82 protein-coding genes, 2 pseudogenes and 1 riboswitch are annotated in these 84369 nt (G+C 68.4%); of the genes and pseudogenes, 52 read left to right on the top strand and 32 right to left on the bottom strand.

From position 1 onward, the window contains the following. Positions 1 to 176: 176 nt before the first annotated feature. Both JWP60_RS21385 and JWP60_RS21380 read right to left on the bottom strand, forming a co-directional pair. On the bottom strand, positions 177 to 1268 hold the full coding sequence (locus tag JWP60_RS21385; RefSeq protein WP_299795762.1) for an ATP-dependent DNA ligase: 1092 nt from the start codon (positions 1266 to 1268) through the stop codon (positions 177 to 179). Beyond that, positions 1265 to 1819: a hypothetical protein gene (locus JWP60_RS21380; protein ID WP_299795760.1), complete on the bottom strand. Its 555-nt coding sequence runs from the start codon at positions 1817 to 1819 to the stop codon at positions 1265 to 1267. The genes JWP60_RS21385 and JWP60_RS21380 overlap by 4 nt, the downstream gene beginning before the upstream one ends. Positions 1820 to 1862: 43 nt before the next feature. After that, positions 1863 to 1944, top strand: a riboswitch (S-adenosyl-L-homocysteine riboswitch). Between the two features lie 71 nt (positions 1945 to 2015). Here JWP60_RS21380 and ahcY point away from each other — a divergent pair. From ahcY to JWP60_RS21355, 5 genes are all read left to right on the top strand, one after another. Then, positions 2016 to 3449 carry an adenosylhomocysteinase gene (gene ahcY, locus JWP60_RS21375; protein WP_299795758.1) on the top strand — a complete coding sequence of 478 codons (1434 nt, stop codon included), beginning with the start codon at positions 2016 to 2018 and terminating at the stop codon, positions 3447 to 3449. 173 nt (positions 3450 to 3622) lie between these two features. Beyond that, positions 3623 to 4363, top strand: coding sequence for a TlyA family RNA methyltransferase (locus tag JWP60_RS21370; protein ID WP_299795756.1), 741 nt, complete (start codon positions 3623 to 3625; stop codon positions 4361 to 4363). Next, positions 4360 to 5184: a methylenetetrahydrofolate reductase [NAD(P)H] gene (gene metF / locus JWP60_RS21365; RefSeq protein ID WP_299795768.1), complete on the top strand. Its 825-nt coding sequence runs from the start codon at positions 4360 to 4362 to the stop codon at positions 5182 to 5184. Before JWP60_RS21370 ends, metF begins: the two co-directional genes overlap by 4 nt. Before the next feature lie 90 nt (positions 5185 to 5274). Further along, entirely contained in the window at positions 5275 to 6306 is a 1032-nt protein-coding gene (locus tag JWP60_RS21360; RefSeq protein WP_299795754.1) for a porin, read from the top strand. Between the two features lie 75 nt (positions 6307 to 6381). Further along, a complete protein-coding gene (locus JWP60_RS21355) occupies positions 6382 to 6897 on the top strand; it encodes a CAP domain-containing protein (protein ID WP_299795752.1) in 516 nt (171 codons plus the stop codon). A gap of 34 nt (positions 6898 to 6931) precedes the next feature. Here the strand turns inward: JWP60_RS21355 and rlmJ are convergent, their stop codons facing one another. Beyond that, positions 6932 to 7834: a 23S rRNA (adenine(2030)-N(6))-methyltransferase RlmJ gene (gene rlmJ, locus JWP60_RS21350; RefSeq protein ID WP_299795750.1), complete on the bottom strand. Its 903-nt coding sequence runs from the start codon at positions 7832 to 7834 to the stop codon at positions 6932 to 6934. Between the two features lie 242 nt (positions 7835 to 8076). Here rlmJ and JWP60_RS21345 point away from each other — a divergent pair. From JWP60_RS21345 to erpA, 6 genes and pseudogenes are all read left to right on the top strand, one after another. Then, a pseudogene (locus JWP60_RS21345) lies at positions 8077 to 8346 on the top strand (septal ring lytic transglycosylase RlpA family protein); the annotation flags it as partial. A 193-nt stretch (positions 8347 to 8539) separates the two neighbouring features. After that, complete coding sequence (rplM, locus tag JWP60_RS21340) at positions 8540 to 8971, top strand: 50S ribosomal protein L13 (RefSeq protein ID WP_299795748.1); 432 nt, start codon at positions 8540 to 8542, stop codon at positions 8969 to 8971. A gap of 2 nt (positions 8972 to 8973) precedes the next feature. Continuing rightward, the gene (gene rpsI, locus JWP60_RS21335; RefSeq protein ID WP_299795746.1) at positions 8974 to 9366 is read left to right on the top strand and encodes a 30S ribosomal protein S9; all 393 of its coding nucleotides are present in this window, start codon (positions 8974 to 8976) and stop codon (positions 9364 to 9366) included. Between the two features lie 255 nt (positions 9367 to 9621). Next, a complete protein-coding gene (locus tag JWP60_RS21330) occupies positions 9622 to 10329 on the top strand; it encodes a DUF6776 family protein (RefSeq protein ID WP_299795744.1) in 708 nt (235 codons plus the stop codon). A gap of 25 nt (positions 10330 to 10354) precedes the next feature. Further along, positions 10355 to 10771: a polymer-forming cytoskeletal protein gene (locus tag JWP60_RS21325; RefSeq protein ID WP_299795742.1), complete on the top strand. Its 417-nt coding sequence runs from the start codon at positions 10355 to 10357 to the stop codon at positions 10769 to 10771. Between the two features lie 58 nt (positions 10772 to 10829). Continuing rightward, complete coding sequence (gene erpA, locus JWP60_RS21320) at positions 10830 to 11195, top strand: iron-sulfur cluster insertion protein ErpA (protein ID WP_299795740.1); 366 nt, start codon at positions 10830 to 10832, stop codon at positions 11193 to 11195. 1 nt (position 11196) lies between these two features. On the opposite strand, the gene JWP60_RS21315 is transcribed toward erpA, so the two are convergent. Next, on the bottom strand, positions 11197 to 12306 hold the full coding sequence (locus tag JWP60_RS21315) for an anhydro-N-acetylmuramic acid kinase (protein WP_299795738.1): 1110 nt from the start codon (positions 12304 to 12306) through the stop codon (positions 11197 to 11199). 27 nt (positions 12307 to 12333) lie between these two features. Next, the gene (locus JWP60_RS21310) at positions 12334 to 13689 is read right to left on the bottom strand and encodes a M23 family metallopeptidase (protein ID WP_299795736.1); all 1356 of its coding nucleotides are present in this window, start codon (positions 13687 to 13689) and stop codon (positions 12334 to 12336) included. 185 nt (positions 13690 to 13874) lie between these two features. Between JWP60_RS21310 and tyrS the strand changes: the two genes are divergently transcribed. The 3 genes from tyrS to JWP60_RS21295 are packed head-to-tail and all read left to right on the top strand — an operon-like array spanning position 13875 to position 15851. Further along, on the top strand, positions 13875 to 15110 hold the full coding sequence (gene tyrS / locus JWP60_RS21305) for a tyrosine--tRNA ligase (RefSeq protein WP_299795734.1): 1236 nt from the start codon (positions 13875 to 13877) through the stop codon (positions 15108 to 15110). Positions 15111 to 15153: 43 nt separating this feature from the next. Beyond that, positions 15154 to 15444, top strand: a complete 291-nt coding sequence (locus tag JWP60_RS21300; RefSeq protein ID WP_299795732.1) for a type II toxin-antitoxin system VapB family antitoxin — start codon at positions 15154 to 15156, stop codon at positions 15442 to 15444. Further along, positions 15444 to 15851 carry a PIN domain nuclease gene (locus JWP60_RS21295; protein WP_299795730.1) on the top strand — a complete coding sequence of 136 codons (408 nt, stop codon included), beginning with the start codon at positions 15444 to 15446 and terminating at the stop codon, positions 15849 to 15851. The genes JWP60_RS21300 and JWP60_RS21295 overlap by 1 nt, the downstream gene beginning before the upstream one ends. 4 nt (positions 15852 to 15855) lie before the next feature. On the opposite strand, the gene JWP60_RS21290 is transcribed toward JWP60_RS21295, so the two are convergent. Continuing rightward, positions 15856 to 16332 (bottom strand): hypothetical protein, encoded by a 477-nt coding sequence (locus JWP60_RS21290; RefSeq protein WP_299795728.1) that lies wholly within the window; start codon positions 16330 to 16332, stop codon positions 15856 to 15858. A 41-nt stretch (positions 16333 to 16373) separates the two neighbouring features. Here JWP60_RS21290 and JWP60_RS21285 point away from each other — a divergent pair, with 41 nt between their 5' ends. Next, a complete protein-coding gene (locus JWP60_RS21285) occupies positions 16374 to 17291 on the top strand; it encodes a cation diffusion facilitator family transporter (protein WP_299795726.1) in 918 nt (305 codons plus the stop codon). Continuing rightward, positions 17291 to 17740, top strand: a complete 450-nt coding sequence (dtd, locus tag JWP60_RS21280) for a D-aminoacyl-tRNA deacylase (protein WP_299795724.1) — start codon at positions 17291 to 17293, stop codon at positions 17738 to 17740. The genes JWP60_RS21285 and dtd overlap by 1 nt, the downstream gene beginning before the upstream one ends. Positions 17741 to 17747: 7 nt before the next feature. Here the strand turns inward: dtd and ybeY are convergent, their stop codons facing one another. Further along, positions 17748 to 18197 (bottom strand): rRNA maturation RNase YbeY, encoded by a 450-nt coding sequence (gene ybeY, locus JWP60_RS21275; protein WP_299795721.1) that lies wholly within the window; start codon positions 18195 to 18197, stop codon positions 17748 to 17750. After that, a complete protein-coding gene (locus JWP60_RS21270; protein WP_299795719.1) occupies positions 18194 to 19135 on the bottom strand; it encodes a PhoH family protein in 942 nt (313 codons plus the stop codon). The genes ybeY and JWP60_RS21270 overlap by 4 nt, the downstream gene beginning before the upstream one ends. A 27-nt stretch (positions 19136 to 19162) precedes the next feature. Here JWP60_RS21270 and ruvA point away from each other — a divergent pair, with 27 nt between their 5' ends. Next, on the top strand, positions 19163 to 19735 hold the full coding sequence (gene ruvA, locus JWP60_RS21265; protein ID WP_299795717.1) for a Holliday junction branch migration protein RuvA: 573 nt from the start codon (positions 19163 to 19165) through the stop codon (positions 19733 to 19735). 94 nt (positions 19736 to 19829) lie between these two features. Further along, a complete protein-coding gene (ruvB, locus tag JWP60_RS21260) occupies positions 19830 to 20885 on the top strand; it encodes a Holliday junction branch migration DNA helicase RuvB (RefSeq protein WP_299795715.1) in 1056 nt (351 codons plus the stop codon). Positions 20886 to 21058: 173 nt separating this feature from the next. Here ruvB and JWP60_RS21255 read toward each other — a convergent pair. From JWP60_RS21255 to ttcA, 5 genes and pseudogenes are all read right to left on the bottom strand, one after another. After that, positions 21059 to 22192 (bottom strand): annotated as a pseudogene (locus JWP60_RS21255) (sterol desaturase family protein); the annotation flags it as partial. Positions 22193 to 22211: 19 nt separating this feature from the next. Next, positions 22212 to 23405, bottom strand: a complete 1194-nt coding sequence (locus tag JWP60_RS21250) for a DSD1 family PLP-dependent enzyme (protein ID WP_299795713.1) — start codon at positions 23403 to 23405, stop codon at positions 22212 to 22214. Beyond that, positions 23374 to 24018, bottom strand: a complete 645-nt coding sequence (locus tag JWP60_RS21245; RefSeq protein WP_299795711.1) for a histidine phosphatase family protein — start codon at positions 24016 to 24018, stop codon at positions 23374 to 23376. The genes JWP60_RS21250 and JWP60_RS21245 overlap by 32 nt, the downstream gene beginning before the upstream one ends. Before the next feature lie 57 nt (positions 24019 to 24075). Then, entirely contained in the window at positions 24076 to 24684 is a 609-nt protein-coding gene (locus tag JWP60_RS21240; protein ID WP_299795709.1) for a DUF4136 domain-containing protein, read from the bottom strand. Positions 24685 to 24711: 27 nt separating this feature from the next. After that, positions 24712 to 25632 carry a tRNA 2-thiocytidine(32) synthetase TtcA gene (gene ttcA / locus JWP60_RS21235; RefSeq protein WP_299795707.1) on the bottom strand — a complete coding sequence of 307 codons (921 nt, stop codon included), beginning with the start codon at positions 25630 to 25632 and terminating at the stop codon, positions 24712 to 24714. 186 nt (positions 25633 to 25818) lie between these two features. Between ttcA and JWP60_RS21230 the strand changes: the two genes are divergently transcribed. After that, positions 25819 to 26676 carry a L,D-transpeptidase family protein gene (locus JWP60_RS21230; protein ID WP_299795705.1) on the top strand — a complete coding sequence of 286 codons (858 nt, stop codon included), beginning with the start codon at positions 25819 to 25821 and terminating at the stop codon, positions 26674 to 26676. Positions 26677 to 26690: 14 nt separating this feature from the next. Here the strand turns inward: JWP60_RS21230 and JWP60_RS21225 are convergent, their stop codons facing one another. Genes JWP60_RS21225 through JWP60_RS21215 form a run of 3 tightly spaced genes read right to left on the bottom strand, consistent with a single transcriptional unit; the run spans position 26691 to position 28360 of the window. Further along, positions 26691 to 27197 (bottom strand): hypothetical protein, encoded by a 507-nt coding sequence (locus tag JWP60_RS21225; protein WP_299795703.1) that lies wholly within the window; start codon positions 27195 to 27197, stop codon positions 26691 to 26693. Positions 27198 to 27222: 25 nt separating this feature from the next. Next, on the bottom strand, positions 27223 to 27591 hold the full coding sequence (locus JWP60_RS21220) for a dihydroneopterin aldolase (RefSeq protein ID WP_299795701.1): 369 nt from the start codon (positions 27589 to 27591) through the stop codon (positions 27223 to 27225). Between the two features lie 13 nt (positions 27592 to 27604). After that, entirely contained in the window at positions 27605 to 28360 is a 756-nt protein-coding gene (locus tag JWP60_RS21215) for an SDR family oxidoreductase (RefSeq protein WP_299795699.1), read from the bottom strand. A 17-nt stretch (positions 28361 to 28377) separates the two neighbouring features. On the opposite strand from JWP60_RS21215, the gene JWP60_RS21210 reads away from it, so the two are divergent. The 3 genes from JWP60_RS21210 to JWP60_RS21200 are packed head-to-tail and all read left to right on the top strand — an operon-like array spanning position 28378 to position 30632. Further along, entirely contained in the window at positions 28378 to 29472 is a 1095-nt protein-coding gene (locus tag JWP60_RS21210) for an SAM-dependent methyltransferase (protein ID WP_299795697.1), read from the top strand. 34 nt (positions 29473 to 29506) lie between these two features. Then, positions 29507 to 29701, top strand: a complete 195-nt coding sequence (locus tag JWP60_RS21205) for a DUF2905 domain-containing protein (RefSeq protein WP_299795695.1) — start codon at positions 29507 to 29509, stop codon at positions 29699 to 29701. 4 nt (positions 29702 to 29705) lie between these two features. After that, entirely contained in the window at positions 29706 to 30632 is a 927-nt protein-coding gene (locus JWP60_RS21200) for an ROK family protein (protein WP_299795693.1), read from the top strand. On the opposite strand, the gene JWP60_RS21195 is transcribed toward JWP60_RS21200, so the two are convergent. The 3 genes from JWP60_RS21195 to JWP60_RS21185 form a co-directional block, all read right to left on the bottom strand. Next, positions 30605 to 31849 carry a multifunctional CCA addition/repair protein gene (locus JWP60_RS21195; protein ID WP_299795691.1) on the bottom strand — a complete coding sequence of 415 codons (1245 nt, stop codon included), beginning with the start codon at positions 31847 to 31849 and terminating at the stop codon, positions 30605 to 30607. The two genes, JWP60_RS21200 and JWP60_RS21195, sit on opposite strands and share 28 nt — an antisense overlap. A 117-nt stretch (positions 31850 to 31966) precedes the next feature. Next, positions 31967 to 32650, bottom strand: a complete 684-nt coding sequence (locus JWP60_RS21190; RefSeq protein ID WP_299795689.1) for a glutathione S-transferase family protein — start codon at positions 32648 to 32650, stop codon at positions 31967 to 31969. Positions 32651 to 32897: 247 nt separating this feature from the next. Then, the gene (locus JWP60_RS21185) at positions 32898 to 34802 is read right to left on the bottom strand and encodes a lytic transglycosylase domain-containing protein (protein WP_299795687.1); all 1905 of its coding nucleotides are present in this window, start codon (positions 34800 to 34802) and stop codon (positions 32898 to 32900) included. Positions 34803 to 34910: 108 nt separating this feature from the next. Between JWP60_RS21185 and JWP60_RS21180 the strand changes: the two genes are divergently transcribed. After that, positions 34911 to 35507: a 5-formyltetrahydrofolate cyclo-ligase gene (locus JWP60_RS21180; protein ID WP_299795766.1), complete on the top strand. Its 597-nt coding sequence runs from the start codon at positions 34911 to 34913 to the stop codon at positions 35505 to 35507. Between the two features lie 149 nt (positions 35508 to 35656). Here JWP60_RS21180 and JWP60_RS21175 read toward each other — a convergent pair whose 3' ends face one another. After that, on the bottom strand, positions 35657 to 36640 hold the full coding sequence (locus JWP60_RS21175) for a LysR substrate-binding domain-containing protein (RefSeq protein ID WP_299795685.1): 984 nt from the start codon (positions 36638 to 36640) through the stop codon (positions 35657 to 35659). A gap of 115 nt (positions 36641 to 36755) precedes the next feature. Here JWP60_RS21175 and JWP60_RS21170 point away from each other — a divergent pair, with 115 nt between their 5' ends. Together JWP60_RS21170 and JWP60_RS21165 are read left to right on the top strand one after the other, a co-directional pair. Further along, positions 36756 to 37256, top strand: coding sequence for a DUF2917 domain-containing protein (locus JWP60_RS21170; RefSeq protein WP_299795683.1), 501 nt, complete (start codon positions 36756 to 36758; stop codon positions 37254 to 37256). A gap of 281 nt (positions 37257 to 37537) precedes the next feature. Further along, positions 37538 to 37831, top strand: coding sequence for a hypothetical protein (locus tag JWP60_RS21165; protein ID WP_299795681.1), 294 nt, complete (start codon positions 37538 to 37540; stop codon positions 37829 to 37831). Here JWP60_RS21165 and JWP60_RS21160 read toward each other — a convergent pair whose 3' ends face one another. Both JWP60_RS21160 and JWP60_RS21155 read right to left on the bottom strand, forming a co-directional pair. Beyond that, positions 37832 to 38974, bottom strand: coding sequence for an MFS transporter (locus JWP60_RS21160; RefSeq protein WP_299795679.1), 1143 nt, complete (start codon positions 38972 to 38974; stop codon positions 37832 to 37834). It lies immediately after the preceding gene. Then, on the bottom strand, positions 38971 to 39852 hold the full coding sequence (locus JWP60_RS21155) for a DUF6279 family lipoprotein (protein ID WP_299795677.1): 882 nt from the start codon (positions 39850 to 39852) through the stop codon (positions 38971 to 38973). Before JWP60_RS21155 ends, JWP60_RS21160 begins: the two co-directional genes overlap by 4 nt. A gap of 18 nt (positions 39853 to 39870) precedes the next feature. Here JWP60_RS21155 and glmU point away from each other — a divergent pair, with 18 nt between their 5' ends. After that, a complete protein-coding gene (gene glmU / locus JWP60_RS21150) occupies positions 39871 to 41274 on the top strand; it encodes a bifunctional UDP-N-acetylglucosamine diphosphorylase/glucosamine-1-phosphate N-acetyltransferase GlmU (protein WP_299795675.1) in 1404 nt (467 codons plus the stop codon). Positions 41275 to 41413: 139 nt separating this feature from the next. Here glmU and JWP60_RS21145 read toward each other — a convergent pair whose 3' ends face one another. Then, entirely contained in the window at positions 41414 to 41926 is a 513-nt protein-coding gene (locus JWP60_RS21145) for an Lrp/AsnC family transcriptional regulator (RefSeq protein ID WP_299795673.1), read from the bottom strand. A gap of 123 nt (positions 41927 to 42049) precedes the next feature. Between JWP60_RS21145 and glmS the strand changes: the two genes are divergently transcribed. Continuing rightward, on the top strand, positions 42050 to 43894 hold the full coding sequence (glmS, locus tag JWP60_RS21140; protein WP_299795671.1) for a glutamine--fructose-6-phosphate transaminase (isomerizing): 1845 nt from the start codon (positions 42050 to 42052) through the stop codon (positions 43892 to 43894). 19 nt (positions 43895 to 43913) lie between these two features. Here glmS and JWP60_RS21135 read toward each other — a convergent pair whose 3' ends face one another. Further along, positions 43914 to 44999: a Gfo/Idh/MocA family oxidoreductase gene (locus tag JWP60_RS21135; protein ID WP_299795669.1), complete on the bottom strand. Its 1086-nt coding sequence runs from the start codon at positions 44997 to 44999 to the stop codon at positions 43914 to 43916. 166 nt (positions 45000 to 45165) lie between these two features. On the opposite strand from JWP60_RS21135, the gene JWP60_RS21130 reads away from it, so the two are divergent. The 8 genes from JWP60_RS21130 (at position 45166) to JWP60_RS21095 (ending at position 52297) form a co-directional block, all read left to right on the top strand. Beyond that, on the top strand, positions 45166 to 45969 hold the full coding sequence (locus JWP60_RS21130; protein ID WP_299795667.1) for a GntR family transcriptional regulator: 804 nt from the start codon (positions 45166 to 45168) through the stop codon (positions 45967 to 45969). A 119-nt stretch (positions 45970 to 46088) separates the two neighbouring features. Then, positions 46089 to 46625: a carboxymuconolactone decarboxylase family protein gene (locus JWP60_RS21125; protein ID WP_299795666.1), complete on the top strand. Its 537-nt coding sequence runs from the start codon at positions 46089 to 46091 to the stop codon at positions 46623 to 46625. 21 nt (positions 46626 to 46646) lie between these two features. Next, positions 46647 to 47546, top strand: a complete 900-nt coding sequence (locus tag JWP60_RS21120) for an SMP-30/gluconolactonase/LRE family protein (RefSeq protein WP_299795664.1) — start codon at positions 46647 to 46649, stop codon at positions 47544 to 47546. Positions 47547 to 47560: 14 nt separating this feature from the next. After that, positions 47561 to 48481 (top strand): SMP-30/gluconolactonase/LRE family protein, encoded by a 921-nt coding sequence (locus JWP60_RS21115; RefSeq protein ID WP_299795662.1) that lies wholly within the window; start codon positions 47561 to 47563, stop codon positions 48479 to 48481. Positions 48482 to 48546: 65 nt separating this feature from the next. Continuing rightward, a complete protein-coding gene (locus tag JWP60_RS21110) occupies positions 48547 to 49536 on the top strand; it encodes a tripartite tricarboxylate transporter substrate binding protein (RefSeq protein WP_299795660.1) in 990 nt (329 codons plus the stop codon). A gap of 40 nt (positions 49537 to 49576) precedes the next feature. Next, positions 49577 to 50557, top strand: a complete 981-nt coding sequence (locus tag JWP60_RS21105; protein ID WP_299795658.1) for a tripartite tricarboxylate transporter substrate binding protein — start codon at positions 49577 to 49579, stop codon at positions 50555 to 50557. Positions 50558 to 50573: 16 nt separating this feature from the next. Further along, positions 50574 to 51719, top strand: coding sequence for a hypothetical protein (locus JWP60_RS21100; RefSeq protein WP_299795656.1), 1146 nt, complete (start codon positions 50574 to 50576; stop codon positions 51717 to 51719). Positions 51720 to 51724: 5 nt separating this feature from the next. After that, a complete protein-coding gene (locus tag JWP60_RS21095; protein WP_299795654.1) occupies positions 51725 to 52297 on the top strand; it encodes a carboxymuconolactone decarboxylase family protein in 573 nt (190 codons plus the stop codon). Here JWP60_RS21095 and JWP60_RS26800 read toward each other — a convergent pair. Then, on the bottom strand, positions 52258 to 52539 hold the full coding sequence (locus tag JWP60_RS26800) for a hypothetical protein (RefSeq protein ID WP_363320937.1): 282 nt from the start codon (positions 52537 to 52539) through the stop codon (positions 52258 to 52260). The two genes, JWP60_RS21095 and JWP60_RS26800, sit on opposite strands and share 40 nt — an antisense overlap. Then, on the bottom strand, positions 52536 to 53453 hold the full coding sequence (locus tag JWP60_RS21085) for an alpha/beta hydrolase (protein WP_299795651.1): 918 nt from the start codon (positions 53451 to 53453) through the stop codon (positions 52536 to 52538). Before JWP60_RS21085 ends, JWP60_RS26800 begins: the two co-directional genes overlap by 4 nt. A 103-nt stretch (positions 53454 to 53556) precedes the next feature. Between JWP60_RS21085 and JWP60_RS21080 the strand changes: the two genes are divergently transcribed. The 6 genes from JWP60_RS21080 (at position 53557) to JWP60_RS21055 (ending at position 62631) form a co-directional block, all read left to right on the top strand. After that, the gene (locus JWP60_RS21080) at positions 53557 to 54480 is read left to right on the top strand and encodes a LysR family transcriptional regulator (protein WP_299795649.1); all 924 of its coding nucleotides are present in this window, start codon (positions 53557 to 53559) and stop codon (positions 54478 to 54480) included. A gap of 49 nt (positions 54481 to 54529) precedes the next feature. Continuing rightward, positions 54530 to 54934 (top strand): hypothetical protein, encoded by a 405-nt coding sequence (locus JWP60_RS21075; RefSeq protein WP_299795647.1) that lies wholly within the window; start codon positions 54530 to 54532, stop codon positions 54932 to 54934. 75 nt (positions 54935 to 55009) lie between these two features. Further along, a complete protein-coding gene (locus JWP60_RS21070; protein WP_299795645.1) occupies positions 55010 to 56242 on the top strand; it encodes a TolC family protein in 1233 nt (410 codons plus the stop codon). After that, the gene (locus tag JWP60_RS21065) at positions 56239 to 57756 is read left to right on the top strand and encodes an efflux RND transporter periplasmic adaptor subunit (RefSeq protein WP_299795643.1); all 1518 of its coding nucleotides are present in this window, start codon (positions 56239 to 56241) and stop codon (positions 57754 to 57756) included. Before JWP60_RS21070 ends, JWP60_RS21065 begins: the two co-directional genes overlap by 4 nt. Then, complete coding sequence (locus tag JWP60_RS21060) at positions 57753 to 60890, top strand: efflux RND transporter permease subunit (RefSeq protein WP_299795641.1); 3138 nt, start codon at positions 57753 to 57755, stop codon at positions 60888 to 60890. Before JWP60_RS21065 ends, JWP60_RS21060 begins: the two co-directional genes overlap by 4 nt. A gap of 196 nt (positions 60891 to 61086) precedes the next feature. Next, positions 61087 to 62631, top strand: a complete 1545-nt coding sequence (locus tag JWP60_RS21055; RefSeq protein WP_299795639.1) for an MFS transporter — start codon at positions 61087 to 61089, stop codon at positions 62629 to 62631. 69 nt (positions 62632 to 62700) lie between these two features. Here the strand turns inward: JWP60_RS21055 and JWP60_RS21050 are convergent, their stop codons facing one another. The 3 genes from JWP60_RS21050 to JWP60_RS21040 all read right to left on the bottom strand — a co-directional run bounded on the left by JWP60_RS21050 (position 62701) and on the right by JWP60_RS21040 (position 65142). Then, positions 62701 to 63582: a tripartite tricarboxylate transporter substrate binding protein gene (locus JWP60_RS21050; RefSeq protein WP_299795764.1), complete on the bottom strand. Its 882-nt coding sequence runs from the start codon at positions 63580 to 63582 to the stop codon at positions 62701 to 62703. A 116-nt stretch (positions 63583 to 63698) separates the two neighbouring features. Then, entirely contained in the window at positions 63699 to 63992 is a 294-nt protein-coding gene (locus tag JWP60_RS21045) for a DUF1330 domain-containing protein (protein WP_299795637.1), read from the bottom strand. Between the two features lie 166 nt (positions 63993 to 64158). Next, positions 64159 to 65142: a tripartite tricarboxylate transporter substrate binding protein gene (locus JWP60_RS21040; protein ID WP_299795635.1), complete on the bottom strand. Its 984-nt coding sequence runs from the start codon at positions 65140 to 65142 to the stop codon at positions 64159 to 64161. A gap of 216 nt (positions 65143 to 65358) precedes the next feature. On the opposite strand from JWP60_RS21040, the gene JWP60_RS21035 reads away from it, so the two are divergent. Next, positions 65359 to 67968: an aconitate hydratase AcnA gene (locus tag JWP60_RS21035; RefSeq protein WP_299795633.1), complete on the top strand. Its 2610-nt coding sequence runs from the start codon at positions 65359 to 65361 to the stop codon at positions 67966 to 67968. A 12-nt stretch (positions 67969 to 67980) separates the two neighbouring features. Here the strand turns inward: JWP60_RS21035 and JWP60_RS21030 are convergent, their stop codons facing one another. Both JWP60_RS21030 and JWP60_RS21025 read right to left on the bottom strand, forming a co-directional pair. Continuing rightward, on the bottom strand, positions 67981 to 68877 hold the full coding sequence (locus JWP60_RS21030; protein WP_299795631.1) for a GntR family transcriptional regulator: 897 nt from the start codon (positions 68875 to 68877) through the stop codon (positions 67981 to 67983). A 76-nt stretch (positions 68878 to 68953) separates the two neighbouring features. Next, positions 68954 to 70027, bottom strand: a complete 1074-nt coding sequence (locus JWP60_RS21025) for an isocitrate/isopropylmalate dehydrogenase family protein (protein WP_299795629.1) — start codon at positions 70025 to 70027, stop codon at positions 68954 to 68956. Positions 70028 to 70189: 162 nt separating this feature from the next. Between JWP60_RS21025 and JWP60_RS21020 the strand changes: the two genes are divergently transcribed. From JWP60_RS21020 to gsiD, 10 genes are all read left to right on the top strand, one after another. Then, complete coding sequence (locus JWP60_RS21020) at positions 70190 to 71446, top strand: arsenic transporter (protein WP_299795627.1); 1257 nt, start codon at positions 70190 to 70192, stop codon at positions 71444 to 71446. Between the two features lie 196 nt (positions 71447 to 71642). Continuing rightward, positions 71643 to 72884, top strand: a complete 1242-nt coding sequence (locus tag JWP60_RS21015; RefSeq protein WP_299795625.1) for an ABC transporter substrate-binding protein — start codon at positions 71643 to 71645, stop codon at positions 72882 to 72884. 88 nt (positions 72885 to 72972) lie between these two features. After that, positions 72973 to 73848: a branched-chain amino acid ABC transporter permease gene (locus JWP60_RS21010; RefSeq protein WP_299795623.1), complete on the top strand. Its 876-nt coding sequence runs from the start codon at positions 72973 to 72975 to the stop codon at positions 73846 to 73848. 1 nt (position 73849) lies between these two features. After that, complete coding sequence (locus tag JWP60_RS21005; RefSeq protein ID WP_299795621.1) at positions 73850 to 75799, top strand: ATP-binding cassette domain-containing protein; 1950 nt, start codon at positions 73850 to 73852, stop codon at positions 75797 to 75799. Between the two features lie 10 nt (positions 75800 to 75809). Next, the gene (locus tag JWP60_RS21000) at positions 75810 to 76532 is read left to right on the top strand and encodes an ABC transporter ATP-binding protein (protein WP_299795618.1); all 723 of its coding nucleotides are present in this window, start codon (positions 75810 to 75812) and stop codon (positions 76530 to 76532) included. Positions 76533 to 76639: 107 nt separating this feature from the next. Further along, complete coding sequence (locus tag JWP60_RS20995; RefSeq protein WP_299795616.1) at positions 76640 to 77617, top strand: isoaspartyl peptidase/L-asparaginase; 978 nt, start codon at positions 76640 to 76642, stop codon at positions 77615 to 77617. 10 nt (positions 77618 to 77627) lie between these two features. After that, positions 77628 to 79502, top strand: coding sequence for a dipeptide ABC transporter ATP-binding protein (locus tag JWP60_RS20990; protein ID WP_299795614.1), 1875 nt, complete (start codon positions 77628 to 77630; stop codon positions 79500 to 79502). A gap of 19 nt (positions 79503 to 79521) precedes the next feature. After that, complete coding sequence (gene gsiB / locus JWP60_RS20985) at positions 79522 to 81063, top strand: glutathione ABC transporter substrate-binding protein GsiB (RefSeq protein ID WP_299795612.1); 1542 nt, start codon at positions 79522 to 79524, stop codon at positions 81061 to 81063. Between the two features lie 16 nt (positions 81064 to 81079). Continuing rightward, entirely contained in the window at positions 81080 to 82000 is a 921-nt protein-coding gene (gene gsiC, locus JWP60_RS20980) for a glutathione ABC transporter permease GsiC (protein WP_299795610.1), read from the top strand. After that, positions 81997 to 82917 (top strand): glutathione ABC transporter permease GsiD, encoded by a 921-nt coding sequence (gsiD, locus tag JWP60_RS20975; RefSeq protein WP_299795608.1) that lies wholly within the window; start codon positions 81997 to 81999, stop codon positions 82915 to 82917. Before gsiC ends, gsiD begins: the two co-directional genes overlap by 4 nt. A 185-nt stretch (positions 82918 to 83102) precedes the next feature. Here the strand turns inward: gsiD and JWP60_RS20970 are convergent. After that, a partial coding sequence (locus tag JWP60_RS20970) for a multicopper oxidase domain-containing protein (protein WP_299795606.1) occupies positions 83103 to 84369 on the bottom strand: 1267 nt, incomplete at its 5' end.

The raw sequence follows: 84369 nt of genomic DNA, 5'->3' as shown, positions 1-84369 counted from the left end.
GCAGCCTGCCCAGCCCCGGCTTTGCAGCGACACGGTGACGCGCTACCGGTGACGCGCTACCGCCTGCCGCGACGCGAGGTCGCCGCCTGTCGCGGCGCGAGGTCTTTGCGTGGCCGAGCGACGACATGTGCGAGGGGCCCCCACCCCTGCCCTCCCCCGGATGGGGCGGGAGATGGTCAACGAGGCTTGCTCTTGCCAGCACCCGCCCCGAACACCTTCTCCAGCTCGAACGCCGTCGCCACTTCCAGCTGGTCGTAGCGGCAATCTTCGGGTGGCTTGTCGGGGCGCCAGCGCAGGAACACCGCGGCGTGGCGGAAGCGGTCGCCTTGCATGTGGTCGTACTTGACTTCGCACACGCGCTCGGGCCGCAGGGGCTCCCACGACAAATCCTTGCCGGCGCTCCAGCGGCTCTGCGCGCCGGGCATGCGATTGGCCTCCGCGTCCGCGGCGTTCGCCCAATCACGCCAGGGGTGATTCTCGATCGCCTTCTCGCGCAGGGGCTCCAATTCGACCGCGAGCTCGTGCCGCATCGCCATCGTGAACGACGAAGTCACGCCCGCGTGTTGCAGAACGCCGGCCTCGTTGTACAGCCCCAGCAACAGCGAGCCAACCGCATCTTTCGTGTCGCGGTACCAGCGGAATCCCGCGACCACGCAGTCGGCCGTGCGTGCGTGCTTGATCTTCAGCATCGCCCGCTTGCCCGGTTGATAAGGCGCCGCCTCGGGTTTCGCGACCACGCCATCCAGGCCCGCGCCCTCGAAGCGCTTGAGCCAATCTTCGGCGACGGCGCGATCGCGGGTCATCGGCGTCAGATGCACCGGCCGCGGCACCTGGCCCAGCAATCGTTCGAGGCGCACGCGCCGTTCGGACTGCGGCAAGGCCATCGTGGACTTGCCGCCGGCGGCAAGCAGGTCGAACGCGACGAAGGCGGCCGGCGTTTCCTTCGCGAGCCTGGCGACGCGCGAGGCGGCGGGATGCAGCCGCTGCTGCAAGGCATCGAAGTCGAGCCCGTTCGCGCCGACCACGACGATCTCGCCGTCGATCACGCAGCCCTTGGGCAGCGACTGGGCCAGTGCGCGCTCGAGCTCTGGAAAATAGCGGTTCAGCGGGCGCAGGTCGCGGCTCTGGATATACGCCTCGTCGCCCTGGCGGAAGACGATCGCGCGAAAGCCGTCCCACTTGGGTTCGTACTGATACGCGCCTTCGGCGGGGAGCTCTTCTGCGATCTTGGCGAGCATCGGCTCGATGGGCGTGGGGGGCGCGGTCATTTCATGCAGATGTTTCCGGCCAAGCGGCCTTTTTCGACCATCGAGTAGCAGCCCTCTATCTGGCTGGTGGGACGGCACTGGCCTTTAACGCCGGCGCCCGTCGGCTTCGGCGGCCCTTGATAGACGCAGCCGTACATGCAGTCGTTCTGGCTCTCGCAAACCTTGTTCGCATCCGACGCGGCCCTGACCGGCGCCCGCGCGGTGCCCGGCTGGCAAAACGGCATCGACGATCCTGGCGGCCCCCAGGTGCCGTTCGAGGTCGTGCACTGACGGGCCGTGGCTGGCAGCGACACCTGGGCCATGCAGATCCCGCCTCCCGGGGCCGCGCGCATGGGCGTCCAAGCGCCGCCCAGTTGCAGGCACTCGGTGCGCGCCCATGGCACCTGGCATGCGGCCTGCCACGTGCCGCGGTTGCCCAGCCACGCGCCGCCCACGGCCCGGCACTCATCGGCCGAATCGACGAATGCCGGCGTCTCGGCCCGTGCCTGCGCCCAAGCCGCGGCGGCAGCGAGCAGCCCGATGAGCAAAAGGAAAACGCGGCAAGCCTTCATGCCCGCAGTCTAGCGCCGCGACGCTCGCTTGAGTACAATCGGGCATCCGAGGAGCGTTGCAGCGCCCCCATCTTCAAGATGCACGGCGCGAGGCTCGGAAATCATCGCAACGACGCTCACCCACTGGTCCGTGAGGTGAGCCCTTCCGCAAGGCATTCCCGGCACAGTGGTCCTTCGAAACTGTTTTGGAGCCACCATGAACGCCGTTCTCAAGCCTGTCACCACCCAGGACTGCGCCATTGCCGACCTGTCGCTCGCCGACTGGGGCAAGAAAGAAATCCGCATCGCGGAAACCGAAATGCCCGGCCTGATGGCCATCCGCGAAGAGTTCGCCAAGGCGCAGCCGCTCAAGGGCGCGCGCATCACGGGCTCGCTGCACATGACCATCCAGACGGCCGTGCTGATCGAGACGCTGCAGGCGCTCGGCGCCAAGGTGCGCTGGGCCTCCTGCAATATCTTCTCGACGCAAGACCACGCGGCTGCCGCGATTGCCGCCGCCGGCACGCCGGTGTTCGCCATCAAGGGCGAGTCGCTGGAAGACTACTGGGACTACACCCATCGCATCTTTGAGTTCGGCGCGCAGGGCTCGGAGGGCGAAGGCCCCAACATGATCCTGGACGACGGCGGCGACGCGACGCTGCTGATGCACCTGGGCAAGCGTTGCGAGCAGGACCTGTCGCTGATCGACACGCATTCCAGCGAGGAAGAGCGCGTGCTGTATGCGGCCATCCGCAAGAAGCTCGCGCAAGACCCGACCTGGTACAGCCGCAAGGGCGCACAGATCATCGGCGTGACCGAAGAGACCACCACCGGCGTGCATCGGCTGAACGACATGTCCGCCAAGGGCACGCTGCTGTTCCGCGCGATTAACGTCAACGATTCCGTCACCAAGAGCAAGTTCGACAATCTCTACGGCTGCCGCGAGTCGCTGGTGGACGGCATCAAGCGCGCCACCGACGTGATGATCGCGGGCAAGGTCGCCCTGGTCGCGGGCTACGGCGACGTGGGCAAGGGTTCGGCGCAGGCGCTGCGCGCGCTGTCGGCACAGGTGTGGGTGACCGAGATCGATCCGATCAACGCGCTGCAGGCGGCGATGGAAGGCTACCGCGTGGTGACGATGGAGTACGCCGCCGACAAGGCCGACATCTTCGTCACGACCACGGGCAACCGCGACGTGATCCGCCACGAGCACATGGTGAAGATGAAGGACCAGGCGATCGTCTGCAACATCGGCCACTTCGACAACGAGATCGACGTCGCGTCGCTCGAGCAGTACGAGTGGGACGAGATCAAGCCGCAGGTCGACCACATCATCTTCCCGGACGGCAAGCGCATCATCCTGCTGGCCAAGGGCCGGCTGGTGAACCTGGGCTGCGGAACGGGCCATCCGAGCTACGTGATGTCGTCCTCCTTCGCCAACCTGACGCTGGCGCAGATCGAGCTGTTCACCAAGCCGGACGAGTACGAGACCGGCAAGGTGTACGTGCTGCCCAAGCTGCTGGACGAAAAGGTCGCGCGGCTGCAGCTGAGCAAGCTGGGCGCGCAGCTCACCGAGCTGTCCGATTCGCAGGCGGCGTACATCGGCGTGACCAAGACGGGCCCGTACAAGGCGGATACGTATCGGTATTGAGCGGGATCCGACGCAGGATTCAAGGGATGTCATCCCGGGCTTGATGTCATCCCGGGCTTGACCCGGGATCCACGCGGCGCTGGATCAGGCGCAGTGTGGATTGCGGGTCAAGCCCGCAATGACATGCATCCATCCACCCATCCATGCATCCGTCCACCTTCCCAGCAAGCCCCATGCGTGCCGACCAACTCCTCGTCGATCGTGGCCTGGCGGCTTCGCGCTCGCAGGCGCAGCGGCTCATTGCCGCTGGCGTGCAGTGGTTCGATGGCGCGGCCTGGCGCCGGGTGCGCAAGAACGGCGACGAAGTGCCCCAGGCCGCAGCGGTCGAACTGCTGGACACGGCCGAATCGCGCTACGTCTCGCGCGGCGGCCTCAAGCTGGAAGGCGCCTTGCGCGCCGCGGGCCTGGCCGTCGCCGGCTGGACCTGCCTCGATGTCGGCCAGTCCACCGGCGGCTTCACGGATTGCCTGCTGCAGCAGGGCGCGGCGCACGTCACCGGCGTGGACGTCGGCCATGGGCAACTGCACGGGAAGCTGCGGCGCGACCCGCGGGTGCGCGCCATCGAGAAGCTCAATGCCCGCGATCTTTCCGTGGAGCAGGTCGGCGCGAACTTCGACCTGGTCACCGGCGACCTGTCTTTCATCTCGCTGACGCTGGTGCTGCCCGCGCTCGCGCCGCTGCTCAAGCCCGAGGGTCACCTGTTGATGCTGGCCAAGCCGCAGTTCGAGCTGCAGCCGGGGCAGATCGGCAAGGGCGGCGTGGTGCGCGATCCCGCGCTCTATCCACTCGTGGAGCAGCGCCTGCGCCAATGCTGCGCCTCGCTGGGGCTGGCGGTCGTCGGCTGGTACGACAGCCCCATCGCCGGCGGCGACGGCAACCGCGAATTCTTTGTCCATGCAACGAGGAGCACCTGATGCTTCCCCTGAGTCTTGAATTCTTCCCGCCCAAGACGGCCGAAGGCAGCGACAAGCTGCGTGCTGCCCGGGCCCAGCTCTATGCCTTGAAGCCGGAGTTCTGCTCGGTCACCTATGGCGCCGGCGGCTCCACCCATGCGGGCACCTTTACCGCGGTCGGCGAGATCCTGGCGGAAGGCGTGATGGCCGCCAGCCACTTCTCGTGCATAGGCGCCACCCGTGCGCGTGTGCGCGAGCAACTGGCGCAGCTCAAGGCCATGGGCGTGCAGCGCCTGGTGGCCCTGCGTGGCGACCTGCCCAGTGGCTACGGCATGGGCGGCGAGTTCCAGTATGCAAGCGACCTGGTGGAGTTCATCCGCGCCGAAACGGGCAGCGCCTTCCGCATCGAGGTGGCGTGCTATCCGGAGGTGCATCCGCAGGCGAAGTCGCCGCAGTCCGACCTGCAGGCCTTCGCCGCCAAGGTGCACGCAGGCGCCGACGGTGCGATCACGCAGTACTTTTACAACGCCGATTCCTATTTCCGCTTCGTCGACGAGGCGCGCAAGCTGGGGCTGGACGTGCCGGTGGTGCCGGGGATCATGCCCATCACCAATTCGAGCCAGCTGCTGCGATTTTCCGACAGCTGCGGTGCCGAGATCCCGCGCTGGGTACGGCTGCGGCTGCAAAGCTTCGGCGACGACAGCAAGGCGATCCGCGCCTTCGGCCAGGACGTGGTGGGCGAGCTGTGCCAGCGACTGGTGCGCGGGGGGGCACCGGCCCTGCACTTCTACACGATGAACCAGGCGGGGCCGACGCTCGCGATCGCCCAGGCGTTGGCGTAGGCATTCATCTTGCTCAGCGGTTCCGGCGCCGGGAACTTTCAGGCGTCGAGTGCGGCCCGTCCGCGTTTTTTGAAGTCCAAGAGGTAAAAAATGAAGAAACGGAGTGCTGCGGCCCTTGCCGCAGTCATGGCCCTGCTCGCTTCCGGTGCGCAGGCGCAAAGTTCGGTGCAGTTCATGGGAACGGTCGATGCCTTCGCGGGCAGCCTGCGGTTCGCCGGCGACCCCGGCCACCGCAGCGTGGTGGACAGCGGTGGCATGACCACCTCCTGGTACGGGTTCAAGGGCAGCGAAGACCTGGGTGGCGGCCTGAAGGCCAGCTTCGCGCTCACGTCCTTCTTCCAGGCGGACACCGGGGTGCAGGGGCGCTTCGTCAACGACCCGAGCAACTCGCGCGATGCCAACGTCTCGCTGTCCAAGGAGTCGCTGGGTACCGTGACGCTGGGCCGCGGCCTCGCACCCAACTTCCTGCCCACCATCCTGTTCAACCCCTTCGGCGATTCCTTTGTGTTCTCGCCGCTGGTGCTGCACAACAACGTGCCTCTGTTCAACGGCACCGGCTGGAATTCCTCGACGCCTTCGGACACCGGCTGGTCCAACGAGGTGATCTACTCGTCGCCCAGCTTCGGCGGCCTGACCACCAACATCCACTACCAGTTCGGCGAGCAGGCGAACAATTCCGGCACGCGTAACCTGGGCGTGAACGTGCTGTACTTCCACGGCCCGTTCGCTGCCACGGCGTTCTACGAGCACGACCAGCTGAGCAACCCGGTGCCAGCGGTGTTCACTGCCGGCGACACCAAGAAGGACTGGATGCTCGGCGCGTCCTACGACTTCCAGGCGGTGAAGCTGTACACCACTTTCGGCCACGCGACGTCGGAGCTGGCGCCCGATCGCGACAAGACCTGGTCGCTCGGCGCCTCGGCGCCTGTCGGTGCGGGCAAGGTGCTGGCCGCCATCGCCCACTCGGAGACGAACACCGGCGCGACCCGCCGCACCGGCACGGTGGGCTACGACTACTTCCTGTCCAAGACCACCGACGTGTACGCGATGGTGATGCACGACAGCATCACGGGCTTCAACAGCGGCACCAGCTTGGGCGCCGGCATCCGCAAGAATTTTTGACGCAGACGTCGCGCGGATAGCACAGCGTTGCGATCGGAAACAGGGAGGTCAGCTCGGCCGTGGCAAGCTGACCTGATGAGCCGTCCTTCCTGTTTCCTTTCCCTGGCCGCTGCCGGCCTGCTGGCGCTGGCCGCTGCCTCCACCGCCCAGGCGGCCTTCGTCACGCGCTGCGACGTGCAGGCGCAGGAGGCGCTGCATCGCATCAACGCCGCCCGGGCGAGCGGCCAGCGCTGTGGCTGGCACAGCATGGCGCCGGCACCGGCCCTGCGCTGGGATCCGACGCTGCAGGACGTGGCGTCCAGGCATTCGCGCGACATGGCGCGGCGCAACTACTTCGACCATCGCAGCCCCGAAGGCCGCACTGTCGCCGAGCGGGTGTCGGCTTCCCACTACAAGTTCCGGGTTGTGGGCGAGAACCTCGCGGGCGGCGACGCCAGCGTCGCGAGCGCGGTGCAGGGCTGGATCGAGAGCCCGGATCACTGCGAGAACCTGATGGACCCGCGCTTCGCCGATGTGGCGGTGGCCTGCGTGGCCGACCCGCACAGCCAGTGGGGTACCTATTGGACGATGGTCCTCGGGCGCCGCCAGTAGGGCGGGCTCGCCGCAGGCGATCCCGCCATCGCTGTCAGGAAGCCTCGACCGCCTGCGCCTGTCCCCGTCCACGCCCCAGCACTTCCAGCACCTTGGGCAGCGCCTCCTGCAGCGCGGGCTTGAGCGTGTGCGGCGGATTGACCAGGAACACGCCGCTGGCCGTCAGGCCCTGGCGCGGCGGCGTCTCGCCGGGCGTGTGCGTGTCGGCGCGTTCGGGCGACTGGCCGATGTTGAGCGTGACATGCAGCCAGGGCTTGCCGGCCTGATTGGCCAGCGTCTTCAGGCGCCGCGGCAGTTCGTGTGCTTCGGGCCGCGGGATCACCGGGTACCAGACCATGTAGGTGCCGGTGGCGAACTTCTTCAGGCTCTCCTGGATGCAGGCGCCCACCCGCCCGTAATCGCTCTTGATCTCGTAGCTCGGGTCGATCAGCACCAGGGCACGACGCGAGGGGGGCGGCAGCAGGGCGCGCAGACCCTCGAAGCCGTCCTCGCGCTTGATCGCGACCTGGCGCCCGGCCTCCAGTTGCTCGACGTGCGCAGCCAGCGCCTTGCTGTCGGTCGGATGCAGTTCGAACAGCCGCAGCTTGTCCCTGGCCTCCTGCCGCAGCAGCGCCTGCGTCACGAACGGCGAGCCGGGATAGATCTTCATGCGACCCGAGGGGTTGAAGCGGGCGACCAGCTCCAGGTAATCGCTCACCAGGGCTGGCGCTTGCGCCGCGAGCGGACTGGCCGCGAGCTTGAGGATGCCGTCCTGCGCCTCGCCGGACGTGTCCGCGAACTCGCTGTCCAGGCGATAGAGGCCGGCGCCTGCGTGCGTGTCGATGACCGTGAGTGCGGCCGGTTTGGCCGTGAGGTGCTTGACGACCGCGATCAGCACCATGTGCTTGAGAACGTCGGCGTGGTTGCCGGCATGGAAGCCGTGGCGGTAGCTGAACATCCGTCCAATGCTACCCGCACCGGGACCCTGACTGGCCTGCGGCACAATGCGCGATGGTGGCGCCATCGGCAGAGCCTGGCGCCATGGATGGCTTTTGAAGCGGAGGAAACCGGATGACATTGGCCCGCAGACAGATCGTGTTCGCCGCGCCCGCCCTGGCCGGATGGGTCCAGGCGGTGCGCGCGGAAGAAGCCCAGGCAGACTCGCCGCCGGCGACACTGCTGCAGCGGATCGTCGCGCTTGGCCAGGCATCCTTCTATGGGCGCGGCCTGCAGGGGCGCCGCACCGCGAGCGGCGAACGCTTCGACCGCAAGGCGCTGACTGCCGCCCACCCGACGCTGCCCTTCGGCACGCTGGTACAGGTGGAGAACCTTGTCACCGGCCGCTCGGTCGTCGTGCGCATCAACGATCGCGGCCCGTACTCCCACGGGCGGATCATCGACCTGAGCGAGGCGGCGGGCGGCGCCATCGGGCTGCGCGGCGTTGCGCCGGTGCGCATCACGCTGCAGTAAGCGCTTCGGAGACTTCCGGGTTAGAATGTCGGGTTCCGCAGCGATCCAGTGGCCCCGCGACGGAAATGATCGGAAAGCACCTCCGGTGCTTGAATGCGCCAGAGGCGCACCGGACAGCAACCACCTAAGAGATCCCCGCCAGAGGGAAACCGACCGTGGAAAAGGGCCCGCCAAACCGTACTCGAGAGTCTTTATGACCACCACTGTCAGCGCCAAGCCCGCTGACGTGAAGCACGAGTGGTTTGTGATTGACGCCACCGACAAGGTGCTCGGACGGGTAGCCAGCGAAGCTGCCCTCCGACTGCGCGGCAAGCACAAGGCCATCTACACGCCTCACGTCGATACCGGCGACTTCATTGTCGTCATCAACGCAGCCCGCCTGCGCGTCACCGGCGCCAAGGAGACCGACAAGGTCTACTACCGCCACACCGGCTACCCCGGCGGCATCCGCCAGCAGACCTTCAAGGAAATGCAGGCCAAGCACCCCGGCCGCGCGCTCGAGAAGGCCGTCAAGGGCATGCTGCCCAAGGGCCCGCTGGGTTACGCCATGATCAAGAAGCTGAAGGTCTATGGCGGTGCCGAGCATCCGCATACCGCACAGCAACCCAAGCCCCTGGAGATCTGAACATGATCGGTGAATGGAACAACGGCACCGGCCGGCGCAAGAGCAGCGTCGCGCGCGTGTTCATGAAAAAGGGCTCCGGCAAGATCACGGTCAACGGCAAGGACATCCAGGAGTACTTCGGCCGCGAAACCTCGATCATGATCGTCAAGCAGCCGCTGGTGCTGACCAGCAACGTGGAAGCGTTCGACATCAAGTGCAACGTGCACGGCGGCGGCGAGTCCGGCCAGGCCGGCGCGGTGCGCCACGGCATCACTCGTGCGCTGATGGACTACGACGCGACCCTCAAGCCCCAGCTGTCCGCAGCCGGCTTCGTCACGCGCGACGCCCGCGAAGTGGAACGCAAGAAGGTCGGCCTGCACTCCGCACGCCGCCGCAAGCAGTTCTCCAAGCGCTGATCGCGCTTGCACAGCAGAAAAAAGCCCGGCTCGCCGGGCTTTTTTGTGTGCGGGCGGCGTGTCCCGTAGGCTGGGCTGCCGCAGGCACCCCAGCGATCCGGCGCCTGCGCTGGGGTGCCTGTCGGCAGCCCAGCCTACCCCGTCATCGCAGCAGCGCGTGGTCGCGGTACGTGTGCCACGGGCGTTCGTCCGACACAAACCTGCACAAGATAGGACTTGCTGCGGCCTGGGCCTTTGGGCAGCATCCTCATCCATATGCGTTTCAAGCTGCTCCGTCGAAGGCTCACCATCAGCGCCCCCCGGATGAAAGTACGCAGCGCCATGCCTTGGCCGCTGCGCTGGGCCGCTGCGGCCCTGGTCCTTGGATTCTGTGGCGCCATCAGCCTGTGGGCCTTCGAGCGTGGCAAGGAGATCGCCGGCGTCGATGGCGGCAGCCGCCAAGAGCTGCAGCAATTGCGCTCCGAATTCACGCGCATGCGCACGGACCGGGAACGCCTGCAGTCCCTGATCAACACCTCCGGCAGCGCGATGACGGTCGAGCACGCGACCCAGGAACAGCTCGCCGTGCAGGTCCGCATGCTGCAGGCGGAGAACCGGACGTTGCGTGAAGACCTCGGTTTCTTCCAGAAGCTGACGGCAGGCAATGGCTCCGAGGGCATCGCGATCCGCAGCCTGCAGGCCGAAGTGCTGGCCGGCACGCAGCTCAAATGGCAGGTGCTCGTCATCCAGCCCGTGAAGAACGCGCCCGAATTCCACGGCCGCCTGGAAGTGAGCCTCTCCGGCAGCCAGGACGGCAAGCCCTGGCGCATGCCCTTGCCCGAGGGCTCGCAGCCGCTGCAGTTCCGCCAGTACCGCCGGGTCGAAGGCATGGTCGACCTGCCGGCCAATGCCGTCGTGAAGAACGTTTCCGCCCGGGTGGTCGAGGGCTCCGTGAGCCGCGCCGTCCAGAATGTTTCCTTGTAATCCCTTTCGTCGAGGAGAGCGTCCCATGTTTGGCAAGAAAGCCCAGCCGCCCATCAAGAGCCTCATTGCGCAAGGTACGCGCATCGAGGGCAACATGAAGTTCACCGAAGGCCTGCGGGTGGATGGCGAAGTCTTCGGTGACATCCAGGCCACGCCGGAAGACAACGGCAGCCTGCTGGTGATCTCGGAAGCCGCGATCGTGCAGGGCGCCGTCCAGGCCGATCACGTGATCATCAACGGCACGGTGCGCGGCCCGGTCCACGCCCGCGAACTGCTGGAGCTGCAGCCCAAGGCAAGAATCGAGGGCGATATCTCGTACATCGCGCTTGAGATGCACCAGGGCGCCACCATCTCCGGTCAACTGCGGCCGTTGATGGCCAATGGCGCCGGCGGCTCCGAGGAAGAAAAGCCCTTACTGAAGCTGGCGGCAAAGAGCGCATGAGGCAGGCGGCCGTCCCCGGCCGCGTTACCATTGCGCCAGCACTGACGAAAGATCACCCATGAGCGCTGTTGCCACCGAAGTTTCCACCGAGATGCCCGCGCCGCTGCTGTTCACCGACAGCGCCGCCGCCAAGGTCGCCGACCTCATCGCGGAAGAAGGCAATCCCGACTTGAAGCTGCGCGTCTTCGTGCAGGGGGGCGGCTGCTCGGGTTTCCAGTACGGCTTCACGTTCGACGAGGTCGCCAACGACGACGACACCGTGATGACCAAGAACGGCGTGTCCCTGTTGATCGATGCCATGAGCTACCAGTACCTGGTCGGCGCAGAGATCGACTACAAGGAAGACCTGCAGGGCGCGCAGTTCGTGATCAAGAATCCGAACGCCACCACCACCTGCGGCTGCGGCTCGAGCTTCTCGGCCTGAGTTACGCGGGGTAGATCCCACCCAGCACACGGGCGCCTCGGGCGCCCGTTGTGTTTTGCAGGTCCAGCTTTTCACCGCGCAGCGCTTGCATGGCCAGCCAGGCGAAAGCCGCCGCCTCTACCTGCAGCGGGGGCAGCCCGGCCTGGGCGCTGGAGATCACCTGCGCCTGCGGCAACAGGGCTGCGATACGCGCCATGAGGTGGCCGTTGAAGGCGCCGCCACCACACACGATCAGGCGCTTGAGGCCAGTCGCCGCGCGCTCGGCGTCCTGCGCGCAGGCGCGGGCCGTCAATTCGGTAAGCGTGGCCTGCACGTCGGCCGGTGCCGCGGCCGCATGGTTCTTCAGGTGAGCGGCCAGCCAGGGGCGATTGAACAGGTCGCGGCCCGTGCTCTTGGGGGCGGGCTGCGCGAAGAAGGGCTCGGCCAGCAGCGACGCCAGCAGGTCCGGCAGCACGCGCCCGCTCGCCGCCCAGCGGCCGTTGTCGTCGAAAGGCTGGCCCGTGTGCTGCGCGCACCAGGCGTCCATGAGCGCGTTGCCCGGCCCGCAGTCGAAGCCTTCGGTGCGGCCGTCCGGCCGCAGCAGCGTGAGATTGGAAATGCCACCGATATTGAGGACGCCCACCGTCTCGCCGGCCTGCGCAAACACGGCGCGATGGAAGGCCGGCGCAAGTGGCGCGCCTTGCCCGCCGGCGGCGACGTCGCGACTGCGGAAGTCGGCCACCACCGTGATGCCGGTCAGCTCCGCCAGCAGGGCAGGTTGGGCCAGCTGGATCGTGTAGCCGGTGCCGTCGAACAGCCCGGGCCGATGGCGCACGGTCTGGCCGTGGGCGCCGATGGCCGCGACGGCGGAGGGCTGCAGGCCGGACGCCGCCAGCAGTTGCTGCACCACCTGTGCGTACCCGCGCATCAACGCATTGCCCGCCAGCCAGGCGCGATGGAGTTCGTCCGGCCCCGAGGCATTGAGCGCCATCAGCTCGGAACGCAAGGCGTCGGGGAAGGGGTCGCTGGCGTGGTGCAGGACGCGCACGCCACCCGATGAGAAGTCCGCCAGCACGCCGTCGACCCCGTCCATCGAGGTACCCGACATGAGGCCGATGAAAAGATCCGGCATGGCGCGCATCCTAGCGCCCCGCCTGCCTCAGCGGGAAGACGCGACCAGGTTGGTCGATGCCGCCTGCGCGAGCTGATTGCGCATCGTCTGCGCCAGCCGGTCGAAGTCGGCCCGCGCCTGCGGCGCGAGTTCGGCGCCCTTGCTCTCCTGCGCCATCTGCACCGGATCGCGCTGCTGACCGTTCTCGCGGAATTCGAAATGCAGGTGCGGCCCCGTGGCCCAGCCGGTCATGCCGACGTTGCCGATCAGCTGTCCGCGCTGCACGGCATCGTTCGCGCGCACGTCGATGTGGCTCAGGTGGGCGTAGACGGTGCTGTCGCCGTTGCCGTGGTCGATGTGGATCACGTTGCCGTAGCCGTTCTGCCAGCCGGCAAACTCGACCCGGCCGAGGCCGACACTGCGCACCGGCGTACCCATGGGGGCGGCGAAATCCGTGCCCTCATGCCGGATCCAGCGGTGCAGCAGCGGATGAAAGCGCATCGCGAAGTTGCTGCTGATGCGCGTGAAGGCAACCGGCCAGGCCAGGAACTGGTGCTCGAGGCTGCGGCCCTGGAAATCGAAGTAGCTGCCAGGCTGGCCCGGCTGCTGGAACCACAGGGCTTCCAGGGTGCGACCCGCATTGACGAACTGCGCCGACACCACGCGGCCAGTGCGCATCGGTTCGCCATCCGCTTCCAGCGTCTCGTACACGACCGAGAAGCGATCGCCCGCGCGCAAGGCGCGGCGGAAATCGATTTCGCCTGAGTAGATGTCCACGAGCTGGGTGGTCACCGCTTCCGGGATGCCGGCTTCGTCGACCGCCTGCACCAGCGTGTTGCGGACGGTGCCGCTGCCGATGCGCAGGGAAGCCACCAGGGGCAGCGTCTGCAGGCGCGAGACGATCTCGCCGGACGGCTGGCGTTCGATCACCAGGCGCTGGAACTTCTTGTCGTCGACCGCCCAGCGCACCGACAGGCGCAGCAGGTTGTGGCCATCGGTCGCTTCGGCATTGACAGTGCGGCCGGGCGCGCCCAGCACTTGCGCGCGGGCCAGCGCATCCTCGCGCAGAAAAGCGGCAGCCGCGGGGTCGTTGATCCCGAGCCGCGCAAGCAGGGCTTCCGCGCTGTCCGTGGGCCGCACGTCTTCGGCCGAGAACAGGCTGAAGCGATGGGCGTCCAGGGCCTCGGCCTGTTCGGCCAGGCGCAGCGGCTGCACGTTCTCCAGGATCTCGCGAACCGGGAGGGCGGAGGGGTCCGGGCCGAGGGAGGCTACGGCAAAGGCGCCGCCGCCGCCGGTCAGCAGCAGGGCTGCGACCAAGGCCGTGACCTGGCGGGGGTGGTGTTCGAGCGCATGGGCTGCGCGCGACACGAGTTGTTCCCCGAGGGTCAACCAAGTTTGCTTCACTATCGTCCTCTTGTCGCCTGAGGGTAGGACCTTGTCCTACACGCGGATCAGGTGGATCCCTGCACGATGCTGCGGTGAGCACCGATGGCGGGAAGGAAGAAAAAACTGCCGCAACTAGAATCGGCAGCGACAAAACGAGCCGAAGTATAGCCAGCTGAGCGGCCCGCCTCCAGCGAAATCTCCTTATGAATCAAGACGTTGTTACAAAAAAATTCCCGGTTTCCGAGCGTGTCCGGGAGGCGATGGCGGTCACGCTGCGGGGCGCGGAGGAGCTGATTCCCCGCGAAGACTGGGAGCAGAAGCTGGCTCGCTCGGAGGCGACGGGCGTGCCTTTGCGCATCAAGCTGGGGCTGGATCCGACGGCGCCCGACATCCACATCGGCCACACCGTGGTCTTGAACAAGATGCGCCAGCTGCAGGATCTCGGGCACCAGGTGATCTTCCTGATCGGCGACTTCACCTCGATGATCGGCGACCCTTCGGGGCGCAACACGACCCGGCCGCCGCTGACCGCGGAGCAGATCAAGACCAACGCCGAAACCTATCGCGCGCAGGCCGACAAGATCCTGGATCCCGAGAAGACCGAGCTTCGCTACAACAGCGAATGGAGCGATCCGCTCGGGGCGCGCGGGATGATCCAGCTCGCGGCCAAGTACACGGTGGCGCGGATGATGGAGCGCAACGACTTCCACGAGCGCTTCAAGAACGGCACCTCGATCAGCATCCACGAGTTCCTCTACCCGTTGATGCAGGGCTACGACTCGGTGGCCCTCAAGAGCGACCTCGAGCTGGGCGGTACCGACCAGAAATTCAACCTGCTGATGGGGCGGCACCTGCAGCAGGAATACGGGCAGGAGCCGCAGTGCATCCTGACCATGCCCTTGCTCGAAGGCCTGGACGGCGTCGACAAGATGTCCAAGAGCAAGAACAACTACATCGGAGTGACCGAGCCTGGCAACTCCATGTTCGCCAAGGTGATGTCAATTTCCGACACACTGATGTGGCGCTGGTTCACCTTGTTGTCCTTCCGCCACGCGGATGAGATCGTCAAACTGCAGCAGGAGGTGGCCGGCGGCCGCAATCCGCGCGACGCCAAGGTGATGCTGGCCAAGGAAATCACGGCGCGCTTCCACAGCGCGGCGATTGCCGACGCGGCGGAGCAGGACTTCATCCATCGCAGCAAGGGCGGCGTGCCCGACGAGATTCCGGAGGTGACGCTGTCCGGCGCGCCGCTGGGCATTGCGCAAGTCCTGAAGCAGGCGGGCCTCGCGCCCTCGGCCAGCGAAGCCAACCGCCTGATCGAAGGCGGCGGCGTGCGGGTGGACTCCGCCACCGTCAGCGACAAGGGCCTGAAGCTGGAGGCCGGCCAGTACGTCGTGCAGGTCGGCAAACGCAAGTTCGCGCGGGTGACATTGGGTTGAGCGGGGGTGGCGAATCTGTACACGCCATGTACAATCTACCGCCATGATCACCAACATCGACATCGATGAAGACCTCGTGGCGGAAGCCATGAAGGTCTCTGGTGCGCGCACCAAGCGCGAGGTGGTCGATCGCGCCCTGCGCGACATGGTGGCCCGCGCCCGGCGGCCACGCTTTCGCGACTTCTACGGCATCGGCGACATCGACCCTGCCTACGATCCCAAGGCCGGCTCGCCCGAGGAGGCCGGCAAGTACCGCGTGGAGCAGCCGCGCGCGCCCTACAAGCCAGCGCCGCGCAAGAAGGCGAGCAAGGCCAAGCCGCCGGAGCAGTCCTGATGCTGCTGGTGGACTCCTCCGTGTGGATAGATCGCTCGCGCCGGGTGGAGACGGACGCCACGCGTTTCCTCGACGACCGTGACGGCCAGGAGGAGATCGCGGTCACCGGCGTCATCTACCAGGAGGTGCTGCAGGGCGCCCGCAGCGACCGCGGCTTCGAGATGCTGCGCGCACTGCTCTCGGCGATGCTGCTGCTCGAGCCGCGCGAGCTGTCTACCTACGAGATCGCCGCGGATCTCTATCGCCGCGCCCGCAAGGCGGGGTTCACCATGCGCAGCCCCAACGGCTGCCTGATCGCCGCCGTCGCCCTGGAGAACGCCGCCCTGCTGGTGCACAACGACCGCGACTTCCTGGCGCTGGCACAGGTGGAGCCGGCGCTGATGATCTACCCCGGCCGGCTCCACTGAGCGGCTAGCGCGAGGCCATCGGCCACTCGTTCCATGGCACGACCTGCTGCAAGTCGAACTGCGCGGCGAAGCTGGCCGGCCGCGAGGCCAGCACGAGGCGATAGCGGCCGTGGCGCAGGTCGGCATCGGCCAGCGCCGGGCGGCCGGCGGCGCGCGAGCGTTCCTCCGCCGCAGCGAGGGCGGGATCGGGCCACGCGGCCCCGCCATCGCGCCGCTGCACGGAAAGGATTTGCGCATACAACGCGGGCAGCCGCTGCTCCGCCGGGGCGGTACCTGCGGGCGGCTGCAACAACGCCAGCGTGGCGAGGATCGCATCGTGCTGCACGGCCCGCTGGCTCAGCACGCGATGGGCGATGCGCGCGTCGGTCTCGAAGTCTTCCCGCAACTGCGCCAGCTCCGCGCGGGCCAGCAACGCGCAACCCGCTGCCGTGAGGGCGAGCCACAGCGCAAGAGGCGCGCGATACCGGCTGAGCAGGCGCATCGGCGGATTCTTGCACGCAAGACACAGGAGACAATCGCTCCATGACCCTTGCCCCTGCAGCCCGGCGCCTGGCGCCGCAAGTCCTGCTGCGCTGGTCGGTGGCCGTTGCCGCCGTCACGATCGCGCTCAAGTTCCTCGCCTGGTGGCTCACCGGCTCGGTCGGCCTGCTGTCCGATGCGATGGAGTCCATCGTCAACCTGGCCAGCGCGGCCTTCGCGCTGCTGATGGTGAAGATCGCGCAGCGCCCGGCTGACGAAGACCACCCTTACGGCCATCACAAGGCCGAGTATTTCTCGGCCGGCTTCGAGGGGCTGATGATCATGGTGGCGGCCGCCGGCATCCTCGGCTTCGGCATCAAGCGCCTGCTGGCACCGCAGCCGCTGGAGCAACTGGGCATCGGCCTCGTGCTGTCCGTGGTGAGCTCCGCCCTCAACGGAGGCCTCGCATGGCTGATGGTGCACTCCGCGCGCGAGCATCGGTCGATCGCGCTGGAAGGCGATGCGCGCCATCTCATCGCCGACGTCTGGACTTCCGTGGGCGTGATCGTCGGCGTGAGCCTGGCCGCGCTCACCGGCTGGCTGTGGCTGGACCCGGTGGTGGCCATCCTGGTGGCGGTCAACATCCTGCGCGAGGGCGTGCACCTGGTGTGGCGCTCTTCCGAGGGGCTGATGGACCGCGCCCTGGAGCCGGAGGTGATCGCCGAGATCGACAAGACCCTGGCGCAGTTCAAGCACCCCAGGATCCGCTTCGACCATGTCTCCACCCGACGCTCGGGCCGCCGGCGCTTCGTGGACCTGCACATGCACATGCCCGCGCACTGGACGCTCGGCCGGGCGGCGGCGGTGCGCGGCTCGGTGGAACAGGCGCTCATGAGCGCCGTGCCGGGGCTGCGCGCGACCATCCAGCTGCTGCCCAGCGACGTGGAGGCGCATACCGCAGACCTGGAGGACCCGGTCTGATGCTGGCCCTGATCCAGCGCGTGCGCGAGGCCAAGGTGGTGGTGGCGGGCCGCACCGTCGGCGAGATCGGCGCGGGCCTGCTGGTGTTGCTGTGCGCCGAGCGCGGCGACGGCGAAGCGCAGGCCGACAAGCTGCTGGCCAAGCTGCTGAAGCTGCGCATCTTCAGCGACGAGGCCGGCAAGATGAACCGCAGCGTGCAGGACGTGGCCGGTGGCCTGCTGCTGGTGAGCCAGTTCACGCTGGCGGCCGACACGAGCGGCGGCAACCGCCCCAGCTTCACCAACGCGGCGCCGCCGGAGGAAGGACGCAGGCTCTACGAGTGGTTCGTCGTTCAGGCACGGGCCGCCCATGCGGTGGTGCAGACGGGCGAATTCGGCGCCGACATGCAGGTGCACCTGGTGAACGACGGGCCGGTGACGATTCCGCTGGTGGTGCGCCCGGGCCTGTGAACAGGCCCTAATACGGGTTGGGATACCCGAGGACTCCCATCAGCAAAATCTCCAGCGCCTCCATCTCCAGCGCCTCTTGCTCGCCGGCCTCGTGGTCGTAGCCTTGCGCGTGCAAGGTCCCGTGCACCAGCAGATGCGCGTAGTGCGCCTCGAGGGTCTTGCCCTGTTCCTGCGCTTCGCGCTCCACCACCGGGGCGCACAGCACCAGGTCGGCCGAGACCACCGGTTGCTGCGCGTAGTCGAAGGTCAGGACGTTGGTTGGGTAGTCCTTGCCGCGGTACTGCCGGTTCAGGGCCTGCCCTTCGTCCGCGCCGACGATGCGCACCGCGATTTCGCCCGGGCCCGTGAGCGCCACGCCCACCCACTGGCGCACGCGTGCGGCGGTGAGCACGCGCCGATGCGCCGCGGCCTCGGCAAAGGTGCCGAACTGAAGCGACACGTCAGCCGAAGGGCTCATGCGTCGGACTTGCGCGCGGCGTCGTACGCGTCGACGATGCGCGCCACCAGCGGGTGCCGCACGACGTCGGCGCTGATGAAGCGCGTGTGGGCAATGCCCTTCACGCGCTTGAGCACGCGCTCGGCATCGATCAATCCCGAGAGGGCACCCTTGGGCAGGTCGATCTGGCTGATGTCGCCCGTCACCACGCACTTGCTGCCGAAGCCGATGCGGGTGAGGAACATCTTCATCTGCTCCGGCGTCGTGTTCTGCGCCTCGTCGAGGATGACGAACGCGTTGTTCAGCGTGCGCCCGCGCATGAAGGCCAGCGGCGCGATCTCCAGCGCGTTGCGCTCGAAGGCCTTGGCCACCCGCTCGACGCCCATCAGTTCATAGAGCGCGTCGTACAGCGGGCGCAGGTAGGGATCCACCTTTTGCGTCAGGTCGCCGGGCAGGAAGCCGAGCTTTTCGCCGGCCTCCACCGCCGGCCGCGTCAGCACGATCCGCTGCACCGCGCTGCGCTCCAGCGCATCCACCGCGCAGGCGACGGCGAGGTAGGTCTTGCCGGTACCGGCCGGGCCGATGCCGAAGGTGATGTCGTGGCTGGCGATGTTGTCCAGGTACACGGTCTGGTTCGGCGTGCGCGCCTTCAGGTCGGTGCGGCGTGTGTGCAACACGAGGGCGCCGTCCTCGTCCTGGTCCATCGCGACGTCACCGGTCAGCATCAGTTGCACCTTCTCGCGCGAGATCGTGCGTCCGGCGATTTCGTACAGGGCCTCCAGCGCCTCGAGCGCGCGCTCCGCCTTGGCCTTGGGGCCCTCGACGCGGAAATGTTCCTGGCGATGCGAGACGCGCACCTGCAGTGCGATCTCCATGGTCCTCAGGTGTTCGTCCATGGGCCCGCACAGGTGGCCGAGGCGGGTGTTGTTCAGGGGGGAGAAGGTGTGTCGAAGAATCAAGCTGATAATCCCGCCGGAGGGATTGCAATGATAGGCAAATTGACGGGGACGCTGGCGGAGAAGAACCCACCGCAGGTGCTGGTGGACTGCCACGGGGTCGGCTACGAGGTCGCTGTGCCCATGAGCACGTTCTTCAACCTCCCTGGCCTCGGCGAGAAGATTTCGCTGCTCACCCACTTCGTCGTGCGCGAGGACGCGCAGATCCTGTTCGGCTTCGGCTCCGCCGGCGAGCGCGAGGCCTTTCGCCAGCTGATCAAGATTTCCGGCGTCGGCCCGCGTACCGCGCTGTCCGTCCTGAGCGGCATGACGGTCGCCGACATCGCGCAGGCCGTCACGCAGCAGGATGCCGGCCGGCTGGTCAAGGTGCCCGGCATCGGCAAGAAGACCGCCGAACGCCTGCTGCTGGAACTCAAGGGCAAGATCGGCGCCGACCTCGGCCACCTCGCCGGCCCGGTCGACGACGCGCAGGCCGACATCCTGCAGGCGCTGGTGGCGCTGGGCTACAGCGACAAGGAAGCAGCGGCGGCGTTGAAGTCGCTGCCGAAAGACGTGGGCGTGAGTGAAGGGATCAAGCAGGCGCTGAAGGCGCTCGCGCGATGAGCGCCGCACGGCCGTCCGAAGACGCTCGCCCCCTTCGCTTGCCCAGGGGAGAGGCGACGGACACGAAGCGCTCGAGCCTGGGGGAGGCTTACTGATGTCGATCCAGACCGACGACTTCGTTCCTGCGCCCAAGCGCGTCGTCTCCGCCGCGCCGGTGTCGCCGGCCGAAGAAGCCATGGAGCGCGCGCTGCGTCCCAAGGGCCTGCGCGAATACGTGGGCCAGGCCAAGACGCGCGAGCAGCTGGAGATCTTCATCGGCGCGGCCAAGATGCGCGGCGAGGCGCTCGACCACGTGCTGCTGTTCGGGCCGCCGGGCCTGGGCAAGACGACGCTGTCGCACATCATCGCCAACGAGCTGGGCGTCAACCTGCGCTCCACCTCCGGGCCCGTGCTGGAAAAGCCCAAGGACCTCGCCGCGCTGCTGACCAACCTGGAGCGCAACGACGTCCTGTTCATCGACGAGATCCATCGCCTCTCGCCGATCGTGGAGGAGATCCTCTATCCGGCACTGGAGGACTACCAGATCGACATCATGATCGGCGAGGGCCCCGCGGCCCGCTCGATCAAGCTGGACCTGCAGCCCTTCACGCTGGTGGGCGCCACCACGCGCGCCGGCATGCTGACCAATCCGCTGCGCGATCGCTTCGGCATCGTCGCGCGGCTGGAGTTCTATACGGCGGAGGAACTCACGCGCATCGTGCATCGCAGCGCCGGCCTGCTGCAGGCGCCGATCGACGATGAGGGCGCCTCCGAAATCGCGCGCCGCTCGCGCGGCACGCCCCGCATCGCCAACCGCCTGCTGCGGCGCGTGCGCGACTACGCCGACGTCAAGGGCACCGGCCGCATCGACTGCGACATTGCGCAGAAGGCACTGATCATGCTCGACGTCGATCCGCTGGGCCTGGACATCATGGACCGCAAGCTGCTGGAAGCGGTGATCCATCGCTTCGACGGCGGCCCGGTCGGTCTGGACAACGTGGCGGCATCGATCGGCGAGGAGCGCGACACGATCGAGGACGTGATCGAGCCTTACCTGATCCAGCAAGGGTATCTGCAGCGCACACCGCGGGGCCGCGTGGCGACGATGGCGGCGTACCGGCACCTGGGCGTGGCCGCGCCGCGGCCGGAGGGCGGCTTGTTCGCTGAGTGAGCAGCGGGGGCCCCGGGGAAGCCCCTGTTCACCGGCGCCTGGATCGTGCGGATCGGGCCGCGCGGCATCTGCGGCTATCACTTGAACGGTCGCTCGGTGCCCTGGCATGACGTGCGCGACCCCATCGCGAGCAGCAGGCCCAGCGGCTTGAGCACGCGGTGCGGCTCGATTCAGCCCGTTGCCGCGATCGCGGTCGCCAGCGCGGCGACTTCCACCAGCAGCACTTCGAGGACGGTGAGGCGTCCCTGCATCGCCGCACCGATGGCCCACAGCGAGGCGGTCAGCACCGCGAGCCACACCCCTGATTGCGAAAGCGGCGCCTGGTCGGCATGCCAGAGGAAAAGCGCGACGCCGGCCAGCACCAGCGCGAACTGGATCGCGGCAAACCAGGCCATGCCCCGCGCCATGGGAGGGTGGTAGCGCTGCACCTGCGCCAGCGAGAACGCGGTCTTCGGAAAGCGGCGCGCCACGTCGGCCGGCCGCCAGCCCGGGGGCTTGACCCACACCCGCAACTTGTCGGCCCAGGAGCGCGCGTGCCAGCTGTCGCGGGCCAGCACCGCATAGACCTCGAGGTTGGCCCACAGCGGATCCCAGCTATGCAGGGGCGCGCGCGTGCCATAGACGCAGGGCTCGGCCTCCTCGCGGAAGCTGCCGAAGAGGCGGTCCCACACGATCAGGATGCCGCCGTAGTTGCGATCGAGATAGGCGTCGTTCACGGCATGGTGCACGCGGTGATTGGAAGGCGAGCAGAACCAGCGGTCGAACCAGCCGAGCCTGCCCACGTGCTCGGTGTGCACCCAGTACTGGTACAGCAGGTCGATCAGCGCCACGACGCCGAATACCAGCGGCGGCACGCCGGCCACCGCCAGCGGCAGGTAGAAGATCCATCCGAGCAGCGCGCCGGAACTGGTCTGGCGCAAGGCCGTGGAGAAGTTGTAGTCCTGGCTCTGGTGGTGCACGACGTGCGCCGCCCAGAACACGGCGACCTCGTGGCCGGCGCGATGCAGCCAGTAGTAGCAGAAGTCGTAGGCCACCAGCGCCAGCAACCAGCCGGCCGGCGAGGTCCAGAAGGCCTCGTCGCGCCAGAGCGCCGCGTGCTCGAACGCCGCGGCGTAGAGGCCGATGCGGAACAGGCCGGTGAGCACGCCCGAGATCTGGCTCAACATCCCCAGCGAGATACTGTTGATCGCGTCGTTCAGGCGATAGGTGTCGCGTCCGCGCCAGCGGCCGTACGCGTACTCGATCGCGATCAGCAGCAGAAAGACGGGAGTCGCGAGGACGATCACCTGACTAGGTGACAGCTGCATGCCCCGATTCTGCGGAAGATCAGGTCAGCGCGCCTCTCGCATCAACCCGGATGATCTTGTCGACCTTGCCGTGCTCCAGGCCACCGACAACCCCGACCAGGTGGTTGTGCAGGTTGACGGTGGGATCGCAGTGGCCGGGGATCAGCCAGATGGTTTCGTCGAGGTGCGGAACGCGTTGGTTGCCGTCTGCGGGCTTGAGGAGGCCGTGCTCGTCGCCGCCATTGAGGTAGTCGAGCGGGCCGGTGGGCTCCAGCGTCAGCACCGTGGGCAGGCCCGAGTCGATGGCATGGCTCTTGTGGCCGGCATCGCACACCGCATGCAGCAGGCCGGAGCTCATGACCTGCGACTTGACGAACAGCGCGTGCTCGAACTGCGGCTGCGCCGGATCGCGCTCGTTCGCGGCGTAGTCGGCGTCCATGAACAGGAAGGAGCCCGCCTGCAGCTCGCCGTAGACGCCGCTGGCCGCCTCGAACACGAGGGTGCCGGTGCCGGCCCCGGTGACCAGCGCCACGTGCAGTCCTTCATTTTCCAGCAGCTTGCGGGTGAACTGCACGTCCTGCACCACGTTGGCAATCGTGTCGCGGCGCGCCTGCGGCCTGCGCAGGTGCTGCGCCTTGCCGTGGTACGCCTGCAGTCCGGCGAAGCGCAAGGCCGGGTGCTTGCGGATCTCGTGCGCCAGGTCCACCGCCATCCGCCCGGGCGCGATGCCGCAGCGGCCCTGGCCGATATCGATCTCGATGAACACGTCGATGATCGCGCCCTGCCCGTTGCGGCGACGGTCGTTCATCGCGTTGGCCAGGCGGCGAATGCCTTCGAGGCTGTCCACCGCGATCGCGAGCTGGCCACGCTCCGCCGCGACCTGGTGCGCGAGTTCCGCCACCCGCGCCAGCTTGGCCGGCGCGATCACCTCGTTGCTGATGTAGACGTCGTGCACGCCGCCGGCCACCATGGCCTCGGCCTCGCTGGTCTTCTGCACGCACACGCCCACGGCGCCCGCCTGCATCTGCAGCTTGGCGATCGCAGAGCTCTTGTGCATCTTGGCGTGCGGCCGCCAGCGGATGTCGTGCTTGCGCGCGAACTCCGCCATGCGGCTGAGGTTGCGCTGCATGGCGTCGAGGTCGACCACGAGGGCGGGGGTGTCGATGGCGGCGACCGGTTGCCCGACCAGCCGCTTGAGGTCCTCAGAAAGAGGTGTTTTCGTCGTGTGAAGCATGTTCCAGGTGCTGCGTGTCCGACCAGCCCACCAGCGTGAAGCCCTCGGGCGTCCACAGCAACCGGTTGATGGCGCCGTTGGGAAGCTGCCAGGTGCGCGGCGAATTCACTGCCTGCCCGGTAGCGATGCGGTACAGCGCATCGAGCACGCCACCATGGGCGACGATGGCGATCTGGTGGCCACAGTGGCGCGCGGCCATGTCGCCCACCGTGCGCGAGACGCGCTCGCGCAGGGTCAGCAGCGACTCGCCGCCGTCGGGCGGCTCCCACTCGGGGATGCGCTTCTTCCAGTTCAGGGCGTGGTCCGGCCAGTTCTGCGCGATCTCCTCGAAGGTCTTGCCTTCGAAGCGGCCGAAGCGGCGCTCGCGCAGGCCGGTGTGCGCCACCACCGGGATGCCCGCGGACTCGCCGATGGCACGCGCGGTTTCGTGCGCGCGCCCGAGGTCGCTGGAGTAGACGGCGGCAAGGGGCTCGGCGCCCAGCGCCTGGCCCACGCAGCGGGCTTGCCACCGCCCGGTGTCGTTCAGCTGGATGTCGAGCTGTCCCTGGATGCGTGCATCGACGTTCCAGGACGTTTCGCCATGCCGCACGGCAATGATGCGAGTGGCTTCCATATCGCCGCATTGTATGAAGCGGCGGCCGGAAACCAACCCTTCATTCGTTCGAAATCCTCAGGAGCTGCGTCCGACCTGGATATCGACCCGGCGCGGACCGGCCGGCGGCGTGGGAAAGCCCTGCATGGCCGCGTCGAACATCGCGGGCAGCACGCTGCGGTTGTCGAGCCATGGGCCCTCGTTGACCGCGTGCGTCTCGTACACCACCTTGTTGCTCGCCAGCTCGCGCACCAGGACGCTCACCTCGCGGTGGAACCAGTAGGGATCGCCGCCAGGCCAGGGGCTGCCGAACGCCGCGCCGAAGTGCCGTTGGTGGAAGCCCACGCCCCAGCCGCCGCCCCAGCCCCACGGGCCCCAGGGGTCGCCATAAGGCGAGAGACTGCGCACCGTGCGGGCCGACACCTGTACGCCGTAGCGCGGCGCTGCATCGTCGCGGCGGAAGCCGGCGCGGAACAGGGACGGGTCGGCCAGGTTCTCCAGCGCCTGCTGCGCCGGGTCGGCCTGCTGCGACAGCGAGCGCTCGAAGCGGTAGCTCGCCTGCGCCGGCACCGACGACAGCTGCGAAAAGGACTGGACCTGGTTGTCCAGCGTGTACGTCGAAGCGCAGCCGGACAGGACGATGGTTGCAGCCGCAACCACCAGGACGAAACGCGCGGATCGCATCATGCACCTCCCGGTGAGGCGCGCCGCGCCTCAGAGCTTGATCACCTGCAAGGCGCGCAGCGCGCCGGGGAGCGGAAACTCCTCGGGGTCGAAGGCCTTGTCGCCTTGTTCGCTGGCCACGCCGGTGGCAGTCAGATTCCTGAAATCGTAGAGCGTTCCGTCGGCCAGGTGGGACGGCACGACGTTCTGCAGGGCGTGCAGCATGTTGTCCAGGCGGCCGGGAAAGCGCTTCTCCCAGTCCTGCAGCATGGCGCCCACCTGCTTGCGCTGCAGGTTCTCCTGGCTGCCGCACAGCGTGCACGGAATCAGCGGGAAAGCCTGCACCTCGGCCCAGCGCACCAGATCCTTCTCGTGCACATACGCAAGCGGCCGGATCACGATGTGGCGACCGTCGTCGGACACCAGCTTCGGCGGCATGCCCTTGAGCTTGCCGCCGAAGAACATGTTGAGGAACAGCGTCTGCAGCAAGTCGTCGCGGTGGTGGCCGAGCGCTATCTTGGTGGCACCCAGTTCGTCGGCCACGCGGTACAGGATGCCGCGGCGCAGCCGGCTGCACAGGCTGCACATCGTCTTGCCCTCGGGGATCTTGTCCTTGACGATCGAGTAGGTGTCCTGCTCCTCGATGTGGAAGGGCACGCCGAGTGCCTTCAGGTACTCGGGCAGCACGTGGCCGGGGAAGCCGGGCTGCTTCTGGTCGAGGTTGACCGCCACCAGCTCGAAGTCGATCGGCGCACGCCGCTGCAGCTTGAGCAGCACGTCCAGCAGCGCGTAGCTGTCCTTGCCGCCCGAGAGGCAGACCATCACCTTGTCGCCGGCCTCGATCATGTTGTAGTCGCCGATCGCCTGGCCCACCAGGCGGCACAGGCGCTTGTCGAGCTTGTGGTTCTCGCGCTCGATGCGGCGGTCCGCCTCCTGCGGGGCGGGGTCGGGCTGGATCCAGACGGCACTCATTCAGCCATTTTCGCATTGCGCGGCGCCTACGGATGGCCTGAATTGCGCCCTCCGACTCCCCGGTTGCGGCGGTCCTACAGGCAAAGCCCGCATCGGCTCACCTGCTGCCCGGCCGGGCAGCCTTACGGTGGAGTCCGTCAGCAATTCACAGCGCCATCGACGGCGACGTCGATGGGCTCAGCATCCATGAACCAGATGAAAATTTCGTCGCTGCGAGGCGCGATGGCCTTCGCCGCAGCCGTCCTGATCGCTCCTGCCTTTGCCGCGGTCCCGGCGCATCCGGGCGCCAGCACCGAGCACACCGACAAGGCGGGGAAGACCGTCACCTCGAAGCCAGCGCCGCAGGTCGCGCACGCCGAGAAGAAGGGCGGCAAGCCGGCAACGAAGGCCGTGGCCGCCGCGCAGCCGGTGGCGCTCAAGCCTGGCGCGCCCGCGGACTTCGGCAAGCAGGCCGCGCCGCAGGACGTCGTGCAGGTCGCCAACTGGGTCTCGGTCACGCACAACAACGGCAAGCGCGCCTTCGTGCTGATCGACAAGAAGCAGGCGCAGCTCTATGTCTTCGACCCGCAGGGCAAGCTGAAAAGCCGCACGCCGGTCCTCGTGGGCAAGGCCATCGGCGACAAGGCCATGCCCGGCTCGGGCGACAAGGCGCTATCGCAACTGAAGGAGAACGAGAAGACGACCCCGGCCGGGCGCTTCCTTGCGATGCGCGGCAAGAACACGCATGGCGAGGACGTCCTCTGGATCGACTACCAGCAGGCGCTGGCGATGCACCGCCTGGCCAGTGTCTCGGCCGCGGAACATCGTGCCGAGCGAATCGCCTCCGCCGACGCCAGCGCGCACCGCATCTCCAACGGCTGCGTGAACGTGCCACCGCAGTTCTACGACAGCGTCCTCAAGCCCACGATCACCAAGCTGGGCGCGATCATCTACGTGCTGCCGGAAACGATGCCGCCGCAGCAGGTGTTCGGTTCGCTCGACGTCACGCACCCGCAGCTGGCGCAGTCACGGCCGATGGCGGGGACGACGCGGAAGGTGGGCTAGCCGGTGGGGGTGGTTCAGTCCCCCACCACCTCGAACTTCAGCCGCTTCACCTTGTCCATGTTCATCCCCTCCACCCGGATCAACCGCGTCGCGCCGAGCCGACTCGGCGCATGCAAGTCCCCCTCGTTGTACACGTGCACGTCGCCGGGCTGCAGCGCGTAGCTGCGCACGCGGCGCACCTTGCCGCGCCGGTCCGGCGCCGCGGCCTCCACCACTGCGAAGTCGCTCATCAGCGTCTCGCCTTCCGCCTGCCCGTAGATCGCCCACGAGGGACCGTGGTCGTGCGGACCGCTTTCCTTGGCGCCGCGGTATTCGTGGGCCAGGATGCAGAAGCCGAGCGTCGGGTCCTCGTACAGGACCTTGCGTTCCGGCGCGTCGCCTGCGAACTGCCCGCGGACGAATTCCGGATCGCGCAGCGCCCGGCCGATCAGCGCCGCCACCTGGTCACGGCCGGCGGGCGTGTCGTTCGCGGTCAGCACCTCGCGGCAATCGCGGGCGAGGGATTCGAGGGTCAGGGACATGGCGTTTTCCTTGATCGAGAGAGTTTCACCACAAGCCGGTCTCCACCCGGATCGCGACTTCGCAGTCCTCGAAGATCTCCAGCTTGGCGATGCGCACGCGCACGCCCAGCACGCCGGGCAGCTGCATCAGCCGGTGCGCCAGCTTGCCGATCAGCGTCTCCAGCAGGTTGACGTGCACCGCCGTGCATTCCTCGATGATGATGCGCCGCACCTTGCGGTAGTCCAGCACGTGCGTGATGTCGTCGTCGCTGGGCAGCAGCGGTTGCGTGCCCAGATTGAGTTCGGCGTCGACGCGGATCGGCTGCGGCGCGCTCTTCTCGTGGTCGAGGATGCCCAGGCTGGCGTCGAAACGCAGGCCTTCGAGGGTCAGGGTCTGGGTGCCGGCCTTGCTCATTGCGTCGGCTCCATCACATCAGCGAAAAGTCGCGGTCGAACTTCATCAGGTGCTGGCCGCCGTCCACCAGCAGCGTGGTGCCGGTGATCGCGGGGTTCTCCAGCGCGAAGCGCACGGCATGCGCCACGTCTTCCGGCGCCGAGGAGCGCCCGAGCGGCGACAACGTGTGCAGCTGCTCGAACTTCTCCTGCGAAATCATGGGGCTGGTGAGCGTGAGCCCGGGCGCCACGCCGACCACGCGCAGCGCCGGCGCCAGTGCCTGCGCGAGCAAGGTGGTGGCCGCTTCCAGGGCAGCCTTCGACAGCGTGTAGCTGAAGAAGTCGGGATTCGGATTCCACAGTTTCTGGTCGAGAAGGTTGACCACGCAACCGTGCCCGCCGCGCTGCTGCAGGTGCGCCGCCAGCGCCTGCGCCAGCAGCACCGGCGCCGCGGTGTTCGACAAGAAATGCGCGATGCAGGAGTCGAAGCCGAAGCTGCGCGCATCGTCGTGCTCGAAGCGGGACGCGTTGTTGACGACCGCATCGACCTGCCCGAAGTGGGTGGCCACCTGCGGCAACAGCGCGCGCACCTGCGCTTCGTCGGCCAGGTCGGCCTGGAAAACTTCTGCAGCGGCGTGGCGCCGGCACGCTTGCACCGTGGCCCGCGCCTCGTCCTCGGATCCGCGGTAGTGCACGGCCACCTGCCAGCCGGCGGCGGCCAGATCCAGCGCGATGCTGCGGCCGAGCCGGCGGGCGCTGCCGGTGACCAGGACGGTGCGGCTGGCGCTCATTGGCGGACAATCGGACGGTGGACCCACATGCACCCAGTGTAGCCAGCGCGCTGCACAGACTCATCGCCGAACAGGTCGCGCGCAATGGCGGCTGGTTGCCCTTCGACCGCTACATGGCCCTGGCCCTCTATGCGCCGGGGCTCGGCTACTACGCCAATGCGTCGCGCAAGTTCGGCACCATGCCGGGCTCGGGCAGCGACTTCGTCACCGCCCCCGAGATGAGTCCGCTGTTCGGCCAGTGCCTGGCCGCGCAGCTGCGCGAGGCCCTGGAGCACACGCAGACCCACGAGCTGTGGGAGTTCGGCGCCGGCTCCGGCGCACTGGCGCGCGATCTGCTGCGCGAACTCGGCGAGCGCGTGCAGCGCTACACGATCGTCGAACTCTCGGCCAGCCTGCGGGCGCGGCAGCAGGAGGCGCTGGCCGAATTCGCGCCGCGCGTGCAGTGGGTCTCCGAGCTGCCGGCGCACATCACCGGCGTGGTGGTGGGCAACGAGGTGCTCGATGCCATGCCGGTGAAGCTGCTGGTGCGCAAGGAGCTGGTGTGGCACGAGCGCGGCATCACGGTCAAGGACGGCCAGCTTGCCTGGTCCGAAGTGCTGACGCACCTGCGTCCGCCCGTCGAGCCGGCCGGCAGCCACGACTATGCGACCGAGATCCATCACCAGGCGCAGGCCTTCATGCGCACGCTGGCCGATCGCCTGCAGTCGGGTGCCGCCTTCTTCTTCGACTACGGTTTCCCGGAGGCCGAGTACTACCACCCGCAGCGGCACATGGGCACGCTGATGTGCCATCGCGGCCACCTGGCGGACCCCGATCCGCTGGAAGCGCCGGGCGAGAAGGACATCACCGCGCATGTCGATTTCACCGGGATCGCGGTGGCCGCGCAGGAGGCGGGCCTGGCCACGCTCGGGTACGCGACGCAGGGCCGCTTCCTCATCAACTGCCACATCGGCGAACGCATGGAGGCCGTGTCGCTGCAGGAGCAGGCGGCGGCGCAGCGGCTGGTGGCGGAGCACGAGATGGGCGAGCTGTTCAAGGTGATCGCCTTTCACCGCGGCGCCTTCTGGGACGCGCTGGGTTTCCGCACCGGCGACCGCACGCACACGCTGTGAGCGATTGCGGGCAAACTCGGAGCACCCCAACCCCATGATTCGCTGGATCATCGTCGTCTTCCTCGCGCTCATGCTGATCAGCTGGTTCTCTCCCGCGCTGCAGAAGCTCGGCTTCGGCAAGCTGCCGGGGGACATCCGCTTCAAGCTGTTTGGCCGCGAGATCTTCATCCCCCTCACCTCCACCATCCTGCTGAGCATGGTCGCGGCGGTGATCGCGAAGTTCCTCTGAAACCATGAAAGCCTGCGTCGACATCGGCGGCACCAAGGTCGCGGTCAGCCTGAACACCGGAGCCGGCCTCGAGCTGGTCGGCAAGCGCAGCGAGCCCACCGCCAAGACCGGCCGCCACGACGCGCTCGCCCAGCAGGTGATCCGCATGGTGGATGAGAGCGCGCGCGAGGTCGGCATCGATCCCTCGCGCGTGCAGCGCGTGGGCGTTTCTTCGGCCGGGCCCTTCATGCTGAACGCCGGACTGGTCGAACTGGCCAGCCCCAACATCTGCGGCGGCCTGGCCGGCCCGGCCCGCGGCCTGCCGAACGACTGGATGACGGCCACGCTCGAGGCGCCGCTGCGCCACCGCTTCACCGAAAGCGTGCGAGTGGAGAACGATGCCGTCTCCGCCCTCGAGGCCGAGCGGCGCTGGGGCGCGCTGCAGGGCTTCGAGCATTGCGCTTACGTGACCTGGAGCACCGGCGTCGGCATGGGCCTGTGCGTCGACGGGCACGTGCTGCGCGGCAAGAACGGCAACGCCGGCCATGGCGGCCACATGTTCGTCAGCGACAACAACGACGCCTTGTGCGGCTGCGGCAACGTCGGCGACCTGGAAGCGCTGGTGGCCGGCAATGCGGTGGCCCGCCGCTTCGGCGCCGATGCCGCCACGCTGATGCAGCACGCGCGCGCCGGCGATGCCGATGCCATCGCGAAGGTCGACGAGTTGTGCCGCGTGATGGGCCGCGCCCTGTACAACATCACCGTCGTCCTCGACCTGCAGCGCATCAGCATCGGTGGCAGCGTGTTCAGCAACAACCAGGAGTACCTGCTGCCGCGGCTGCAGGGCTTCATGCGCGGCAAGCTGCCGGCGCTCACCAACGGCTGCGAGCTGGTGGCCGCCGGCCTGGGCGACCGGGTGGGCGACTACGCCGCGCTGGCCCTGGTGGTCTGAAGCAGCTGCGCCACGACATCGCTGCGGGCGTGCTGGATGCGCTCGCCGATCTGCTCGCCGACCTGGCCCTGCTCGCGGGCGCGCGCGGCGATGGTTGCGGTGTCGACGCTGCGGGCGGCCGTGAGCGCGGCCAGCAGGCGATCGCGTTGCGGGTACGGTCGCTCCTCCAGGCCGAGCCGTCCGCGCGCATCGCACTCGCAGGCCAGCAGGATCTGCTCGAAGCGCTGCGGCTTGCGGAAGGCGTCGCAGCGTTCCAGCAAGCGCACGATGGCGGCAGCGCCGAACTCGCCGCTGCGATGGATGTTGCCGTGCTCGCGCGCGACCACGTCGGCCAGTTCGCGGCAGTCGTTGGGCACGCGCAGCCGGTTGCAGACTTTCTTGAGCAGGTCGGCGCTGCGCTGCTCGTGGCCGATGTGGCGCGGCAGCACGGATTGCGGCGTCGTGCCCTTGCCCAGGTCATGCGTGAGGCAGGCGAAGCGCACGGCCAGCGGCGCCGAGAGGCGGGCGCTCAGGTCCAGCACCATCATGTTGTGCACGCCGGTGTCGATCTCGGGGTGGTAGTCGGCGCGCTGCGGCACGCCCCAGAGCCGATCGACCTCGGGCAGCACGCGCACCAGCGCGCCGCAGTCGCGCAGCACCTCGAACATCCGGGAAGGCCGCGGTTCCATGAGGCCGCGCGCAAGCTCCTGCCAGACGCGCTCGGGCACCAGGTGGTCGGCCTCGCCCTCGGCCACCATGCCGCGCATCAATTCCATGGTTTCCGGCGCGACTTGGAAATCGAAGAAGCGGGCGGCAAAGCGGGCCAGGCGCAGGATGCGCACGGGGTCTTCGCGGAAGGCCTCGGTGACGTGGCGCAGCGTTCTGGCTTGCAGGTCCCGCTGGCCCTGGTAGGGATCGATCACCGTGCCGTCGGGGCCCTGCGCCATCGCATTGACCGTGAGGTCGCGGCGCGCGAGGTCCTGCTCCAGCGTCACTTCGGGCGAGGCCTGGAAGGCAAAGCCGTGATAGCCGCGGCCGGTCTTGCGCTCGGTGCGGGCCAGCGCGTATTCCTCGCGCGTCTCGGGATGCAGGAAGACCGGGAAGTCCTTGCCCACCGGCAGGTAGCCCGAGGCGATCATCGCTTCGGGGGTCGCACCGACCACGACCCAGTCGATGTCGTTCACCGGCAAGCCGAGCAGTGCATCGCGGACCGCGCCGCCGACCCGGAAGGTTTGCATGCAGGGAGTTTAGCTGCCGGAGGCGCCCTCACCCCAGCCCTCTCCCGCCAGCGGGAGAGGGAGCAAGATCACTCTCCCCGTGGGGAGAGGGTTGGGGCGAGGGCAGCGGCGCGAGACCTACCGCTGCTTGCGATACGGCTCGTCAAACGCCACGAAGTCGTGCTCCGCCAGTGCCTCATCCACCCACGACTTCAGCGCCGGCAGCGCATGCACGCGCTCGACGTAGGCCGCGGCCGCCTCGGACACCGGCAGGCGATACGTGCGGATGCGCGTGCACACCGGCGCGTAGAAAGCATCCGCGATGCCGAACTCGCCGAACAGCATCGGTCCACCCGAGGCAGCCAGCAGCTCGGTCCAGAGCGTGGTGATGCGCTCCAGGTCCGCTTGCACCGGCGGCTGTTCGCGCCAGATGCGCGCGCCGACTTCCGGCAGCGAGGCCTCGATGTTCATCGGGCAGTGGCTGCGCAGCGCACCGAAGCCCGAGTGCATCTCGGCGCAGACGCTGCGCGCGCGGGCGCGCTGCTGGCGCTCGCGCGGCCACAGCGGCGCCTCGGGGAATTTCTCGGCCAGGTATTCGCAGATGGCCAGCGAGTCCCAGATCGCGAAGCCTTCGTCCACCAGCACCGGGACGCGGCCGCCGGGATTGACCTGCAGCACCTCCTGCTTGAAGTGCGAGTCGGTGCCGAAGGAATCGAAGCGCACCATGCGCTCGGTGAAAGGCAGGCCCGCCTGTTTCATCAGCACCCAGGGGCGCATGGACCAGGACGAGTAGTTCTTGTTGCCGATGTAGAGCGTGAGCATCGTGAGCCTCCGTAGGTGTCAGGCCGTGATGCTAGTCGCGGCCGGGCTTGCGATTGATGCGAAAACCCGGAGGGATTGATGAGGCGCGGGGCTGGATGTCCGGATGTCCGGATGTCATCCCGGGCTCGACCCGGGATCCATGCTGCGGTGGTGCAGGTGCCGTCGTGGATTGCGGGTCAAGCCCGCAATGACATCCAGAACAGCCCGCACTGACATCCAAAGCAGGCCCGCAATGCCATCCAAGGCGCTACGGCAGCTCGCCGTTGGGCGCCGGCTGCCCCTGGTCGCGCGGGCCGATCATTCCGAGCCGCGCCTTCAGCGACTGCGGTTGCCCGGTCAGCATCGCCGCATAGAAGGTGGTGTTGGACAGCACCTTCTTGACGTAATCGCGCGTCTCCTGGAAGGGCACGTTCTCGGCCCAGGCGGCGCCTTCCAGCAGGGGGCCGTTGCGCCAGGTGCGCGGCCGGCTCGGGCCGGCGTTGTAGGCGGCCGCGGCCAGGGGCATGGAGCCGCCGAAATCGTCCAGCACGAGCTTGAGGTAGCCGGTGCCGATGGCGATGTTGGTGTCGCGGTCGTGCAGCTGCTCGGGATTGAAGCCGCGCATGCCCAGCTTGTTGGCCGTCCAGCGCGCCGTCGCCGGCATCACCTGCATCAGGCCGGAGGCGCCCACGCCCGACTGCGCATTGGTGACGAAACGGCTTTCCTGCCGGATCAGCCCGTACACGTACGCCGGGTCCAGCTTGATCTCGCCCGCCCGCCGCACGACCGCGTCGCGGAAGGGCATCGGGTAGCGCTGGTCGGCGTCGAATTCGTTCTTCGTGCGCTCGCTGGTGTTGATGCAGCGGTCCCAGACCTCGCGCTCGCACGCGTACTGCGCCGCTGCCAGCAGCTCGCGGTCGCCCAGGCCGCCCGGGGTGTGCAGGTTGGTGGTGTAGTTCCACTCGCGCACGCCTTCGCTGCGCAGCCCGATGGAGATCGCATAAAGGGCACGATTGAGGCCGGCGTCCTGGCGCGCCGCCTTCTTCTCGGCGTCGGTCAGGGGCGCGGGCCTGGCCGGAACCACGATCTTGCCACCCAGTTCTTCGGTGGCAAGCTGCTCGTAGAAGCCGCGGGGCGCGGCGATGGACTGCAGCAGCTTCTCGGCATCGGCCCGGCGCGCTTCCGAGGGCTTGTTGTCGGCCAGCAGGGCGCGCGCCTTCCAGTACACCCAGGTGGGATCGGCGCGGCCCTCTTCACTCATCGCGTTGACGGCCTCCTGCACGTTGCGCCAGTCGGGTCGGTTGGGGGCGCGCAGCGCTGCCCGCACCTTCCAGCCCAGGAGCTCGTCGCTGAGGTGGGCGTCGCCGGTCACGTGCGCGAAATAGCCGTTGGCCTCCGGCATCAGGCGCTGCGCCGCCTGGTGGCCGATCACGCCCCAGACCCAGTCGCGCTCCTCGGCCGCCATTTGCGGCCCCCATTTGTTGTCCAGCATGCCGGCCGCCGTTTCGACGTCGCTGGTGGCCAGCTTGATGAGGGCCAGCCCCACCAGCTCGCGCCGCACCCGCGAGACGGCAGCCGCCTTGCTGGTGAGGAACTTCGCCGGGCTGGAATTCAGCTCGTTGAGCAGGGGCAGGGCCTCGGGCTTGACGATCTGCAGCGCTGCCGCCGCCGCCCGCGGCCTGTTGGCTTCAACGGACTGGCGGGCCTTGCGCCAGGCATCGGCCTGCGTCAGTCGATGCTTGCCGTAGCCTTCGCCCAGCAGCGTGGAGGCGGCCAGCGTGCAGCCATCGTCCACGTCGCGCTGGGCCAGCCAGTTGCGGCGCACTTCCTCGGACACCGTGGGCAGCGAGGCGGGGTCCTTGAGCGCCTGCACCAGCAAGCCGTAGCAGCGGACCTCGCGGTCGTCGCGCATGCGGTACTTGGGGTATTCCTGCGCGAAGGTCTCCCAGTCGCGCCGCTGGCCGAGCAGCTGCAGCCAGTCGTCGCGCATGCGGTCTTCCTGGTAGGTGCCGGCGTAGCGCACGAGGAATTGCTGGATGTCGGCGGCGCTGGCCGTGTCCAGCCGGGCCCGCAACTCCCAATACGCGGCCCAGGGCTCGAGCGCGTGGCCCTGGGCCTGCGGCAACAGCTGGGCGAGGCGGGCCTTGTCGCCCTGCCGGAAGGCTTGCTGCATCTGCAGGATGACGTCGTCGCGGGCTTGCTGCGGGGCCTGGGCCTGCACGCAGCCCACGAGGACGACGGCCAGGGATGCCAGAATCGATCGCAACTTCATCGGGAAATTATGGACAGGTCGGAAGAAAAAAGGGCTCTGCGCCAGCGGCTGATCGCCCAGAGGTTGAACATGCCGGACCGCGCACGCCGGGGCGACCTGCTGCAGCAGGTGATGCGCATCTGGCTGGTGGGACGTCCGGACACGGCCATCGGCGCGTACTGGCCGATCAAGGGCGAGTTCGATCCGCTGCCGGCGCTGCATCGCTGGAAGGAGGACGGAGAGCTGCTGGACGAGCCGCAACTGCGCCGCATCGGGCTGCCGGTGGTGGACAAGGTGAATCAGACGCTGAAATTCCATGCATGGTTCCCGGGCTGCCCGATGGAGGAAGATGCGTTCGGTATCCCGAAACCCAAGGACACCGAGGTGATCGTCCCCACCTTGCTGTTCGTGCCCTGCGTGGGCTACAGCATGGGCGGCTTCCGGCTGGGCTACGGTGGTGGTTTCTACGACCGCACGCTGGCCCAGCTGCAGCCGAAACCGTACACGGTGGGGCTGGGGTTCGCGGCCGGCTTCCTGCCGGATCTGGAGGCGGAGACGCACGACATTGCGCTGGATGCGATTCTCAATGAGTTGGGGGTGGCGTGGCCGATGGGGTTGGGGGGGTGAGAGGCGCCACCGTGTCGTTGCGGGCTTGACCCGCAATCCACGACGGCGCTGGCACGATCGCAGCATGGATCCCGGGTCAGGCCCGGGATGACATCCGAACACCCCGGATGCCATCCGAACATCCGAACACCCCCGAGTGACCTCCCCCGTCAATCCATCTGATCCACCGTATCCGGATCCGGCACTTCCCCGATCGTCTGGCGAGTGATCTTGCTTTGCGCCAGCAGCCAGTCGCAGAAGGCGCGGATCTCCGGGCGCTGGGCGCTGCGCGGGCCCACGATCATCCAGTAAGCCATGGGTGACTCCATGCGCAGCCGCGGCAGCGGTTCGATCAGGTCGCCGTTGGCCAGGCTCTCGGCCACCAGCGGCAGGCGCGCCAGCACCACGCCCTGGCCGGCGAGCGCGGCCTGCACCATCTGGTACGCGTAGTTGAAATAGAGCCAGCGCTTGGGCTGCAGCTTGGCCAGCCCGTGCTCGTCGAACCAGCGCCGCCACGTCAGCCACTCCAGGTGCGTCTGGTGCGCATCCCCGGCTTCGATCAACGTGAACTGCGCGACGTCCGAAGGCTTCGCCAGCGCCTGCCCGGCATTGAGCAGCCAGGGGCTGGCGACCGGCGTGAGCTGCTCGCCGAACAGCCGGATGGCATTGGGCGGCATGGTCGCCATCGGCCCGTAGCGCAGGGCGAGGTCCACGTCGGAGATCTCGAGATCGAGCTTGTTGTCGCTGGCGTCGATGCGGATGTCCATGTCGGGGTGGTCGCGCTGGAACTGCTCCAGCCGCGGGATCAGCCACATCGAGGCGAACGACGCGAAGGTCGTGAGGGCGACCGCGCGCCGCCCGGCGCTCTGCCGGATCTGTCGCACCGCGCCGTCGATGCGCGGCAGCGACTGCGACACCGCCATCAGCAACTGCGCGCCGGCGCTGGTGAGTTCCACCGCGCGCGTGTGGCGCAGGAACAGGCCCACCCCCACTTCTTCCTCGAGGGCCTGGATCTGGCGACTCACGGCCGATTGGGTGAGCGCCATCTCCTCCGCCGCGGCGCGGAAGTTCAGGTGGCGGGCCACGGCCTCGAAGGCGCGCAGGTGGCCGGCGGAGATCGGGCGGGTGCGCAGGTGCGTCTGCGAATGTTGCATGGCGCGTGACCGGATTGATGCGTTTATCGAATCAAAAGGGTAGCGGGATTTCATTGGACCGCCAAGCGGGCGTGAAAGATCATCTCATTCCGAAAAGCCATCGCTGGAGCTGATCATGAACGACCGCGTGCTGCCCTCCTTCCTCAGAGCCGCTCCCGTGGCTGCCCTGCCGGGCACGTGGAAGCTGGCGCGCGGCCGCGCGATCATGCTCAACCCGGCCAGCGACGGCATCCTGCGCGTGGCGCACGGGCGCCTGTGGGCCACCGTCGAAGGACCGCATGGCGGCACGCCCGGCGACTCGGGCGACCATGTGTTGCAGGTGGGGCGCTCCATGTTCGTCAAGCGCGGGCAGCGCCTGGTGGTGGAGGCGTGGAACGCGACCGGCCCTTCCTGGTTCGCCTGGGATCCGGTGTTCGCTTGCGTGCCGGTGGCGCAGGGGCGCCGGATCAACTTCGCGGTCGTCGTGCAGCCAGTGGCGGATCTGCGGCTGGCGACATCGCTGGCCTTGCGGGCGCTGGGGCAATTGGCGTCGGGTCTCGGTCGTGTGGCGTGGCAGGTGATGGCGAGGGCGGCCGATAAAATCCTCGGCTTCCCCCGCGCACCAGGAGTCCCATGATGACGAGGCGCGCGGCGTGAAGAACCCGCGCATCGGGACGGCCGAGCGCGACCAGGGGATGTGGGCGGCGTTGCAGGATTGACGCGCTTGGCTGGGGTGCCTGCGGCAGCCCAGCCTACAGTGCTCCCGACCTCGTAGGCTGGGCTTCGCGAAGCGAACCCCAGCGCAACGCTTCACGATCCCCGTCGCCTGTAGTCCGTCGCCGACAGCCCCGTCACACAGCGGCCGACACGCGCTCCTCACCCTGGTGCCTAAGCTGGAGAAACCAAGAGGAGCGTCTCATGACCCAACAAAAACCCGCACCGCGCGCGTTGCAGCAGCAACCGGAGCGCGCCATCGATCCGCAGCAGCAGCGCGGCGGCGCAACCGACTTCCAGTCGGGCAACAGCAGCCAAGTGCAGGGCGAGGGCAGCTACACGGCGACCGGGGACTACCAGAACAGCATCAGGAACTACCTGGACCACGCCGACGTGCAGGCCGATGCGCAGGCAGCGAAGCCGGTTTCCGAGGCCGAGGCGCGCGAACTCGAGGCGGCCGAGCGCGCAGCCCGCGCGCACTCCAAGGGCGAGCGCTGATCACGGCGGGCTGAGCGCCCGTCGCGCCGCGGCCAGCGCCGCCAGCGCCAGCAGCGACAAGAGCAAGGCAAGCCCCGGCGCGCCGCCGGCCTGCAGTGCCGAACCGCTGGCCACCGGGCCCAGCGATCCGCCCCAGGTGTAGCCCGTGATCATCGCGGCCGTGCCACCCCCGGCCGCACGCCCCGCGAAGGTGTGCGCCACCTGCACCATGCTCAGCGTGTAGAGCGCGCCACCCACCCCTCCCCAGACCAATCCGCAAGCCCATGGCAACCACGGCGCCTGCGTGGCGAAAGCCATTGCGATGCTGGCCACGAGCAGCGCCAGCGACGCGCACGTGAACACCCGCGTCAGCGGATAGCGGTCGGCGGCCAGCCCCGCGGGATATTGCAGCAGAAAGCTGCCGACGCCGATGGCGCCCGCCACGCTCGCCGCGCTGCGCAGGCTCAGGCCCGAGGCCGATGCATGCGCGGCGCTGACCGCGCCCAGACCCGCTTCGAACACGCCGCCGCAGAACGCGAGCACGGCCAGCCACGGCACCAGCCGCAACGCCTGCCAGGTGCCGCCCGCCTGCGGATCGCGCGGCTTGGATACGTGCGGCCGCGCCGTCACGGCCAGCAGCACGCAGCCGGCGACCATGGCGACGGCGAGCCAAAGCACCGGGCGCGCATCGAGCTGCAGCAGGCCGGGCAGGAAGGGACCGACCGCGAGAGCAGCGCCCAGCGCCGTCTGGTACGCGCCCATCACGCGCCCGCGCATTTCCGGCGGCGCCTCCTCCGCCATCAGGGCTTCGGTCGTGTTCCACAGGGCCGCGGCGCCGCAGCCGATCACGATCGAGCATAGGGCCCAGAGCACCGGCCGCTGGGTGAGGGCGTACCCCAGGACGCCCGTGAACTGCAGCAGCGCACCGGCCCGATAGCAGCGCACGGTGCCCAGGCGGGCCAGCACGCGCGGCATCAGCGGAATGAGCAGGCCGACCATCAGGAAGGGCAGCATGGAAAACGCGCCGATGAAAGCCGTGCCGCGGCCGGCCTGCTGCAGCAGCACGGCGAGCACCGGCCCGGTCATCGCGGAAGCGGTGACGATCAAGGTGGTCGCGGCGCCCAGCCGCCAGACCAGCGCCAGCCCGGACGTGGGCGCCCTCACCGGGTCTCGCCGGCCAGCTCGCGCACGTCCCGTTGGTAGGCGCTCAGCCGGCGCACGGCCTGGTCGCGCTGGGCCGGCGTGGTGCTCTGGTGCACGGCGGAGAAGATGCGGCAGCCTTCCTGCACCAGGCCCTCTTGCCAGGTGCGGTACGCGAGGTCGGGCGCATGCTCGGCCCGCTCGCGCCAGGCATGCAATTGCGCGCGCGCATCCGCCGCTGAAGAAGGCGCGGTGCTGATGCGAGCCAGCGTGCGCAGCAGGTCCTGCTGGCGCCGTTCGCGATCGGCCAGGATGCGAGCGGGGTCGTAGGCAGACTGCGCCAGGCTCTGGCGCAGCACCGCGCGTTGCGGTTCGTCGAGGCGGCCGTAGATCATCTCCGCGCGCTGCAGCACGCGGTCGTAGCGTTTCTCCTGGCGCTCCGCGGGCGCGGGATCTATCTGTTCCTTGCGGAAGGTCTCGTTGCCCGAATGAAACTTGCGTTCCAGGTGCCGCAGCTGGCCTGCCGTGAGCGTGGTGGCAAGGGCAGCCCCGGCCGGTTCGATGCGATCGCCGACGGCAGCCAGGCGCGCACGCACGTCGGCCACCACGTCGCAGGCCTGCTGCGGCGTGATCTCTCCCGGCGCCAGTTGCTCGAGGTGTGCGAGCAACTCGGCGACCTGCGGGAGCTCCTGCTGGCGATGCCAGGCATGCAATTGCGCAAGCTCGCCGCGCACGCCCACCCGCTGCGCATCGGAGAAATCGAGATAACCGTCGAGCCACCAGTAGCCCAGGTCGGGCATGGTGTTGTAGCCGAGCTTGAGCGCGCTGCAGGCAGACAGCGCCAACGAGAGAGCGACGGCAAGGATAATGCCGCCGAGGCGCATGGGGGCTAACTTCAGCATGGTGTGAAGGGTACGTGAATGACAGCAGTCGATGTGGTGGTGATGGCGGCGGGCAAGGGCACGCGCATGAAAAGCAGGACCGCGAAGGTGCTGCACCGGCTGGGCGGCCGTCCGCTGATCCAGCACGTGATGGACACCGCGCACGCACTGCACGCGCGTCGCACGATCGTCGTCACCGGCCATGGGGCCGACGACGTCGAGGGCTGGCTGCGCGCCAGCGCCCAGGCGGCGGGCCAGACCGTGCCCGACTTCGTGCGGCAGGAGCCGCAGCTCGGGACCGGCCACGCGGTGCAGCAGGTGGTGCCGGTGCTGCCCGATGACGGCATCGCGTTGATCCTCAATGGCGACGTGCCCCTGGTGCGGCCCGAGACGCTGCAGGCGCTGGTGGAGAAATGCGGCGGCCAGCGGCTGGCCCTGCTCACGATCGAGATGCCCGACCCGACCGGCTATGGACGCATCGTGCGCTCCGGCGACGCGGTGCAGGCCATTGTCGAACACAAGGACGCGAGCCACCCGCAGCGCGCGATTCGCGAGGTCTACACCGGCTTCATGGCGGTGCCTTCGGCGAAGCTGAAGCAGTGGCTTGCGCGGCTCTCCAACGACAACGCGCAGAAGGAGTACTACCTCACCGACATCGTGCAGTTTGCCGTGGCGGATGGCTGCGAGGTGGTCGCCTCGCCGGCGCAGGAGGCCGTGGAAGTCGAGGGGGTGAACAGCCCCTTGCAGCTCGCGCAGCTGGAACGGGCCTTCCAGATGCGGCAGGCGCGCGCGCTGCTGGAAAGCGGCGTCCGGCTGGCGGACCCGGCGCGCTTCGACGTGCGCGGCACGCTCACCTGCGGGCGCGACGTCGCCATCGACGTGAACTGCGTCTTCTTCGGCGACGTGGTGCTGGGCGACGACGTGCACATCGGAGCGAACTGCGTGATCGGCAATGCGCGCATCGCATCCGGTGCGTGGATCCATCCCTTCACCCACATCGACGGCGAGCAGGCCGGCGTGACGGTGGGGGAGGGCGCCCTGATCGGGCCGTTCGCGCGGCTGCGTCCGGGCGCGCAACTGGGGCCGGAGGTGCACATCGGCAACTTCGTCGAAGTGAAGAACTCGACCCTCGCACGCGGCGCCAAGGCCAATCACCTGGCGTACCTCGGCGACGCCGAGGTCGGCGAGCGCGTGAACTATGGCGCGGGCAGCATCACCGCGAATTACGACGGCGCCAACAAGAACCGCACCGTGATCGAGTCCGACGTGCACGTGGGCAGCAACTGCGTGCTGGTGGCGCCGGTGACGGTGGCGCGCGGCGGCACGATAGGCGCGGGTTCGGTGGTGAACAGGAACACGGAGCCGGAGATGCTGACGGTGGCGCGGGCGCGGCAGGTGAGCATCGCGAACTGGGTGCGGCCGAAGAAGCCGGCGAAGAAATGAAGATGGATGTCGTGCGGGCTTGACCCGCAATCCACGCGGCGCTTGTGCGAGCGCCGTCATGGATCCCGGGTCGAGCCCGGGATGACATCGCCATGGTTGCCCGCCAGCCCGGGATGACATCCAAACCATCGCCTAAGCGCTAGCCGCCCCGTCCCGTCCGCGGCAACGGAATCCGCGGCCGGAATTTCGCCCTTCTCACGGAGAAGAACGCCTTCACGTTGCGCACGTTCGCGTCCCCCGTGAACAGCCGCTGCGCCAGCGCCAGGTACTCCGGCATGTCGCGGGCGTGCACGATCAGGATGAAGTCGGGACCGGGCGAGACGCGATAGCACTGCTGCACGGCGTCGTCGGCGATCACCCGCTGCTCGAAGGCTTCGTGTTCCTCGCTGCCCTGGCGATCCAGCGAAATCTCAACCACTGCTTCCAGTCCGTGCCCCAGCGCCGCTGCCATGCGATCGGGCTGCAGGATCGCCTGCTCGCGCTCGATCAGGCCGGCGTCGCGCAGCCGCTTCACGCGCCGCAGGCAGGTCGCGGGCGAGATGTGCACCTTGCGGGCGAGATCCTGGTTGCTCACCGCGCTGTCTTCCTGCAGCTGGTCAAGCAGGGCCAGATCGGTCTGGTCGATGGCGATAACTTGCGTTGAACCCGGCATGGCGCAATTTTATTGCGCGTGGCGTAGTCGAGGAAACTTCCTTGCGAAACAGGCTGCATTTAGATCACATATTGCATGCACCTGCCTCTAGAGTCCCTTCATCCCAGCCACTGAGGTGACTCCATGTGCGGCATCGTCGGCGCGGTTTCCACGCGCAACATCGTTCCCATCCTCGTCCAGGGCCTGCAGCGCCTGGAATACCGCGGCTATGACTCCTGCGGTGTCGCCGTCTATGCCGAGGGGCTCAAGCGCGCCCGCAGCACGGCGCGCGTGGCCGAACTCATGGAGCAGGTGAGCAGCGAGCACATCGTCGGCGGCACCGGCATCGCCCACACGCGCTGGGCCACGCATGGCGCGCCCGCCGTGCACAACGCGCATCCGCATTTCAGCCACGGGCCGGGCGAAGCGGCCCCGGCCGCGCCCGGGCGGATCGCGCTGGTGCACAACGGCATCATCGAGAACCACGACGAGTTGCGCGCGCAACTGAAGGCGCGCGGCTACCGCTTCACCAGCCAGACCGACACCGAGGTGATCGCGCACCTGGTCGACAGCCTCTACGAGGGCGACCTGTTCGAGGCCGTGCAGGCGGCGCTCGTGCAACTGCACGGCGCCTATGCGATCGCGGTGTTCTGCAAGGACGAGCCGCACCGCGTGGTCGGCGCCCGCGCCGGCTCGCCGCTGGTGCTGGGCGTGGGCAAGGACGAGAACTTCCTGGCCAGCGACGCGATGGCGCTGGCCGGCGTGACCGACCAGATCGTCTACCTGGAAGAAGGCGACATGGTCGACCTGCAGCTGGGTCGCTACTGGGTGGTGGACCGCAACCGCAAGCCGGTGCAGCGGCCCGTGAAGACGGTGCAGGCGCACAGCGGCGCCGCCGAACTGGGCCCCTATCGGCACTACATGCAGAAGGAAATCTTCGAGCAGCCGCGCGCGATCAGCGACACGCTGGAGGGCGTGGTCAACATCATGCCGGAGCTGTTCGGCGACGCTGCGCTGTCGGTCTTCAAGCAGATCGACAACGTGCTGATCCTCGCCTGCGGCACCAGCTACTACAGCGGCTGCACGGCGAAATACTGGCTCGAATCCATTGCCCGCATCCCGACGCAGGTGGAGATCGCCAGCGAGTACCGCTACCGCGAATCGGTGCCCAACCCGAAGACGCTGATCGTGACCATCAGCCAGTCCGGCGAGACCGCGGACACCCTGGCAGCGCTGAAGCATGCGCGCGCGCTGGGCATGGAGCATTCATTGACCATCTGCAACGTATCGACGTCGGCGATGGTGCGCGAATGCAAGCTGGCGTACATCACGCGCGCCGGGGTGGAGATCGGCGTTGCATCGACCAAGGCGTTCACCACCCAGCTGGCCGGATTGTTCCTGCTGACGCTGACGCTCGCCCAGTTGCGCGGACAACTGACGGAGACCGAAGAGGCGCAGCACCTGAAGGCCATGCGCCACCTGCCTTCGGCGCTGTCGGCGGTGCTGGCCCTGGAGCCGCAGATCATCAGCTGGGCCGAGGACTTCGCGAACAAGGAGCACGCGCTGTTCCTCGGGCGCGGCATGCACTATCCGATCGCGCTGGAAGGCGCGCTGAAGCTCAAGGAAATCAGCTACATCCACGCCGAGGCCTATCCGGCCGGCGAATTGAAGCATGGCCCGCTGGCGCTGGTCACCGACGAGATGCCGGTGGTGACGGTGGCCCCGAACGACGCGCTGCTGGAAAAGTTGAAGAGCAACATGCAGGAAGTGCGCGCCCGCGGCGGCGTGCTGTACGTGCTGGCCGATGCCGACAGCCGCATTGAAAGCAGCGAAGGCGTGCACGTGATCCGCATGCCGGAGCACTACGGCACGCTCAGCCCCCTGCTGCACGTGGTGCCGCTCCAGCTGCTGGCGTATCACACGGCGCTGGCACGCGGAACGGATGTCGACAAGCCGCGGAACCTGGCGAAGAGTGTGACGGTGGAGTAGGGTGCTGGTCCTTCGGCGTTCAGTCGGCTCGGCAGACGTCGACTACGCGCCCGGTGCGGGCGGATTCCTCGATGGCCAGTGTCACCGCCAGCGTGTTGCGTGCATCCTGAGGCGTGGCCAGGTTGCACGGCTTGCCGGTGGCCAGTTCGTCCAGCCAGGCACGCGTCTCGTCGGCGAGCGGGCCGAGAAAGTCGCCCAGCGCCCAGTCCCCGGAGGTCGAGCTTTCCAGGAAGACCGTCTCCACCTTCTGGCCCGGCAGGTAGACGTGCGGGAAGCCGGCGTTGGTGTGCATGATCTGGTCGGTGTGGTCGTCGTTGATCAACAGCACGCCGTCCGTTCCCAGGAGCTCCACACGGGCAGCATGGCCCACCGAAGGCCATTTCTCGGGGAGGGCGTAGCTCACGCCGAGGTTCACCACCGCGCCATCGCGGCAGGTGAGCACCGCCCAGGTCACGTCGTCGGTGTCGTAGCCGGCCGCCTGGATCACGCCTTTCTGCCCCCGCGCGAACACCTCGGTGACGGGGTTGCCCTCCAGCAGCCAGCCCATGAGGTCCACGTAGTAGGTGAGGGCGTCCACCACCGGGGTTGCGTGCGGGTTGCGCCCGAGCATGGCCAGGCACTGCGCGCGCGAGTTGTACAGGCGGGCGCAGGCACCGGTGATCGTGCCGAGACGGCCCTGGCGCAATTGCTCCTTCGCCAGCAGGTAGCGCGTCTTGTACCGGCGGCTGTAGCCCACACGCAGGTTGCCCCCAAGCTCCTGCACCGTCCGCAGCATGAGGTCGGCATCCGCTACCGTCAGTGCGATCGGCTTTTCCACCAGCACCGGAACCTGGCGTCGCAGCGCAGCGATCACCGGCGTGGTGTGCTCGTGCTCGCTGGAGGAGACGATGATCGCGTTGATCTCCGGACGCGAGATCGCCGCGGCCAGCTCGGTGGTGCAGAACGAGGCGCCGATGGTCCTGGCCAGCTTGTCTGCGGCGGCGGCATCGGTGTCCATCACCACGATGGAACGCACGGCCGGGTGCATGGCCGCGAGCCGGCCGCGCAAGGTGCCGATGCGGCCGCAGCCGACGATCGCAAGATGGATGTCCTGTTTGGCGTTCACGGGGATATCTCCTCGACGGCGGCCATGCTAGCTGCTTGATCGCGCGATCAACACAGGGTTGCTGCGGGGCCGCTGCGCAAACCTGTTGCAGCCAGACCTGGCGCGCTCCGGTCGGCTGCCCGCGCGCTCGCACGCCGCAGCGCCTGCCCGCTACACTGGCCGACCTATGCGGCCGCAGTCCACCCCAGCCCAGGCGCGGCGCGCGCCCGCCGCGGCGCAGCCGGTGCGCTACTGGAACATCGCCGACCAGTTGCGGCACGAGATCGAGCAGGGCCGCTACAAGCCCGGCGAAAGGTTGCCGACCGAGGAGCAACTGCTCGAGCACTTCGGGGTCAGCCGCCACACCATGCGGGAAGCATTGCGGGTGCTCACCGAGGAGGGCCTGATCGCCCGCCGCCCGCGCGCCGGTTCCACCGTGATCGCGACCACGGCGCCGCGCCAGTTCACGCAGCGCCTCAGCTCGGTGCAGGAGCTGCTCAATTACCCGAACACGGTGCGCAAATCCCTCTCGGCCAAGTACGTGGCAGCCGACCACGAGCTGGCCGTGAAGCTGCGCTGCGCGGTGGGCACCAGCTGGTTCCGCCTGCACTCGCTGCGCCTGCTGGAAGGATCGACCACGCCCGTGGCGCAGACCGACATCTACGTCGCGCCCGAATTCGCCGGCGTCACCAGGCACCGCAAGCATCTGCTGATCCCGGTGGTGGACCAGATCGCGGAGCTCCATGGCGTGCACGCGGACAGCACCGACGTGGAGATCTCGGCGGACCTGATGCCGGCGGCCACCGCGCGCCTGCTGCAGGTGCCTCCGGGCTCGGCCTCGCTCAACGTGGTGCGCCGCTACGCCGATGCGCAGGGGCGCGTGTTCGAGGTCACCGTCACCACCCACGCGGCGCAGCGCTACACCTACAGCTTCCACCTGGAGCGCGAGGCGCCGGCAGCGCGCAAGCGCCCGGCGCACACCCGGGGCTGACGCCCTTTTGTCCGGACAATTGGGCGCTTGCTCGACCGTTGCGTCCGGGTGCAAACCCGTAGTTGACGCCAATTTGTCCGGATGATTGAATGCGCCTCCCACACCCCGGAGGCGCGTCGATGGCCCGCATTCCCCTTCTTGCGAGCGACCTGCAGGAACCCGCCGAACTGGTCGCCGCGATCCGCCAGCGGCGCGGCGGCGAGCTCGCCGAACTCGATCGCCTGCTGCTGCATAGCCCGCCGTTCGCCGCGGGCTGGAACTTCCACCTCGGCCAGGTCCGCACGCAGCTCGAGGTGCCGCCGAAGCTGCGCGAGCTGGCGATGTGCGTGGTGGCCGTCGTCAACCGCGCCGACTACGAATTTGCCGGTCACCTGCCGCTGTTCCTGAAGCACGGCGGGACGCGGGCGCAGGGCGAGGCGCTGCGCAACGCCGAGGCCGCGCTGGAGAACCGCTTGCTGTTCGACGACGGCGAGCGCGCCGTCATGCGCCTGACGCTGGAGATGACGCGCGACGTGCAGGTGCGCGACGCCACCTTCGAGCGGGCGCGCGAAGCGCTGGGCGGCACCAGCCGTGCAATCACCGAGATGATCGGCGTGATCGCGACGTACAACATGGTCTCGCGCTTCCTCGTCGCCCTGGAACTGCATCCGGCCTGAACGCCGGCAAGGAGATCCTGCATGGAAACCGACAAGGCCGTCCCCGGATTCGAGCGGCTCGTGCCGCGCGAGTCGCAGCTGGAGGTGATCGCCGGCGACCTGATGTTCGGCGAGGGGCCCGTGTACAACAGCCGCACCGGCGAATTCTTCTGGGTCGACATCATCGGCGACACGATCTGGAAATGGCAGCGCGGTGTGGGCCGCGAGGTGGTCGTGCGCCCCAGCTACAAGGCCGACGGCCTGACCTTCGACCGGCAGGGCCGGCTGGTCGTCGCGGGCTGGGCCTGGCGGCGCGTCTGGCGCCGCGAGCACGACGGCTCGATCAAGACCTTGTGCGCGGAGTGGAAGGGCATGCCCCTGAATTCGCCCAACGACATCGTGTGCAAGTCCGATGGCGCGATCTATTTCACGGACCCCTCGGGCGCCCTGAACAACGTGGAGATGCACGGCGAGGACGTGCAGCGCTACCTCGATTTCCACGGCGTGTTCCGCATCGGCGCGGACGGCAAGACGTCGCTCGTGGTGGAGGACTTCACCTATCCGAACGGCTTGGCGTTCTCGCCGGATGAATCGCTCCTGTACATCAACGACACCCGCGAGAACCTGATCAAGGTCTACGAGGTGCAGGGCGACGGCTCGCTGAAGAACGGCCGCCTGTTCGCGAAGCTCGAGGGCCCCGAGGCCGGCGTGGCCGACGGCATGAAGGTGGACGTGGAAGGCAACGTCTACTGCACCGGCCCGGCCGGCATCCACGTGTTTGCGCCGGATGGCGGCCTGCTCGGGCGCCTGCTGATCCCGGGCCACACCACCAACCTGGGCTTCGGCGATGCCGACTGGCAGAGCCTGTACATCACCACCTACACCTCGCTGTTCCGCGTGCAGATGGGCATCGCCGGCCTGCCGGTGACGTTCGACGATTGAAGGAAGGTCGCACCATGAGCTGGACATTCGACATCCTGCACGGGCCCACGAAGCGCCTCCTGGGCGGCCTGGCGTGGGACGGCCGCGAGATGCTTGCAAGCGACCTCGGCAACAGCACCCTGCTGGCGCACGACCCCGCCACCGGCGAGACGCGCACGCGGCGCAAGTGGACCAACCGCGTCAACGGCATCGCCTTCGGCCCCGACGGCGCGCTGTATGGCTGCCAGGAAGGCTCGCGCCGCGTGATCCGCATGATCCCCGACGGGCCGGCGCGCATCACCACCACGCAGTTCCACGGCGCGCCGCACAACCATCCCTGCCTCCTGACGGTGGACCGCAAGGGCGCGGTCTGGTTCTCCGACTGCCACCACCCGCTGCCGGCGTCCGGCCCGCAGGTGTTCCCGCTGCTGCCACATCAGTCGGTGCTGCGCCTCGCGCAGGGCGCGCGCCCGCAAAGCCACTGGCACATCGAGCGCGTCACCTTCGACACCCTGCGCCCGCGCGGCGTGGCGCTGTCGCCGGACGAGAAGACGCTCTACGTCGCCGACACCGACAACACGCCGGGCGGCCGGCGCGAGTTGCGCGCGTATCCCCTGCGCGAGGACGGTTCGGTGGAAGAGCCCATCGTGCTGCACACCTTCGGCGCGGACCGACGCGGCGTGCACCGCGGCATCGAGGGACTCTGCGTCGACACCGAAGGGCGCATCGTCGCCTGCGCCGGCTGGCAGCGCAGCGGCCCGGGACCGGTGGTGATGGTGTTCTCGCCAGCGGGCGCGGTGCTGCAATCGCATTCGCTGCCGGTCGACGAGCCGGTGAACTGCGCGTTCGGCGGCCCGGGGCTGGGAACGCTGTTCGTCACCACGGCGCTGGGCCACCTGCTGCGCGCCGAGGCCACCGGGGCGCAAGGGCCCAAGACGCACCTGCCGGTCGCCTGAAGGCGGCCCGGCCCGATTCGGCCCCGGCCGCCCCGGCCGGTCCTTCCCGCCACGAGGAGACAGGCATGGAAGCGACGCAGCGAATCACCCGGCGTGCCTGGAACGGCACGCTCCTGGCCGGCGCCCTGCTGGCGAGCGGGGCGGCGCGGGCGCAGGGCGGCTGGCCGGACAAACCGGTGAAGGTGATCATCCCGTATCCGGTGGGCGCGGTCGGCGACGTGATGATGCGCATCGTCGGCGAGCGGCTGGGCGCGAAGTTCGGCCAGCCCTTCGTGATGGACAACCGGCCGGGCGGCGGCGGCCTGGCCGCCACCCGCTTCGTGGCCGACGCGGCGCCGGACGGCTACACGCTGCTGCTCAATGGTCCCAACCACGTCACCAACCTCGGGCTGTACAAGAACGTGCCGTACGACCCGATCGTGGACTTCACGCCGATCACGCACATCGCCTCGGCGCAGACGATGCTGGTCGCGCACCCATCGACCGGGTTCAGGAACATCGAGCAGATCGTGGCGGCGGCCAAGGCGAAGCCGGGTGGCCTGAACTACGCGTCCTCCGGCAGCGGCACCGGCACGCACCTGTCGATGGAGATGCTGATGCGCGCCACCGGCACGAAGCTTGCGCACATCAGCTACAAGGGCGGCTCGCCGGCCGCGGTGGCGCTCGCGGCGGGCGACGTGCAGGTGGGCTTTGCCGCGGTGCCGCTGGTGCAGCCGCTGATCGCTTCCGGCCGCGTGGTGCCCATCCTGGTGGGCGGCAGCAAGCGCCTGCCCGGCTTCCCCAACGTGCCTTCGCTCGGCGAACTTGGCATGCTCAATTACGACGTCGAGGTCTGGTTCGGCCTGCTCGGACCCAAGGGCCTGCCGCCCGCCATCGTCGACCGGATCGCCGGCGAAATGAAGGTGATGCTGGAGGACCCGGCCCTGCGACAGCAGTTCGACAAGCTGGGCTTCACGCCGGCGGCGTCCAGCCCCGCGGAGTTCGATGCCCTGATCCGCAAGGAGGCGCAGCGCTGGCCGGCGCTGATCCGGGAGCTGGGCATCAGCGGCGGCTGAGCCCGCACGTTTCCCTTGCCGCCACGAAAGGAGGCGCCCCATGCGCACTGCCTCGCTGCTTCGTTTTTGCGTCCCGCTGGCGACGGCGCTCGCGCTGCACGGCGCGCAGGCCCAGGCGAGCTACCCTGAGCGGGCGGTCAAGATGGTCGTGCCGCAAACGGCCGGAGGCCCGTCCGACGTGCTCGGACGCACCTTCGCGCAGAAGCTCACCGATGCCCTGGGAAAACCGGTGGTCGTGGAAAACAAGCCGGGCGCCTCGGGGAACATCGGCAGCGACATCGTCGCGAAATCGCGCAACGATGGCCACACGCTGCTGGTCAACATCCTGGGGATCCTGGCGATGAACCAGACCCTGTACAAGACGATGCCATTCGATGCGGTGCGGGACCTCGACGGGATCGGCCGGATCGTCAACTCGCAGATCGTGCTGGTGGCGCATCCCTCGTTCGCGCCGAACACGATCCAGGAACTGGTGGCCTATGCCAGGGCGCACCCTGCGGGGATCGTGAGCTACGGCTCCGCGGGCACCGGTTCGCCGCAGCACATAGGCGGCGAGCTGCTCAATGCGAAGGCGGGCATCCAGCTCACGCACGTGCCGTACAAGGGCGCGGTGCCGGCGCTGCAGGATGCACTGGGCGGCCAGATCCCGCTGGCGATCGTCGGCCTCCCCGCGGCGCTTCCGTACATGAAGGCCGGCAAGCTGAAGGGGATCGCGGTGTTCGGCCACACGCGCTCGGCGCTGGCGCCGGAGGTACCGACCTTCGTGGAGTCGGGTTACCCGTCGATCGAGCTCGAACTCGCGTACGGGATCTTCGCGGCCAAGAACACGCCGCGGCCCATCGTCGTGCGCCTGAACCAGGAGATCGCCGCCATCCTGAAGCAGCCCGAGGTGCGCGAGCGGCTGGTGGCTGCCGGCTTCGAGATCTCGGGCGGCACCCCCGAGGAACTGGACACCCACCTGAAGTCGGAGGTGGAGCGCTGGCGCCCCATCGTCCGCGAATCGCACGCTGTCGCCGAGTGAAACCCCTGGAGCAAGCATGAGCCTCAAGACCATCCGCCGCATCGTCACCGCCAACGACCCGCAGGGCCGATCGGCCGTCCGCTGGGAGGGACCCGCCCCCGGCCAGCACGAGAACGCGCAGTTCGCCGGCCGCGGCCACACCGACTTCTGGGTCTGGCGGCAGACGCCCCAGCCGCTGGCGGGCGACGTCGACACGGGCTTGTGGGCCGACGAGTTCCCCGGCCCGCGCGAAGGCGGCCACCTGCGCGTGGTGCACTGGCTGCCCGGCAACGACGTCCCGGTGGTGAAGCCGCATGCGCCCAAGCCGTCGGCCGACGGGCGTTCGTGGGACCGCGGCGGCGGCAACAACTGCAGCATCTCGGACATGCACAAGACCGAGTCCGTCGACTTCGGCATCGTGCTGCACGGCGAGCGCGGACTGGTGCTGGACGACTACGAGACCGTGATCCGCCCCGGCGACATCGTCGTGCAGGTCGGCGCCTGGCACCTGTGGGACAGCTCGCGCGTCGGCTGCCACATGGCGTTCGACATGATCTCGGCCGACTTCGGCCCTGGCCGCGACGGCGTGCAGCAGGGCGACGCCCAGCCGCTGCAGCCGCCCGCCGGACTGCAATTGCCCGCGGGCGTGCGGCCGCAGCGCCGCATCGTCACCATCGACCGCGAGCCGGGACGCTCCTCGCTGGTCATCGACGGGGCCTCGCCCGACGTGCGCCTGGATGCTTCGCGCCCCGGTTTCGCGCTGCAGCGCATGTGGGTGGTCGAGGGGCATCCCGCGCCCATCGTCCCCGAGACGCTGCGCCTGCCGCACGTGCTGGTGCCGCCGGCGAACGGCACGGTGCTGAACGTGATGACCATCCCTCCCGATGCAAACTGGCGCGGTCGCGCGAGCGAGGTGGCGGCGCGTGCGTGGTTCGAGTCGATCGGCGCGGGGTCGGTGGCCACCTGCGGCAGCATCCCCGGCAATCCCTACTCGAAGCAGTCGTCCACCGTGGATTTCCTGGTGGTCACCGAAGGCGAGCTCACGCTGCTGCTGGACACCGGCGAGACGCGCCTGGCCGCCGGCGAGATCGCCGTCGTGCGCGGCGGTAACTACGCGCTTGGGAATGCGAGCGACCGGCCTGCCGTGGTCGCCGTGGCGAGCCACGACGCCGTCCAGGAATGACCGGCATGCACACCCCGCGCTTCCCCGCGCCTGCGATGGAGCAACTCACGCAAACGCAGCAGGCCGTGGCCCGCGAGGTGCTCAAGCAGTCCAGCGCCGGCCTCGGCGGCCCTTACGGCATGCTGCTGAAAAGCCCCGAGCTGCTGCGGCGCTACCTGGCCATGACCGACTACCTGCGCCAGCGCACCTCGCTGCCGCTGCACCTGAAGGAGATGGCCATCCTGATCGAGGCGCGCCTGTGGGACGCCCAGTACGAATGGTGGGCGCACGAGCCGATCGCGCGGCGCGAGGGCCTGTCCGAAGCGATCATCGAGGACCTGAGGCAGGGGCGGCGTCCGGCGGCCATGCGGGCGGACGAGGAGGTGGTTTACGACCTCGTCGTGGAGTTGCTGCGCGATCGCCAGCTCAGCGACGCAACCTTCCATCGCGCCGTCGAAATGCTCGGCGAGCAGCAAACCGTGGACCTCGTGGCTACAGCCGGCTTCTATGTGTTCGTGTCGACCGTGATCATCGCCGGCCGCGTCGTGCCGCCGCCGGGTCACCCGGCGCAGCCGATGCCGGAGTTGCTGAAGGCGTAGGTCTGCGCGGAGCCGCGAGCCAGGCGCATCGAGACGCTCGTGGCGAGATGGACGATGACGAACAATGAGATTCCAGCCATGGCGATGAAGTGCACCCGGCGTGCCGCTTCGTACCCGCCGAACAGATCGGCCAGCAGTCGGAGCTGAACGGGCTGCCACAGGGACAGGCCCGAGCCCGCGGCGAGAGCCCCGAGCGCGAGCACGCCCGCGTACAAAATACCGCGGTCCCTGAACCCTCTCATCGCGCAAGAAAGTCGCGGACCAGGCGAATCGTGGCTCTCGAGTTTTCTTCCATGATCCAGTGGCCCGAATCCGGAACGATGCCTTCCGTCACGTCGTCGCCGGCGGCGCGCATGACCGTGGCCATCATCGGACCGAAGGACTTTTCGCCGCCCAGCGCCAGGATCCGCATCTTGAGCCGGCCGCCGGCCAGGGACTCCCGGTTGTCGCTGGCATCCTGGTCGAACGCGGCGAACTGCGCGAAGCCGGAATGCATCGCACCCGGAAGCGCGTAGAGCGCGGAATAGTGGCGCCTCGCCGCTTCGCCGAAACGGTCCGGAGACGCCGAAAACTCGTTCCAGAATCGATCCAGGTAGATGCGCTCCCGGCCGGCCACCAGGCGCTCCATGTCCGGTCCGCCGAATCGGAAATGCCACAGCAGCGGGTTCTTCAGGACCTCTTCCCACGGCCCGACGCCGGGTACCGGCGCGTCGATCAGCACCAGCCGCCGGACCTGCTCGGGGTGCTGCGCGGCGAACTGGAACGCCACCATGTTGCCTATGTCGTGCGCCACAACGTCGACCTCTTTCACATGCAATGCCGCGAGCACGGCGCCGACATCGACGGCCTGGTTCTTCTTGTCGAAGCCGCCTGCCGGCTTCGACGACAAGCCAAGCCCACGCAGGTCCGGGACGATCACCGTGCGGTCCCGTGCCAGGTCGATGGCCAGGGGTGCCCACATGTCGCCGGTCTCCCCATAGCCGTGCAACAACACGACCGCCGGACCGGAGCCGCCGGAGCGCGTATGGATCGTGGTGCCGTTGACCGCGATGTCGCGCACCGCGAATCCCGGAAAGCCGAAGTCCTGGGCGGAGGAAGTTGCAGGCATGACGAGGCCGATCACTAATGCGAAGAGAAGGTGAATGAAAGCGGGCATGGCAAAACCTCACGAGGGATGCGAACGAGTATGGGCGCAGGCCAGCGCGTTGACCATGCCGGCAGGCGGCAATGAGCTTCAACCCGCGGTTTAAGATGCGGCAATGACGCACCTGCAGCATCTGGTCTCCTTCGTCCAGACCGCGGAGCACGGCAGCTTCTCGGCCGCCGCCCGGGTGCTTGGATTGACCCCCGCGGGCGTGAGCAAGAACGTCGCACGGCTGGAAGCGGACCTGAGGGTGCGGCTGTTTCATCGCAGCACCCGACGCCTGTCCCTGACCGAGCAGGGAGAGCGCTTCCTGGGGCAGGTCAATGGCCCGCTGGCGGCGCTGCAGACGGCCGTGGCCGCCGGCAGTGGTGTCGATGAAGTTCCTGCGGGCACCTTGAAGGTCAGCATGGGCCAGGCCTTCGGCCGCAACTTCCTGGTGCCCTTGCTGGGGGAGTTTCTCGCGCGCTATCCACGGGTGGTGCCCGACTGGCATTTCGACAACCGCCAGGTCGATATCGTGGGCGAAGGATTCGATGCGGCGATCGGTGGCGGCTTTCCCATGGCCGCGGGCGTCGTCGCGCGCGAGCTGGGGCCGGTGCACATCGTCGCCGTCGCAGCACCGGGCTACATGGCGGGGCGGACGGCGCCGCGCACTCCGCAGGATCTCGCGTCCTTCGAATGCCTCATGCGGCGCTCCACGCCCACCGGCCGGGTGCGGCCATGGACACTCCGATCCCGTCGCGCGGCCGAACAGACGGTCGACTGTCAACCGAGGGTCATCCTCAGCGATCCTGAAGCGGTCGCGCAGGCGGCACGACAAGGTCTTGGCGTTGCCCTGGTGCCGATGCCGTTCGCATTCGGCCATATCCGGTCCGGAGAACTGGTTCGGCTCCTGCCGGGTTGGTACAGCGATGCGGGCCCGCTTTCGCTCTACTATCCAAGCAAGAAAATGCTGGCCGCGAAGACGAGGCTCTTCGTGGACTACGTGCTGGAGCGGTTCCGATCCGTCGATTTCGCGCGCCTGATAGACGGCCGCTGAGACAGATCCGAGGGGACGCGGCCAAATCAAAGGGTAGACTGCAAGCGCCATGTTCGGCCGCCGCCCCATCCAACGCCTCACGACCACGATCTTCGTGGTCCTGTCGCTGCTGTTCTCGCAACTGGCGCTGGCGAACTACGCCTGTCCGGCCGAGCCGGCGCAGGACGCCGACGCGGCCGTGATGCACATGGCCGCGGGCGAGCCGTGCCAAGGCATGGCCATGCCGCGGGACACGGAGCAGCCGGTCCTGTGCCACCAGCATTGCGTCAACGCGCCGCAATCCTTCGACCCGCTGAACGCTCCGGCGGTCACCCTGCCGGCGATCGTGCAGGTCGTGGTCATGCCGCTGCTGCTCGATGCCGATGCCGCTGCATCGGCCGTTCAAGCGCAGCGCGGACCGGAGCGACCACCTCCGGACCCGCTGTTCCTTTCCACGCTCAGACTGCGCGTCTGATCTCCTGGGCCGACTGACCGGCGTCGGCGCGGCTTGCCCGCGACCGACAACCGATTCGTTGTCTTCGGAGATTCCATGTTCCCGCGTTTCCTGTTGGCGGCCGTGACGGCCGCCGCAATGCTGCCTACCTTGGTGTCGGCGGCGCCTCTGGGCCTGGACCAGGCACTGCAACTGGCAGCCGAGCGCTCGCAGATCGTGCGGGCGGCGAGCGCCGGCGCCCTCGGCGCTGCGGAGGCGGCCCGGGCCGCCGGCCAGTTGCCCGACCCGATGCTCTCGGTGGGGATCGACAACCTGCCCGTGACCGGTCCGGAGCGCCTGCGTACCACCACCGACTCCATGACGATGAAGCGCATCGGCATCAGCCAGGAGTGGGTCCCATCCGGCAAGCGCGCGCTTCGCACCGCCGCCGCGCAGGCAAGGGTCGGTCGTGAAGCGGCGCTTCGCGATGAAGCCCTGGCGGAGACCCGGCTGCAGACCGCGCTGGCCTACCTGGATGCGTACTTCGCGAGCGAGGCCCTGAAGCTCACCGAGTTGACCGAGCACCACGTGCACGAGGAGCTCGAGGCCGCCAAGGCGCGGCTGGCGTCGGCCACCGGGAGCAGCCAGGAAGTCCTGGCCCTGACAGCCGCTCGCGGTGTGGCCGAGGACGACTCCGCCGAAGTCGGGCAGGCGCAGGAAGCTGCACTGGTGGCCTTGCAAAGATGGATCGTCATGCGGCCCGATTCGCTCGCGCCGCCGGAGCTGCCTCCCACGTTCGATGAAGCAGCATACGTGGCTTCCCACCCGAGGGTGTTGGCGGCGCAACGCGAGCTGGAAGTGGCGCGCAGCGAAGCCTCGGTGGCTGCCAGCGACCGCAGGCCGAACTGGACCTGGCAGCTGTCCTATGGCCAGCGCACCGGCTTGCCGGACCTGATGTCCTTCGGCGTGGCCATCCCGCTGCCCGTTGCACCCGCCGAGCGCCAGGATCGCGAGTCCGCAGCGAAGCTGGCCGTCGTGGAACAGGTGGAGGCGAAGGGGGAGGAAGCCCAGCGCCTGGCAAGCGCGGAATTCCAGAGCCTTGCCAGCGATGCGCGGCGCCTGCAGGCCCGCGCCGAACGTTATCGCGCTGCAGTCCTCACCATCGCGCAGCAGCGCACGCAAGCAGCACTGGCGGGCTACCGCTCCAACCAGGTAACGCTCATGACGGTCTTCGAGGCAAGACATGCGGAGGTCGAGGCCCAGCGCAAGCAGCTCGCCCTGCAGCGGGACCTCGCCAAGGCGAGGGCGCAGCTCGCCTTCAAGCCGGTTGCCCTCGGGAGTGCTCGATGAAGCGTACGCATCTCACTGCTGCGGTGCTGGCCGCCGTGGCCTTCGCCGCCGGCGGATTCCTCGTCGGCCGGCAGCTTCAGCCTGGCCTCGGCAAGGCGCCAGCGACAGCCGCTGCTTCCGCTGGCGAGCGCAAGGTCCTGTACTGGCATGACCCGATGGTCCCCGGCCCGCGCTTCGACAAGCCGGGCAAGTCGCCCTTCATGGACATGCAGCTGGTGCCGGTCTACGCCGACCAGCAGGGCGATGCCGGCGTCCGCGTCAGTGCGCAGCTGCAGCAGAACCTGGGCATCCGCACCGCCACCGTCACGCGCACGCAGGTCGCGAGCTCCTTCGATGCCATCGGCACCGTGCAGTTCGACGAGCGCCTCACCGAAGCCGTGCAGACCCGCGTGAACGGCTACGTGGAGCGCCTGCTGGTGCGCGCACCCATGGAGTACGTCCGCCGCGGCGAGCCCCTGGTCGTCATCTACGCCCCGGACTGGCTGGCAGCGCAGAACGAGTACCTGGCGCTGCAACGCTTGGGAGTCTCGCAGGACCTGCTGGATGCCGCGCGCCAGCGCCTGCGCGCGTTGTCGATTCCGGATGCCCTGTTGCGCCAATCCGAGCAACTCGGCACCGCGCAAGCGCGCTTCCGGATTCCCGCCCCCGTGAGCGGAGTGGTGGCGGAACTGGGAATTCGCGAGGGCGTGGCGGTCACTCCCGGCATGACGCTGTTCCGCATCGCCGGCCTGGAGAAGGTCTGGGCGGTCGCCGAAGTGCCGGAGGCGCAGGCCGTGCGCCTCACGCGCGGGCAAAAGGTGAAGGCCGCCTTGCAAGCCGACCCGTCCCACACCTTCGAGGGTGAGCTCAAGGAGATCGTGCCGCAGGTCAGCGCGAACACGCGGACCGTGCAGGCGCGGTTCGAAGTCGCGAACCCGCAAGGGAGACTCACCCCGGGCATGTTGCTGCGGCTGCAGGTGGCTGGGCCTGCAACGTCGCGCCTGGTGCTGCCGGCGGAAGCCGTGATCCGCACCGGCACCCGCGCCGTGACCATCGTGCGGCGGGGCGACGGCAGCTTCGAGCCGCGCGACGTGCAACTGGGGGCGGATCTCGGCGACACGGTGGAAGTCGCGCAGGGCCTGAACGAAGGCGAGCAGGTGGTGGCCAGCGGGCAGTTCCTGATCGACTCCGAGGCGCGGCTGAAGTCGGTGCTGGGCGCAATGGCGATGGCGACCGCGCCGGCGGCTCCACCGGCCAGTGCGGCTGGCTCGGCGAGCGCGCCTGCAGCGAGCGCTGCCGCCGCCACCCACGTGGGCGACGGCAAGGTCGAGAGGGTGACCGCCGAGGCCATCACCATTTCCCACGGACCGATCCCGTCTCTCAAGTGGCCGCCCATGACCATGGGCTTCGGCAAGCCGAACGCCAAAGCCTTCGCGGACGTGAAGCCGGGTGACACGGTGCACTTCGAATTCAGGGAGGGCGGCCCATCCGACTACGAGCTGCTGGCGGTCACGCGCAAGAAGGCTGCGCAGTGATCGCCGCCGTCATCCGGTGGTCCATCCGCAACCGCTTCCTCGTCCTGATGGCGACGGCCTTCCTGGTTGCCGCCGGGATCTGGTCGACGCAAAGGATGGCGCTCGACGCGCTGCCTGACCTGTCGGATACGCAGGTGATCGTGCGAACGCCCTATCCGGGCAAGGCGCCGCAGGTGGTGGAGGACCTGGTCACCTATCCGCTCACCACCACGATGCTGAGCGTGCCGGGCGCGAAGACGGTGCGCGGCTACTCGTTCTTCGGCGACTCCTTCGTGTACGTCCTGTTCGAGGACGGGACGGACCCGTACTGGGCGCGCTCCCGCGTGGTCGAGTCCCTGAACCAGGTGCAGAGCCGGTTGCCCGCGGGAGCCAACGCTTCGCTCGGACCCGACGCGACGGGCGTGGGCTGGGTGTTCGAGTACGCGCTTGTGGACCGCACCGGGCGCAACGACATCTCGCAACTGCGCGCCCTGAACGACTGGTTCCTGAAGTTCGAACTGAAGACCGTGCCCGACGTCGCCGAGGTGGCCAGCATCGGTGGCATGGTGCGCCAGTACCAGGTGGTGCTCGACCCGGACCGCATGCGGGCCTTGGGCGTCACGCAAGGCATGGTGGTCACGGCGCTGCAGAAGGCCAACCAGGCCGCGGGCGGCTCGGTCGTGGAGCTGGCCGAGGCCGAATACATGGTGCGCTCGCGCGGCTTCCTCGCCTCGCTGGAGGACTTCCGCACCATTCCCGTCAGCGTCTCCGGGACGACTCCGGTCCTCCTGCGCGACGTCGCCTTCGTGCAGATCGGACCCGAGCTGCGGCGCGGCATCGCCGAACTCGATGGCCAAGGCGAAGTGGCCGGCGGAGTGGTCGTGATGCGCCCGGGCAAGAACGCCCGCACCACCATCGAGGCGGTGAAGGCCAGGCTCGCCGCGCTCAAGCCCGGCCTGCCCCCTGGCGTCGAGGTGGTGCCTACCTACGATCGATCGCTGCTCATAGACCGTGCCGTGGACAACCTGAGCGCGAAGCTGGTCGAGGAGTTCATCGTGGTTGCCCTGGTCTGCGCCGTCTTCCTGTTCCACCTGCGCTCCGCGTTCGTCGCGGTCATCACCTTGCCGGTCGGTGTGCTGGCGGCCTTCGTCGTGATGCAGTGGCAGGGCGTCAGCGCCAACATCCTGTCGCTGGGCGGCATCGCCATCGCGCTGGGCGCCATGGTGGACGCCGCCATCGTCCTGATCGAGAACGCCCACAAGCACCTGGAAGCCTTCCAGCACCGGCACGGCCGCGGCCCGACGCCGGCCGAGCGCTGGCACCTCGTGACCGACGCCTCGGTCGAGGTCGGGCCGGCGCTGTTCTTCTCGTTGCTGGTGATCACGCTCTCGTTCGTGCCCGTGTTCACGCTGCAGGCGCAGGAGGGGCGCCTGTTCGCGCCGCTGGCCTTCACCAAGACCTATGCGATGGCGGCCGCCGCCGCTCTTTCGGTGACCCTTGTGCCCGTGCTCATGGGCTATCTCGTGAGAGGGCGCATCCCACCGGAGGCTTCCAATCCTCTCAATCGCTTGCTCGTCGCGCTCTATCGCCCGGCACTGGAGGCGGTGCTGCGCTTTCCGAAAGCGACCCTCGCAGTGGCGCTGCTGCTGCTCGCGCTCACGGCGATTCCGGTCATGCGCCTGGGCGGCGAGTTCCTGCCGCCGCTCGACGAGGGCGACCTGCTGTACATGCCCTCGGCACTGCCTGGCCTGTCCGCCTCCAAGGCGGCCCAACTGCTGCAGCAGACCGACCGCATGATCAAGACCGTCCCCGAAGTGGAGCGTGTCTTTGGCAAGGCCGGCCGCGCCGACACCGCAACGGACCCGGCCCCACTCGAGATGTTCGAGACCACCATCGCGTTCAAGCCGCGCGCGCAGTGGCGCGCGGGCATGACCCCGGACAAGCTGATCGAAGAACTGGACCGGGTGGTGAAGGTGCCGGGCCTGTCCAACGTCTGGGTGCCACCGATCCGCAACCGCATCGACATGCTGGCCACCGGCATCAAGAGTCCGGTGGGCATCAAGGTCGCCGGTGCCGACCTGGCCACCATCGACCGCCTCACCGGTCAGATCGAAGCCGCGGTCCGCAAGGTGCCGGGCGTGTCGTCCGCGCTGGCGGAGCGGCTGACCGGCGGCCGCTACATCGACGTCGACGTGGATCGTGCCGCCGCGGCCCGCTACGGCCTGTCGGTCGCCGACGTGCAGGCGGTGGTGTCCACCGCCATCGGCGGCGAGAACGTGGGCGAGGTGATCCAGGGCCGCGAGCGCTTTCCGATCAACGTGCGCTACCCGCGCGAGATTCGCGATTCGCTCGAGCGCCTGCGGCAGCTTCCTTTCGTGACCGACAAGGGCGCGCAGCTGCTGCTGCAGGACGTCGCCCGCATCCGCATCCAGGAAGGGCCGCCGATGATCCGCAGCGAGAATGCGCGCCTTTCGGGCTGGGTCTACGTCGACGTGCGCGGCCGCGACCTGCGCTCGGTGGTCAACGACATGCAGGGCGCCGTCGGCAAGGAGGTCAAGCTGCCGGCCGGCTATTCGGTGGGCTGGTCCGGGCAGTTCGAATACCTGGAGAGGGCCACCGAGCGGCTGAAGGTGGTGGTGCCGGCGACGCTGGCCGTGATCTTGGTGCTGCTGTACCTGCTGTTCCGCTCGTTCGAGGATGCGGCGCTCGTGATGGCGGCGGTGCCCTTTTCCCTGATCGGCGGGTTCTGGCTGGTGTGGGCGCTCGGGCACGACATCTCCGTGGCCACTGCCGTGGGATTCATCGCGCTGGCCGGTGTGGCCGCCGAGTTCGGGGTGGTGATGCTCGTCTACTTGAAGAACGCCCATGCCAGGCGCATTGCCGCCGGCGAGCCGGACGACGAGGTCACTCTGCTGGCCGCGATCCGTGAAGGCGCCGTGCAGCGCGTGCGGCCCAAGGCCATGACGGTGGCCGTGATCATGGGCGGGCTGCTGCCGATCCTGCTGGGTAGCGGCACCGGCTCCGAGCTCATGACCCGCATCGCCGCTCCCATGGTGGGCGGGATGGTGACGGCGCCGCTGCTCAGCATGTTCGTCATCCCGGCCGCCTGGTACCTGCTGCATCGGCGCCTGGGTGGAACGGTCCCCAGGCGCTAATCCTGAAGTACCAGCCACGGCATTCACTTGCGGTCTGCCCGCGTTTTTTTCCGTTACCGCGCTATGGAGTGACCGAACCGGAGGCATGATTCCGGGGCGAGCCCTTGCTACTGCCTGCTTCGATCTTTTGATTTCCTACCAAGAACCGTCCCCTTCGAGCCGACAGACGCTCTCGAACCGGGCCTCCCTCCTGGCCATGCTGGGCCTGTGCTGCGTCGCAACCCTGGTAGCGCTGGACCAGACGGTGGTCAGTACCGCGCTCCCTGCGATCGTCGCCGAGCTCCATGGCTTCGATCTCTATGCGTGGGTCGCGACCTCGTATCTCCTGACCTCGGTGATTACCGTCCCGGTGGTGGGGCGGCTCGGTGACCAGTTCGGACGCCGGCCCTTCGTGCTGGCCTCGATCGTCATCTTCTGCATTGCCTCCGGGCTGTGCGGCGCCGCCAACAGCATGCACGCGCTGGTCGCGGCGCGCGCGCTGCAAGGCATAGGCGGCGGGATGCTCGTGGGCAGTGCCTTCGCCTCGATCGTCGACCTCTTCCCCGACGCGCACGTGCGCCTGCGCTGGCAGATGATGATGGCGTCCGCCTTCGGCCTGGCGAACACGCTCGGCCCCTCGCTGGGCGGTGCGCTGACGCAGTACCCCGGCTGGCGCTGGGTGTTCTACATCAACCTGCCGGTGGGCTTGATCGCACTGGCCGCGGTCTGGCGCTTCCTGCCGCACGTGCGCCACGGCACGCCCGGGGAGAAGACGCGCATCGACTGGCCGGGCGCCGCGCTGATCGCCGCCGCGCTGGGCAGCCTGCAACTGCTGGTCGAACTCGCGCCGCAGCAGGGTGTCACCACCGGCATGGTCGCGATCGCGGTCGTGTGCGTCGTCGCCTTCGCGGCGCTGTTCCACTGGGAGCGGCGGGTCGCGCATCCGCTGATCCCGGGCGAGCTGCTGCGCGATGGCTCGCTGCGCAGCATGTTCCTCCTGTCCGCCACCAACGGCTTCATGCAGTTCTCGCTGCTGGTGTACGTGCCGCTGATGTTCCAGGGCGGCTTCGATCTCTCGGCGCGCACGGCGGGCCTGCTGGTCACGCCGCTGGTGGCCTTCATCATGGTGTCCAACGTGTGCAACACGCGCATCCTGCCGCGCATCCCGCATGCCGCGCACATGGTGAACCTGGGCTTCGCCCTGACCACCTTGTGCACGGCCTGCCTGCTGCTCGCCGACGCGCACTCGTCGCACGCCTTCCTGGTCGCCGTGCTGGTGGTCGGCGGCATCGGCATGGGCCTCACGATGCCGAACCTCACCATCACCATGCAGCAGGCCGCGCCGCGCAAGAACATGGGGATCGGCATTGCGCTGCTGCAAAGCCAGCGCATGGTGGGCGCGATGCTGGGGACGGCGTTGACGGGCGCTACGGTGAACTGGGTGTATCGCGACACGGTCGCGAAAGCACTGGCCGGCGAGGTCGGCGGCGCGGCGTGGCAGCAGCAACTGGCCAATCCCGAGATCCTGGTCAGCCCGGAGCGCCAGGCTGCCCTGCTGGGCCAGCTGGCCGCCACCGGCCGCAACGGCGCGGCGCTGATCGACATGGCCCACGGCGCGCTGGTGCATGCGATCCACGTCGGCTTCTGGCTGACCATCGTGGTGGGGCTGCTGAGTTTCCTGAGCATCCGCAAGATCCCGAAGATCAGCTTCCGTACTTCCGGCGTGAAGGTGCCGCTGGAGGAAGGCCTGCACGAGCCCTGACCCGCGGGGCGGCACCACGCGCTCGGGACGACCCGTGGCTGCCGAGGGCCAGGGCCCGCGTGATGCCTGCTACTCCGGCTTGGCGCCGGAGATCCTCACCACCTCGCCCCACTTGCGGATCTCCGACGCCACGAATGCGTCGAACTGGGGCCCGGTGCTCGGTGCGGGCTCGGAGCCGCGCTCGCGGATGAAGCGCACCATCTCCTGGCTGCGCAGGATGTCGTTGACGTCCTTCTGCAGACGCGCCACCACCTCCGGTGAGGTGCCGCGCGGCGCCATGAGGCCCAGCCAGCCCACGGCCTCGAAGCCCTGCACACCCCGCACGCCGGATTCGGCGACCGTGGGGACATTGGGCAGCTGCGCCGATCGCGTGGCCGACGTCACCGCCAGCGCCACCGCGCGGCCGGACTGGATGTGCGGCAGCGCCGCGGTCAGCGAGTCCACCATCAGCGGCACCTGGTTGCCCAGGAAGTCGGCCTGCGCCGGGCCGCTGCCGCGGTAAGGGACGTGCGTGATGAACAAGCCCGCCATCGACTTGAACAGCTCTCCGGAGAGGTGCTGCGTGCCGCCGATGCCGGCGCTGGCGTAACTGAGATAGCCGGGCCGGTTGCGCGCGCGCGCAGCCAGCTGCTGCATGGACTTGATGCCCGACTCAGGCGTCGCGAGAAACACCAGCGGCACCTTCGCGATCAGCGAGATGCCGACCAGGTCCTTGGTCGGGTTGAAGCCTACCTTCGGGTACAGCGTCTGGTTCACCGCCATCGCGCTGCCGGCCACCAGCAGCGTGTAGCCGTCGGGCGCGGAGCGCACCACGTAGTCGGTGCCGATGTTGCTGCCCGCGCCCGCCTTGTTGTCGACGATGACCGGCTGCCCCAGCTTCTTGGCAAGCTGCTGCGCCAGCGCGCGGGCGAAGATGTCGGTCGCCTGCCCCGCGGGGAAGGGCACGACCATGCGGATCGGGTGGTCCGGCCACGCGGCATGGGCGGGTGCGGCGACGGCGCCGACGAGGGCGCAAGCCAGGGGGAGCAGGGCCAACAGGCGGCGCTGCAGGAAAAATCTTTGCGCGCTCACTCCGCGCCGGCCACGATACGGATGTCCCGTTCCGCGCCATTGCCCAGTGCCTTCAAGGCTTGCTGGTAGGCCGGGCTGTCGTGCGCGGCGATGGCCTGCTCCACGCTATCGAACTCGATGAGCACGGTGCGCTGCGTGGTGCCCGCCTCGTACACCATCGCGGGCATGCCGCGCGCAAGGAAGCGGCCGCCACCCCCCTGGAGCGCTGGTCCGGCCAGCTTGGCGTATTCCGCCATGGCGGCGGGGTCGCTGATCGAGCGGTAGGTAGAAATCCAGTAGGCCTTGGCCATCGAGGTCTCCTTCGGTTGCGAAAAAATCGAGGCCGCCAGTGTCGCTGCATCCGTGTCCTGCGCCTCATGCCGACGAAAAAAGCCCGGGGCGAACCGGGCCTTCAGTGGAACCACATTGCGCCCGTGCCAGGATCGCGCGATCCGCGACGCCGGCATTCCGAGCCACTCAGTCGGCCGTGATGTGCTTTTCTTTCACCACCTTGGACCAGCGCGTCGTTTCGCCACCCACGAAGGTCGCGAACTGGTCGGGCGTGCCGCCGCCGATGATGTTGCCGGGGCCCTGGATGGCCTGCGCCACGTCGGGTTCCTTCAGCGCGCGATTGGCCGCGTCGTTCAGCTTGGCGATGATGGCCTTGGGCGTCTTCGCCGGCGCGACCAGGCCGAACCAGTTCGACATGGACATGTTCTTCAGGCCCAGCTCCTCGAGCGTCGGGACGTTGGGCAGTTGCGGCAGGCGCTTGTCGTTGGCGACGGCCAGCGCGCGCATCTTGTGCTCCTTGATGTGAGGCAGGACGGCGGGCGCCATGTCGAACATGAAGCTCACCTGGCCGCCCAGCAGGTCCGTCGTGGCCGGGCCGCCGCCCTTGTAGGGCACGTGCACCATGGGCACGCCGGTGGCTTCGGCCAGCAGTTCGCCGGCCAGGTGATACGCGCCGCCCACGCCGGCGGAGGCGAACGTGATCTTGTCCGGATGCGCCTTGCCGTAGCTCACCATGTCCTGGAAGCTCTTGAAGGGCGAGTTCTCGGGCACCACCATCACCAGCGGGCCGCGCTCGATCAGGATGATCGGGGCCAGGTCCTTGGCCGCGTCGAACGGCGTCTTGGGCATCATCGCCTTGTTCACCGACAGCGGCGCGAAGTTGCCGATACCGAAGGTGTAGCCGTCCGGCGCCGCCTTGGCGATCGCGTCGGTGCCGATGTTGCCGCCGCCGCCCGCCTTGTTCTCGACGATGATCGTCTGGCCCAGGATCTTCGTCATCTTGGCGGCGAGCATGCGCGCGCGCGTATCGGAGCTGCCGCCGGGCGCATAAGGTACGACGAAAGTCAGCGTCTTGTTCGGAAAGTTCGCTGCGTCCTGGGCGTGCACGCCGGCGCCGGCCAGCACCAGGCACGCACTGGCGAGCAGTCGGGTCGTGGGGAATCTTGTCATCGTGTCTCCTTGTAGGAATGTGGATAAAGGCGAGGCATGCGACGGGGCGCATCGCCCGCAATTGCGGAACGCGAAGCTTCGGGAACCAAGGGCGTTTCGAGCCAGCGTTGTATCAGAAGCGTAGCGCATGCCGGCGCCGAACCCTGTCGCCAAACGGAACGGCGGCCGAGACGCCGTGTTTTGCATTTACCAACCGAGAAGTGCAAAATCTGCCGCATGAGTTCCAGCGATTTTCCGGCCACCGGCAGCTTGCGCGTCGCGGGCAGCGAGTACAGCTTCAGCGACCTGCCGGCGCAGTTCGGAACGCGCCTGCTGCAGTTGCCCGTGGTGCTGCGCATCCTGCTGGAAAACGCGCTGCGCCACATGGCAGGCGCCGAGCGCGCTGGCGCAGTCGAGGCACTCCTGGCCTGGTTGGCGACCGGCCGCAGCGAGGCAGAGATCGCCTTCCAGCCGGGTCGCGTGCTGATGCACGACACGACCAGCACCCCCGCCCTGGTGGACATCGCCGCGATGCGCGACGCGCTGGCCGAAGCGGGCGCCGACCCCACGCGTCTCAATCCGCAGTTGCCGGTCGACGTGTCGGTCGACCACTCGCTGGCGGTGGAGGCATATGCCCGACCCGATGCCGCGGCGCTGAACCTGCAGCACGAGATGCGCCGCAACGCCGAGCGCTACCGCTTCCTGCGCTGGGCCGCGCAGGAACTGCGCAACGTGCGCATCCATCCTCCCGGCACGGGGATCATGCACACGATCAACCTGGAACAGCTGGCCACCGTGGTCACCACGCAAGTACGCGAAGGCCGGCAGTGGCTCGTGCCCGATACGATGATAGGCACCGACAGCCACACGCCGATGATCAACGGCATCGGTGTGCTCGGCTGGGGTGTCGGCGGACTGGAGGCGCAGACCGTGATGTTCGGAATGCCCACCATGATCCGCATCCCGGAGGTGACCGGCGTGCGCCTTTTGGGCGCGCTGGGCGCCGGCGTGCAGGCCACCGACCTGGCGCTGACCGTCACCTCCCGCCTGCGCAAGCTGGATGTGACCGGCGAGTTCGTCGAGTTCTTCGGTCCCGGCGTGAGCACGCTCACCGCCGGCGATCGCGCAGTGGTGGCCAACATGGCGCCCGAGTACGGCGCCACCACGGGCTTCTTTCCGGTGGATGCGCAGACCCTGCGCTATCTGCGCGAGACCGGGCGCAGCGCCGGAGCGATAGCCCGGGTCGAGGCGTTCTGCCGCGCGACCGCCCTCTGGTTCGATCCCGATGCGGTGCCACGCTACACGCGCACGATCGAGATCGACCTGGGCGCCATCGGCATCCACGTGGCCGGCCCGCACCGGCCGCAGGATCTGCTGGAATTCGGCGAGACGGGCAGGGCGCTGCGCGAGCTCGCTTTCCAGCCCGCGGCCGGTGGCGGCATGCCGCGCCATCCGGTGGCGATCGCCGCGATCACCAGCTGCACCAATACTTCGGATCCGCGCCTGCTCATCGCCGCCGGCCTGGTCGCGCGCAAGGCTCGCGCGCTGGGCCTGCGCGCACCCGCGTGGGTGAAGACCTCGCTCGCACCGGGCTCGCCGGCAGCGGCCAGCTACCTGCGGCGCTCCGGCTTGCTGGCAGACCTGGAGGCGGTGGGCTTCGGCATCGTCGGCTACGGCTGCACGACGTGCATCGGCAATCCCGGCCCGCTCACCGAAAGCATCCAGCGCGCGCAGGCCGATGGCGCCGCCAAGGCGGTCGCCATCCTGTCGGGCAACCGCAACTTTCCGGGCCGCGTGCATCCCGATCTGGAGCTGAGTTTCATCATGTCGCCGGCGCTCGTGGTGGTCTTCGGCCTGGCGGGCGACGCCGAGCGCAACCTGCGCGAAGAGCCGGTGCAGCGCACGCAGGACGGCCGCGCGGTCCACCTGCGCGACCTGTGGCCCACGCGCGAAGAGATAGCCACGCAGCTCGCGACCGCGCTCGCCGCCGGCGACTTCGCACGGGACTTCGCGCTGGCCAGCCGCAACCCGCTGTGGCAGGCGCTGAAGGCACCGCAGGGCGCGCGCTTCCCGTGGGATCCGCGCTCCAACGCCTTGCGCCGGCCGCCGTTTGCCGCGGCGAGCGAAGGGTCGCTGCTGGGGCGCTATGCCGCGTGGCCATTGCTGGTGCTCGGTGACGACGTCACCACCGACCACATCTCGCCGGCCAGTGCCATCCCGCGCGACAGCCTGGTGGCCGACTATCTCGTGGCACGCGGCGAGTCGCGCGACGACCTCAATGTCTTCGCCTCGCGCCGTGGCAACTGGGAAGTGATGATGCGCGCGGCCTTCCACAACAAGACCTTGCGCAACCTCCTGTGTCCGCAGGCGCCGGTGGCGCACACGCTGCATGTGCCCAGCGGCCAGGTGCAGCCGATCTGGGAGGTGGCGGACCGCTACCGCCGGGACGGTGAATCGGTGGTCGTCATCGCCGGCGAGCGTTACGGCATGGGGTCCTCGCGCGACTGGGCGGCCAAGGGCCAGCGCCTGCTGGGCATTCGCGCCGTGCTTGCCTGCAGCTTCGAGCGCATCCACCGCTCCAACCTGATCGGCATGGGCATCCTGCCGCTGCGCCTGCCGGCCGGCATAGCTCCGGCAACGCTCGCGATCCGCCCGGGTGACCGCATCGAGATCGATGCCCCGGGCGACACGCTGCAGGTGCGCGCGCAGGTGCCGGTGCGTATCGTTCGTGCGGACCACAGCGTGCAGGCCTTCACTGCGACCGCGGCCATCGAGACCGGACTGGAAGTCGAACTGCTGCGGGCCGGCGGCGTCATCCCGTCGATCCTCAAGCAAGCCCTCGCCTGACCGCGGCCGCCTTCAGGCGCGCAGGATCTTCGCGATCTTCTCCATGTTGCGCAGCGTCGCCGCGAGGTGTTCGCGCAGGGCCTGCGCCGCCTCCTCGTTGCGGTCCTGCGCCAGCAGGTCGAGGATCGCCAGGTGTTGCTCGCAGTGCTGCCGGTAGCGCTTGCGGTCCTGCGTGGAGCGATACGACAGCAGGCGGCGCACCCGGTTGACGCGCCGGATCGTGTCGATGAAGAACGGATTGCCCGAGCCTTCCACCAGCGCCTCGTGAAAGCGCACGCCACGCTCGTGGATCTGGTCCGCCGTGTCGGTCTTGATGCCCCCCTTCAGGAGGTGCACCTCCGCCGCCCGGCAGCGCGCCAGTGCTTCGGGCGCGATGTGGTAGCCCGGCTCCAGCAGCGCGGCCGGCTCGAGCGCGAGCCGCAGGCGATAGGACTGCAGCAGGCTTTCCGCCGTGGTGAGCATGGGCGAGAACTCCCAGCCATAGCCCGGCTTCTTCTGCACCCAGCCCTCCTGCGCCATGCGATGCAGCAGGGCCTGCAACTGCGCGCTGGTGAGCGCGTAGCGCTGCTTCAGCAGGGTTTCACTGAAGGCGTCCGGCAGCAGCCCCTGGAGGCGGTCCTCGGCCACGCGGAAGTACACGGCGCTCGCGCCCCCGCCTTCGTCGAGTCCGAACTCCTGCGCCAGTTGCGCCGTGGGCGCCTCGATCTCCTGCGCCAGGAAGTAGCCGCGGTTCGGCTCGCGGTGCAGCAGGCCTTTCTCGTGCAGCACGCCCAGCGCCTGGTTGACGGGCGAGCGCGAAAGGCGCAGCCGGTCGGCCAGCCGCTGCGCGGGCAGGTGGCTGCCGGGGGTCAGGCCTTCCTCGCGGATCAGTTCGAGGATGCGGATCGGAACCGAGAGATCGAGGTTCATGCCGCCAGGTCTCCGGCCCGGACCGCTGTGGCCGGTCCGATCGGCTCGGGCGCACCGGGAGCACGCGCGCGCTGGCTCACGCGGCCTCCACCGCCTTCGCGACGGCCTGCGCGAACGCTTCGCAGCCCATGGTGCCGCCGATGTCGCGCGTGCGCGTGGCGGGGTTCTCCAGCACCTGGTCCACGGCGGCCGTCATCGTGTCGCCGATCTTGCGCCAGCCCTCGTGCCGCTGCTTGTCGCCGACCCACTGCACCATCATGGCGACCGACAGGATCATGGAGGTCGGGTTGGCGATGTCCTTGCCGGCGATGGTAGGCGCGGAGCCGTGCTGCGCCTGCGCGCAGCAGTGCTCGTCGCTGGCCATCATCGAGCCGGCCAGGCCCAGGCTGCCCGAGAGTTCGCTGGCCAGGTCGGACAGGATGTCGCCGTAGAAATTGGTGGCGACGATCACGTCGAAGCGCTCCGGCTCACGCACGAGATGCGCCGTCGAGGCGTCGATCAGCAGGTCCTCCAGCTGCACCTGCGGAAACTCCCTGGCCACGTGGCGCACGGCCTCGAGGAACAGGCCGTCGGTCATGTGGAAGCTGTTGGCCTTGTGCACGGCGGTGACCTTCTTGCGGCGCGTCATGGCGAGTTCGAAGGCGCGGCGCGCGATCCGCTCGCTGCAGTGGCGCGTGATCTTGCGCGTCGACAAGGCCATGTCCGGCGTGGGCATCACCTCCCCCCAGCCGCGGCTCATGTTGCGATCGGGATAGAAACCCTCGGTGGCCTCGCGCATGATCACCAGGTCCATGGTCTTGCCCGGCTTCATGTTTGATTCCAGGAAGGGACGCGTGCGCGCCGGGCGCACGTTGGCATAGAGGTCCAGGCCGATGCGGTAACCGGCGGACACGTTGCGGCCACCCTGCTCCGGCGCGGGGTAGTCCGCGTGCGATTGCGTGCCCAGGATCACGCCGTCGTAGTTGCGCGAACGCTGCAGCACCTCCTCGCGCAAGGTGGTGCCGAACTCGTGCAGGCTGTCGAAGCCTACCTTGTCGTAGTCCAGCTTCAGCTCGAGCCCGAAGCGTTGCGCCGCCGCCTGCAGCACGCGCACCGAGGCGCTGACGATTTCGGGGCCGATGCCGTCGCACGGCAGCACGATGAACTTCATTGGATTCGCTCTCCATCAAGGGGGCGCCGGGTGGCCGAGATCGGGACGTTGTACCCGAATCACATGGTAGGGGCGCTTGCCGGGCGCCAGGCGCGCGCGGCGTTCATGACAAGATCTCGCGCTACTCTCGACGGATGACGACCCAGACCGATGCTTGACGGATTGAGCGGCAGCCCCGCCATCTACGCGATTTGTGCCGCTTCCATGTGCGGCGTGCTGGTGCGCCCGTGGCGCACCCCCGAGGCGCTCTGGGCCGTCGCCGGCGCCGGCTTGCTGGTGCTCCTGGGACTCGTGCCGTGGCAGGAGGCGGCGGCCGCCGTCGGCAAGGGCACCGACGTCTACCTGTTCCTCGTGGGCATGATGCTGCTGTCGGAACTGGCGCGGCGCGAAGGCCTGTTCGACTATCTGGCAGCGATTTGCGTGCGCCGCGCGAACGGGTCGGCCCACCGCCTCTTCCTGCTCGTCTACACGGTGGGCACCGTCGTGACGGTCTTCATGTCGAACGACGCGACCGCCGTCGTCCTCACGCCGGCCGTGCTCGCGGTGAGCCGCCGCGCCCGCGTCTCGCCCTTGCCGTACCTGCTGGCATGCGCGTTCATCGCCAATGCCGCGAGCTTCGTGTTGCCGATTTCCAATCCGGCCAATCTCGTCATCTTCGGCGATCGCTTGCCGCCGCTGCTGCAATGGTTCGAGCGCTTCGCGCTGCCGTCGGTGCTGTCGGTGGTCGCGACGTACGCGGTGCTCAGGGCCATGCATCGCCGCGAGCTGTCCGAGAGCGTGGCCACCGACGTCGAGCTGCCCGAATTCACGCGTGCCGCGAAGCTGGCGGGCGCCGGAGTGCTGTTCACCGCTGGCGTGCTGCTGGTCGCGTCCGCCTACGGCATGTCCCTGGGCCTGCCCACGCTGTTGGCGGCTGCCACCGTCTGCCTGGCGGTGCTTGCGTCCCAGCGCGAGTCTCCCTGGGCGCTGGCGCGGCGCGTCTCCTGGTCCGTCCTGCCCCTGGTGGCGGGTCTGTTCGTGCTGGTCGAAGGCCTGCAGCGGGCCGGCATCCTGGCGCGGCTGACGCAGCTGCTGCGCGCCGCCATCGCCGCATCGGAGACGGGCACCGCGCTGGGCGCCGGTGTCGCAGTCGCCTTCGCGTGCAACCTGCTGAACAACCTGCCGGCAGGCCTGGTGGCCGGGCTGGTCGTGGCACGGGCGGACGCAACTCCGGTGGTGCAAAGTGCGGTGGCCATCGCGGTGGATCTGGGCCCGAATCTCTCGGTGACCGGATCGCTCGCCACGATCCTGTGGCTGCTTGCCATCCGCAATGAAGGCGAGAACGTCTCGGCCAGGCAGTTCCTGAAGGTGGGCGCCGTGGCCATGCCGGTGGCACTGGTGCTTGCCCTGCTCGGGCTGATGCTGCAGCGCGTCCTTTAATCCGTTCTTGCGGTTTGTTCAAACCGCAAGTGGATGAAAGATCGTTGGCGCTACGGTCGGGCACGGGTTTCCCCGGGGCCGCCTGACAGCCTCGTGTCAGGACGCAGCAGAGCAAGGTCTGGGAGCATGCCTTCGGCTACCCAGGCCCTGCGCGCCTTGCATCGCGCGGTCTTGACCCACTCAGGAGACAAAAGCAATGAATCCCTTGTTCCAGCTCACCGCCGCGGCGGCACTCGTTCTCTCCGCCGGGGTCGCCCTGGCGGCCGACCCGATCAAGATCGGCGTCGATGGTCCCTTCACCGGTGGCTCGTCCTCGATGGGCGTGAGCATGCGCGATGGCGTGCGCCTCGCGGTCGACGAGATCAACAAGTCTGGCGGCGTGTTGGGCCGCAAGCTCGCCGTCGTCGAGCGCGACGACGAAGCCAAGAACGAGCGCGGCGTGCAGATCGCGCAGGAGTTGATCAGCAAGGAGAAGGTCGTCGCCGTCGTCGGCTACATCAACACCGGCGTGGCCCTGGCCTCCGAGCGCTTCTTCCAGGAAGCCAAGATCCCGGTGATGAACAACGTGGCCACCGGCTCCGTGGTGACCCACCAGTTCGACGACCAGCCCGAGAACTACATCTTCCGCAACGCGGCGCACGACAGCATCCAGGCACCGATGATCGTGGAAGAGGCGATCACCCGCCGCGGCTTCAAGAAGGTCGCGATCCTGGCCGACTCCACCAACTACGGCCAGCTCGGTCGCGCGGACCTGGAGAAGGCGCTGGAGCAGAAGGGCATCAAGCCGGTCGCCGTCGAGAAGTTCAACATCAAGGATGTGGACATGACGGCGCAGCTGCTCAAGGCCAAGGAGGCCGGCGCCGAGGCGGTCCTCACCTACGGCATCGGCCCCGAGCTGGCGCAGATCGCCAACGGCATGAGCAAGCTGGGCTGGAAGGTGCCGATCGTCGGCAGCTGGACGCTCTCTATGGCCAACTTCATCGACAACGCCGGCCCGGGCGGCGAAGGCGCGCGCATGCCGCAGACCTTCATCCAGGACGCGACCACGCCCAAGCGCAAGACCTTCATCGACAACTACCTGAAGACCTTCAAGCCGAAGAACAACCGGATCGACTCGCCGGTGTCGGCCGCGCAGGGCTACGACTCGATCTACCTGCTGGCCGCCGCCATCAAGCAGGCCGGCTCCACCGACGGCCCGAAGGTGAAGGCGGCACTGGAGAACCTGCAGTCGCCGATCGAAGGCGTGGTGACGGTCTACAACAAGCCTTTCTCCAAGGCCGACCATGAGGCGATCACCGCCAACATCCCGGTGTTCGGCGAGGTCAAGGGCCAGCGCGTGGTCTATGCCTACGCGGAGGACCAGAAGAAGGCCTCCCAGGTCCGCATGAAGGACGCCAGCGCCAAGGGCGCTCTGGCCCCGGGCAAGAAGCAGCAGTAAGCGGCGGTTCCGTCGCGACGCCGCCTGCGGGGCAAAGCCCGCGGCGGCGTTTCTCCGTCCACCGGCCGCCTGGCCGAACGAGGCTTTCATGCAGATCCTTACCCAACTGGTCTACAGCGGCATCGCGCTGGGCATGATCTACGCCGTCATCGCGTTCGGCTACCAGCTCACCTTCGCCACCTCCGACACGCTGAACTTCGGCCAGGGCGACGCGCTGATGCTGGGTGCGCTGGTCGGCCTGACCCTGGTCACCCTGGGCCTGAACTACTGGCTGATGATTCCGCTGGTCTGCCTGTTCGGCGCCGTGCAGGGCGCGTTCGTCGAACGCATCGGCGTGCGGCCCGCCATCAAGATCAAGAGCGAGTTCGGCTGGATCATGTCCACCATCGCGCTGGGCATCATCTTCAAGAACGTGGCCGAGAACGTGTGGGGCCGCGACGACCTCAAGTTTCCCTCGCCGCTGCCGGAGTCTCCGATCCAGTTCCTGGGCGCCAACGTGCTGCCGATGGAGATCCTGGTGGTGGTGGGCGCGGTCGGCATGATGGCGGCGGTGGAAGTGTTCAACCGCAAGTCCATCTACGGCAAGGCGGTGGTCGCCACCTTCAACGACCGCGACGCGGCCAAGTTGATGGGCATCAACACCGGCCTGGTCATCACCTTCTCGTACGCGCTGTCTTCGATGTCCGCGGCCTTCGCGGGCGTGCTGATCGCGCCGCTGACGCTGACCGGCGCCACCATGGGCGCGGTGCTGGGACTCAAGGCCTTCGCCGTGGCCATCATCGGCGGTCTCACCAGCGGCATGGGCATCATCGTCGGCGGCATCATCCTGGGCATCGCGGAGACGACCACGGGCTTCTACATCTCCACCGGCTACAAGGACGTGCCCGGGCTGGTGCTCCTGCTGCTGGTGCTGGCTTTCAAGCCCGCCGGCCTGTTCGGCAAGACGGTGATCAAGAAAGTTTGACATGGCCCTCGCGCGCTCCCGCTCCCCCCTGCTCGGGGCCGTCGTCGGCCTGGCCGTGCTGCTGGCGTTCCCGCTCGTGGTCGAAAACGCCTACTACATCCACCTGCTCGAGACCATCATGATCTACGCGATCCTGCTGTTCGGGCTGGACATCGTGGTGGGCTACACCGGCCAGGTCTCCCTCGGGCACGCCGGCCTGTTCGGCATCGGTGCCTACGTGGCGGGTGTCTTCGTCGCCAAGCTGGGCGCGCCGCTGATCGTGACGGGCATCGCCGCGGTCGGCATCACCGCCTTCTTCGGCGCGGTGCTGGCCTTGCCGGCGCTGCGCGTCACCGGCCCCTATCTCGCGATGGTGACGCTGGCCTTTGGCACCATCATCCAGATCCTGATCAACGAGATGACCTTTCTCACCGAAGGTCCGCTCGGGATCAAGCTGGCCAAGCCGCTGTTGCTGGGACACAAGCTGAGCGAGCGTGAGTTCTTCTGGCTGGTGGCCTTGCTGCTCGCGGCGTCGCTGCTGGTGGTCGACCGCATCCTGCGCTCGCACCTGGGGCGCGCCTTCGAGGCGCTGCGCGGCAGCCCGATCGCCTCCGACTGCATGGGCGTCTCGGTCTATCGCTACAAGGTCTACGCCTTCGTGATCAGCGCCGGCCTGGCCGGCCTGGCCGGCTCGCTCTATGCATTCTCCGAGCAGTACATCTCGCCGAACACCTACAACTTCGAGCTCACCGTGCTGTTCCTGCTGGCCATCATCATGGGCGGCCGCAAGACGCGCAGCGGTGCCTTGCTGGGCGCCGCCATCATCGTGCTGCTGCCCAAGCTGCTGGACGACATCGAGATGTTCCGCTGGGTGTCGGTCTCGCTGGCCGTGCTGGTGACGGTGGGTGCGGGCTTCCTGCTGCAACGCAGGAAGGTGAGCCCCCTGCGCGTGCTGGTGCCGGTGGTGGGCAGCATCGCGCTGGCCGGCGTCTCCTTCGTGCTCGAGACGATGACCGACTGGCGACTCTCGATCTTCGGCCTGATCACGCTGTTCGTCGTGTACTACCTGCAGGACGGCATCGTCGGCTTCGTGCGCGGTGCCCTCAACCTCAAGGGGCATGCGCGGGTCGACGCGGAGGCCGCGCGCGACCTGCCCTCGATGGGCGAGGTGGTGACGGCGGGCCGCGGCGCCGTGGGCGGCATGATGCTCAACGCGGGCCAGGTGCTGATGCAGTTCGGCGGCCTGAAGGCGCTGAACGACGTCGATCTGGTCGTCGAGCGCGGCACGATCCATGGCCTGATCGGTCCCAACGGCTCGGGCAAGAGCACGATGATGAACGTGCTGACCGGCATCTACGTGCCCACGTCCGGCAGCATCGAATTCGAGGGCCAGTCGCTCGTCGGCCGCAGCTCGGCGTCCATCGCGCTCTCGGGCATCGCGCGCACCTTCCAGAACGTCCAGCTGTTCGGCGAGATGACGGCGCTGCAGAACGTGCTGGTGGGCCTGCACCACAGCTTCCGCAGCAACCTGCTGGACGTGGCCATCCACACCCCGCGCTACCGGCGCGAGCGGCTCACCGCCACCGCGCGGGCGCATGGACTGCTGCAGTTCGTGGGCCTCCATGCGCTGGCTGCCGAAGAGGCGCGCAACCTGCCTTACGGCAAGCAGCGCCTGCTGGAGATCGCCCGGGCGCTGGCGCTCAATCCGCGGCTGCTGCTGCTGGACGAACCGGCGGCCGGCCTGACCGCGCCCGATATCCGCGAGCTGATCGTGATCGTGCGCAAGATCCGCGAGGCCGGCGTGACGGTGATCCTGATCGAGCACCACATGGATGTGGTGATGTCGATCTGCGACCGCGTCACCGTCCTCGACTTCGGCCAGAAGATCGCCGAGGGGCAACCCAACGAGGTGCAGTCCGACGAGAAGGTGATCGAAGCGTATCTCGGCAGCGCCGAAGCCGTGCCGGCCTGAAAGAACCACCATGCTCTCGATCCACAACCTGCACGCCGGTTACGGCAAGGTCGAAGTGCTGCACGGCATCTCGCTGGAGGTGCCCAAGGGCAAGGTCGTCTCACTGATTGGCAGCAACGGCGCCGGCAAGACGACGACGATGCGCGCGATCAGCGGGATGATTGCTCCGACCCAGGGCAGCGTGTCGCTGGGCGGCCGGGACGTGACGGGCTCCCAACCGTACACGGTCGCCAAGCTGGGCCTGGCGCATTCGCCCGAAGGCCGCCGCGTGTTCGCCACCATGAGTGTCACCGACAACCTGCTGCTCGGCGCCTTTCCGCGCTTCACCGGTGCCAGGCCCAAGGGCAACGTGCAGGCCGACCTGGAACGGGCGATGGAGTATTTCCCGCGCCTGAAGGAACGCCGCACCCAGCTGGCGGGCACGCTCTCCGGCGGCGAGCAGCAGATGCTCGCCATGGCGCGCGCCATGATGCTCAATCCCGACGTCGTGCTGCTCGACGAGCCGTCGATGGGCCTCGCGCCCATCCTGGTGCAGGAGGTGTTCCGCATCATCGCGCGCCTGCGCAGCGAGGGCGTGACCATGCTGCTGGTCGAGCAGTTCGCCGCCGCCGCGCTCAACGTGGCGGACTATGCCTACGTGCTGGAAAACGGCCGGATCTCGGTGCACGGCGAGGCAGCCAAGCTGCGGGACGACCCGGCGGTCAAGGCGGCGTACCTCGGCGGGGGGCACTAAACAGGCCGCTCGCGGACAGGCGCAATTCTCCGCGGACGGACCCGGGGAGTGCTGGCCGGGGTTAAGCTCCAGGTGATCCCGACCTGCCGCTACTTCGTTTCGCCCGAGTGACCGTCCCGCCCTTTCGCCCGGTGATCGCCATCCATGGCGGCGCCGGCACCATGAGCCGCGCGCACGCCGCGACCGGCCAGGAAGCCGCCTATCACGAGGCGCTGCATGCCGTGCTGCTGCCCGCACAGGCGCTGCTGGCCGCCGGCGGCAGCGCGCTCGATGCGGTCTCGCTGGCCGTCGACCTGCTGGAAGAGTGCGCCCTGTTCAACGCCGGCCACGGTGCGGTGTTCACGCACGCGGGCACGCATGAACTCGATGCCGCCGTGATGGATGGCGCCACGCTGCGCGCGGGCGCCGTCTGCTGCGTGAGCCGCGTGCGACGGCCGGCCCGCGCGGCACGGGCCGTGATGGAGCACAGCGAACACGTGCTGTTCGCCGGCGCCGGCGCCGAGGAGTTCGCGCGGCGCCACGGGCTGGAGCTGGTCGACCCCTCGTATTTCTCCACCGCAGCGCGCCGCGATCAATTGCAGCGGGCGCTCGCTGCCGACCGGACGCTGCTGGATCACGACGGCGCCGCGCTTGCCGCCGATACGCCGGCAGCGCCGCTGGAAGAGCGCGGCAAGATGGGCACGGTCGGAGCGGTCGCCGTCGATGCGCAGGGCAGCCTGGCTGCCGCCACCTCCACCGGCGGCATGACCAACAAGCAGCCGGGCCGGGTCGGCGATTCGCCCCTGATCGGAGCCGGCACCTATGCCGACAACGCCACCGCGGCGATCTCCTGCACCGGCACCGGCGAGATGTTCATCCGCCTGGCCGTCGCGCATGACGTATGCGCGCGCATGCGCTACGGCGGCCTCTCCCTGGCGCAGGCCAGCGAGGTGGTGGTGCACGAGGCCTTGCCCGCGATCGCCGGGCGCGGTGGCCTGGTGGCCGTCGACCGCCATGGCAATGTCAGCATGCCCTTCAACACCGAAGGCATGTACCGCGGCCACGCACGCGTCGGCGAAGCGCCGTACACGGCCATCTTCGGCTGACGCGTTTCGCATGCAGAGTCCGCCTGACGACTTCCTGGTGCTGCCCGGCCAGCGCGTGGTGCAGGTCGAGGATCTGTCGGTCCGTTTCACGACTTCGGAGCGCACGGTGGAGGCGGTGCGCAAGCTGTCCTTCCACGTCGAGCGCGGCGAGACGCTGGCCATCGTCGGCGAGTCGGGTTCGGGCAAGTCCGTGACCTCCTTGTCGCTGATGCGGCTGGTGGAGCACGGCGGCGGCCACATCACCGGTGGCCGCATGGCCTTGCGCCGGCGCGACGGCCAGGTGCTGGACCTGGCGCGCGCGACCGAGGCCACGATGCGCGGCGTGCGCGGCGCCGACGTGGCGATGATCTTCCAGGAGCCGATGACCTCGCTCAATCCGGTGTTCACGGCGGGCGACCAGATCGCCGAGGCGATCCGCGTGCACCAGGGCAAGTCGGCGTCGCAGGCCCGGGCCGAGGCCCTGCGCATGCTGGAGCTGGTGCGCATCCCGGAGGCGCGCGCCGTGCTGGGGCGCTATCCGCACCAGCTCTCCGGCGGCATGCGCCAGCGCGTGATGATCGCGATGGCGCTGGCCTGCCGCCCCGCGCTGCTGATCGCCGACGAGCCGACCACGGCACTGGACGTGACCATCCAGGCGCAGATCCTGCAGCTCGTGCGCCTGCTGCAGGAGGAGATGAACATGGCCGTCGTGTTCATCACGCACGACATGGGCGTGGTGGCCGAAGTGGCCGACCGCGTGCTGGTGATGCACCGCGGCCGGGCCGTGGAGAGCGGCCCCTCGGAAGACCTGTTCGCGCACCCGCGCGAGCGCTACACGCGCGCGCTGCTCGCGGCGGTGCCGCGCCTGGGTGCCATGCGTGGCACCGGGCTGCCGCGCAAGTTCGACCTGCTGGGCGGCGACGCCGCGGCGGCCACGCAAGCGCCGCCGCAGGACACCGTGCGCGCCGACCAGGCCCCCGTGCTGCGCGTGCGCGACCTGGTCACCCGCTTCGATGTGCCCAGCGGCATCTTCGGCCGCGTCACGCGCCGCGTGCATGCGGTGGAGCACGTGAGCTTCGACCTGCAGGCGGGCGAGACGCTGGCGCTGGTCGGCGAATCGGGCTGCGGCAAGTCGACCACCGGCCGCTCGCTGCTGCGGCTGGTGGACAGCGAATCGGGCCTGATCGAGTTCGGCGGCCGCAACGTCCGTGAACTGCCGCGCGCCACGCTGCAGGCGCTGCGCCGCGACATCCAGTTCATCTTCCAGGATCCTTTCGCCTCGCTCGACCCCCGGCTCACCGTCGGCTTCACCATCATGGAGCCGCTGCTGGTGCACAAGATCGCCTCCGGCCAGGAGGCGCAGGCGCGGGTCGATGCCTTGCTGCGCAAGGTCGGCCTGCAGCCCGAGTTTGCCCAGCGCTATCCGCACGAGTTCTCCGGCGGCCAGCGCCAGCGCATCGCGATCGCCCGGGCGCTGGCATTGAACCCGCAGGTGGTGATCGCCGACGAGTCGGTGTCGGCGCTGGACGTCTCGATCCAGGCGCAGATCGTCAACCTGATGCTCGACCTGCAGCGCGAGCTGGGCATCGCCTTTCTCTTCATCTCGCACGACATGGCGGTGGTCGAGCGCATCAGCCACCGGGTGGCCGTGATGTACCTGGGGCAGATCGTGGAGATCGGCCCGCGCCGCGCTATCTTCGAGGATCCGCAGCATGCGTACACGAAACGCCTGATGGCGGCGGTGCCGGTGGCCGACCCGGCGCGGCGCCACCGCCAGCGCGTGCTGCAGGAGGGCGAGGTGCCGAGCGCAGTCCGCGCCGTCGGCGACGAGCCCCTCGTGCGGCCGCTGGTGGAAGTGGCGCCCGGTCACTTCGTCGCCCGCCATCGGGTCGGCGACTACCCATGAATTTCGCAAGGAGCAAGCCATGAAATACACCCTCGCACCGCTGGCCCTCGTGCTGGCACTGGCCGCCACGGTGGCAACGCCGGCGTTCGCCGCCAAGGACGTGGTCGCCGCCGTGGCGTCGACCTTCACCACCCTGGACCCGTACGACGCCAACGACACGCTGTCGCAGGCGGTGGTGAAGTCGATCTACCAGGGCCTCTTCGGCTTCGACCGCAGCATGAAGATGGTGCCCGTGCTGGCGGACAGCTACCAGGCCAGCAAGGACGGCCTGGTCTACACCGTCAAGTTGAAGAAGGGCATCAAGTTCCAGGACGGCACCGACTTCAACGCGGAGGCGGTGAAGGCCAACTTCGACCGCGCTACCAACCCGGACAACAGACTCAAGCGCTACGTCCTGTACAAGAACATCGCCAAGACGGAGGCGGTCGACCCCGTCACCGTGAAGTTCACGCTGCACGAGCCCTTCTCGCCCTTCATCAACTCGCTGGCGCATCCCTCGGGCGTGATGATCTCGCCGGCGGCCTTGAAGCAGTACGGCAGCAAGGGCATCGCGCAACATCCCGTGGGCACCGGCCCCTTCAAGTTCGTGGAGTGGAAGCCGAGCGACTATCTCAAGGTGACGAAGTGGGAAGGCTACTGGCGCAAGGGCTATCCCAAGGTCGACACGATCACCTGGCGCCCGGTGGTCGACAACAACTCGCGCGCGGCGATGATGCAGACCGGCGAGGCGCAGTTCACCTTCCCGGTGCCCTACGAGCAGGCCGAGGTGCTGAAGGCGAAGAACACGCTGGACGTGGTGGCCGCGCCCTCCATCGTGCATCGCTACATGTCGATGAACACGCTGCAAAAGCCCTTCGACAACCCGAAGGTGCGCCAGGCGATCAACTATGCGATCAACAAGCAGGCGCTGGCCAAGGTGGCCTTCTCCGGCTACGCGATTCCCGCCGAGGGCGTGATTCCCAAGGGCGTGGAATACGCGGTGAAGCTCGGCCCGTGGCCTTATGACCCGGCCAAGGCCAGGCAACTGCTGAAGGAAGCGGGCTATCCCAACGGCTTCGAGACCCAGCTCTGGTCCGCCTACAACCACACGACGGCGCAGAAGGTGATCCAGTTCCTGCAGCAGCAACTGGCGCAGGTGGGCATCAAGGCTTCGCTGCTGGCGATGGAAACCGGCCAGCGCGTGGAGAAGGTCGAAGGCGCGCAGGACCCGGCCACCGCGCCGGTGCGCCTGTACTACGTCGGCTGGTCGGCCTCCACCGGTGAATCCGACTGGGCGCTGCGTCCGCTGCTGGCCGGCGAGTCGATGCCGCCGAAGCTGTTCAACACCGCGTACTACAAGAATCCCGCGGTGGACGAGGACATCCAGAAGGCACTGAAGACCACCGATGCGAAGGAGAAGACCGCGCTGTATACCGACGCGCAAAAGCGCATCTGGGCCGACGCACCCTGGGCCTTCCTGGTCACCGAGCAACTGCTGTCGGCGAACTCGAAGAAGCTCTCGGGCTTCTACGTGATGCCCGACGCGTCCTTCGATTTCGACGAAGTGGACCTGAAGCCCTGAGCATCACCGCAGCGCGATGACCGCCTACTTCCTCAAGCGCCTGCTCGGGCTCTTGCCGACGCTGCTGATCGTCGCGGTGCTGGTGTTCCTGTTCGTGCACCTGCTGCCGGGGGACCCCGCCCGGCTGGCCGCGGGCGTCGATGCGGATGCGCAGACGGTGGAACTGGTGCGCAAGGACCTGGGCCTCGACAAGCCGCTCCCGCGCCAGTTCGTCGATTTCTTTGGCCACATGCTGCGGGCCGATTTCGGCCAGTCGCTGCGCAGCAAGCGGCCGGTCTCCGCGGAGATCGCCGAGCGCTTCCTGCCGACGCTGCTGCTCACCGTGGCGAGCATGGTCTGGGCTGTCCTCTTCGGCATGGCGATCGGCATCGCGTCGGCCGTGTACCGCAATCGCTGGCCCGACCGCCTCGGGATGACGCTCGCGGTCTCGGGCATTTCCTTTCCCGCGTTCGCACTCGGCATGCTGCTGATGCAGATCTTCTCGGTCTACCTCGGGTGGCTGCCGACCGTGGGGGCGGACAGCTGGCGCCACTACATCCTGCCCTCCATCACGCTGGGTGCCGGTGTCGCGGCGGTGATGGCGCGCTTCACCCGCGCCTCCTTCATCGAGGTCGTGCACGAGGACTTCGTGCGCACCGCGCGGGCCAAGGGACTGAACGAGCGCCTCGTCATCTTCAAGCATTGCCTGCGCAACGCGCTGATCCCGGTCGTGACCATGATGGGCCTGCAGTTCGGGTTCCTGCTCGGGGGCTCGATCGTGGTCGAGACCGTCTTCAACTGGCCCGGCGTGGGCCGCCTGCTGGTCGACGCGGTGAACGCGCGCGACTACCCGGTGATCCAGGCGCTGGTGCTGCTGTTCTCGCTGGAGTTCATCCTGATCAACCTGGTGGTGGACGTGCTGTACGGATTCATCAATCCGACGATTCGCTATCGATGAACGAGCCTGCCACCCCCCCGGCGATCGACGAAGACGAGCCGCTGCAAGAGCACGCGGCGAGCGCGCGCGTGCGCACGCCCTGGAGCGAGTTCTGGCGCAAGTTCCGCCGGCAGCACGTCGCGCTGATCGCGCTGGCCTTCGTCCTGCTGCTGGTGGCCGTGGCGATCCTCGCACCCTGGATCACGCCCTACGACGCCGAGAACTACTTCGACTACGACGCGCTGAACCAGGGCCCGTCGCGGGCGCACTGGATGGGCGTCGACGCGCTGGGCCACGACATCTTCAGCCGCATCCTGATGGGCGCTCGCCTGTCGCTGGCCGCCGGCTTCTTCTCGGTGGTCATCGGCGGTATCGCCGGCTCGGCGCTGGGCCTGCTTGCCGGCTATTACGGAGGCTGGTGGGACCGCATCGTGATGCGTATCTGCGACGTGCTGTTCGCCTTCCCCGGCATCCTGCTGGCGCTCGGGGTGGTGGCCATCCTCGGCTCCAGCATGGCCAACGTGATCGTGGCCGTGTCGGTGTTCAGCGTGCCGGCCTTCGCGCGGCTGGTGCGCGGCAACACGCTGGTGCTCAAGCACCTGACCTACGTGGAGGCGGTGCGCAGCATAGGCGCGTCCGACTGGACGATCGTGATGCGGCACATCCTGCCGGGAAGCATCTCGGCGATCGTCGTCTACTTCACGATGCGCCTGGGCACGTCGATCATCACGGCGGCCAGCCTCTCCTTCCTCGGCATGGGTGCGCAGCCACCCACGCCCGAGTGGGGCGCGATGCTGAACGAGGCCCGTGCCGACATGGTGAACGCGCCGCACGTGGCGCTGTTCCCCAGCCTCGCGATCTTCCTCACGGTGCTGGCCTTCAACCTGCTCGGGGACGGCCTGCGCGACGCCCTCGATCCGAAGATCGACCGCGCCTGACCGGGTTGGAGCTACGCACTTGGCAGGCTGGGTTGCCGCAGGCACCCCAGCGTTTCTTGAAGGCTGCTTGCCGGGGTGCCTGCGGCAGCCCGGCCTACGAGGATGCGCCAGCCGCGCCGCGCCGGCCATGAAAAAGGGCGGCTGCCTTGCGGCAGCCGCCCATCCTTCACTCAGATCTTTTCAGATCAGGGCGTGCCGCTGAAGCCCAGGCCGTCGCCGGTGCGGAACGTCGGGATACCGACCGAGGGAGCGTACTCCACGCCGTCCCAGGTGGGCATCGGCGTCGCCATCACCTGGAACTGGCCAGGGAACTCGATGTCCCAGCGCAGCAGCATCGAGTTGTCCTCGTGCTGGGTGTTGTGGCAGTGCTCCATGTAGGTACCGGCGAACTCGCGGAAGTGGATCGCGAACTCGATGCTGAGGCTGTTGTCCTCGCCGCCACCGATGCGATACACGTCCTTGCGGGCCCACTTTTCCCACTCGGGCGGCGGCAGACCGTTGCGGGCCAGCACGATGCCTTCCTCGAAGTGCACGTGCACCGGATGGCTCCAGCCGCCGCCGGAGGTCAGCTTCCAGACCTGCAGGGTGCCTGCACCGGTGGACCCGGCATCCGTGGGGCCGTTCGCCAGCTGGTTCCCGGCGCTCAGGCGACGCGGATCCATGTTGTAGGCGATGCCGCCATCGGTCTTGATGGTCCAGGGCGCAGCGTCCGTGCCGGCGAAGCGACCGAAGTCGAAGTCGCGGTGGATCGCGTTCGTCAGCGTGGCCATGTCAGCCGGGTTGGTCCGATCCAGCCAGAGCGGGATCATCGTCTTGCCGATCGGCTTGCCGGCGTGCGCCGGCTCGTACTGGGTCGGGTCCATGCTCTGGTCGACGCCGGCGTAAGCCTTGACGTTGAGCTGCATGATCTTGCCCACGGTCGGATCGCCGGCGTCCCATTGCTGCGTGCCATCCGGGTTGGTCTTCAGCACCGGCTTGTACTTCTCGGACAGGATGTCCGCCAGCGGGATCCGGATTTTCGCCAGGATGCCGGTGTCGTGGTGCATCGTGTTCATGAGGAACAGCTTGTCGCCCGCCTTCACCCCGTTCTTGGCGAAGTCCACGACGATGTCGTAGCGCTCCGCAATGCCCTGGGCCGGCAGCACGGCGTTGTGCTCCACGAAGTTGCCGTCACCGTCGAGGTCCATCGAGCCGTCGAAGGGCACCGTGTGCTCCATCAGGTTGCCGTCGTTGGCCACCATGTGGAACGGGATGCGCTGGTACGACTTGCCGGAACCCTTGGGGCCGGGCATCTCGCAGGTGTTGCCCAGGCATTCCTTGACCATGCCCAGCGCCAGGAAGCGCGACACCGAGCCGTTCAGGATCCGGAAACGATAGCGGCGGGCCCGCACGTCCAGCGTCGGGGCGTACTGCCAGTTCACCGTCAGGCGGTCGCCGATGAAGCCGTCCGTG

Source organism: Ramlibacter sp. (genome assembly GCF_028291745.1).
Classification (GTDB): domain Bacteria; phylum Pseudomonadota; class Gammaproteobacteria; order Burkholderiales; family Burkholderiaceae_C; genus Ramlibacter.
The sequence above is the reverse complement of the archived record's forward strand: the minus strand, read 5'-3'. Positions and strand labels throughout refer to the sequence as shown.

Bases quoted from the DNA above. Each gene is read 5' to 3' on its own strand.
- JWP60_RS21385 (WP_299795762.1), bottom strand. From the start codon at position 1,268: ATGACCGCGCCCCCCACGCCCATCGAGCCGATGCTCGCCAAGATCGCA.
- JWP60_RS21380 (WP_299795760.1), bottom strand. From the start codon at position 1,819: ATGAAGGCTTGCCGCGTTTTCCTTTTGCTCATCGGGCTGCTCGCTGCC.
- ahcY (WP_299795758.1), top strand. From the start codon at position 2,016: ATGAACGCCGTTCTCAAGCCTGTCACCACCCAGGACTGCGCCATTGCC.
- JWP60_RS21370 (WP_299795756.1), top strand. From the start codon at position 3,623: ATGCGTGCCGACCAACTCCTCGTCGATCGTGGCCTGGCGGCTTCGCGC.
- JWP60_RS21360 (WP_299795754.1), top strand. From the start codon at position 5,275: ATGAAGAAACGGAGTGCTGCGGCCCTTGCCGCAGTCATGGCCCTGCTC.
- JWP60_RS21355 (WP_299795752.1), top strand. From the start codon at position 6,382: ATGAGCCGTCCTTCCTGTTTCCTTTCCCTGGCCGCTGCCGGCCTGCTG.
- rlmJ (WP_299795750.1), bottom strand. From the start codon at position 7,834: ATGTTCAGCTACCGCCACGGCTTCCATGCCGGCAACCACGCCGACGTT.
- rplM (WP_299795748.1), top strand. From the start codon at position 8,540: ATGACCACCACTGTCAGCGCCAAGCCCGCTGACGTGAAGCACGAGTGG.
- rpsI (WP_299795746.1), top strand. From the start codon at position 8,974: ATGATCGGTGAATGGAACAACGGCACCGGCCGGCGCAAGAGCAGCGTC.
- JWP60_RS21330 (WP_299795744.1), top strand. From the start codon at position 9,622: ATGCGTTTCAAGCTGCTCCGTCGAAGGCTCACCATCAGCGCCCCCCGG.
- JWP60_RS21325 (WP_299795742.1), top strand. From the start codon at position 10,355: ATGTTTGGCAAGAAAGCCCAGCCGCCCATCAAGAGCCTCATTGCGCAA.
- erpA (WP_299795740.1), top strand. From the start codon at position 10,830: ATGAGCGCTGTTGCCACCGAAGTTTCCACCGAGATGCCCGCGCCGCTG.
- JWP60_RS21315 (WP_299795738.1), bottom strand. From the start codon at position 12,306: ATGCCGGATCTTTTCATCGGCCTCATGTCGGGTACCTCGATGGACGGG.
- tyrS (WP_299795734.1), top strand. From the start codon at position 13,875: ATGAATCAAGACGTTGTTACAAAAAAATTCCCGGTTTCCGAGCGTGTC.
- JWP60_RS21300 (WP_299795732.1), top strand. From the start codon at position 15,154: ATGATCACCAACATCGACATCGATGAAGACCTCGTGGCGGAAGCCATG.
- JWP60_RS21295 (WP_299795730.1), top strand. From the start codon at position 15,444: ATGCTGCTGGTGGACTCCTCCGTGTGGATAGATCGCTCGCGCCGGGTG.
- JWP60_RS21290 (WP_299795728.1), bottom strand. From the start codon at position 16,332: ATGCGCCTGCTCAGCCGGTATCGCGCGCCTCTTGCGCTGTGGCTCGCC.
- JWP60_RS21285 (WP_299795726.1), top strand. From the start codon at position 16,374: ATGACCCTTGCCCCTGCAGCCCGGCGCCTGGCGCCGCAAGTCCTGCTG.
- dtd (WP_299795724.1), top strand. From the start codon at position 17,291: ATGCTGGCCCTGATCCAGCGCGTGCGCGAGGCCAAGGTGGTGGTGGCG.
- ybeY (WP_299795721.1), bottom strand. From the start codon at position 18,197: ATGAGCCCTTCGGCTGACGTGTCGCTTCAGTTCGGCACCTTTGCCGAG.
- ruvA (WP_299795717.1), top strand. From the start codon at position 19,163: ATGATAGGCAAATTGACGGGGACGCTGGCGGAGAAGAACCCACCGCAG.
- ruvB (WP_299795715.1), top strand. From the start codon at position 19,830: ATGTCGATCCAGACCGACGACTTCGTTCCTGCGCCCAAGCGCGTCGTC.
- JWP60_RS21250 (WP_299795713.1), bottom strand. From the start codon at position 23,405: ATGCTTCACACGACGAAAACACCTCTTTCTGAGGACCTCAAGCGGCTG.
- JWP60_RS21245 (WP_299795711.1), bottom strand. From the start codon at position 24,018: ATGGAAGCCACTCGCATCATTGCCGTGCGGCATGGCGAAACGTCCTGG.
- JWP60_RS21240 (WP_299795709.1), bottom strand. From the start codon at position 24,684: ATGATGCGATCCGCGCGTTTCGTCCTGGTGGTTGCGGCTGCAACCATC.
- ttcA (WP_299795707.1), bottom strand. From the start codon at position 25,632: ATGAGTGCCGTCTGGATCCAGCCCGACCCCGCCCCGCAGGAGGCGGAC.
- JWP60_RS21230 (WP_299795705.1), top strand. From the start codon at position 25,819: ATGAACCAGATGAAAATTTCGTCGCTGCGAGGCGCGATGGCCTTCGCC.
- JWP60_RS21225 (WP_299795703.1), bottom strand. From the start codon at position 27,197: ATGTCCCTGACCCTCGAATCCCTCGCCCGCGATTGCCGCGAGGTGCTG.
- JWP60_RS21220 (WP_299795701.1), bottom strand. From the start codon at position 27,591: ATGAGCAAGGCCGGCACCCAGACCCTGACCCTCGAAGGCCTGCGTTTC.
- JWP60_RS21215 (WP_299795699.1), bottom strand. From the start codon at position 28,360: ATGAGCGCCAGCCGCACCGTCCTGGTCACCGGCAGCGCCCGCCGGCTC.
- JWP60_RS21205 (WP_299795695.1), top strand. From the start codon at position 29,507: ATGATTCGCTGGATCATCGTCGTCTTCCTCGCGCTCATGCTGATCAGC.
- JWP60_RS21200 (WP_299795693.1), top strand. From the start codon at position 29,706: ATGAAAGCCTGCGTCGACATCGGCGGCACCAAGGTCGCGGTCAGCCTG.
- JWP60_RS21195 (WP_299795691.1), bottom strand. From the start codon at position 31,849: ATGCAAACCTTCCGGGTCGGCGGCGCGGTCCGCGATGCACTGCTCGGC.
- JWP60_RS21190 (WP_299795689.1), bottom strand. From the start codon at position 32,650: ATGCTCACGCTCTACATCGGCAACAAGAACTACTCGTCCTGGTCCATG.
- JWP60_RS21185 (WP_299795687.1), bottom strand. From the start codon at position 34,802: ATGCAGCAAGCCTTCCGGCAGGGCGACAAGGCCCGCCTCGCCCAGCTG.
- JWP60_RS21180 (WP_299795766.1), top strand. From the start codon at position 34,911: ATGGACAGGTCGGAAGAAAAAAGGGCTCTGCGCCAGCGGCTGATCGCC.
- JWP60_RS21175 (WP_299795685.1), bottom strand. From the start codon at position 36,640: ATGCAACATTCGCAGACGCACCTGCGCACCCGCCCGATCTCCGCCGGC.
- JWP60_RS21170 (WP_299795683.1), top strand. From the start codon at position 36,756: ATGAACGACCGCGTGCTGCCCTCCTTCCTCAGAGCCGCTCCCGTGGCT.
- JWP60_RS21165 (WP_299795681.1), top strand. From the start codon at position 37,538: ATGACCCAACAAAAACCCGCACCGCGCGCGTTGCAGCAGCAACCGGAG.
- JWP60_RS21155 (WP_299795677.1), bottom strand. From the start codon at position 39,852: ATGCTGAAGTTAGCCCCCATGCGCCTCGGCGGCATTATCCTTGCCGTC.
- glmU (WP_299795675.1), top strand. From the start codon at position 39,871: ATGACAGCAGTCGATGTGGTGGTGATGGCGGCGGGCAAGGGCACGCGC.
- JWP60_RS21145 (WP_299795673.1), bottom strand. From the start codon at position 41,926: ATGCCGGGTTCAACGCAAGTTATCGCCATCGACCAGACCGATCTGGCC.
- glmS (WP_299795671.1), top strand. From the start codon at position 42,050: ATGTGCGGCATCGTCGGCGCGGTTTCCACGCGCAACATCGTTCCCATC.
- JWP60_RS21130 (WP_299795667.1), top strand. From the start codon at position 45,166: ATGCGGCCGCAGTCCACCCCAGCCCAGGCGCGGCGCGCGCCCGCCGCG.
- JWP60_RS21125 (WP_299795666.1), top strand. From the start codon at position 46,089: ATGGCCCGCATTCCCCTTCTTGCGAGCGACCTGCAGGAACCCGCCGAA.
- JWP60_RS21120 (WP_299795664.1), top strand. From the start codon at position 46,647: ATGGAAACCGACAAGGCCGTCCCCGGATTCGAGCGGCTCGTGCCGCGC.
- JWP60_RS21115 (WP_299795662.1), top strand. From the start codon at position 47,561: ATGAGCTGGACATTCGACATCCTGCACGGGCCCACGAAGCGCCTCCTG.
- JWP60_RS21110 (WP_299795660.1), top strand. From the start codon at position 48,547: ATGGAAGCGACGCAGCGAATCACCCGGCGTGCCTGGAACGGCACGCTC.
- JWP60_RS21105 (WP_299795658.1), top strand. From the start codon at position 49,577: ATGCGCACTGCCTCGCTGCTTCGTTTTTGCGTCCCGCTGGCGACGGCG.
- JWP60_RS21100 (WP_299795656.1), top strand. From the start codon at position 50,574: ATGAGCCTCAAGACCATCCGCCGCATCGTCACCGCCAACGACCCGCAG.
- JWP60_RS21095 (WP_299795654.1), top strand. From the start codon at position 51,725: ATGCACACCCCGCGCTTCCCCGCGCCTGCGATGGAGCAACTCACGCAA.
- JWP60_RS26800 (WP_363320937.1), bottom strand. From the start codon at position 52,539: ATGAGAGGGTTCAGGGACCGCGGTATTTTGTACGCGGGCGTGCTCGCG.
- JWP60_RS21085 (WP_299795651.1), bottom strand. From the start codon at position 53,453: ATGCCCGCTTTCATTCACCTTCTCTTCGCATTAGTGATCGGCCTCGTC.
- JWP60_RS21080 (WP_299795649.1), top strand. From the start codon at position 53,557: ATGACGCACCTGCAGCATCTGGTCTCCTTCGTCCAGACCGCGGAGCAC.
- JWP60_RS21075 (WP_299795647.1), top strand. From the start codon at position 54,530: ATGTTCGGCCGCCGCCCCATCCAACGCCTCACGACCACGATCTTCGTG.
- JWP60_RS21070 (WP_299795645.1), top strand. From the start codon at position 55,010: ATGTTCCCGCGTTTCCTGTTGGCGGCCGTGACGGCCGCCGCAATGCTG.
- JWP60_RS21065 (WP_299795643.1), top strand. From the start codon at position 56,239: ATGAAGCGTACGCATCTCACTGCTGCGGTGCTGGCCGCCGTGGCCTTC.
- JWP60_RS21055 (WP_299795639.1), top strand. From the start codon at position 61,087: ATGCTGGGCCTGTGCTGCGTCGCAACCCTGGTAGCGCTGGACCAGACG.
- JWP60_RS21050 (WP_299795764.1), bottom strand. From the start codon at position 63,582: ATGGTCGTGCCCTTCCCCGCGGGGCAGGCGACCGACATCTTCGCCCGC.
- JWP60_RS21045 (WP_299795637.1), bottom strand. From the start codon at position 63,992: ATGGCCAAGGCCTACTGGATTTCTACCTACCGCTCGATCAGCGACCCC.
- JWP60_RS21040 (WP_299795635.1), bottom strand. From the start codon at position 65,142: ATGACAAGATTCCCCACGACCCGACTGCTCGCCAGTGCGTGCCTGGTG.
- JWP60_RS21035 (WP_299795633.1), top strand. From the start codon at position 65,359: ATGAGTTCCAGCGATTTTCCGGCCACCGGCAGCTTGCGCGTCGCGGGC.
- JWP60_RS21030 (WP_299795631.1), bottom strand. From the start codon at position 68,877: ATGAACCTCGATCTCTCGGTTCCGATCCGCATCCTCGAACTGATCCGC.
- JWP60_RS21025 (WP_299795629.1), bottom strand. From the start codon at position 70,027: ATGAAGTTCATCGTGCTGCCGTGCGACGGCATCGGCCCCGAAATCGTC.
- JWP60_RS21015 (WP_299795625.1), top strand. From the start codon at position 71,643: ATGAATCCCTTGTTCCAGCTCACCGCCGCGGCGGCACTCGTTCTCTCC.
- JWP60_RS21010 (WP_299795623.1), top strand. From the start codon at position 72,973: ATGCAGATCCTTACCCAACTGGTCTACAGCGGCATCGCGCTGGGCATG.
- JWP60_RS21005 (WP_299795621.1), top strand. From the start codon at position 73,850: ATGGCCCTCGCGCGCTCCCGCTCCCCCCTGCTCGGGGCCGTCGTCGGC.
- JWP60_RS21000 (WP_299795618.1), top strand. From the start codon at position 75,810: ATGCTCTCGATCCACAACCTGCACGCCGGTTACGGCAAGGTCGAAGTG.
- JWP60_RS20990 (WP_299795614.1), top strand. From the start codon at position 77,628: ATGCAGAGTCCGCCTGACGACTTCCTGGTGCTGCCCGGCCAGCGCGTG.
- gsiB (WP_299795612.1), top strand. From the start codon at position 79,522: ATGAAATACACCCTCGCACCGCTGGCCCTCGTGCTGGCACTGGCCGCC.
- gsiC (WP_299795610.1), top strand. From the start codon at position 81,080: ATGACCGCCTACTTCCTCAAGCGCCTGCTCGGGCTCTTGCCGACGCTG.
- gsiD (WP_299795608.1), top strand. From the start codon at position 81,997: ATGAACGAGCCTGCCACCCCCCCGGCGATCGACGAAGACGAGCCGCTG.